Source organism: Pseudomonas sp. Mn2068 (assembly GCF_049319725.1).
Lineage (GTDB): Bacteria > Pseudomonadota > Gammaproteobacteria > Pseudomonadales > Pseudomonadaceae > Aquipseudomonas > Aquipseudomonas gingeri.
Genome location: NZ_JBMOUG010000004.1, coordinates 344701 through 457374 on the forward strand (window position 1 = coordinate 344701; position 112674 = coordinate 457374).

The following is a 112674-nucleotide window of genomic DNA, read 5'->3' on the forward strand; positions in this document are numbered from 1 at the left end:
TGGTCAGGGTATTCCAAGACTGAAAAGTTGGAGTGGCCGTGCCGCTGGGAGAGATGGTCGTGTCGCTCGTCCAGTTGGCCGTGGAACTGAGCGATCCGTCGGTATTGAACGCAAAGGCCCGGATGGTGCCGCGCCAATCTGTGGGGTCGTACTGCGAGGTATAGAACAAGGTATTGGCGCGCAGGCTCGATGAACTCGCTGCGCCACCACCGCCGGATCCCGCCTTGGAGGTGATGTCATTGAGTGCCGCCGACAGCGCCGCGTTCAACCCCGCACTGTCGGTCGCCTGATAGTAGTTACCGTGTCCATACCGCGCGGTATCGGCCAACATCTGGTTGTCAGCCGTAAACCCCACGGAGTAGGTAAACATATTCTGTTTCGGGAAGTCCGCAGCGTCCCAACTCTTGCCGGCAGCATCGTTACCCGCGGAGCGCATGTCGATGTCATAGGCGAACTTGGCGATATCGTCCAGATAGAGCGTGTCGCCTTCGCCGTCGCCACTCAGGTTGTCGCCGTCATTATTGATCCCGTCCCAGTTCGGCAGGTTGCTGCCGCCCAGAGGGTCGTTGCTCGGGAACGTGCGGTCATAGGTCGGCAGGCCATCCGTGATCACCACCCCGTAGTTCTTCTGACAGCGGTACTGGATCGGGCTGGTATAGGTACTCGGTGTCGAGTTGTAGTACGGCGCCATCCCACGGAAATAGCGAGTGATCTCGTAATACGTTTCAGCCAGTGGCGTGTTGGCAACCGCCGACAGACCACCGATAGAGGAAATCAGCGCGTTGTAGTTGGTGTCCGCCTGGGCTTGGGTGGTCGACCCGCTCACCGGCGACAGATCGCTGATCCCCCGGGCGATATTACCGCCCGGACCATTATCACCGCTGCGAGGCGAATTGAAGGTCGCCAACCCGATACGCAGGTTGCGGTTGCTGGTGACCAGTGACGAGGACACGTTACGTGCGACGTTGATCCGATAGTCATTGGGGATCGTACTGTCGGTGGAGTAGTCCTTTTTGACCAGCCCGGCGGTGATCATCCTGGCGATGAGATAAGCCACATACCGGTTGGAAATCCGGGTATTGCCACCACCGACGGGATCGGGGAACTTGATGCAGTAAAGAACATTGGTAGGCGCATTGTTACTGACACTGGTAGCGATTCTGAAACCATCGTAGCCACTGCTGCAGCCACCCTGGTTGAAATCACTGATGAACTGATTCTCATTGTTCATATCGAGTGCGACCAGGCCATTGATGTTGGTACTGCAACTGGTATTCGAAGCGCAGTTGTAGACCTGGGGCGTCGTCGTCGCCTGATTGAAGTCCGCCGTACGAATCAGGTTGTTCATACTCCCCGAGTTATCCACCAGCAGCATCACGTTCGGTGTCACCGAACCGGCGCTCAACAAGGGCGAGTCAGAGGGCGTGAAGGCATAGGCCGGAGCACTGAGGTAGAGCCCGAGAAGACCACCGCCTATCAGTTTGGCGAGTCGCGAAAGCACGCTGCCCGACCGCTTACTTCTTGACATAGATGCTCTCCAGCACGGTGCGCGACGCACCCTGATTACCCACGCCGGTAATCCTGTAGGTGGTCCAGGAAAGACTGTCTTCCATGCCCGCCTGGTTCACATTGACCGGGTCCTTGGTGGTGCCCAGCTTCTGGATGCCATAAAAACCATTGGTGACCGCCACCCAGGTGACTCCCGAAGTGGCATTGGCGCCCGCGGTCAGCGCCACGGCATTGTTGGTCGCCTCGGCGGGCGGTGCACAGCGCGTGGTGCTTGAGCAAACCGCCAAATCGTATGTCGACGCCTGCACAATGCTTTCCCCCACACGTAGCGCGCTCTCGGCAAACTGGAACGACTCGTTGCGCACCTTGACGCTGCCGGACATCTTTTCCTGCAGGTTGGCGTTCTGCATCGACGAAATACCGATCAGCGTCAGCAACAGCAAAAACACCAGGCTGACCAGCAATGCCATGCCGCGCTGGGATCGCGGATTGAATCGATGAGCCCCACGGGCAAAAGTCTTCACATGCATGCCCTCCTTATCTGAGCCGGTTACGCACGGACGCCACGACGTTGAATGTGCGATTGCTGACCTTGTTGGTCGGGTCCCTCAGCGTCAGGGTCAGGCGCACACTGCGAATCAGGGCTGCGTTGGAGGGGTTGGCGGAGTAACTGAACGCCGTGCTGTCGAGCACCGTCCGGGCCATCCCGAACGACACCGAAAAAGCCTGCACATTGCTGATCAGTGGCTGGCGATTGTTCAGCGGGCCGATATAGAGTTGGTTGTTGGCGAAGGAGTAGACCAGTTGCCTGACCGGCAAGGCGATCTGCCCACTGCCCGCCGCCCGGGCGCCGGTATAGGCCGTGGATTGCACCAGGCAATCGGAGAGAATCGTCCAGGCCGGCACCGTACCGTTATTGCCGACGTCCGCGGTGACCAGAGTCAGCGCCTGATTGGCGTTGTCCCAGGTAATCGGCGCATTGTAGGCCGCGGTGAAGGCGCTGTTGTCACTGGAGTCCGCCACGGTGCCGACACACCCGAACATCCCCACCATGCGGACTTCCTGCTGGATCTTGCTCAGCACGAAGCGAGCATCCTCCTGAATCCCGGCAGCGGCGGTCTGGCTCGTGTAGGTGTTCTTGGCCGCGACGAATATCTGTGTAACGCCCAGGACCACCACCAGGCCCAGCACCAGCGCAACCATGATCTCGACCAGGCCGAATCCCCCGGAAAGCTTTTTCATAGGCCGTTCCACACGGTTGAAACCTGGCTGACCAGGGAGAAGGTCGAAGTGGCGGCAGCGTTCGCGGCGCGTGCGTCATTCCAGTTGATCGTGATAGTGACGACACCGGACGCGACCGAGATGGTGCCGGTAACGTTCGCCGCACCGGCGATATTGTTCAGGTTGGTGACGAAGTCGGACAGATCCTGGTCCCGTATCGTCGAAATGCTGCTGGGAGCCGTAAGGCTTCCCAACTGATAGTCAGCCCCGGGATTGACGCAGGGATTGAGCGTGGAATTCGAACAAGGGTTGGCTCGAATGCGATCCAGTATGTCGTAGGTGATGAAACTGACCTGGGTGCCGATGGTCGAGCTGTCGGTACTCTTCAGGGCATTGAGTTGCAAGGCCGCCGCACCGAGCAGACCGATCGCCATGACCAGCATGGCCACCAGCACTTCCACCAGGGTTGTGCCCCGTTGATCGCTACGCATCATTGGCACACTCCATTGAGGACGATCCGCCCTGTCAGGCACACGGTGACCGCATTGGTGTAGGCCCCCTCGACAAAGGTCAGGGTGGTATTGGCCGCCGGGCTGGCCAGCCCACCGAGGTTGTTGAACTCGATGAACGCCACGTTATTGCTCGCCACCGTCGCCGCCGTCGACATGGCCGGAGTCACCCGCAGCACGTTCCCCGCTGGGCTCAGCCGAGTGGTCAGTTCCTGGGTCCAGGAGCCTCCGACCGCCGTGGGCGCAATGCGCACATTCACCCCCCGGTTGATCGCCTCGAGACGGGTATAATTCAACGCGCGCATCAGGTCGCTGGCCTCGGAATCGGCTCGGGTCTTCTGGATGCTGCTGGTGAACACCGGTGCCGCGACCGTGACCAGAATCGCCAGCACCGCCACCGCGACCATCAGCTCGACCAGCGTGAAACCTCTGGTACGTTGAAACATATGCGTACTCCCCACCCCGCCTGCTCTGGACTATAACTAGCCCTGTCCTCCAGACAACCGACGACAGGATATACGGTTGTTTTGGATGGACCAGTGCACGGAAGCACTGTCATCAAAATAAACAGGGAGTCGGCCGATATGTCACCGCGAGGCTTCACACTGATCGAACTGCTGGTCGGGCTGGCCCTGATCGCCCTACTGGCCCATCTGGCCTTTCCGTCGTTCAGGGACCTCATGGACTCCCAGCACCGAAGAGTCTCGGCCGATGAACTCGCCACCGGCCTGCGCACGGCCCGCACCGAAGCGATCCTGCGCCAGCGAAGCGTGATCATTCACCCGCTGGAAGGCGACTGGAGCCGTGGCTGGAGGATCGTGATCGACCAGAACGGAAATGGCCATGAGGACCCGGACAACCCGGTCCTGAGTGAGCGACGCGGAGATGGCAGAACCCCCATCAGGGGCAATACCACCATGCGCAGCTTTATCCGCTTCACCAGCCTGGGCGAACTGCGCTACGAGAACGGCTCATCGAGGGGAGGCACGCTGCATGTCTGCGCGAGGGAGCAAGCCATCAGCCACCTGCGGGTGGTACTGGCCTCCACCGGCAGAGCGCGGATCGATACACGAGAGCGCCCGGAGGCGCTCTGTCAGACTGCAGGCTCAGAGCAACGAGCGAACGCGTAGTTCCTTAGGCATGGAGAACGTGATGTTCTCCTCGCGACCGGCCAGCTCATCGGCACCGGTGGCGCCCCAGGCCTGAAGCTGCTGGATCACCCCGCGCACCAGTACTTCCGGTGCCGAGGCGCCGGCGGTGATGCCGATGCGCTCGACACCCTCGAACCAACTGCGTTGCATGTCTTCGGCGCCGTCGATCAGGTAGGCCGGGGTCGCCATGCGCTCGGCCAGCTCACGCAGGCGGTTGGAGTTGGAGCTGTTCGGGCTGCCGACCACCAGCACCACATCGCATTCGTCCGCCAGTTGCTTGACCGCGTCCTGGCGGTTTTGCGTGGCGTAGCAGATGTCATCCTTGCGTGGCCCGCCAATGGCCGGGAACCGAGACCGCAGGGCGTCGATGACACGGCTGGTGTCGTCCATCGACAAGGTGGTCTGGGTCACGAAGGCCAGCCTGTCGGGATTGCGCACCTGCAAGGCGGCGACGTCTTTCTCGTCCTCCACCAGGTAGATGGCGCCACCGTTGCTGCCGTCGTATTGCCCCATGGTGCCTTCCACTTCCGGGTGCCCGGCGTGGCCGATCAGGATGCATTCACGACCATCGCGACTGTAGCGCGCGACTTCGATATGCACCTTGGTGACCAGCGGACAGGTGGCATCGAACACCTTCAGCCCGCGACCGGCCGCCTCGCTGCGCACGGCCTGGGAAACGCCGTGGGCACTGAAGATGACGATGACGTCGTCCGGCACCTGGTCCAGCTCCTCGACAAAGATGGCGCCGCGGGCGCGCAGGTCTTCGACGACAAATTTGTTGTGCACCACTTCGTGACGCACGTAGATCGGCGGTCCGAAGACTTCCAGGGCCCGGTTGACGATTTCAATCGCCCGGTCCACGCCGGCGCAGAAGCCACGGGGGTTGGCGAGTTTGATTTGCATGCTGTGCCTCGTGTCTTGCGCGCGGGTTTCAGATCAGTTTGACCGCTTGCGCGGTCTATCGCCAGCCAGCCGGCTCCTACAGCGCCTTGACCTCGAAGATTTCCACATCGAAGGTCAGGGTCTTGCCGGCCAGAGGATGGTTGAAGTCGACGGTCACTTCGACGTCATCGAAGGCCTTGACCACACCAGGCAGCTCGGTATTGGCCGCGTCGTTGAAGATCACCAGCAAGCCTTCCGACAGCTCCATGCCCTGGAACTGCGAACGCGGGATGATCTGCACATTCTGCGGGTTGGGCTGGCCAAAGGCATTTTCCGCCGGGATGGTCAGGCTGCGCTTGTCACCGGCCTTGAAGCCGAACAAGGCCGCTTCGAAGCCCGGCAGCAAGCTGCCGTCGCCAACCTTGAAGGTCGCCGGGGTCTTGTCGAAGGTACTGTCGACCGTGTCGCCATTTTCCAGGTGCAAGGCGAAGTGCAAGGTGACCTGGGTGTTCTGACCGATCCGTTGCTCAGCCACTGCGTGTTCAGTCATGAACGGTTTCTCCGGACTTTTTGCTTTTGAACATGTCCAGCGCCAGCATCACCGCGCCCACCGTAATGGCGCTGTCGGCAAAGTTGAACGCCGGGAAGTACCAGCGGTTCTGCCAGTGCACCAGGATAAAGTCGATCACATGACCCAGGGCGATGCGGTCGTACAGGTTGCCCAGCGCCCCACCCAGCACCAGTGCCAGGGCGATGGCCAGCCAGGTTTCGTTGCGCCCCAGGCGCTTGAGCCAGACCACCAGCACCGCACTGACCACGACCGCGATCAGGGCGAACAGCCAGCGCTGCCAGCCGGAGCTGTCAGCCAGGAAGCTGAAGGCCGCGCCGGTGTTATAGGCCAGGGTCCAGCTGAAGTAGTCGGGAATGATCACGATCTGCTGGTACATGGTCAGTGAGCTTTCGAAGTGGAGCTTGCTGACCTGGTCGATGACCAGGACCAGCACGCTCAACCACAACCAGCCCAGGCGGCCGAAACGGCCGGCACCGGCATTAGGCATAGTGACGCACCTCGCCTTCGCCGCTGATGTTGTCGACGCAGCGACCGCAGATTTCCGGATGTTCCGGGTTCACCCCGACATCCTCGCGGCAGTGCCAGCAACGGGCACACTTGGCGTGGCCGGACTTGACCACCTTGAGCTTCAGGCCCGGCACCTCGGTGACCACGGCATCCGCCGGCGCCAGCGCCAAAGGCGCCACGGTCGCGGTGGAGGTGATCAGCACGAAGCGCAGTTCGTTGCTCAGTTTGTTCAGGTCGGTGACCAGTGCCTCTTCGGCGAACAGGGTGACTTCCGCCTGCAGGTTGCCGCCAATGGCCTTGGCTGCCCGCAGGTTCTCCATTTCCTTGTTGACCGCGACCTTGACCGCCATGATCCGCTCCCAGTAGGCGCGATCCAGCTCGAAGCCTTCCGGCAGTTCGCTGAGGCCTTCGTACCAGGTATTGAGCATCACCGATTCGTTGCGCTCGCCCGGCAGGTACTGCCACAGCTCGTCGGCGGTGAAGGCCAGGATCGGCGCGATCCAGCGCACCAGCGCCTCGGAGATGTGGAACAGTGCGGTCTGGCAGGAGCGCCGCGCCTTGCTGTTGGCCCCGGTGGTGTACTGGCGGTCCTTGATGATGTCGAGGTAGAAACCGCCCAGTTCCTGCACGCAGAAGTTGTGCACCTTGGAGTAGACGTTCCAGAAACGGTACTCGCCGTAGTGCAGTTCCAGTTCGCGTTGCAGCAACAGTGCACGGTCCACCGCCCAGCGATCCAGGGCGAGCATTTCGTCCGCCGGCAGGATATCGGTGGCCGGATTGAAGCCGCTCAGGTTGGAGAGCAGGAAACGCGCGGTGTTGCGGATACGCCGGTAGGCGTCGGCGCTACGCTGCAGGATCTGGTCGGACACCGCCATTTCGCCCGAATAGTCGGTCGAGGCGACCCACAGGCGCATGATGTCGGCGCCCAGGGTGTCGTTGACTTTCTGCGGCGCGATCACGTTGCCCAGGGACTTGGACATCTTGCGGCCGGCTTCGTCGACGGTAAAACCGTGGGTCAGCAGTTCGCGATACGGCGCATGGTTGTCGATGGCGCAACCGGTCAGCAGGGAAGAATGGAACCAGCCGCGATGCTGGTCCGAACCTTCCAGGTACAGGTCGGCGCGCGGGCCGCTCTCGTGGCCTACCGGGTGCGAGCCACGCAGCACGTGCCAGTGGGTGGTGCCGGAGTCGAACCAGACGTCGAGGGTGTCGCTGATCTTGTCGTACCGCGGCGCTTCGTCACCCAGCAGTTCGGCGGCATCCAGCTTGAACCAGGCCTCGATGCCTTCTTTCTCGACACGCTGGGCCACCTGCTCCATCAGCTCGACGGTACGCGGGTGCAGCTCACCGCTTTCCTTGTCGAGGAAGAACGGAATCGGCACGCCCCAGTTGCGCTGGCGGGAGATGCACCAGTCGGGACGGTTGGCGATCATCGAGTGCAGGCGGGCCTGGCCCCAGGCCGGCACGAACTGGGTGTCCTCGATGGCCTTGAGCGCCCGCTCGCGCAGGGTATCGCCAGCCACGGGCGCCTTGTCCATGCCGATGAACCACTGCGCGGTGGCGCGGTAGATCAGCGGGGTCTTGTGGCGCCAGCAGTGCATGTAGCTGTGGCTGATGGTCTCGGTGTGCAGCAGGGCACCGACTTCGCTGAGCTTGTCGACGATGTTCGGGTTGGCCTTCCAGATGAACTGGCCGCCGAAGAACTCCAGGGAGTCGACGTACACGCCATTGCTCTGTACCGGTGTGAGGATGTCGTCATTGACCATGCCGTAGTGCTTGCAGGTCTTGAAGTCGTCCTCGCCGTAGGCCGGGGCGGAGTGAACCACGCCGGTACCGGCGCCCAGCTCGACGTAGTCGGCCAGGTAGACCGGCGACAGGCGATCGTAGAACGGGTGGCGGAAGTTGATCAGGTCCAGAGCTTCGCCCTTGGCGGTGGCGATCACCGCACCTTCCAGGCCGTAGCGGGACAGGCAGGACTCCACCAGTTCCTCGGCCAGCAGCAGCAACTTGTCGCCGACATCGACCAGGGCGTAGGTGAACTCCGGATGGACGTTCAGCGCCTGGTTGGCCGGGATGGTCCACGGGGTGGTGGTCCAGATCACGATCGAGGCCGGCTTGGTCAGCGACGACAGGCCGAACGCGGCGGCCAGCTTGGACTCATCGGCAATCGGGAACGCGACGTCGATGGTCGAGGACTTCTTGTCCTGGTACTCGACTTCGGCTTCGGCCAGCGCCGAGCCGCAATCGAAGCACCAGTTCACCGGCTTGAGGCCCTTGAACACGAAACCGCCCCTGACGATTTCGGCCAGGGCACGGATTTCACCGGCCTCGTTCTTGAAGTCCATGGTCTTGTAGGGGTTGGCGAAGTCGCCTAGCACGCCCAGGCGGATGAACTCGGACTTCTGCCCTTCGATCTGCTCGGTGGCGTAGGCACGGCACAGTTCGCGGGTCTTGTCCGCGCCCAGGTTCTTGCCGTGGGTCACTTCGACCTTGTGTTCGATCGGCAGGCCATGGCAGTCCCAACCCGGCACATACGGCGCATCGAAGCCGGCCAGGGTCTTGGAACGGATGATAATGTCCTTGAGAATCTTGTTCAACGCATGACCGATGTGAATCGTGCCGTTGGCGTATGGAGGACCGTCGTGAAGAACGAACTTCGGACGATCCTTGCCAATCTCGCGCAACTTCCCGTACAGGCCAATGCTGTCCCAGCGCTGCAGGATCTGCGGTTCGCGCTGTGGCAGGCCGGCCTTCATCGGGAAGGCGGTGTCCGGGAGGTTAAGCGTGGCTTTGTAGTCGGTCATTTCAGGCTCTTTTTAAGCGGTGAACCCTGCCAGTGGGCACGGGCGGCGGCGACGTCCGCATTGATCGCCGTCTTGAGCGCCTCGAGGGAGGCGAATCGCTGCTCATCGCGCAGCTTGTGGTGGAAAACCACGGTCAAACGCCGGTCATACAGATCACCGGCAAAATCCAGCAGGTGCACTTCCAGGTGAGCGCTGCCATCACCTGAAACCGTGGGTCGCACGCCGATATTGGCGACGCCCGGCCACGGCTGGCCGTCGATCTCGACGCTGACCAGGTAGACCCCGGTCAACGGCACCCGACGGCGCTTGAGCTGCACGTTGGCCGTTGGCGTACCCAATTGGCGCGCCAGCTTCTGTCCGTGCAACACCCGTCCGGCAATCCGGAACGGACGGCCGAGCAGACGCTCGGCCAGGGCAAAGTCGGCTGCCGCCAGGGCGTTACGCACCTGGGTGCTGCTGACCCGCAAGCCATCGAGTTCGACGGTCTGCGCCGCCTCGACGGTAAAGCCGCGGACGTTACCCGCCTGCAGCAGAAAATCGAAATCGCCGGCCCGGTCGCAGCCGAAACGGAAGTCGTCACCGACCTCCAGATGCTGCACACCCAGCCCGTCCACCAGGATCGTATCGACGAACTCGGCGGCACTGAGTTTGCTCAGGCGCTGGTTGAACGCCAGGCACAGCACCCGGTCCACGCCCTCGGCGGCCAGCAGTTGCAGCTTGTCGCGCAAGCGCGCCAGGCGGGCCGGCGCGGTCTCCGGAGCGAAGAACTCCCGGGGCTGCGGCTCGAAAATCACCACGCAGCTGGGCACGCCCAACTCCAGCGCACGCTCGCGCAGTCGGGCCAGGATGGCCTGGTGACCACGATGAACACCGTCAAAGTTGCCAATAGTGGCGACACAGCCCCGATGCCGGGGACGCAGGTTGTGGAGGCCTCGAACCAGCTGCATAACGCGCTTCTTGCTCATAAAGTGGTCGATTATAACCATACCGGGCCCGGCTTAATACCTGTCACGCGTCGACACATGCCCCCGCAGGAGCCCGGCTTGCCGGCGAACAAGGCCCGGAGAGCGCTAAAAGCTTCGCGGGCAAGCCCGGCTCCCACAGAAACGCGGCGCTCCCTCACATCAACGACTTGCGATTGAAATGGTGCAGGCGCAAGCCCAGCAGCAACAGCATTCCAAAGTAGGCCAGCACCCCGGCAACCACCAGCGCCCCCAGGCGCAGGAAGCGTTCGAGCATGTGCCCCTGGTCCCAGGCCGGCATCCAGTGCATCAAGCCCAGCAATACCGCCGACATCATGCCGACAGCGACCAGCAGCTTCAGCAGATACAGACTCCAGCCCGGCTGCGGGATGAACAGCTTCTGCTTGCGCAACTGCCAGAACAACAGGCCGGCATTGATGCAGGCGCCGCCGCTGATGGCCAAGGCCAGCCCGGCATGGGCCAGCGGCCCGATAAAGACCAGGTTGAGCAACTGGGTGACCACCAGGGTGAAAATCGCGATTTTCACCGGCGTGCGAATGTTCTGCTGCGCGTAAAAGCCCGGCGCCAGCACCTTGATCATGATGATCCCGAGCAGGCCGACCGAGTAGGCGATCAGCGCCCGCTGGGTCATGGAGGCATCGAAGGCACTGAACTGGCCGTACTGGAACAGCGAAACGGTCAAGGGTTCGGAGAGAATCGCCAATGCCAGAGAGCACGGCAGCACCAGCAGGAAACACAGGCGCAGCCCCCAGTCGAGGATGCGCGAGTACTCGTGGCGATCCTTGCTGGCATAGGTCTTGGACAGGATCGGCAGCAGGATGGTGCCCAGGGCCACGCCCAGCACGCCGGAGGGCAGTTCCATGAGGCGGTCGGCGTAATACATCCAGGACACCGATCCGGCCACCAGGAACGAGGCGAAAATGGTGTTGATGATCAACGAAATCTGGCTCACCGAGACCCCGAGAATCGCCGGCAGCATCTGCTTCATGACCCGCCAGACACCGCTGTCGCGCAGGTTCAGGCGTGGCAGCACGAGCATGCCGATCTTCTTCAGGTGCGGCAGTTGGTAGAGCAGTTGCGCCAGGCCGCCCGCCAGGACCGCCCAACCCAGCGCCATCACCGGCGGGTCGAAATACGGCGTCAGGAACAGGGCAAAGATGATCATGCTGACATTCAGCAGGGTCGGCACGAAGGCCGGGACCGAGAAGCGGTTCCAGGTATTGAGGATCGCGCCGGCCAGGGACGACAGCGAGATCAGCAATATATAAGGAAAGGTCACCCGCAACAGGTCGGCGGTCAGCTTGAACTTCTCCGGCGTATCGGTGAAGCCGGGCGCGGTGGCCCAGATCACCCAGGGCGCGGCCACCATTCCGAGCACCGTGACGAGGGCCAGGACCAGGGTCAGCATGCCGCTCACATAGGCAATGAAGGTGCGGGTCGCCTCCTCGCCCTGCTGGCTCTTGTACTCTGCCAGGATCGGCACGAACGCCTGGGAAAAGGCCCCTTCGGCAAAGATCCGGCGCAGCAGGTTGGGCAACTTGAAGGCAATGAAGAAGGCATCGGTGGCCATTCCGGCGCCGAAGGCGCGCGCGATGATGGTATCGCGAACAAACCCCAGGACCCGGGAAATCATCGTGATAGAGCTGACGGCGGCCAACGACTTGAGCAGATTCATTGAAGGATTGTGTGCCTTTGGGTAAAGAACAGGCGAATAAAGCGCCCAGCTATGCGATACTCCGCGCCGCAACAGCACAGAGCCAAAGCTCGCGAGTTTACAGGTCGTACGCCGGAAAGAAATATCCCGGTGTCCCACATATACCACTCAGCGGAACGCATCGCCTGCCCTTGACAAGACTTCAACTCATCGGCATGATTCGCGGCCTATTTTGTTTGCTATTTCCTAAAAAGTCTTTCGAGGAGCTCGACGGTGGCCAACTCACCTTCCGCCAAAAAACGTGCAAAACAGGCTGAGAAGCGTCGCAGCCACAACGCCAGCCTGCGTTCCATGGTTCGTACCTACATCAAGAACGTAGTGAAAGCCATCGACGCAAAAGACGCTGCTAAAGCGCAAGCTGCCTATGTTCTGGCTGTTCCTGTTATCGACCGTATGGCCGATAAAGGCATCATCCACAAGAACAAGGCTGCTCGCCATAAAGGTCGTCTGAATGGCCACATCAAGGCTCTGAACCTTGCTGCTGCAGCCTAAGCGACACGCTTGTTAAAAAACCGACCCCAGGGTCGGTTTTTTATTGCCTGCGACTTGTGACGCGGAGCGTCACGGGCGGCATTCCCACGCGGAGCGTGGGAACGATCTATCAACTCCGCAAGAGCAAGGCCTGCCTCCTACAGGTTCGCGACAACCAATAGCAGCGGGCAACCCTTGATTCTCACTGATTCGGCCAAGGCAGAATCGGAATAGCCGTCACCGCATTCTGCGGGCTGCCCTCGATCAACCGATCGCTATAGACCAGGTACACCAGCGTATTGCGCTTCTTGTCGAGGAAACGCACCACCTGCATGGTCTTGAAGACCAGCGACGTGCGCTCCTTGAACACCTCGTCACCATCCTTCAGCTCACCACTGAAGCGAATCGGCCCGACCTGGCGACAGGCAATCGACGCCTCGGCACGATCCTCCGCCAGACCCAGACCACCTTTCAGGCCGCCGGTCTTGGCACGGGACAGATAGCAGGTCACGCCCTCGACCTTCGGATCATCGAACGCCTCGACCACGATCCGGTCATTCGGCCCGACGAACTTGAACACCGTGGACACCTGGCCGATTTCCTCGGCCGATGCCAACAACGGCATCGCCAGGAACAACCTCAACAATCCTCTTGCCAACCCCATGCCCTTCTCCCTCGAACCCATCACACCAGAATAAGGTTATCGCGATGAACCAGTTCCGGCTCCGCCATGTAACCCAGCAAGCCGACAATCGCATCCGACGACTGACCAATGATCTTCTGCGCCTCAAGAGCGCTGTAGTTGGCGAGCCCGCGGGCAATCTCACGACCATCCGCAGCCACGCACACGACCATTTCGCCACGACGGAAGCTACCCTGCACCAGCTTCACCCCCACCGGTAGCAGGCTCTTGTGATCACGCGCCAGGGCGTTGACCGCACCGTCATCCAGCACCAGCGTGCCACGGGTCTGCAGATGCCCGGCCAGCCACTGCTTGCGCGCCGCGAGCATGCCGCGCTCGGGCGACAGCAAGGTACCGATGCGCTCGCCCGCCTTAAGGCGATCCAGGACCCGCTCCAGACGACCGCCGACGATAATGGTATGCGCGCCGGAGCGTGCCGCCAGTCGCGCCGCGCGCAGCTTGGTCTGCATGCCACCACGCCCGAGGGCGCCGCCGGTACCGCCCGCCACCGCGTCCAGCGCCGGATCATCGGCACGCGCCTCATGGATCAGCTGGGCATCGGGATTGTTGCGCGGGTCGGCATCGAACATGCCGTCGCGATCCGTCAGGATCACCAGCAGGTCCGCTTCCACCAGGTTGGCGACCAGCGCCGCCAGGGTGTCGTTGTCGCCGAAACGGATTTCATCGGTGACCACGGTGTCGTTCTCGTTGATCACCGGGATTACCTTGAGCTCCACCAGGGCCCGCAAGGTGCTGCGCGCATTGAGGTAACGCTTGCGGTCGGACAAGTCATCATGGGTCAGCAGGATCTGCGCGGTATGACGACCATGCTCGGCAAAGCTCGACTCCCAGGCCTGCACCAGGCCCATCTGGCCAATGGCCGCCGCCGCCTGCAACTCGTGCATGGCACTCGGTCGCACCGTCCAGCCCAGCCGGCTCATGCCCGCCGCCACGGCACCCGAAGACACCAGCACCAGCTCCACGCCAGCCTCGTGCAAGGCCACCATCTGCTCAACCCAGACACCCATTGCCGCGCGATCCAGACCCTTGCCGTCCGCCGTCAGCAGTGCGCTGCCGATCTTCACGACCCAACGCTGCGCACCTGTCACCTTGCTCCGCATGATCTTCCAACCTTAGCCAGCGAATGGCACGACCGAGCACCATCCACGCGATTATGTGATTTACGTTTTACAGAGACTAAAACGCCGCTTCAGTGAGCGGCGTAGTAGTTTAACCAATGAATCAGTCGCGGACGTAAATGATTTCCGGACCATCTTCGTCATCGACATCTTCTTCATCCCAGTCATCGTCACCGATGTCATGGACGCTCTTGACGCCGCTGCGGCGCAGGGCCCGCTGGTCATCCAGTGCCTGCAACTGGGCACGCGCCTCATCCTCGATACGCTGGTCGAGATCACGCAGCTCATCGGCGTAGGCCGGATCGTTGGCCAGGCGATCGAGACGATCTTCCAGGTAGCGCATGATGTCGCGAGTCAGACGCTCGGTCCCTTCCTTGGCAATTGCCGAGATCACATAGACCGGACCGGTCCACTGCAGACGGTCGACAACTTCCTTGACCCGCTCCTCATGCTCTTCCTCGAGGATCTGGTCGCACTTGTTCAGCACCAGCCAGCGATCACGCTCCGCCAGGGACGGGCTGAAGCGGGCCAGTTCGTTGACGATCACTTCAGCGGCATCCGGCGCACTGCTGTCATCCAGCGGCGCCATGTCGACGAGGTGCAGCAACAGACGGGTACGCGCCAGATGCTTGAGGAAGCGAATCCCCAGGCCGGCACCTTCCGAGGCACCTTCGATCAGGCCCGGGATATCCGCGACAACGAAGCTTTTCCAGCGGTCGACACTGACCACGCCCAGGTTCGGCACCAGCGTGGTGAACGGGTAGTCCGCCACTTTCGGCTTGGCGGCCGAGACCGAGCGGATAAAGGTACTCTTGCCAGCATTCGGCAAGCCCAGCAGACCGACGTCAGCCAGCACCTTCATTTCCAGCTTGAGGTCGCGCTGCTCGCCCGGCTTGCCCGGCGTGGTCTGACGCGGCGCCCGGTTGGTACTGGATTTGAAGCGGGTGTTGCCCAGACCGTGCCAGCCGCCATGGGCGACCAGCAGGCGCTGGCCGGCCTTGACCAGGTCGCCGATGACTTCCTGGGTGGCGGAATCGATCACCGTGGTGCCGACCGGCACACGCAGCTCCAGATCCTCGCCCTTCTTGCCAGTGCAGTCGGTGCTGCCACCATTGGAACCACGCTCGGCATCGAAGTGCCGGGTGTAGCGGTAGTCCACCAGGGTGTTGAGGTTTTCGTCGGCGACCATGTAGATCGAACCGCCATCACCTCCATCACCCCCGTTGGGGCCACCGTTTTCGATGAATTTTTCCCGACGGAAGCTCATGCAACCGTTGCCGCCGTCACCAGCCTTTACGCGAATCGATACTTCATCAACGAACTTCATAACACACGCCTCTCGCCACCGGGACGAGCCGAATAACCACAAACATCAAGTATAAGACCCTTGCAAAGATGAGCGCGGCGACCTCAATCAACGACCGAAAAATCCAGCGCCGGCAGCCCATACAAACAGCTTTGCAAGAGACTCACCCCACAAACGAAAAAGCCCCGTCGCAAGACGGGGCTTCTCCAGCATTCTCGCAATTAAGCCGCGACGATGCTCACGTAACGGCGGTTGAAAGCGCCTTTTACTTCAAACTTGATCACGCCTTCGACTTTAGCGAAGAGAGTGTGATCCTTGCCCATGCCAACGCCGTAACCGGCGTGGAACTGGGTACCGCGCTGACGCACGATGATGTTGCCCGCTTTGATAGCCTGGCCGCCATACATCTTCACGCCAAGGCGTTTGGCTTCTGAGTCGCGACCGTTACGGGTACTACCACCAGCTTTTTTGTGTGCCATGAGTTCAATTCTCCAAAAAGGGGATTAGGCTGAAATTAAGCCTGAATACCGGTGATTTTGATCTCGGTGTACCACTGACGGTGGCCCATACGCTTCATGTGGTGCTTACGACGACGGAACTTGATGATGCGGACTTTATCGTGACGACCTTGGGAGATCACTTCAGCCACAACGGTAGCGCCAGCAACAACTGGAGCGCCGATGTTCACGTCATCGCCATTGGCGACCAACAGAACGCGATCAAAGGTAACGGATTCGCCAGTGGCGATTTCCAGTTTTTCGATCTTCAGGTATTCACCTGGAGCGACTTTGTACTGCTTGCCGCCGGTAACGATTACTGCGTAAGACATGGTATTTCTCCGATAATCCTGCTCACCCAGCGCTTTATAGGTAAAGGTATTGGCTGGCATGGCTGCATGGGGCTGGAACGGCCCAAGTGCAATTGCGTAAGGCAGGTGCTGCCCAGGAAGTTCAGGGTGCGCGATTGTACGCAAGCCGCCTGATCCTTGCAAGTGGCCCGGTATCCTGCCTTGACAGGCCGGAACCCCCGCCCTAGCATGCCGCGCAACCCTTCTGGAGCGACTCTCGCTGATGCAACCCCAAGCATTCTACCGCGCGGTGGCGGACGATTTTAGCGCCGTCGACGGCATCATCAAGAAGCAGCTGACTTCCCGGGTGCCGCTCGTCTCGAAAATCGGCGACTACATCACCTCGGCCGGGGGCAAGCGCCTGCGTCCTTTATTGGTGTTGCTGTGCGGCAAGGCCCTGGGGCGCGAAGGCGATGACCTGCGCCTGCTGGCGGCGACCATCGAGTTCCTGCACACCGCGACCCTGCTGCACGACGACGTGGTCGACATGTCCGGCATGCGCCGTGGCCGCTCCACCGCCAACGCCATGTGGGGCAACGCTCCCAGCGTGCTGGTCGGCGACTTCCTGTACTCGCGCTCCTTCGAGATGATGGTCGAACTGGGTTCGATGCCGGTCATGAAGATCCTCTCCCAGGCCACGCGCATCATCGCCGAGGGCGAAGTGCTGCAGTTGTCCAAGGTGCGCGACGCCAGCACCACCGAGGAAACCTACATGGAAGTCATCCGCGGCAAGACCGCGATGCTCTTCGAGGCCTCCACCCACAGCGCCGCCGCCCTGTGCCAGGCGACGCCGGAACAGGCCGAAGCCCTGCGTACCTTCGGCGACCACCTCGGCGTGGCCTTCCAACTGGTCGACGACCTGCTGGACTACAAGGGCGATGCCGAGACCCTGGGCAAGAACGTCGGTGACGACCTGGCCGAAGGCAAGCCAACCCTGCCGCTGATCTACACCATGCGTGAAGGAACGCCGGAGCAGGCGGCCCTGGTGCGCCAGGCGATCCAGAAGGGCGGGATCGAGGACCTGGAAAGCATCCGCGCCGCCGTCGAAGCCTCGGGCTCGCTGGAATACACCGCGCAACTGGCCCGTGACTACGTCGCCCGGGCGATCGCCTGCCTGGAGGCCCTGCCGGCCAGCGAGTATCGCGATGCACTGGTGGAACTGAGCGAGTTCGCGGTCGCCCGCACTCACTGAGGCCAATAACGGCCTACCGTAGGAGCCGGCTTGCCGGCGATGAGGTCCTTGAACGATGCGTTGCTCTTGCGCACGTCATCGCCGGCAAGCCGGGCTCCTGCAACGTCCTGCGTCAACCTGTCTTGCGTTGTCGCGCCCCCTCCTTCGTTAAAAACCCTATATAATGTGCGCTTTTAGCCTTCCCGAACCCGAGGAGCCTTAGTGAGCACGTTGCCACCCTGCCCGAAATGCAATTCCGAATTCACCTACGAAGACGGTACCCAGCTGGTCTGCCCGGAATGCGCCCATGAGTGGTCCGCCACCGGCGAAGCCGAGACCGCGTCCGACGACAGCGTGAAAAAGGATTCCGTGGGCAACGTCCTGCAGGACGGCGACACCATCACCGTGATCAAGGACCTGAAGGTCAAGGGCACCTCCCTGGTGGTCAAGGTCGGTACCAAGGTCAAGAACATCCGCCTGTGCGACGGCGACCACGATATCGACTGCAAGATCGATGGCATCGGCCCGATGAAACTCAAGTCCGAGTTCGTCAGAAAGGTCTGAGCAAACGCCAGCTCGATCGTTCCCATGCTCTGCGTGGGAACGCATCCAGTGGCGCTCCGCGGCGCCTGCAGAGCATCCAGCAAGGCATTCCCACGCTGGAGCATGGGAACGATCAATCCCCCCTTGCGCTTGACGCCCGACAATTCCCCCACAGAAAAACCAGGAATCCGCCAATAGGCACTTGCTATTCTTTGAATAAGAATTATTCTCATTGAAACCTATCAAGGAGATGAGACCATGACTTATTTGATCGATGCCTGGCTGGACCGCCCACACCCTTACCTGCGCATCCTGCATCGGGAAACGGGTGAAGTCTGTGCGGTACTGGAAGAAGAAGCCCTGAATGAACTGCAGGACCAGGGTGACCTGGATGTCAGCGGCCTGAGCTCCAGTGAACCGCTGGTGCTCAAGGAACTGGTGCGCAACCTGTTTCTGTTCTGCTATGCCCGGGCCTTGCGCCCGACGGGAGACCTGAACAGCAAGCTGCAGGTATGACAACGGTGTCTGTGGGAGCGGGCTTGCCCGCGAAGAGGCCGGTACATCCGCCACATTGCTTGTGGCAGTAAGACCGCCTTCGCGGCGGTCCGACATCCCGGCAAACCTGCTCCCACACAAGGACCGCCCCCATGGAGAGGCGGGTGCGGCGGGTTACAGAACGTCGAGCAGCTCGACGTCGAACACCAGAACGCTGTGCGGCGGGATGCTGCCAACGCCTTGAGCGCCGTAGGCCAGTTCGCTCGGCACGTACAGGCGCCATTTGCTGCCGGCATTCATCAGTTGCAAGGCTTCGGTCCAGCCGGCGATCACGCCGCCTACCGGGAATTCGGCTGGCTGGCCACGCTCGTAGGAGCTGTCGAACACGGTGCCGTCGATCAGGGTGCCGTGGTAGTGAGTACGCACGGTGTCCTCACGGGATGGCTTGGCGCCTTCACCTTGAGTCAGCACTTCGAACTGCAGGCCCGATGCCAGGGTGGTGATGCCGTCACGCTTGGCGTTTTCAGCCAGGAATGCCAGGCCGGCACCTGCCGCGGCTTCAGCCTTGGCGGCCGCTTCGGCCTGCATGATTTCGCGGATGACCTTGAAGCTGGCGGACAGTTCGTCCTGGCCCACACGGCTTGGCTTGCCGCCAAACGCGTCGGTCAGACCGGCCAGGATCGCGTCCAGGCTCACGCCCGGTGGCGGGTTGTCACGCAGTTGGTCGCCCAGCTGACGGCCGATGCCGTAGCTGACGCGGGTTTCGTCGGTGGACAGATTTACTTCGGACATAACACTGCTCCGCTATGGGTCTGCTCTGGAAAACACCCTGGAATACGGCATTTCCCCTCGCGCCCGGAACCAAAAAGGGCGAGCAGACTAGCACAGAAGCGTCCGCTGTCAGCAGCCTCACCAGCCAGAATGGAAGGCGATGGGCACCTTCAGGCTGTCCTCGGCACTGGCCGGCATCCCGCACATTTCGTCGTGCACCGAGGTATGGATCAGGTGGAACGGCAGCTTCGGCATTCGTTCCAGCACCTCCCTGGCATGCTCCACCGAACGCAGGTGCAGGGTCTGCCCATGATCGTCGTTGAGCGGGTAGGCCGCGCCGTGCATCCGCGCTTCCAGCAGATAGATGCCGCCTTCGAGGGAGATCAGGTTCAACTCGTCGATCCGCCCGGCGAGGGCGAAACTGTTCAGCTCTTGCAGGTTCATGGGCGCACCTCGACTTTTCGGACTGGGCTATAGACAGGCATATGCCTGACCCGACAAAAGCACAAGGCGAAAACCACGCCGCCCGTCCGTTTCACAACGGACGGGCGGCGCGAACACGGCCACGGAGCGTGACGATCAGTGCTTGGTCAGCTTGTCCAGGTAACCCATGGCGAAGGCCGAGATCACAAAGGTCATGTGGATGATCACATACCACTGCAAGTGCACCGGATCGACGTTCTTGGCGTCCATGAACACCCGCAGCAGGTGAATCGAAGAGATCGCCACGATGGAAGCCGCCACCTTCATCTTCAACGAGGTGGAGTCCATCTTGCCCAGCCAGCTGAGCTTTTCCTTCTCTTCATCGATATCCAGCTGGGAAACGAAGTTCTCGTAGCCGGAAATCATCACCATCACCAGCAGCCCACCCACCAGCGCCATGTCGATCAGCGACAGCAGCACCAGGATCAGGTCGGCCTCGGCCATGGCAAACACGTTGGGGATGACGTGAAACACTTCCTGGAAGAACTTCAGCGCCAATGCCAGCAACCCCAGGGACAGCCCGAAGTAGATCGGCGCCAGGAGCCAGCGCGAGGCATACATTGCATTTTCGATAAAACGTTCCATGAATCTCACATATCGCCTGAAATGGCGGCGAGTATACCAGCCGTGAAACCCGAGGGAAAAAGCTCCCGCCAGACGCCTCGTTCAACACAGGGACAGCTCTGCAAAAGCGATTTTCTGCTAGTGTCGGCATCAACGACATCGCGCATGCACTGTGGACAGGAAAACTGAACAATGGATTTGCGACGCCCCCTGGGTTGCCTCGGACTCTCGGTAGCTCTGCTGATGAGCGGCTGCTCCCCCAATGACAAGCAACAACAGACCAGCCTCGAGGAAAGAACCGCAGAATTCGAAAAGACCCTCGACACGATCCAGGATCCCAAGCTCAAGGATGCCGTCGCGGACCTCGGCGGCTCATTGCTGCTGCTCGAACGCGCCCGCCTGCGCCTGCGGGACAAGCCGATCGAGACCGAGTACAGCGACGATGCCCTGGCGCTGCTCAAGCACTACCCGACCCCGCAGGCCCTGGCCGACACCTACATCAACGGGCTGTTCGTGCTGCGCAAGGCCTCCAGCTCCGATTACCTGACCGACCTGCAGCCGATTTTCCCGTTCAGCTTCAACTATCCGACCGAGTTTCCCTTCCCCCATGCCCTGGAATGGCAGTCGGTGACCCTGAGCAACAAGCAGGTCGTACCCTTCCAGCCCGAATGGTCGGAGACCGATCCCGGCATCCAGTTGAGCCCGTCCAGCGCCAACATGACCAATCCCGACGACCTGACGGTGACCTACCCGTACGTCGACGGGGTGGAAGTCGAGAACCGCAACCAGCCCCAACCCCTGACCCTGCACGGCAAGGTCGAGGTGATCGCCCCGCGCAAGGTCTTTACCTTCGACCTGACCCGCAAGGATATCGGCAAGCGGCAGACCAGCGAAAACATCAGCCTGACCCTGGTCTCGCTCGACAAGAACAATGCCGAGATCGAACTGAGCAACAGCGCGCCCCAGGCGGCGCAGGTCGGCGATACGGCGCTGAACCCGCTGATCGCCCAGGCCAGGGACAGCACCGGCCAGTTCCTCTCGCGCTCGGGGTCGATCAACGAAAACGCCGCGCAGATCGCCTTCTACCAGCAGCAACTGGATGAGATGCTCAAGCAGAAGAGCTGGAGCGACGCGTTCGAGAAGAAACTCGACGATGAGCAGAAAGCCTTCGAGGCCAGGCAGAGCAGCCATTACACCCGTGTGTACTTCAACGGCATGATCGACAAGCTGGAAATCAGCGTGCTGGATTTCTCCGATGCCACCGTCAACCGCAAGGAACTGGACCTCCCGATACGCCAGTTCGATGACACCACCAGCAAGGACATCCAGCCGCTGCCGATGCCGGTGGTGGTCTACGACGACCAGGCGCCCCACTACCTCAAGGACGCCGACCTCGACGCCGAGCAGTTGAAAAAGAGTGTCAGCATCAGCCAGTCCGTGGACGACGCCAGCGCCGCGCGCATCGAGTTCGACCATCCGAAGACGTTCAACGACGAACTGCTCGGCTCATCCTTCAACCCCGGCGACAGCCCGGTGACGTTCTTTGCCGAAGACGAGCAGGGAAAACGCGGCGAACCGCTGGAACTGCCCAAGGAAGCGTTCGAGGTCAACCCGCTGGAAGGCACCATCACCTACGACCTCAACCTGTTCCCGGAAACGCCGGCCTATGCCATCGGCTCGATACCGCTGTTTCTCGCCGATATCCAGAAAAACACCCTGGACGCCCGGCAGTTGCCCAAGGGCCTGGAACTCAAGGGCAATGCCCTGGTGGTCGACCAGAAACTGTTCCCGGCCGAGTCCTGGCGCTTCTACGCCAAGGACGACAGCGGCAACTACCTGAAGGAAATCCTCGCCACCAGCCACAACGAGAAAGCCGACTCACCGCCGCTCTATGACGTGCACTATTTCTACGGGCAACCGACGCAACTGGAAAGCTACCAGCGCACCGACCTGCAGACCGTCGAGTACGGCTTCGAGGTCAAGCTCGACAAGGTCCAGAGCAACGAGCCCGCCGAGTAATCCTCAGTGCAGCTCGTAGCCACCCGGATGTCGACCGCGCTCGCCGTTGATCTGCCGTAGCTGGGCCTGCAGGTGCAGGCGCCAGATCTGCGGTTCCTCGGCCAGTTCGTAGCCGTGCAGGGTCAGGCTTTCGACAATCGAGTCGAGGATCGATTCGGCGACGAAGGGGCCGTGGAAAGGGCCCTGGGATTTGATTGCGGAGGGTTGCTCACCGGCCATTCCGGCGGCGAACAAGAGGGTCCACATCCCGTTATCCCCGGCGAGCGGGCGAATGACGCATTCGATACGGGTGACCAGGCCCAGGCATTGGCGGGTAAGACAAAGGCTGCGCGACATGGCGGCGACCCTCGGTAGGTCCTGTCTTCAGCCTCCGACGTGAAGGCTGCATCGTTCCAGTGACTACAGTGGATGTCCTTGCCCAGAGAATAGAATAAATCCACCGGGCGCAAGGACCTGGAGGACCAACGGGCGCCAGGGGAACGGGCGCCAAAGCCTTGACCCCCGCCCTTGCGGAACTTGTGGGAGCTGGCTTGCCAGCGAAGAGGCCCTTGAGAACGCCAGGAGCTTCGCGGGCAAGCCCGCTCCCACAACAAGCCCACTCCCACAGTCCATGCGCGCCGTCAGGACGGCTTGACCTCCGCCAGCGCCTGCTCGGCGGCCTCTCTCTCGGCCTCCTTGAGGTCATCCTCGCTGATCATTTCGGCGATCACTCGCAGGCGCTCCACCACCCGTGCATTGACGCTGCCTTCCGGAAACTGACCGTCGGCATCCGGCTCGCCGGCGGGTTCGCCTACCAGCAAGCTGAGGGCCTCGTCGGCCTGACGCACCGCATACACATGGAACTGCCCGGCCCGGACGGCCTGCAGGACCTTCTCGTCAAGCATCAGCGTGGCGACGTTGGCCTGCGGGATGATCGCACCCTGTTCGCCGGTCAGGCCACGGGCCTCGCAGAGCCGGAAGAAGCCCTCGATCTTCTCGTTGACCCCACCGACCGCCTGCACCTCGCCGAACTGGTTGATCGAACCGGTAATGGCGAAACATTGCTTGAGCGGGGTCTTCGACAAGGCCGAAATCAGCGTGCAGGCCTCGCCCAGGGAAGCGCTGTCGCCATCGACATAACCATAGGACTGCTCCAGGGCGATGCTCGCGGAGATCGCCAGGGGGAATTCCTGGGCATAACGGCTGCCCAGGTAGCCGGTGAGGATCATCACGCCCTTGGAGTGGATCGGCTGCCCGAGATTGACCTCGCGTTCGATATCGACGATACCGCTGCCGCCCGGATAGACCGTGGCGGAAATTCGCGCCGGCACGCCGAACGCCGAATCGCCGACCTCCAGCACCGTCAGGCCGTTGCACTTGCCCACCGCGGCGCCGGCGGTATCGATCAGGATGATCCCCGCCAGCATATCGTCGAGGATGCGCGCGGAGACCCGGCCGGTCCGCGTGGCCTTGGCCTTGAGCGCCCGTTCGATATGGCCGGCATCGGTGCGTTCGTCACCGGCCAGGTGACGGATGAAATCCGCCTCGCTGACCAGCTGGAACAGATCGCCGATCCGCGCCGACAGACGCCCCTGGTGCTCGGCCAGGCGCGCACTGTAGGTCGCCAGGCGCGCCACCGCATCGGCGGTCAGCGGCGCCATGCCCTCTTCCGAGGTGCGGGTCTTGAGCAACTGGGCGAACTGCTCCAGGCTTTCGTCGACCATCGGGATGTCTTCGTCGAAGTCCACCAGCACCCGGAACATCTCCTGGAAGTCCGGATCCAGGTCCTGCAGGGTGTAGTACAACTGGCGCGCACCGATGATGATGACCTTGACCTGCAGCGGGATCATCTGCGGCGTCAGGGTCACGGTCGCCAGGCGACCCAGTTCGCCCAGGGGCGACTCCATCTTCAGCTTGCGCGATTGCAGGGCGCGCTTGAGCGCGTCCCAGACGAAGGGCTCGCTGAGCATCTTCTCCGCTTCGAGGATCAGGAAACCACCGTTGGCGCGATGCAGCGCCCCCGGGCGCAATTGCCGGTAGGTGGTGTACAGCGCACCCTGGTCGGTGCTGTATTCGATCCGGCCGAACAGATTGTCGTAGGTAGGATGCGGCTCGAACACCACCGGCGCCCCGCCACTGGCCGGATGCCCGACCACCAGGCTCGGCGCGTACTGTTCTTCCAGCAACTTGCGGGCAACCGCGTCGGTCTTGCTGTCGTCCACCAGTTGCTCGACCACGGTCTTGAGCAGGTAGACCTGCATCGCTTGCAGATAACCACAGACTGCCGCGTTCTCGGCGTACTTCTCCGACAGCGGGGCGAGCAGAGGCTGCAAGGCCAGGGTAATGGTCTCTTCGTTCAACTGGCGCAACTGGTTGCTCGACTCGCGCTTCCACTGCGGCAGGCTGGCGAGCTCCTCGTTGAGACGCTCTTCGAGATCGGCGATATCGGTATGGAAACGCTCGCGCTCGGCCTCCGGCAACTGGGCGAACTCCGCCTCGTCGAGGGCCTTGCCGTCGCTCATCGGGGTAAAGGCGATATTGGTGCTGTCGCGATACAAGGCGACTTCCTTTTCCAGCGCCAGGCGCTCGATCACATCCAGGGCGCGGTCATAACGCTGGTTGAACGCACGGTCGATGGCACTTTTCTTCTGCTGATAGGACGGATGTTCGAACACCGCCGGAAACGTCGCCAGCAGATTGTCGATCAGACCGTTGATATCGCTGATGAACGCGCCGGCCTCGCCCGCGGGCAACTCCAGCGCCCGTGGCTCGCGCGGCTCATCGAAATTGTTGACGTAGACCCAGTCCGAGGGGGTCTGCAGGCGCTTGCCTTCCGCCTTCAGGTAGCGTTTGACGAAGGAAAAACGCCCGGTGCCGGGCTCTCCCATGACAAATACGTTGTAACCGGGGCGTGGCATCGCCACACCGAACTGCAATGCTTCGACCGCGCGTTCCTGGCCAAGCACACCGCGAAAGGGCTCCAGATCATTGGTGGTAGAGAAGCTGAACTGTTCAGCGGAGAAAGGGCGAGTCAGCGCTTCGGGCGCTAGACGCAGGCTGGCAGCAACAGAATCAGGCATCGGGCTTCCTTACATCAGGCGGGGCAGATGAAGGCATTCTGGCGCTGGCCGTACCCGGCTGGCAAGGCAAGTGGCAGGTGAATCCTCGCAGCGGGACAAAAGCCCCGGGAGCCGGACTACAAGAAGGTGTATATCTTATTCATAAAGGGAAAAAACCACGGAACCCTTGGATCGTGCCTAAACTCCAACATGCGCGGCTGGACTGATAACCGGCCCACCGGTGCTCTCACAGGCCGGACACCCTTGTCCATTGGTATGCACATAAAGAGAACAAAGCTATGAAACGGATTCTTCTCGGTACTCTCTTCACCGTTGTCTCCTTCCAGGCCTTGGCGCAGGCGCCAGGCGGCCCGGATTGCGGTTGGGGCAACATGCTGTTCAAAGGTCAACGTGGCACCCCCGCACACTTCCTGGCCTCCACCACCAACGGCACCTCCGGCAACGCCACCTTCGGGATGACGTCCGGCACCAACGGCTGCACCACCAAAGACGCACTGACCTACGGTGGCAAATCCTGGATTGCCATGAATGGCATGATGAACGAGCTGTCGGAAGACATGGCCAAGGGTCAGGGCGAAGCACTGACCACCTATGCCGTGGTCCTGGGGGTGGCACCGGAAGACCGTGCCCATTTCGCCGCTGTGACCCATGAGCACTTCCAGCAGATCTTCAGCAAGGCTGACGTGACCGCCGACGACGTGCATACCAACACCCTGGCCGTACTCAAGAGCGATCCACGCCTGGCCAAGTACGCAACCCAGGCTTGAGCCTGACCCGCCCGCTCCTCCTGGAGCGGGCATTCCCTGCCCGACCCTCTTTCGCCTGACAACAGTTGCCCATCATGCTCAAACGCCTTGCCTACCTGGCGCTCTGTGTCTGCGCCCCGCTCCAAGCCGCTTCGCACATCGATGATCAACGTTTGCAACAACTGGCCGACGATCCCTTCTGGATCTCCCTGGGCCATTACGAAAGCGCCAAGCTGGGCGGCTGGCGCAGCTATGTGAGCGACAAGAAATTCTTCCTCGCCGCCGACGGCGCCCATCACCCGGATGCGGAACTGAAAGCCACCGTCGCCGCGCTGTATGCCCCGGCCAGCGCCGGCAACCAGCATGCCCAGTGCGTCTACCCGGCCCGCAGCCGCTGGCTCAAGGCGCAACTGCAACTGACCGATCTGCCGGCCCCGGACTGCTCCGACTTCAACCAGTGGTTCAAGAACGTCTCGCCCCACAGCACGGTGATGATCTTTCCGGCGGCCTACCTGAACAGCCCCTCGTCGATGTTCGGCCACACCCTGCTGCGTATCGACCAGGAAGATGTCCAGCGCGACCAGACCGCGCTGCTCAGCTACGCGATCAACTTCGGGGCCTATATCGAAGGCTCGGACAACAGCATTCTGTATGCCTGGAAAGGCCTGATGGGCGGCTACCCCGGCTTGTTCGCCCTGGTGCCCTACCAGGAAAAACTCTCCGAATACCGCAGCCTGGAAAACCGCGACCTGTGGGAATACCGGCTGAACCTCACGCCTGAAGAAACCCAACGCATGGTCGAGCACGTCTGGGAACTCAAGCAGATCCAGTTCGACTACTTCTTCTTCGACGAAAACTGCTCCTATCGCCTGCTGGAACTGCTGCAGGTTGCCCGCCCGAGCCTGCGCCTGACCGGGCAGTTCCCGCTGACCGCCATCCCCACCGACACGGTGAAGGCGGTCAAGGAGGCCGGCCTGGTGGAAAGGATCGACTATCGCCCGTCCCGTGAACGCGAACTGCTGGAACGGGCCAAGCCCCTGACGGACGATGAGCAGGCCTGGGTCCTGAAAGTCAGCGCCGACCAGAAAGTCCTCCAGGACCCGCTGTTCAAGGCCCAGCCCAGGGCCCGCCAGGCGCTGATCGTCGATGCCGCCTATCGCCTCGAACGTTATCGGGCCAACGGCCTGGAGCGCGACCCGGTGCGCTCGCAACGCAGCTTCGAACTGCTCCGGGCGATCAACCAGAACCCCGCGCCGGAGTTGCAGATCACGCCGCCCGGACTGCCGGAAAACGGCCATGAGTCGCGCACCTGGCAGGCCGGGATCGGCACCCGCGGCGACAAGGCCTTCGGCGAGTACGGCCTGCGCATGGCCTATCACGACCTGAACGACAACGCCGAGGGCTTCCCTCTCGGCGCCCAGATCGAAATCCTGCAGATGAAACTGCGCCAGTACGAAGGCAACCACTGGCAATTGCAGCAACTGGACCTGGCCACCATTCGCTCGCTGACACCGCGCAACGCGCTGCTGCAACCCTGGTCCTGGCAAGTGACCGGCGGCCTGGAGCGGGTGCCGGGCAAGCACGATGACCAGACCCTGGTCAGCCACGTCAATGGCGGGGCCGGCGGTACCTGGCAATTGAACGATGAGCTGCTCGGATTCGCCCTCGGCACCGTGCGCGTGGAACACAATGCCGATTTCGCCGCGTTCGTCTCACCGGCCGCCGGGTTCGATACCGGGCTGCTGTGGAAAAACCCGCTGGGCAATCTCAGCGTGGAAGCCAAGGGCGACTACTTCACCAATGGCGAAGTACGCCGCAGCCTGAGCCTCAACCAGCAATGGGAGCTGTCGCGCAACCTGGGCCTGCGCCTGAGCGCCCAGCGCGAGTTCAGCAAACTGGCCTCGGCGGAAAACGAGGTCATGCTGGAACTGAAGTGGTATCACTATTGAGCGGCGCCTGCTCGGACGCCATCGCCAGCAAGCCGGCTCCTACAAGGAGCCCGGTATGTCGATAGACTTGTGCCGAAACATAGACTTGTAGGAGCCGGCTTGCTGGCGATGACGGCGGTGAATTTGACATCGCCATTCCTGGCCAACGCCTACAGGAGCCATGCCCAGACGGTATTTTGTATTCGACGCAGACCACAGACAGGGCTATTCACACTGAAAGTTCAACTGTGCGGACTGCACCGCCGTCCGGCCGAACTTGCGCTCCAGAAACTCGCCCCGTAAACGCCGGCAATGCTGGTAATCGCGCCGGGCCATATTGTCGATGGTGATATTGCCCACATCACCCGATGTAGTCCGTCCGCCAAAGCGGAGAACCACCGGCGGGGCTTCGGGCTGCAAATGAAACCGGCGGGGAGACTTCTCGTCAGGTGCTGGCGATGCCACTGCCTGAGTGGGAATAGGCAACAGGCCATACCGCTCCACAAGGAAGCTCTCCGGCAATGGTTCACCCACGGCAACACAGGCGGACAGGGTCAGGCCGACACCCACGCCATGGGGTTTGAAGCAACTCATACACGACTCTCTTTCTTTCGACTGCGATTCCCCCACGCCCTGGCGCGGGACTGAAACACCTGGCGCAGAGCGCCCGGTACTGCTTTAACCTGAACAGAAAGATAACGACCCGGGTCGGAAAAGTTTACTGCCCAGACGCACAAACCGCTCATTGCCCGACGTCACAGGAGCGCGAACAGGCCCAACAGGTTCATCACAACCTCTTGACGCTACGCTCACGCGCGACCTTCTACACTCAACTCCATAGGGGTCGATCTGTACGGGTATCACGATGTGGCGTTGGCTGTTGCTGGCAGCAATGATGGGATTGGCGGGCTGTGAATCGACCCACGATCACCTGCTCGCCCAGGGTTATCCACCGGCGTTCGCCGATGGCTTCGACGACGGCTGCGGCAGTGGCCGGCAAGCCGCCGGCGCGATCACCGGCGAATTCCGCAAGAACGTTTCCCGCTATCTCCAGGAACGTGAATACGCCACGGGCTGGGATGACGGCTTTCGGCAATGCCAGGCCATGCTCGAGAATCAGGACCGCGACACCTACAAGAACCGCCACTGGGACGAGCGCGAACGCGCCTGGCAACAGGAGAAAGACCGTGACGCCGCACGGGCCTACCGTTCGCAATAGGTCGCTTTCGGACAATTCCCCGGCACCGAATCCTGCGAGCATGGTCCATATGCCATGCACGGGAGAATGCCATGAGTCGTGCCTTCGTCAACGAAGACAGCGCCGCCGCCCAGGCCAGCCAGCCGGTGGAGCGCCAGGTCAGCACGCAGCCCAACTACGTCACCGCGACGGGCCTGGCCCAGTTGCAGGAACGCGTTGCCGGGTTGCAGGCCGAATACAGCCGGCAGAGTGCCCTCGGTGAACAGGCCGACAAACAGCGCCAGGCCGATATCGAACGAGACCTGCGCTATTTCAACCAGCGCCTGTCCAGCGCCATGCTGGCCGCTCCGGCGACCTCCAGCGAAGTGGTGCAGATCGGCAGCCGCGTCACCTTCGCCAACGAACAGGACGAGGAACAACAGGTCCAGCTCGTCGGCGAAGACCAGGCCGACTACGCCAGCGGCCTGATCAACTGGGGCTCGCCGCTGGGACGGGCGCTGCTCGGCGCGCACCCCGGCGATGAAGTGCTGTGGAAACGACCGGCCGGGGACCAACTGATCGAGATCCTGCGCATCGACCCGGCTTAAACCACACCCTGGGCGAGCATGGCCTCGGCGACCTTGACGAAGCCGGCGATGTTCGCGCCCTTGACGTAGTTGACCCGGCCGTTTTCCTCGCCGTAATGCACGCAGGCATGATGGATCGATTGCATGATGCCGTGCAGCTTGCTGTCGACCTCGCCGGCGGTCCACAACAGGCGCATGGCATTCTGTGACATCTCCAGGCCACTGACCGCCACGCCACCGGCATTCGAAGCCTTGCCCGGGGCGAACAGGATGCCCGCCTCGATAAAGATATCCACAGCCTCCAGGGTGGTCGGCATGTTCGCACCCTCGGCCACGCACAGGCAGCCATTGCGCAACAGGGTCCGGGCCGCCTCGGCGTCCAGTTCGTTCTGCGTCGCACAGGGCAGCGCGATATCGCAGCTCAGGGTCCACGGATGCTGGCCGGCGAGGAACTCCAGGCCAAAGCATTGCGCCAGCTCGCTGATCCGCCCGCGCTGGACGTTCTTCAACTCCAGCAGCGCCTGCCACTGTTCGTCGGTCAGGCCGGCCTCGCAATACAGCGTGCCTTCGGAGTCGGACAGCGAAATCACCTTGCCGCCCAGGTCCATGACCTTGCGCGCGGCGTACTGTGCAACGTTGCCGGAACCGGAGATCGCCACGCGCTTGCCCTCGACCCCATCGCCCTTGCGCTTGAGCATTTCCTCGGCGAAATACACACAGCCAAAGCCAGTGGCTTCCGGACGGATCAGGCTGCCGCCGTAGGTCATGCCCTTGCCGGTCAGTACCGAGGTGAACTGGTTGGCCAGGCGCTTGTACTGACCGAACAGGAAGCCGATCTCCCGGGCGCCGACTCCGATATCACCGGCCGGGACGTCCACGTCGGCACCGATATGCCGGTACAGCTCGCTCATGAACGCCTGGCAGAAACGCATGACCTCCGCGTCACTCTTGCCCTTGGGATCGAAGTCCGAGCCGCCCTTGCCGCCGCCCATCGGCAGCGAAGTCAGGGCGTTCTTGAAGGTCTGCTCGAAGGCGAGGAACTTCAACACACCGAGATTCACCGACGGGTGGAAACGCAGGCCGCCCTTGTAGGGGCCGATGGCGCTGTTCATCTGGATACGGAAACCACGATTGACCTGGACCTTGCCCTGGTCGTCGACCCACGACACGCGAAACACCACGGCCCGCTCCGGCTCGCACAGACGCTCAAGAATGCCCGAGGCCAGGTAGTGCGGATGACTCTCCAGAAACGGCCAGAGACTGCGCAGGACCTCCTCCACCGCCTGATGGAATTCCGGTTGGTCCGGGTCGCGTTTTTTCAGGCGGGCGAGGAAGTGGTCAACGGATTCGATCATGGAAAAGTCTCGTCAATGAGTTGTCGTTATCAGGAGATTGACCCGGACTGTAGCAATTGAAAGAGCACTACGACAGTGCAAAATGTCGCAGTTATGAATTTAAATGGTGCAATTTATATAAATATTCCGTATTCAGGGCACAAAACGCACCATAAAAAGGCCATCGCCCACCCGGGTCGCACCTGGGAACGACAGGCAAAAAAAACGGAGCCCGAAGGCTCCGTTTTCTCGACCACCGACCTGATCAGGCCAGTTTCTTGTGCCGTACGCGATGCGGCTGGGCCGCTGCGTCGCCGAGGCGTTTCTTGCGATCCGCTTCGTATTCGGTGTAGTTGCCTTCGAAGAACACCGCTTGCGAGTCGTCTTCGTAAGCCAGGATGTGCGTCGCCACACGGTCCAGGAACCACCGATCGTGGGAGATCACGATGGCCGCGCCCGGGAAGTCCAGCAGGGCTTCTTCCAGGGAACGCAGGGTTTCCACGTCGAGGTCGTTGGACGGTTCGTCGAGCAGCAGGACGTTGCCGCCCTCCTTCAGGGTCAGGGCCAGATGCAGGCGGCCACGCTCACCACCGGACAGGTCCTTGACGAACTTCTGCTGGTCGCCGCCCTTGAAGTTGAAACGACCGACGTAGGTACGCGACGGTATTTCGTAGTTGCCGATGCGGATCTGGTCGGAACCGTCGGAGATCTGCTGGAACACCGTCTTGCTGCCGTCGAGGTCGTCGCGGCTCTGGTCGACGCAGGCCAGTTGCACGGTCTCACCGATCTCGATGCTGCCCGAATCCGGGGTTTCCTTGCCCATCAGCATGCGGAACAGGGTCGACTTACCGGCACCGTTACCGCCGATCACGCCGACAATCGCGCCTTTGGGCATGCTGAACGACAGGTTGTCGATCAACACGCGGTCGCCATAGCCCTTGCTGACGTTCTTGAACTCGATGACCTTGTCGCCCAGGCGCGGACCGGCCGGGATGTAGATCTCGTTGGTCTCGCTGCGCTTCTGGAATTCCTGCGATTGCATTTCCTCGAAGCGCTGCAGGCGGGCCTTGGATTTCGACTGGCGGGCCTTGGCGCCTTTGCGCACCCACTCCAGTTCTTCCTTCATGGCCTTTTCATGGGCCGACTGCTGCTTGGATTCCTGGGCCAGACGATCGGACTTGGCTTCCAGCCAGCCCGAGTAGTTGCCTTCGTACGGAATACCCGCGCCGCGGTCGAGTTCGAGGATCCAGCCGGCAACGTTGTCGAGGAAGTAACGGTCGTGCGTGATCGCGACCACGGTGCCCGGGAAGTCGTGCAGGAAGTGCTCCAGCCAGGCGACGGAGTCGGCGTCCAGGTGGTTGGTCGGTTCGTCGAGCAGCAGCATGTCGGGAGCCGACAGCAGCAGGCGGCACAGGGCCACGCGGCGTTTTTCACCGCCGGACAGGTGTTCGACCTTCGCGTCCCAGGCCGGCAGGCGCAGCGCATCGGCGGCGACTTCCAGCTGGCGCTCCAGGTTGTGACCATCGCTGGCCTGCAGGATGGCTTCGAGCTTGGCCTGTTCGGCGGCCAGCTTGTCGAAGTCGGCGTCCGGGTCGGCGTAGGCAGCGTAGACCTCGTCCAGGCGCGCCTGGGCGTCCTTGATCACGCTGACCGCTTCCTCGACCACTTCACGCACGGTCTTGGTCGGATCCAGTTGCGGTTCCTGCGGCAGGTAGCCGACATTCAGCTCCGGCATCGGCCGCGCCTCACCGTCGAACTCGGTGTCGACGCCAGCCATGATTTTCAACAGGGTGGACTTGCCCGAACCGTTCAGGCCAAGAACGCCGATCTTGGCGCCCGGGAAAAACGACAGGGAGATGTTTTTCAGGATTTCCCGCTTCGGCGGAACAACTTTGCTCAGCCGATGCATGGTGAAGACGTATTGAGCCATGGAGAACCTAGCGTCAGTGACTGATGAATAAAGGCGCGAGCGTAGCTCGGACAAGGCGGGATAGTGCGGCATGCATCATGCTTGTCAAACGCAACGCCGATCCCGGCCTCAAAGAGGAGCGCAAAACTCCCGCGTAACCGGCAAAGCTACCTGAATGCGTGAAACAGGGCAAACCGCTCGGTCGAACGGGGCTGGCACTTTGCCACAAGTCAAGGCATGCTAGCCGCCCTTCGGGCGTCCGGCTTATAGTGCACGTCGCGCCAATCCAGCCCAACCGCAGGATCACAGTTTGACCAACGCCAACCCGCCATCGCCCGCGCGCGCATCCCGTCATGTGTCCGGCACACCCCTGCGCGGCACAATCAAAGGCGTACTGGCGATACTGGTGTTGTTCCTGCTCGCCCTGCTGTTCTGGCAACTGATCGATCAGTTCCAGCACACCCGCAAGATCCAGCGCCAATACAGCATCGACTACAGTGCCGAACTGGCCGATCACGTCAGTCTGAACATGAAGCTCAATGCGCAGATCGCGGCCAACCTGCTGCCGATCTTCGAGAAGCCCGAGAACCGCGAGCAGCAACAGCAACTGCTCGGCAAGCTGCGCCTGTCCCTGCCGGACATCCAGAGCATTGCCCTGCTCGACGCCAAGGGCAACATCATCAGCGACAGCGCCGTCGACAGCCACGATGCCGACTACCTCGCCGAACTGGTCCGGCGCAGCAGTCGCACCCAGACCTATTACTTCACCAATGACGACGACGGCTCGATGGTGCACCTGCTGCTGCGCCAGGCCAGCGGCGAGACCAACGGCTACTGGGCGTTGCGCCTGGCACCGACGCTGTTCCAGAGCCTCACCCGTCAGTCCGAGCAGAAATTCCAGCCGACCTGGGTCATCGAGAACCGCCTGAACCATCGCGTCATCAGCCGTGACAACGACATCACCCCACGGCCTTCGGTGCTGCAACCGGATGACGAAGCCAACAGCGTGCTGATCGTCCCGCTGTCCAACAGCGACTGGCAGCTGCGCGGCCTGTTCGACCAGCGCAAGGTACTCGAGGAACTGCTCCCGGCGCTGATCGGCAAGTGCCTGCTGGGACTGGGGCTGTCGATGCTGCCGGTGCTGGCCCTGATCAATATGCGCCGGCGCCAGCGCCAGGTCCATGAAGGGCGCCGCCGCTACCAGGACATCTTCGAAGGCACCGGCGTGGCACTGTGCGTCCTCGACCTGTCGGGGCTGCCGGCCTTTCTCGCCGACAACCACCTGACCGACAGCGAAAGCCTCAAGCGCTGGATCGCCCATGATCCCGAACACCGTCGCCTGCTGCTGGAAGAATTGCGCATCACCGAAGTCAACCTGGTCGCGCTGCGCCTGCTCAATGTCGACTCCTGCGAGACCGCCTGGAAGTGCCTGATAGACGGTTGCCCGACCCAGATCACCGGTATCGGCTACCCGCTGGTGGAGGCGCTGATCAACCACCAGAGCCAACTGGAACTGGAGATCAAGCTCACCGATGCCCACGGCCAGGACCAGCACCTGTGGCTGGTGCTGCGCCTGCCGGAAGATCCCGGCGACTACCCGGCGGTCATCCTCAGCATCACCGATATCACCAGCCGCAAGCTGATCGAATTGTCGCTGCTGGAGCGCGAAGGGTTCTGGTCGGATGTCGTGCGCACCGTGCCGGATCACCTCTACGTCCAGGACGTGATCAGCCAGCGGATGATCTTCAGCAACCACCACCTGGGCCAGACGCTCGGCTACAACAAGAGCGAACTGCACCAGATGGGCGAGTACTTCTGGGAAATCCTGCTGCACCCCGAAGACGCCGAACACTACCACCGCCTGCGCCACCAGCAGCGCCACGCCGGCTACAGCCAGCTGTTGCAGTGCCAGTTGCGCTTCCGCCACCGCGACAACCAGTGGCGGCGCTTCGAGATCCGCGAACAGGCGCTGGCCCGGGATAAATACGACCAGGTCACGCGGATCATCGGCGTCGCCAAGGACATCACCGACCAGATCGAAGCCAGCGAATCCCTGCGCGACAGCGAACAGCGCTACCGAATGCTCGCCGAAAGCATCAGCGATGTGATCTTCTCCACCGACAGCAAGCTGCACCTGAACTACGTCAGTCCGTCGGTGCATGCCGTGCTCGGTTATGAAGTCGACTGGGTATTCAAGAACGGCTGGCATTCGACCATCGCCAACCCGACGCAACTGACCGGCATCTACCAATTGATGGAGCGGGTCAGCAAAGCCCTGGACAAGCCCGAACAACTGGCCGAGCTGCGCAGCCAGGTACAGACCCAGCTGTTCCTGTTCGACTGCCTGCGGGCCGATGGCCGCAAGATCCCGATCGAACTGCGCCTGGTGCTGGTCTGGGACGAGCACGGCGCCTTCGAAGGGATTCTCGGTGTCGGTCGCGATATCAGCCAGCAGCGCCGCGCGGAAAAAGACCTGCGCATGGCCGCCACGGTATTCGAGCACTCGACCTCGGCGATCCTGATTACCGATCCGGCCGGCTATATCGTCCAGGCCAACGAGGCCTTCAGCCGCGTCAGCGGTTATGCCGTGTCCGATGTCCTCGACCAGTTGCCCAACATGCTGACGGTCGACGACCAGCAGGAAGCCCACCTGCGTTATGTGCTCAAGCAACTGCAACAGCACAACACCTGGGAAGGCGAAGTCTGGCTCAAGCGCCGCAGTGGCGAGCACTATCCGGCCTGGGTCGGCATCACCGCCGTACTCGACGACGAAGGCGACCTCGCCAGCTACGTGTGCTTCTTCAGCGATATCAGCGAGCGCAAGGCCAGCGAGCAGCGGATCCATCGCCTCGCCTACTACGACGCCCTGACCCACCTGCCCAACCGCACGCTGTTCCAGGACCGCCTGCACACCGCGCTGCAACAGGCCGAGCGGCAGAAGTCCTGGGTGGTGCTGATGTTCCTCGACCTCGACCGCTTCAAGCCGATCAACGACTCCCTCGGCCATGCCGCCGGCGACCGCATGCTCAAGGAAATGGCCACGCGCCTGCTGGCCTGCGTCGCCGAGGATGACACCGTGGCGCGCATGGGCGGCGACGAGTTCACCTTGCTCCTGCAGCCACGGGTCACTCGCGAAATGGCCTTGAACCGGGCGATCCACGTCGCCGAGCAGATCCTTTCGAGCCTGGTGACGCCTTTTGTCCTCGAAGGACGGGAGTTTTTCGTCACCGCCAGTATCGGTATCGCCCTGAGCCCGCAGGACGGCAGCGAACTCAGTCAGTTGATGAAAAACGCCGACACCGCGATGTACCACGCCAAGGAGCGCGGCAAGAACAACTTCCAGTTCTACCAGGCCGACATGAACGCCAGCGCTCTGGAGCGCCTGGAACTGGAAAGCGACCTGCGCCACGCCCTGGAACAGAACGAGTTCGTGCTCTACTACCAGCCGCAGTTCAGCGGCGACGGCAAGCGCCTGACCGGCGCCGAAGCCTTGCTGCGCTGGCGCCATCCACGACGCGGGCTGGTACCGCCGGGCGACTTCATCCCGGTCCTGGAAGAGCTCGGGCTGGTGGTGGATGTCGGTGACTGGGTGCTGTCCGAGGCCTGCCGCCAACTCAAGACCTGGCACCAGAACAAGGTCCGGGTGCCGAAGGTCTCGGTGAACATTTCCGCACGACAGTTCTCCGACGGACAACTGGGCACGCGGATCGCCACCATCCTGCGGGACACCGGCCTGCCGCCGGCGTGCCTGGAGCTGGAGCTGACCGAAAGTATCCTGATGCGCGAAGTCAGCGAGGCGATGCTGATCCTCGCCGGCCTGAAGAACCTCGGCCTGAGCATCGCCGTGGACGACTTCGGCACCGGTTACTCGTCGCTCAACTACCTCAAGCAGTTCCCCATCGACGTCCTGAAGATCGACCGCACCTTCGTCGACGGCCTGCCGTCGGGCGAACAGGATGCGCAGATCGCCCGGGCCATCATCGCCATGGCCCACAGCCTCAACCTCGCGGTGATCGCCGAAGGCGTGGAAACCCACGAGCAGCTGGACTTCCTGCGCGAGCACGGTTGCGACGAAGTGCAGGGCTACCTGTTCGGCAGGCCGATGGCCGCCAATCGCTTCGAGGCACAATTCAGTAACGATGCGCTGTTCATGTTCGACTGACAGGCCCGTGGCGCCGGGACCGACGCTTTCGCGGGCAAGCCCGGCTCCCACCAGTATGGGGGCGACCACGGGTTTTGCACATGATGCAAAGTCGCAGGAACCGGCCTTGCCCGGGAAGAGGCCCTGGCAGGTGCCGCCGGCAAACCTGAACACCGCTTATCTGCGACATGATGCCCTTTCATATGCCAGATAAAACCCATTGGGTTAGAATGCCTTCCTTTTCTGCCCCCGATCCTTGAGGACCGCCATGTTCAGCCGTGATTTGACTATTGCCAAGTACGACGCCGATCTCTTTGCCGCCATGGAGCAAGAAGCTCAGCGCCAGGAAGAGCACATCGAGCTGATCGCCTCGGAAAACTACACCAGCCCCGCGGTGATGGAAGCCCAGGGCTCGGTCCTGACCAACAAGTACGCCGAAGGCTATCCGGGCAAGCGTTACTACGGCGGCTGCGAATACGTCGACGTGGTTGAGCAACTGGCCATCGACCGCGCCAAGGAACTGTTCGGCGCCGATTACGCCAACGTCCAGCCACACGCCGGCTCCCAGGCCAACGCTGCCGTCTACCTGGCCCTGCTGCAAGGCGGCGACACCATCCTGGGCATGAGCCTGGCCCACGGCGGCCACCTGACCCACGGCGCCAGCGTTTCCTCCTCCGGCAAGCTGTACAACGCCGTGCAGTACGGCATCGACGCCAACGGCCTGATCGACTACGACGAAGTCGAGCGCCTGGCGGTCGAGCACAAGCCGAAAATGATCGTGGCCGGTTTCTCCGCCTACTCGCAGATCCTCGACTTCCCACGCTTCCGCGCAATCGCTGACAAAGTCGGCGCCTACCTGTTCGTCGACATGGCCCACGTGGCCGGCCTGGTCGCCGCTGGCGTCTACCCGAACCCGGTGCCGTTCGCCGACGTCGTCACCACCACCACCCACAAGACCCTGCGCGGTCCACGTGGCGGCCTGATCCTCGCTCGCGCCAACGCCGACATCGAGAAGAAGCTGAACTCCGCGGTATTCCCGGGCGCCCAGGGCGGCCCGCTGGAGCACGTCATCGCCGCCAAGGCGATCTGCTTCAAGGAAGCCCTGCAGCCTGAGTTCAAGGCCTACCAGGAGCAAGTGGTGAAGAACGCCCAGGCCATGGCCGAAGTGTTCATCGAGCGCGGTTTCGACGTGGTTTCCGGCGGGACCAAGAACCACCTGTTCCTGCTGTCGCTGATCAAGCAGGACATCTCCGGCAAAGACGCCGACGCCGCCCTGGGCAAGGCGTTCATCACCGTGAACAAGAACTCGGTACCGAACGACCCACGCTCCCCGTTCGTCACCTCCGGCCTGCGTTTCGGCACCCCGGCAGTCACCACCCGTGGCTTCAAGGAAACCGAATGCCGCGAGCTGGCCGGCTGGATCTGCGACATCCTGGCCGACCTGAACAACGAAGCGGTGATCGACGCCGTTCGCGAGAAGGTCAAGGCCATCTGCAAGAAGCTGCCGGTCTACGGCGCTTGATAAACCCCGCTTGACGCAACATTGAAAAAGCCCGGTCAGCGATGACCGGGCTTTTTTTCGCCTGGAGAAAACTCGCCGTCCGTCGCCCCTTCGTAGCAGAGCAGCGCCTTGGCGGCGAAGCACCATCCTGTGGGAGCCGGCTTGCTGGCGATGGCGGTCTTGAGGCTTGCATCGCTCTCGCGGGCCTCATCGCCGGCAAGCCAGCTCCTACAGGACCAGCATTACTGGTCAGACCAGTCCTACCAATTTCGCGAAAAAACCCTTGTGCCTGCGAAAAAACCGGGCGTAGACTGACCCCGCACTGGACATACCGGTAAGACCACAACAATTAAGTTCCGAAGCTGCGGCCCCAGGCCCGGATAACGGAACGCCGACCAGGATCCTCCTCATGCTCAGATGGTGCTCGCGTTCGATTTTCCTCCAGGTTGTCCTTGGGTTGATGCTCGGCATCATCTGCGGACTCGCCCTTCCCGAATTCTCCACCCAGCTCAAACCCCTCGGCGACGGCTTTATCAAGCTGATCAAGATGCTGATCGGACTGATCGTCTTCTGCGTGGTGGTCAGCGGCATCTCCGGCGCCGGCGACTTGAAGAAAGTCGGGCGGATCGGCCTCAAGTCGGTGATCTATTTCGAAGTCCTGACCACCATCGCCCTGCTGATCGGGCTGATCCTGGCCTACTCCACCGGCATCGGCAGCGGCGCCAACATTCACCTGGAGCAACTGTCCACCGCGGCCATGGGCGATCTCGCCGATCGCGGCCAGCATCTGCGCGGGACCACGCAGTTCCTGATGGAGCTGATTCCCAACTCGGTGCTCGGAGCCTTTGCCGACAACAACATTCTCCAGGTACTGCTGTTCTCCGTGCTGTTCGGCAGCGCCCTGAACCTAGTGGGCGAGTCCGCGTCGGGCATCTCCCGCCTGATCAACGAACTCAGCCATGTGATCTTCCGCATCATGGGCATGATCGTGCGCCTGGCGCCGATCGGCGTGTTCGGCGCCATCGCCTTCACCACCAGCACCTACGGCCTGGAATCGCTACGGCAACTGGGCAGCCTGGTGGCCCTGTTCTATGTCACCTGCCTGGCCTTCGTGCTGCTGATCCTCGGCCTGGTGATGCGCGTGTCCGGCCTGCGGATCCTGCCCTTCCTCAAATACCTGCGCGAAGAGTTGCTGATCGTGATGGGCACGGCCTCGTCGGATGCAGTGCTGCCGCAGGTGATGCGCAAGCTCGAACACCTGGGCATCGGCAGTTCGACGGTCGGCCTGGTCATCCCCACGGGGTACTCGTTCAACCTGGACGGTTTCTCGATCTACCTGACCCTGGCCATCGTGTTTATCGCCAATGCCACCGGTACGCCGCTGGCGCTGACCGACCTGCTGACCATCCTGCTGGTGTCGCTGATCACCTCCAAGGGCGCCCATGGGATTCCCGGCTCGGCCCTGGTGATCCTCGCGGCCACCCTGACGGCCATTCCGGCGATCCCGGTGGTCGGCCTGGTGCTGGTGCTGGCGGTCGACTGGTTCATGGGCATCGGCCGGGCCATGACCAACCTGATCGGCAATTGTGTGGCGACCGTGGCCATCGCCCGCTGGGAAAAGGACATCGATGTGCAGCGGGCCCACAAGGTCCTCGATGGCCAGCAAGGCTATGGGTTTCAACCAAGAAAGCCGGCGGCGCCGGCCCATCAGCAGGAGTTCTGAGGTGCCGCGTCCAGGGACGGGCGCTTACCCCGCACCCGGGGCTGGCGAAAACCGCGCCGGCCCGGGTCGCGGCCAGACCGTTTCAACAGGGGGTAAACCGTGATCAGCTCATCGACCGTCGTCAATTCAGTGGTAGCAAAACTGCGCGCCGCCCTCGCCCGCGGCCAGTGGCGCTCCGGCGAAATGCTCCCGGGCCAGCGCGAACTGGCCGAACAACTGGGCATCAGCCGGCCAAGCCTGCGCGAGGCGGTGACCGTCCTGGAAACCCTCGGCCTGGTGCGTTCGATGCCGGGCAAGGGCGTGGTGGTACTCGATGCCGCCCCCGACGAGACCACGGCCGTCCACAGCGGCGTCGCCGATGCCAGCCTCGAAGACATCCTGCAACTGCGCTACACCCTGGAGCCGTTTATCGTCGGCCTGGTGGCGCAGTCCATCAGCAGCAAGGAAATCGGCCAGTTGCGCCTGACCCTGATGGACATGCGCGAAGCCCTGGAGGCCAACGACAGCGAAGCCGGGATGAATGCCTATATCGCCTTCCATGAAGAGCTGTTCGCCCTGACCTCCAACCCGATTTTCCAGAACGTGGTGCAGCAGACCGCCAATGCCCTCAAGCAGAGCGCCGAGGTCCTGCGCAATTCGCCCGAGCACCTGGCCGAGCGCCTGCAGGAAAACGAAGCCGTGGTGCGCGCCATCCGCAACAAGAACAGCGCCCTGGCCAGTGCGCAAATGCGCCGGCACATCCTCCAGGAGGGACTGCGCATGGGCATCGAACTGACCATCCCGGACGACCATCTGGGCAGCACCGAGCAATAACCAGCCGTCGAGGGAGACCGGACATGAACAGCGTAGCGACACCCCTGCCCTTCACCGCCACGCGCGCTTTCGTCCAGCCACGAGGGCCGGCCTGCTGCGCCGAGACGCTTTATGCCCGGGTATTCGAAGACATTCTCGACCGCCGGTTCGCCACGGGCCTGAGCGAAGAAACCGTGATGCAGGCCTACGGCGCGGGTCGTAGCCAGGTGCGGCGGGTGCTCGGCCGCCTGGCGCGACAACAGGTCATCCTCACTCGCCCCAACCAGCGGGCGCGGGTCGCCGAACCAGGTGCGGAACAGCTGCAACAGACCCTGCAGGCCCGGCGACTGGCTGAAACCAGCGTGATCCAGCTGCTCTGCGGCAACGCTGGCGGACTGCGCTTCGAGGCATTGCATGCGCTGGTCGCCCGCGAACGCCGAAGCGTTGAAGACCACCGGCGAAGCGCGGCAATCAGGCTGGGTGGCGAGTTTCATCTGGAGCTGGCCAGGATGGCCGGCAACGCGCCCCTGGCACATTTTCTCGGCGGGCTGGTGCCTCTGACCGGACTGGCGCAGGCACAGCAGTCGACACACCGCGAGGATTGGCCGGCCCGTGAAGCCATGCTCCATGAGCTGGAGAACGGGAATCCGAGGGCGGCCATCGAGCGGCTGGTGGATCATCTGGATCAGCTGTCCGGATTGTCCTGATCCCGTGGGAGCCGGCTTGCCGGCGATGAGTCCGGCAAGTCTTGCATCGCTCTTGCAGGCACCAGCGCCGGCAAGCCATCTCCTGCAACTGATCCCCTCAGTCGCCAGTCATCCGGGCAAAACCTGCGCGGATCTTCTCTTCCGGCAGGTCATCGGCGATGAACACAATCACGCTTTCCCGGGCCTCGCCGTCCTCCCACTCGGTGTCCCAGTCGAAACCATAGAGCTTGAGCACGCCCTGGAACACCATGCGGCGCGGTTCTCCGGCGATATTCAGCACGCCCTTGTAGCGCAACAGCTGTTTGCCATGATCCTCCAGCAGCTCGTTCATGAACTCGCTGAGCCGGTCGAGATCCAGCGGCTGGTCGCTGCGCAATACCAGGCTGGAAATGCGATCGATGGAGGGCGCCTTACTCACCGGGCGCAGACTCAAGCCGCCGCCCAGGTCGGCATTCAGGTTGAAACCGCGCACATCCAGCAATTCGGCCAGATCAATCCGGCCATGCTCGACGATACGGATCGGTGCCCGTCGGTTGATCCGCGTCAGACGCTCGCTCAAGGCATTGAAGGTCACCTCGTCCACCAGGTCGCGCTTGCTTACCAGCAGGCGGTCGGCAAAGCCGATCTGCGCCTGGGCGATGGTCTGGGTCAGGTGGTGCTCGGCATGGGCGGCGTCCACCAGGGTGATGATGCCGTCGAGGATATAGCGCTCGCGCAATTCCTCGTCGATGAAAAAGGTCTGGGCCACGGGCGCCGGATCAGCCAGCCCGGTGCACTCGATCACCAGCCGGTCGAAGGCGATTTCGCCGCTGTCCAGGCGTTCGAGCAACAGGTACAGGGCCTTGGTCAAATCGGTGTGGATGGTGCAGCAGACGCAGCCGTTGGACAGCGTCATCACTTGCACCGGCTCGGCCCCCAGCAATTGGGTGTCGATACCGGCGTCGCTGAATTCGTTCTCGATCACGGCGATTTTCAGACCGTGCTCGGCCTTGAGCAGATGGCGCAGCAAGGTGGTCTTGCCGGCACCGAGAAAACCACTCAGGACGGTAACAGGAATAGGAACTGACAAACCAGAATCTCCCCTACGTAAAAAACTGCAGGAGCCCGGCTTGCCGGCGATGGCATCCGCAAGATCGCCATCGCCGGCAAGCCGGGCTCCCACAGTGACGGTGTTCAGCCTTGTAAGACAGGGCGTCCTCGGATCAACAGCACTTCGGCCCGCCCTTGCCGCCATAACGGGCTTCCTGGCGTTCCCGGAAGAACGCCTCGTACGTCATCACCGGCTTGTCCGGGTGCTTGTTCTGCATATGTTCCACGTAGGTGTCGTAGTCGGGCATGCCGACCATCAGGCGCGCGGCCTGACCGAGGTATTTGCCGAGGCGACTCAGGTCATTGAACATTGCAGTATTCCCCTGTCAGGCTTCAGGCACGGCCTGGAACGGTGTTTCCTTGTCCGTGCGCTCCTTGTTGCCCCAGGCCGCGACACCGACCTTGAGGGCGTAGAACAGGATGCTGAAGACCACGAACAGGAACAACGCCGTCAGCGTCGCGTTGGTGTAGGCGTTGAAGATCACGTGCTGCATCTGCGCGATGTCCTTGGCCGGGGCAAGTACTTGCCCGGCGTCCAGCGCGGCGCTGTATTTCTTCGCCAGGGCGAGGAAACCGATGGCCGGGTTGGCATCGAACAGCTTGATGAAGCCCGCGGTGGTGGTGCAGACCAGCAGCCATACCGCCGGCAGCAAGGTCACCCAGATGTAGCGCTGGCGCTTCATCTTGATCAGCACGACGGTACCGAGCATCAGGGCGATACCGGCCAGCATCTGGTTGGAGATACCGAACAGCGGCCACAGGGTGTTGATGCCGCCCAGCGGATCGATCACGCCCTGGTACAGCAGGTAGCCCCAGAGCGCCACACAACCGGCGGTGGCGATCAGGTTGGCGGTCCAGGATTCGGTGCGCTTAAGCGATGGCACGAAGGAACCCAGCAGGTCTTGCAGCATGAAGCGACCGGCACGGGTGCCCGCATCGACGGCCGTCAGGATAAACAGGGCTTCGAACAGGATCGCGAAGTGGTACCAGAACGCCATGGTGTTTTCACCCGGCAGGACATGGTGGAGGATCTGCGCGATACCGACTGCCAGGGTAGGCGCGCCGCCGGCACGGGCAAGGATGGTGGTTTCACCGATGTCCTTGGCCACCGCCTGGAGCGCATCCGGGGTAATGGCAAAGCCCCAGCTGCTGACGGTCTGCGCCACGGCCACCACATCACCGCCGACGATCGCCGCCGGGCTGTTCATGGCGAAGTACACACCCGGCTCAATCACCGAAGCGGCGACCATCGCCATGATCGCCACGAAGGACTCCATCAGCATGCCGCCGTAGCCGATGTAGCGGGCGTTGGTTTCGTTGTCCAGCAGCTTCGGCGTGGTCCCGGAAGAGATCAGCGCATGGAAGCCGGACACCGCGCCACAGGCGATGGTGATGAACAGGAACGGGAACAGGCCGCCTTTCCAGACCGGGCCGGTGCCGTCGGTGAACTGGGTCAGCGCGGGCATTTTCAGCTCGGGCATGGTGATCAGGATGCCGATCGCCAGGGCGATGATGGTACCGATCTTGAGGAACGTCGACAGGTAGTCCCGTGGCGCCAGGATCAGCCACACCGGCAGCACCGCGGCGACGAAGCCGTAGCCGATGAGCATCCAGGTGATCTGTACGCCGGTGAAGGTGAAGGCCTTGGCCCAGACCGGATCCGCCGCGATCTGGCCTCCCAGCCAGATCGAGCCGAGCAGCAGGAGCACGCCGACAAGCGAGATCTCACCGATGCGGCCCGGACGGATGTAGCGCATGTAGATGCCCATGAACATCGCGATCGGGATGGTCGCCATCACCGTAAAGATGCCCCATGGGCTCTCGGCCAGGGCCTTGACCACGATCAGCGCCAGCACCGCGAGGATGATGATCATGATCAGGAAGCAGCCGAACAGGGCGATGGTCCCGGGAATGCGGCCCATTTCCTCGCGCACCATGTCGCCCAGGGAGCGACCGTTGCGGCGGGTGGACAGGAACAGCACCATGAAGTCCTGGACCGCGCCGGCCAGCACCACCCCGGCAATCAGCCAGAGCGTACCGGGCAGGTAGCCCATCTGCGCCGCCAGCACAGGGCCGACCAGCGGGCCTGCACCGGCAATCGCCGCGAAATGGTGACCGAAAAGAATGTGTTTGTTGGTCGGCACATAGTCCAGACCATCGTTGTTCAACACCGCCGGCGTCGCCCGGTTGCCATCGAGCTGCATGACATTGTTGGCGATGAACAGACTGTAGTAACGATAGGCAACCAGATAGATCGCCACGGCGGCGACCACGATCCACAAGGCGTTGATCGCCTCGCCGCGGCGCAAGGCCACTACGCCCAGGGCGCACGCTCCCACGATTGCCAGCACCAGCCAGGGTAGATGGCGCAGCGGGCTATTATTATTTTTCATTTTTATATTCCAGCCAGATGGACAGAAAGACAGCCACCTTGAGTTTAGCGCCAAAGCGACCAATGGCTATACCGACATTGGTATAGAGCGGTCTTTTATTGTCGCCGCGGACATCAACCTGTCATCGCCGCCATGGCAGAACCACGCGACGGCCCGCCCGGGCGCTTGCCTGGCCCGGCATGCGGTCTATAGTCAGCGAATCTGCACAGAGACCTGAACATGAGACGCCACCCGATCAATCGCCGCCGTTTCAAGCGCATCGCCTTCGATGCCGTCACCACCCTCAGTCAGGGGGCCACGGTCTGGTCGGCACAACTGGTGGACCTTTCGCTCAAGGGGTTGCTGGTCCGGCGACCGGGCAACTGGCATAGGGGTGCGCACGGCACCTTCCTGATCGACATTCGCCTGGGCAAAGACGCCCACGTGGAAATGGACGCCCGACTGGTCCATGACGATCACGGCCAGCTGGGCTTCAAATGCCTGCATATCGGCCTGGAGTCGATCCAGCACCTGCGTCGCCTGATCGAATTGAACCTGGGCGACGAAGCGGAGCTGGAGCGGGAGCTGGACGCCCTCTTCGACGACTGAACGGCACCGCGCCGCCCAGCACGGTAGCGCCCACTCTCACCCGGTCAGGGAAAGGCCGAACGCTGGGGGAAATCGCTTTCCGAATCCCAGTAGCCGGCCTCGTCCCGGGCCGTCAGCTGCCAGACGCCGTCTTTCAGACGATAGGTCTGGTAGGTGGTGACGAACTCCTCGCCCTCCTCATCCGCCGCGCTCGAAGACACCTGCAGGATCTCCGGAGCCGAATCCCCGGCCTGCCAGGCCGCCTTGCCGGTCTGGGCGAGGAACAGCGGCTTGAGCTTGCCGTCCGCCGTCTGGTACTGCATCGGCTGCAGCTTGCGCTGGGCCGGCATCAGCACCTGGGTCGCCGGGCCGCTGGTGCTGCCCATGGGGGCGGTCTGGTCGACCGTCAGGAAAAACGTCGGCGCCGGCATGCCGTCCATCGGCGCTTTTTCCAGGGTTGCCAGCGGGTAGGCCAGGCCGACACTCTCCACTTCCTCGCCGGCCGCCGAGATCAGCCGGACCCGCGCCTCGACGATGGGCGTGCGCGCGACATCCTTCGCCAGCGCGTCGTCGTCAAAGGCATCCTCATCGAAGGTGCTGCCGTTGCCCCACAGGGATTGATGCAAGTCGGAGGTGATCCGCGCATCTTCCAGCAACTCCAGCGCACCGCCATCTCCCGTCGGCATCTCCTGGGCCAACCGATACCCTTCCGGCACTGCGGCCGTTGCCGCGCCGGCAGCACCGGCCCAGACCATCCATCCCGCCAAACACATCGCCGCACCGATAAAACGCATCCCGCCGACTCCTTCCATCCCGTTATTCGAACAACGCGTCCAACGCCTGCTCCAGGCGCGTGACGGCAATGATTTTCAACCCCGGCGGCGCCTCTTTCGGCGCGTTGCCCTTGGGCACGATGGCGCGCTTGAAACCGTGCTTGGCCGCTTCCTTCAGGCGCTCCTGGCCACTGGGCACCGGACGCACCTCGCCGGACAGACCGACCTCGCCGAACACCAGCAGGTCATGGGGCAGCGGCCGATTGCGCAGGCTGGACATGACCGCCGCCATCAGCGCCAGGTCGGAGGCGGTCTCCAGTACCTTGACGCCACCCACGACGTTGAGGAAGACATCCTGGTCATGGGTCGGAATACCGCCGTGACGGTGCAGGACCGCCAACAGCATCGCCAGGCGGTTCTGATCCAGCCCGAGGGTCACCCGCCGTGGATTGGCCATATGGCTGTCGTCGACCAGGGCCTGGACTTCCACCAGCATCGGCCGGGTCCCCTCCCAGGTGGCCATGACCACACTGCCCGGTACTTCTTCCTGGGCCCGGGTGAGAAAAATCGCCGACGGATTGGAGACTTCCTTCAGCCCCCGGTCGGTCATGCCGAATACCCCCAGCTCATTCACCGCGCCGAAACGGTTTTTCACCGCCCGCAACAGACGCAGGCGACCGTCGGACTCACCCTCGAAGTACAGCACCGTGTCGACCATATGTTCGAGGACCCGCGGACCGGCCAGCGCGCCCTCCTTGGTCACATGGCCGACCAGGAAGATCGCCGTGCCGCTCTGCTTGGCGTAACGCACCAGCAAGGCCGCACTTTCGCGCACTTGGGAAACGCCTCCCGGCGCCGATTGCAGTTGTTCGGTGAAAATCGTCTGGATCGAGTCGATCACCATGACCTTGGGCTTTTCCACCCGGGCGGTGGCGATGATGGTCTCGATGCAGGTTTCGGTCATCACCCGCAACTGGTCCTGGGGCAGCCCCAGCCGACGCGCGCGCATCGCCACCTGTTGTTGCGATTCTTCGCCGGTGACGTACAGCGCCGGCATGCGCGTGGCGAGGTTGCACAGGGTCTGCAGGAGAATGGTCGACTTGCCGATGCCGGGGTCGCCGCCGATCAACACCACCGAGCCATCCACCAGGCCGCCGCCGAGCACGCGGTCCAGCTCACCGGAGGCGGTGGAGAAACGGGGAATTTCCTCGACGCTGACTTCCGCCAGGGTCTTGATCTGCGCCTGCTGTCCGGCCCAACCGGTACGGCCGCTGGGCGCCGCCGCGCCGCCGCTTTCCACCAGGGTCTCGGTCAGGGTATTCCAGGCACCACATTCGCCGCACTGGCCAGCCCATTTGGGAAAGGTCGCGCCGCACTCGGTGCAGCCGTACATGCGCTTGGCCTTGGCCATCTCAACCCCCATGGCAAAACCGCGATGATAGCTCAGCCGGAAGCGATCAGCGCGTCGCCGGTGTACGGATTTCTCCATCCGCCAGACGGGCCGCGCTGTTACCCAGGGGATCCTCGGCATCCAGGTTGGCACCTTTGGCCGCCAGGGCATCCAGCAGGCCGGTGCGTTTGAACAGGCCGGCATACATGGCGGCGGTCTGTCCGGCGGCGTTACGCTGATCGGGGTTGCAGTCGGCATTCAGCAGGCGCTGGGCGATCTTCACTTCGCCCTTGAAGATCGCCCCCATCAGCGCGGTGTTACCGCGCTTGTCCTGGGCACAGGCATTGGCACCGGCGGCCAGCAGCCGCTCCACCGCCGGCCCCTGGCCGTGGTAGGCCGCCAGGATCAGCGCGGTGTAGCCCTGCTCGTCCCGGGTATCGAGGCTGTAGCCGGCTTCGATAAAGGTGTCGAGCATCTCGACGTCGCCACGGCGGGCGGCATCGAAGTAGTAATCCTTGAGCTGCGCCTGGAGCGCGGCCGGATCCGCCGGAACAGGCGGCTCCTGGGCCGAAACGGCGAAGGCACAGGTCAGCAGAAGCAGGAAAGCATAAATACGCATGGCGGGTACTCCTACAGAATTCACGTCACCGCAAGGGTGGCGACGACGCCCCTGGCAACACATCACGGTACGGTGGTTCAGGGATCTGCAGGAGCCCGGCTTGCCGGCGAAGAGGCCCTAGAGCCTTGCCGCGACGCTCTCGCCCCCATCGCTGGCAGGCCAGGCTCCTACAGGTTGCATGGTGTTTTCAGGTTCGGCTCAATCCGACAGCTTCGCCGCCAGCGCCTTGACCCGCGCCAGGTCGCCCTTGGCCACCTGGGTCACCCCCGCGCCGTACTCCGGATCGGCCTTGTAGAGGAACGACAGGATGATGTGCTTGCTCTCGTCATCGGTCGTCGCCAGCGAACCACCGAAGTTCTCGATCAGGTCCTGCTTTTCCTTCTTGCTGTAGGAGCGATACAGATCCCCCGCCTGCTTGAAGTTCTGCTCGCGCTGGATCTTCGCCTGCTGGGTCGTGCCCGACAGGGCCGACTGGCTGTAGCGGGCAGCGGGTGGCTCGTCACGGGGCAGCAGGCGACTCGGCTGGTAATTCACGCCGGTGCTGCTGTGCCCGCTGTTCATCGCGCCATCCTGGTTGCCGTTGTTGACGGCGACCCGCGGCGCGTTGATCGGCAATTGCAGCGCATTGGGACCCAGGCGGTACATCTGCGTGTCGGCGTAGGAGAACACGCGCCCCTGCAACAGGCGGTCTTCCGACGGTTCGATCCCCGGCACCAGGTTCGCCGGGGCCATGGCCACCTGCTCGGTTTCCTGGAAGACGTTGGCCGGATTACGGTCAAGGACCATCTGCCCGACCTTGCGCTCGGGAACGCCGGGCCAGATCTTGGTGGCATCCAGCGGGTCGAAATCGAACTTGCTCAAGTCCTGCGGGGCAAGTACCTGGACATACAGGTCCCACTTGGGAAAGTCGCCCTTGTTGATATGACGCACCAGATCATTGGTCATATGGCTGTAGTCGCGGCCCTGCACTTCGACGACGCCTTTTGGATCCAGGTTGCGAATCCCCTGCAGACTCTTCCAGTGGAACTTGACGTAGTGCACTTCACCCTTGGCGTTGATCAACTTGTAGGCATGTACACCGTTACCGTCCATCTCCCGATAACTGGCCGGGGTACCGGAGTCCGAGTACAACTCGGTCAGGGTCCGCGTGGACTCGGGAACATGGGAGAAGAAGTCGAAGCGGCGCGAATCGTCATCCAGGTTGGTGCGCGGGTCGGGCTTGAACGCGTGCACCATGTCCGGAAACTTGATGGCATCGCGAATGAAGAAGGTCGGGAAGTTGTTACCCACCAGATCCCAGTTGCCTTCGGCGGTATAGAACTTGGTGGCGAACCCCCGCGGATCGCGCAGTGTTTCCGGAGAGTGGTTGCCATGCACCACTGCCGAGAAACGCACGAATACCGGCGTGCTCTCACCGGCGGCGAAAACCTTGGCCTTGCTCAGGTCGCTCAGGTCGTTGGTGACTGTGAACGTGCCATGGGCACCGGTACCACGGGCGTGTACCACGCGTTCCGGAATACGTTCGCGGTCGAAACGCTGGAGCTTCTGGATCAACTGCACATCCTGGAGCAAGACCGGTCCGGTACTGCCGGCGGTCTGTGAGTTCTGGTTATCGCCCACGGCAGCACCGTTGTCGCGAGTCAGAGTGGCGGCGTGAACGGAAAGGGATAACAGGCTGGCGGTCAAGATGCCCAGCACGCGTCGCGCGGGGAAACTCCCCGGCACAGGGGTGATGTTCATGGTGGATTCCTCTAGGTTTTTTTAGTGCGCATCCCGATGCGCTCACCAGAGGCTAGTGATCGTTATCTCGTTCTCTAAATAGAAATGCCCAAAGACACCGATTGAGAAAATCCACAAGCCGGGACCGTCTGGGACGAGTATTTCGCGCGATTGGTGGCACTTTGCAAACTTATCGCCGAACAGCAGGTCGATTAAGGCGGGCGCGGGCAAACCGGGCATCGAGCAAGATGCTCGCGGCTGAATTACACTGCGGTCACTCAACTCATCTGTAACAAGGAATAACCTATGGGCGTGCTAAGTGAGTTCAAGGCCTTCGCGGTCAAAGGCAATGTGGTCGACATGGCCGTCGGTATCATTATCGGCGCGGCCTTCGGCAAGATCGTATCGTCGTTCGTCGGCGACGTGGTGATGCCACCGATCGGCTTGCTTATTGGTGGGGTGGATTTCAGTGCCCTGGCGGTCACCTTGAAGGCCGCCGACGGCAATGTGCCTGCGGTGGTCCTGGCCTATGGCAAGTTCATCCAGACCTGCATCGACTTCATCATCGTGGCCTTCGCCATCTTCATGGGCGTCAAGGCGATCAACCGCCTGAAACGCGAGGAAGCCGTGGCGCCGAGCCTGCCGCCAGTGCCAACCAGGGAAGAAGAGTTGCTGGGAGAGATCCGCGACCTGCTCAAGGCCCAGAACAACAGGCCCTGACAGCCCCAACGCGATCCCTTGTAGGAGCCCGGCTTGCCGGCGATTAGGCCCTTGAGCCTTACGGTGCCCGTTCGGACGCCATCGCCGGCAAGCCGGGCTCCTACAGGTTTCAGGTATTCACAAAGCGTATTGCCAATTTTCCGACCGCTTATGCAAGCCCGGACCACTACCAGTAGTTCTCCACCGCGACCTGGCCGGGACGCCGGCTCAGGCTCAGTTGCATATCGCGCTGCTTCAGCACCTGGCGGGTATCGTCAATCATCTGTGGGTTGCCGCAGATCATCACCCTCGAGTGCTCGGCGCTCAGCGCCACCCCGGCCGCGCGCTCCAGTTCGCCACTGTCGATCAGTTGGGGAATCCGCCCCTGCAATACCCCCGGCACCTGCTCGCGGGTGACAGTAGGAATGAAGTGCAACTTGTGGGCATGCTCGGCCAGGTAGTCACGCTCGGCCAGGCCGGCGATCAGTTCCCGGTACGCCAGTTCGCGCTCATGGCGAGCACTGTAGACCAGCAGGATCCGCTCGAATCGCTCCCATACCTCGAAGTCCTGCAGGATCGACAGGAACGGCGCCACACCGGTCCCCGTGGCCAGCAGCCAGAGATCGCGCCCGTCGACGAATCGATCCAGGGTCAGATAACCCACGGCCTGGCGCTCGACCAGCAACGAATCGCCCACTTCCAGACGACTCAGCTCACTGGTGAACTCGCCACCAGGCACGACGATGGAAAAGAACTCGAGAAACTCGTCATGAGGCGAGGACACCATCGAGTAGGCCCGCCACACCACGCTGCCATCCGCCTTGGTCACGCCCAGACGGGCAAATTGCCCGGCACGAAAACGAAACCCGACATCCCGCGTGGTACGCAGGGTAAACAGGCTGGAGGTCAGGGGACGGACATCGAGCAGGGTCTGTCGGGTAAATTTTTCTGCGCTGGCGGTCATGGTCCGCTCCATCGGGGCTGAAGCCCCAGTGTCGCGCAAAGCCGGCCCGAGAAACACCGATGGTTTGTGGTGGTATAAATTTCGCCATAAAACATGTACAACTTTATAAACAAAGTACAGCAACCTTAAAAAACAAAAACTTATAATCAGAACATCGCGATTCACATTTTTTTCACAAAAAAATTACACCACATCAAACAAAAAGCATATCAAAATGACATCTATCATTTAACGCGAAAAACAACACTTGACGCGATAACACATAGCATTTAAAGAAAATAAAAATATCATCAGCATATAAAAAACCCACACCGAAACCAGGAATTTTCCTACACTACTTCAGGCACCTTCGGTCCAAGAGAACCGCACCAAGCGTCAAGGAAGGGAACCTCAATGGAGAACTGGCAGGATACTCAACTGCACCAGCTCATGAGTGAAAAAGAAGAACAGGCAGTCTTCGACGCAGTTTTCAATCTGGCAGGGCAAATCCGTTTTACCTATGTATCGTTCAGAGTCAGCACCTTGTTAGGAGGCATCCAACCCAACAGCTCGTCTTTTGACAACTACCCAAACGAATGGAACTCGTGTTACCAGCGCAACAACTACATTACGATTGATCCACTGATCGCTCACTGTCACAGCTCGGTGTTTCCCATACTCTGGGTACCGGAAACATTCAGAAGTACGCCGACACTGTGGCGCGACATGCAGGCTCATGGCCTCAACCACGGTTGGTCGCAGTCGGTGCACGACATTCGCGGTATCGTCAGCACTCTGAGCCTGGCCAGGACCTACGAGCCCATCACGTCCAGCGAGTTCTACTCGAAGACGGGTCATATCCTGTGGCTGTGCAACTGGTTGCATTCGTATATGGCCGAAAGACTGGTCAACTCCTGCCAGCCGCAGGGCTACCACCCGCTCTCACCTCGGGAAACCGAAATCCTGAAGTGGACGGCGGAAGGCAAGACCGCGGCTGAAATCGCCAATATCCTCAACCTGACGGCACGCACCGTAGGCTTTCACATGAGCACGATCATGAGAAAACTGGGGGTCAGCAACAAGGCCTCGGCAGTGCTGCGCGCCGCCAAGTCCGGCCTGCTGTACTGATTCGGTACTGATTCGACATCCCCATCACCCGGCAGAAGGACCTGCCCTCAACACATGCCACAGGCAATATCCTCGAAACCCACGTAAAATCCCCGCTCTTGCCTACCGTTGCAGACCACGCTTGTTCCAAGCGCCGATTCAAGACAGCCGCAAACCGTCCTCCAGAGCCTGTACCCCATGCCCCTGCTAGAAAGCCCGTTCGCCCAACTCGATCTGATCCGCCAGCCTGAACAGCAGAACGAACCGCTGCAGGCGTTCGACGCAGCCGATCAATACCTGCTCGACCACCTGGCCGCACAGGCGGTCCCGCGCGACACCCGGGTACTGGTGCTCAACGACAGTTTCGGCGCCCTGGCCGCCAGCCTGGAAGGCCATGTACAACTGACCAGCAGCGGCGACTCGTTCCTGGCGGCCCTGGGCCTGGAAAAAAACCTGGTACGCAATGGCAAGGCCTTCGATGCCGTGCGCCATGTGCCGGCCAGCGAGGCCCTGGACGGCCCGTTCGACCGGGTACTGATCCGCGTACCCAAGACTCTGGCGCTGCTGGAAGAACAACTGATCCGCCTGCAGGGTCAACTGGCGCCGGGCGCGCAGGTGGTCGCCGCGGCCATGGTCAAGCATTTGCCCAGGGCCGCGGGAGATCTGCTGGAGCGTTACGTCGGCCCGGTACAGGCCTCATTGGCGGTGAAGAAAGCCCGCCTGCTGATCGCGACCCCCGAAGCCAGAGCCGCTATCGACTCACCCTACCCGACGCGCTACACCCTCGATCAACCGGCGGTCGAACTGCTCAACCATGCCAACGTCTTCTGCCGCGAAGGGTTGGACATCGGTACCCGCGCCTTCCTTCCCCACCTGCCCGTCGACCTGGGCAACTCCCGGGTCGCCGATCTTGGCTGCGGCAACGGCGTGCTGGCCATCGCCAGCGCACTACGAAACCCCGAGGCCCACTACACCCTGGTGGACGAGTCGTTCATGGCCGTGCAATCGGCGCATGAGAACTGGCGGGCGATACTCGGTGAACGGGAGGTGACGGTACGCGCCGATGACGGCCTCGCCGGCCAGGCGTCGCAGTCACTGGATGTAGTGCTGTGCAACCCGCCCTTCCACCAGCAGCAGGTGGTCGGTGACTTCCTCGCCTGGCGCATGTTCCAGCAGGCCCGTGAAGCGCTGGTGGTGGGCGGCGCCCTGTACATCGTCGGCAATCGCCACCTGGGCTATCACAGCAAGCTGGCGCGCCTGTTCAGGGGCGTCGAACAAGTGGCGGCCACCCCCAAGTTCGTCATCCTCAAGGCCCGCAAGTAAGCGCGATGGATATGTGAGGGAGAACTGCAGGAGCGGAGCGTCCAGACTAATGAGTGGTCAGCCCGGCCGCGTTCATGAACAGGCGCATCAGGCTGGCGACCACGAACAACGCCAGCACACTGCCCGTCCAGATCATCGCCAGCCAGCCCAGGCGCTGCCAGAGCGGTTTCTTCTCGGCCTGTTCGATCTCGTGCAACGAATGTTTGCCTGTCATGTCGGGGTCCTCGTCGTCGGAAGGATGACGCCCCGAAGAGCGCCATCGCGAGCTATCAGCCATCACCTAGTGGTAGCCGTCCTCATGGGTCACCTTGCCGCGGAACACGTAGTAGCTCCAGAAGGTGTAGCCGAGGATGAACGGAATGATGAACAGCGTGCCCACCAGCATGAAGCCTTGGCTCTGTGGCGGCGCGGCGGCGTCCCAGATCGAGATCGACGGCGGCACGATATTCGGCCACAGACTGATACCGAGGCCACTGTAGCCGAGGAAAATCAGCACCAGGGTCAGCAGGAACGGCGTGTAATGGGCATTGCGCGCCACCGCCCGGATCAGGCCGTACAGCGTGACAAGTACCAGGATCGGCACCGGCAGGAACCAGAACAGGTTCGGCAGGGTAAACCAGCGCGCGGCGATCTCGGCATGGGCCAGGGGCGTCCAGATGCTGACGATGCCGATCACCGCCAGCAGGACGAACGCCAACGGCCGCGCCAGGTCATGCATCTGCTCCTGTAACTTGCCCTCGGTCTTCATGATCAGCCAGGTACAGCCGAGCAAGGCATAGGCCACCACCAGCGCCACGCCGCAGAACAGGGTGAACGGCGTCAGCCAGTCCAGCGAACCGCCGGCGAACTGCCGGTTGACCACCGGGATGCCGTCGATGAAGGCGCCCAGGGCCACGCCCTGGAAGAAGGTCGCCGCCAGTGAACCGCCAATGAAAGCCTTGTCCCAGATATGGCGCTTGTGGTCCTTGGCCTTGAAGCGGAACTCGAAGGCCACGCCGCGGAAGATCAGCCCGATCAGCATGAAGATCAGCGGCAGGTACAACGCCGACAGCACCACCGAATAGGCCAGCGGGAAGGCGCCGAACAGCGCCGCGCCGCCGAGCACCAGCCAGGTTTCGTTACCGTCCCAGACCGGGGCCACGGTGTTCATCATCACGTCGCGGTCGCGGTCGCCCTTGATAAAGGGAAAGAGAATGCCGATCCCCAGGTCGAAGCCATCCATGACCACATACATCATGATGCCGAAGATGATGATCACGGCCCAGATCAGCGGAAGATCAATACCCATGATTCAGTTCCCCTTGTTCAGGCTGTCGCCGTGGCCGTTTTCACCGCCGTCATCGGCAGCGGAAAGCGGACGGGCCGGTGTACGTTGCTGACCGGGACCACCGTGGTTCGGCTCGGCGCCTTCGTTGATCTTCGGCCCTTTGCGCACCAGGCGCATCATGTAGCCCAGGCCCACGCCGAACAGCGAGAAATACACCACGACAAATAGTGTCAGCGTGATGCTCATCTGCACCAGGCTATGCCCGGAGGACGCATCCGCCGTGCGCATCAGGCCGTAGACCACCCAGGGTTGGCGGCCGATTTCCGTAGTGAACCAGCCCGCCAGGATCGCGATCAGGCCGGACGGGCCCATCCACAGGGCCAGGCGCAGGAACAGGCGGTTCTCGTAAAGGCGGTCGCGCTTGCGCAGCCACAGGCTCCACAGGCCGGTGAAGATCATCAGGAAGCCGAGGCCGACCATCACGCGGAACGACCAGAACACAATGGTCGAATTCGGCCGGTCCTCTGGCGGGAACTCCTTGAGCGCCGGCACCTGCTTGTCCAGCGAGTGGGTCAGGATCAGGCTGCCCAGGTAGGGAATTTCCACGGCGAATTTGGTCTTCTCCGCCTTCATGTCCGGCCAACCGAAGAGAATCAGCGGGGTCGGCTCGTTGCCGACGTTCTCCCAGTGACCTTCGATGGCGGCGATTTTCGCCGGTTGGTGCTTGAGGGTATTGAGGCCATGGAAATCACCGATCACCGCCTGGATCGGCGCCACGATCAGCGCCATCCACATGGCCATCGACAGCATGGTGCGGATCGCCGGGTTATCCCGGCCACGCAACAGGTGCCAGGCCGCCGAGGAACCGACGAAGAACGCCGTCGCGACAAACGCGGCCGTGGCCATGTGCATCAGGCGGTAAGGGAAGGACGGGTTGAACACCACCGCCAGCCAGTCCACCGGGATCACCCGGCCATCGATGATTTCGTAGCCCTGGGGCGTCTGCATCCAGCTGTTGGACGACAGGATCCAAAAGGTCGAAATCAAGGTGCCGATTGCCACCATCACCGTGGAGAAGAAGTGCAGTCCGCGGCCGACCTTGTTCCAGCCGAACAGCATGACGCCGAGGAAACCGGCTTCGAGGAAGAACGCCGTCAGTACCTCGTAGGTCAGCAACGGCCCGGTGACCGCGCCGGCGAAGTCCGAGAAACGACTCCAGTTGGTGCCGAACTGGTACGCCATGACCAGGCCGGAAACCACCCCCATGCCGAAGTTGACGGCAAAGATCTTCGACCAGAAATGATACAGATCGCGGTACGTATCGTTGCGCGTCTTCAGCCACAACCCTTCGAGCACCGCCAGGTAGCTCGCCAGGCCAATGGTGATGGCCGGGAACAGGATATGGAATGAAATGGTGAACGCGAACTGGATTCGGGCGAGATCAAGTGCCTCCAAACCGAACATAAGTCTTCCTCTGTCAGGTAATACCGGCTGCCGACCTGGAGGCCTGCACCCACTGCCCCCACGGATATGGAGTGTGGCGAATTCGAATTCGTTCTTTTAAACCATCGCGACGCAGGGAGTCGGATCCAGATCGGCGCCGCAAAGGGAAGTGACCTGGATCAATCAACGATAAAAGAGTAGTCCCATTCCGACGACCGGGTTATGTGGTCTTTTGCCGCGTGACAGGTTGCCTCAGGTGCAGATTTCATCTGATCCGCAAAAAACGGGCGAAGGGAAAAACACCGACAGCTCAGCAACTTTTTGTTACATGGGGATGATAATCTGCCCTACCCCCTGCCCAGGCGAGTCCCCGATGCCCACCGAGACGCCGTTGTTGCTGCGCCATCACCGCCCTTTCCTCGCTTTCTGGCTGGCCCGGATCTTTACCGCCAGCAGCTTCCAGATGCTCACCGTGGCCATTGGCTGGAACCTCTATCAATTGACCGGCAACGTGCTCGACCTGGGCCTGGTAGGGCTGGTGGAGTTCGCCCCACGCGTACTGTTCATGCTGCACACCGGGCATGTCGCCGATCGTTATGACCGGCGTAAGGTCGCGGCGCTGTGCCAGACCCTGCAGGCCCTGATCGCCCTGAGCCTGGCCATCGGCGGCGCGACGAATCACGTGACCCGGGAGATGATCTTTATCCTGGCCTTCCTGCTCGGTGCCGCCCGCTCCTTCGAGATGCCCACCACCCAGGCGCTGTTGCCTTCCATCGTGCCGCCGGCGCTGTTCCCCCGCGCGGTGGCGGCCGCACAGTCGGCGCAGCAACTGGCGACCATTGTCGCCCCGGCCCTCGGTGGCCTGCTGTACGCCTTTGGCAGTGTCTGGGTCTACGGTCCGACCGTCGCCCTGTATGTGATCGCCTGCCTGCTGATGCTCAATCTGCCGGCACGCCAGACGCCACTGAACAAGGGCAAGGCGACCCTCGACTCACTGCTGGCGGGGATTCGTTTCATTCGCAGCCGCCCGGACATTCTCGGGGCCATCTCCCTGGACCTGTTCGCGGTGCTGCTGGGTGGCGCGACCGCCCTGCTGCCGGTGTTCGCCAAGGACATCCTGCTGACCGGCGCCTGGGGCCTGGGCCTGCTGCGTTCGGCACCGGCGGTCGGAGCGCTGCTGATGTCACTGTGGCTGGCGCGGTTTCCGATGGAGCGCAAGGTCGGCCGGGTCATGTTCACCGCCGTCGGGGTATTCGGCGTGGCGACCATCGCCTTCGGCCTGTCGACCTCATTCTGGTTTTCCCTGGCGGTATTGGTGATACTCGGCGCGGCGGACATGATCAGCATGGTGATCCGCTCATCGTTCGTGCAACTGGAAACCCCCGATGAGATGCGCGGTCGGGTCAGCGCGGTGAACGGCCTGTTCATCGGCGCGTCCAACCAGTTGGGCGAGTTCGAATCCGGGCTGACCGCCCACTGGTTCGGCACCGTGCCGGCGGTGGTCCTCGGCGGGGTCGGCACCCTGGTGGTCACCGGGACCTGGATGAAACTGTTCCCGACCCTGGCCAACCGTGACCGCATGCACGTCGAAAAGCGCGAGACCGTCGCGGCGGGCGGTTGATGCCGCCCTGATCGATCCTGTCAGTTGATCTCGATGGTCGCCGTCATCGTCTGCACCGGCATCGTCAGGGAGCGGTCACTGAAGCTGAAGGTGCCCTGCTGCTGCTCCTGCAGATCGTATATATAGCTGTAGCCGACCACCGCACCACCGTTGCAGGGCACGAACGGCTTGTTGAATTCACACAGGGAATTGCGTTGGCTGTAACTGAGCGGGGTGCCGTTGAACGTCGCCCCCGGTGCACGTCCATAGCCCAGCTCGACGACCGTAACCGTGATATTCGGCCCGCGATGAGCGATTTGCGTGCGTTTGCGACCGTCGGAAACATCCTCGACCACCCCCGCGGACGCCACCGTATAGATTGCCACCCCTTTCAGCGGTGCCGCCGGTGCCGCATGGGCCTGGCCGCCGGCCGATAGCAGCAGTGCACCGGCATACAGGGCCAGGCGATTGAGTACTTGTTTCATCATTTGTTCCCTAAGGCAATCCCCTTGTCTGCCGCAGAGTATGCCTCAGGCACGGATTTCGCAGTAGTTCGTGCCAGGCGGTCACGCGATGACCGCACCACCGCGCCCCATTCCCGCCACCGGCTGGTATGATGCGCGGCTTTTTCCCGCAGACGAATTTCATCAGGCCGCCAGAGTCTGTGCTTTGCTGTTGGGACCGATTCATTCAAGGCGCCGAACGCGCCATTGGGGAGCAGAGATGCTGGAAAGGCTGTTTCAACTCAAGGCACACAATACCAATGTGCGCACCGAGATTCTCGCGGGCGTCACGACCTTCCTGGCCATGGCCTACATCCTGTTCGTCAACCCGAGCATTCTCGGCGAAACCGGCATGGACAAGGGCGCGGTGTTCGTCGCGACCTGCCTGGCAGCCGCCATCGGCTCGACCGTGATGGGCCTGATCGCCAACTATCCGATCGCCCTCGCACCGGGCATGGGCCTGAACGCCTTCTTCACCTACACCGTGGTCCTGCACATGGGTCACACCTGGCAAGTGGCCCTGGGCGCGGTGTTCATCTCGGCGGTGTGCTTCTTCCTGCTGTCGATCTTCCGTATCCGCGAATGGATCATCAACAGCATCCCGCTGCCGCTGCGCTCGGCGATTGCCGCCGGTATCGGCCTGTTCCTGGCGCTGATCGCCCTGCACAACGCCGGTATCGTGGTCAGCAACCCGGCGACCATGGTCGGCCTCGGCGACCTCAAGCAGCCGGCACCGATCCTCGCCACCCTGGGCTTTGCCGTCATCGTCGCCCTGGACGCCCTGAAAGTCCGCGGCGCGGTGCTGATCGGTATCCTCGGCGTGACCATCGTCTCGATCCTGATGGGCTTCAGCCCGTTCGGCGGCATTATCTCGGCCCCGCCGTCGCTGGCGCCGACCTTCCTGCAGCTGGACATCAAGGGCGCCCTGGACATCGGCCTGGTCAGCGTGATCTTCGCCTTCCTGTTCGTCGACCTGTTCGACAACTCCGGTACCCTGATCGGCGTCGCCAAGCGCGCCGGGTTGATGGGCAAGGACGGCCACATGCCGAAAATGGGCCGCGCCCTGATCGCCGACAGCACCGCCGCCATGGCCGGTTCGCTGCTGGGCACCTCGACCACCACCAGCTACATCGAGTCGGCCGCGGGCGTCAGCGCCGGTGGCCGCACCGGCCTGACCGCCATCGTGGTCGCCGTGCTGTTCCTCCTGGCACTGTTCTTCGCCCCGCTGGCCGGCAGTGTCCCGGCTTTCGCCACCGCCCCGGCGCTGCTGTTCGTGGCCGTGCTGATGGCTTCGGGGCTGGCCGAGATCAACTGGGATGACGTCACCGAGGCGGCGCCGGTGGTCATCACCGCCCTGGCCATGCCGTTCACCTATTCCATCGCCAACGGCATCGCGTTCGGCTTCATTGCCTGGACCGCGATCAAGCTGCTGTCTGGCCGCGCACGCGAGCTGAACCCGGCGCTGGTGATTCTGTCGATTCTGTTTGTGATCAAGTTGGGTTGGTTCAACGCATGACTTTTGATTCCTCGACCTACGCCGTCCAGCTCAACGACAAGGTCGCGCGCCTGCGCGACCTGCTGGCGCCGTTCGCTGCACCCGAACCGCAAGTGTTCGACTCGCCGCTGCAGCATTTCCGCCTGCGCGCCGAATTCCGCCTGTGGCGCGAAGCCGGCGAACGCCACTACGCGATGTTTTCCCAGGACGACAAGCGCACGCCGATCCTGATCGAAGAATTTCCCATCGCCAGCCTGCGCATCAATGAACTGATGCCTCGGCTCAAGGCGGCCTGGCAAGCCAGCGCGCCCCTGAGCCACAAGCTGTTCCAGGTGGAGTTCCTGACCACCCTGGCCGGCGATGCGATGATCACCCTGTGCTATCACCGCCCGCTGGACGAGCACTGGCAAACCGCTGCCGAACAACTCGCCGCCGACCTGGGCGTGAGCATCATCGGTCGCTCCAAGGGCAAGCGCGTGGTGATCGGTCATGACTACGTAGTGGAGAAGTTCGAGATTGCCGGTCGTACCTTCAGCTACCGGCAACCGGAAGGTGCCTTCACCCAGCCCAACGGCACGGTGAACCAGAAGATGCTCAACTGGGCCTATGAGGCACTGGGCGAGCGCACCGACGACCTGCTGGAGCTGTACTGCGGCAACGGCAACTTCACCCTGCCGCTGGCGACACGGGTACGCAAGGTGCTGGCGACCGAGATCAGCAAGACCTCGGTCAATGCCGCCCTGAGCAACCTCGACGAGAACGCCGTGGACACCGTCACCCTGGTGCGCCTGTCCGCCGAGGAACTGACCGAGGCCTTGAATGAAGTGCGGCCATTCCGCCGCTTGCATGGTATCGACCTGAAGAGCTACGAGTTCGGCAGCGTGTTCGTCGACCCGCCGCGCGCCGGCATGGACCCGGACACCTGCGAACTGACCCGGCGCTTCGACAATATCCTGTACATCTCCTGCAACCCCGAGACCCTGGCGGCGAATATCGCGCAACTGCACGACACCCACCGCATCGAACGCTGTGCGCTGTTCGATCAGTTCCCCTGGACCCACCATATGGAATCCGGGGTCCTGCTGACCCGCCGCTGAAACCGCGCAACAGACAAGCCTGTGTGGGAGCGGGCTTGCCCGCGAAGAACGCCGGCGCGCAAGACCTGATACACCGCGTGGCGTCCTTCGCGGGCGCCAACCGCCACTCAGTCCGTCACAAACCCGAACAGCTGCGCCGCCGTGTCGCACAGCAGATGCTGGCGCAGCGGCGCGGCGCAGGCCAGGCGGCGCAGGCGGTCGAATTCGGAGGCGAAATTCACGTCCTGCTCATGCTGGGTATGGGGCCAGTCGCTGCCCCACAGCAACCGGTCCGGCCCTACGCTCTGCAACATCTGCGACAAGGCCTTCTCGGCGAAATGCAGGTTTTCCATCGGTGTGCCACCCAGCCGATAGATCGCCGAGACCTTGATCCACAACCGCCCGCTTTCCCCCAGCGCCAGCAGGCGGGCAAAGGCCGGCTGCTCGACCCCGAGCCGCGAATCGGGACGGCCGAAATGATCGACCACCACCCGGCAACCGTGCGCCAGCAACGGCTGGATCAACGCCGGCAGGTCTTCCAGTTGACGATGCACTTCGACATGCCAGTCCAGGCGGCGCAAGTGCTGAAAAAACACCTGCCACGACGCCTCGGCAAAGTCCGGCAGCGGCTGCCCCATCAGGTTCAGGCGCACGCCCGCAACACCGAGTCCGGCCATGCGCCGCAGTTCCTCGAAGGCAATGTCGCGCTCGACCACCACTACCCCCCGCAACCGCTCGGGCGCCTGCTGCAGCGCCGCCAGCAGATAGCGGTTGTCGGTCCCGAGGAAACTCGGCTGCACCAGCACGCCGTGGCTCAGGCCGTTTTCCTGCAAGCGCGCCAGGTAGTCGGCCAGGGTGGCGTCGTAGTCCGGCGCATAACGGCGCGCGGCCGCCAACCCCAGGCCGCGCTCGAAAACATGGGCATGGGCATCGATGCCGCTAATCGGCAATGGGCAAATCTCGGACATGGAACTCATCTATGGAAAGGTGAATACAGGCCCTGTGGGAGCCGGCTTGCCGTCGGTGGTGGCCGATCAGGCGATGCAAGGCTCACGGCCCTCATCGCAGGCAATCGAGCGTCGACCGGCCGCTCCCACAAGGTTTCGTGACGCTCTCAGGATAACTGGCGGGCATCAGCGCGCCTGATCGGTGGCGCATCCGGCGCGGCCCCCTGCAAGTTGCGGCCTTTGGTTTCCGGCAAGGCCAGCGCCGCGAGCACCGCGACGCCATAGGCGATCCCGGCGTCGATGCCGATGGCCGAACCCAGGGACATCGACTCGCTCATATGCCCGACCATGAACGGGAACACCGCCGACAGCACCCGGCCGAAGTTGTAGCAGAAGCCCACGCCCGCGCCGCGCACATCGGCCGGGTACAGCTCATTGAAGAAGGAGCCGAGGCTGGCCGGAATCCCGGCGGCGAAGAAGCCCAGGGGGAAGCCGAGGAACAGCATCTGGGTATTGCTCAGCGGCAGGAACAGGTAGCACTGCACCGTGACCACGCAACAGAAGGCAAAGAGGATGATGTTCTTGCGCCGGCCGATACGATCCAGCAACAGGCCACTGACGATACAGCCGAACCAGAACGCGACGATGATCACCGCCAGGTAGCCGCCGGAGCTGAGTACCGAGAGGTTGCGTTCGGTCTTGAGAAAGGTCGGCAACCAGGTCATCACCGCGTGGTAACCGCCGTGGGCGCCCAGGCCGAGGATGCCGCCCAGCAGCGTGACCCGCAGCAGCTCGGGACGGAAGATCCCCGCCATCGACGCCAGCAGGCCGCGCCCTTCGGCCTTGGCCTGGCGTTGCGTGCCGTCCGGCTCGACCACGCTGCGGCGCACATAGATCACCAGCAGCGCCGGCAGCAACCCCACCAGGAACATCACGCGCCAGGCCATGGCCTCGGGTACGAAGGTGTAGATCAGGGTGAAGACCCCGACCGCCGCGCCCCAGCCGATCGCCCAGGCACTCTGCACCGCGCCCATGACCTTGCCGCGATAGCGGGCCTGGATGGTTTCCGCCATCAGCACCGCGCCCGCCGCCCACTCGCCACCGATACCGAAGCCCTGCAATGCCTTGACCACCAGCAACTGGTTGAACCCGGTGACAAAGGCCGAGAGAAAGGTGAACAGCGAGAACCAGAGGATCATCCATTGCAGGGTGCGTACCCGGCCGTAGCGGTCGGACAGCGTGCCGCCGAGCCAGCCGCCGATGGCCGAGGTGATCAGGGTCACGCCGCTGACCAGCCCGGCGTCGCCCTTGCTCAGGGCGAAGGCGGCAATCAGCGCCGGGATTGCCAGGCCGAACATCTGCACTTCCAGGGCATCCAGGGACCAGCCGCCGAAGCAGGCCCAGAACGTCTTGCGCTCCCGCGAAGTGATGTCGCGATACCAACTGAACATGATTTCTTATCCTTATAGGTGAACAGGAAGCCGGTCGGGGCTCAGCGGATCTCGACGCTGTAGCGGAAGTGGCTGGCATGGCCACGGGAACGCCGCCACTCCAGCGGTCGGCCGGCGTAGTCACGGGCCAGTCGCTCGATCACCACCACTGGGCTGTCGGGCTCGATCTGCAACAGTCGCGCATGCACCTCGCCCACGGCTTCGGCGGTGAGGGTCTCTTCGGCACAGGCGACCACCTGGCCGCACAGCGCTTCGTAGATCGGATAAAGCAGCGGCCCCTGGCGGTCCAGGTCGACCGTTAGCAGGGCCTGGAACGGCGCTTGCGGCAGCCAGATTTCCTCGGCCAGCAGCGGTGTGCCTTCCAGCAACCGCAGGCGGACCAGACGGATCACTTCGGCCTCGGGCGGCAGCCCCAGTGCCTGGCTGACGGCGGAAGGTGCGGGCAGGGAATCGACGGTGAGGATCCGGCTTTCCGGCATCTGCCGTTCACCGGCCAGGCTCTGGAAGCGGAAAAAGCGGAACAGCGAAGACTGGAACTGCGGGCGGCGGATAAAGGTGCCGCGACCCTGCTGGCGTTCGAGGATGCCTTCCTCCACCAGCTTGTCGATGGCCTTGCGCACGGTGCCGATGGACAGCTGGTACTCGCCGGCCAGTACGGCTTCGGTGGGAATCGCTTCGCCCGGACGCCAGCGGTTGTTGGCAATCTGCCGGGCCAGCTCGTCGCGCAGGCGTTGATAGAGCGGAAGACGTTCATCGCTGGAAAGTGTGTCCATTTTTGTAGTTATCCAGTCATCTATATGAATTTTCCCGAGTATTCTCCTTGAACGAGACAGCGTCAAGTCACAGACCGATCACTGGTCGTCATCGCCCCATGCCTTTGCCCTCCCCAACCCGACACTGTTCGTTGATCGAACACTAAAGCACGCGGTTTGCGCCGGGTTGCTTGCTGGCATTTGACTTGGATTAACCAGTTAGTACATTTTATCCAGACAGACCCGAATGCCTTGCGGTCGACGCCAAGAACAACAACGGAGACTCCCCTGATGCCGCCTATCGTGCTGGTGCTCAACGGCCCCAACCTGAACCTGCTCGGAACCCGCGAGCCGGCCACCTACGGCCATGAAACCCTGGCGGACATTTCCGCCTTGTGCGGTCGTACCGCCACCGAGTTGGGCCTGACCGTGGAATTTCGCCAGACCAACCATGAAGGCGAACTGCTGGACTGGATCCACGCGGCGCGCGGGCGTTGCGCCGGGATCATCATCAACCCGGCCGCCTGGACCCACACCTCGGTAGCGATCCGCGATGCACTGGTGGCCAGCGAGTTGCCGGTGATCGAAGTGCATCTGTCCAACGTCCATGCCCGCGAACCGTTCCGCCATCACTCGTTCGTCTCATCCATCGCCAAGGCGGTGATGTGTGGCTTCGGCAGCCACGGTTATCGCCTGGCGCTGGACTATTTCAGCCAGACATTGAAGGGGTGAGCGCAATGTCCCGGAGCAATAGCACCAGCGTACTGGCCGGACTGATCGGCGCCGGTATCCAGGGTTCGCGCACGCCCGCCCTGCATGAGCACGAAGGCGATGCCCAGGGCTTGCGTTACCTGTATCGGCTGATCGACCTGGATCAGCTGCAACTGGGCATCGATGCCCTGCCCGACCTGTTGCTGGCCGCCGAGCGCATGGCATTCACAGGCCTGAACATCACCTTTCCCTGCAAGCAGGCGATCATTCCGTTGCTCGACGAATTGTCCCCCGAGGCACGAGGGATTGGCGCGGTGAATACCGTGGTGCTCAAGGACGGCAAGCGGGTGGGCCACAACACCGACTGCCTGGGTTTCGCCGAAGGCTTTCGGCGCGGGCTCGAGGGCGTCGCGGTGGAACACGTGGTGCAGATGGGTGCCGGCGGCGCGGGGGCGGCGGTGGCTCATGCGTTGCTCGCCGAAGGTGTGCGGCAACTGACGATATTCGATGTCGACAGCGACCGTGCGCGAAGCCTGGCGGACAACCTCAACCGGCATTTCGATGGCGGCCGGGCCAGGGCCGGAAGCGACCTGGCCGCCGCCATGGCCCGTGCCGACGGCCTGGTGAATACCACCCCCATGGGCATGGTCAAGCTGCCCGGCATGCCGGTCCCGCTGGAACTGCTGCGGGCGGCACTGTGGGTCGCGGAGATCGTCTACTTCCCCCTGGAAACCGAACTGCTGCGCAACGCCCGCGCCCTGGGTTGCCGCACGCTCGATGGCGGCACCATGGCCGTGTTCCAGGCGGTGAAGGCGTTCGAACTGTTCAGTGGCCTGACGCCGGATGCGCAGCGGATGGTGGAGCACTTTCAGCGTCTATAAGGCTCACCGTGATGAGTCTTATCCTGCATAAGACTCACAAAATTGAGCCTTATAATAAAACGTCTTTCTCATAAGACGTGCTACAGTGAGTCTTATCAAAGGTAAGGCTCATCCTGGTAAGTGTTATGAAGGCATTCTTTCCGGTCGGCTGTAGCGATACCCTCAGTAAAATCGGGCTACTGGTGAAAGCCAGACGCCTGGATCTGGGCCTGCGCCAGTCAGACTTCAGATCCAGCCTCGGGATCTCCGAGCATACGCTGCGCAAGATCGAGAATGGCTCGGAGTTGGTGGACCTCAGGTCCTTCATGCTGGTGCTCTGGCGCCTGGGCATCAACGAGATGATTTTCGGTTCACTGGAGGGGATCGAAGGCACCTCGCAAATCACACGATACGTCACGGACGAGGACAATCATGCGAGCCTGGCCTCGAGACGTGTTCGCCTGTCCAAACCCAAGGCGGAGGATTTCTGATGTCCCGCGCCTATATCTATATGGAACACCCGCAGACAGGTGAAGTCGTCACCCTGGGTCGACTGACGCTCCAGGGCAAGGTCGGCGAATTTCTATATGCCCCCGACTACGTGGCCAGCAATGGCTGGGTCCCCGACCCCATCAACTATCCGCTGCGCGCCGAAGCCTATACCGGCATCACCAAGAATCGCGGCATCCCGGGTTTTATCAACGATGCCATGCCGGACGGCTGGGGCGAGCGTCTGCTTCACCGTGCCTATGGCCAGGAACTGACCACCCTCGACTTCCTGCTCAAGTCACCGAACAACGACCGTATTGGCAACCTGATGGTCGGGCGATCCGCCTCTCCAGCGCCAGGTCTCGGCTCTGAGCCCGCGCCGACATTAAGAGGCCTGGCAAAATTCGTCGAGGCATGCGAAGCGGTCTATGACAGCCAACTGGATCAGGAGTCGGTCTCGATACTGAACCTGCGCCAACAGCGTTCTTCACTGGGCGGCGCCCGCCCGAAGCGTACCCTGCAGGATCACGGTATGCTGATCCTGGCCAAACCCCGAGACCGCTTTGATCAGTACGACCTGCCGGCTGTCGAATACGCGTGCATGACCTTTGCCGCCTCCAAGGGCCTGAATGTCGCCCGCACGGCCCTGCACGCCGAAACCCCGTCCACGCTCTTGGTGGAACGCTTCGATCGGACACCGCTGGCCGAGGGCGGCAGTCGCCTCCCCATGCTCAGCGCGCTCACCTTGCTCGACGCCGAGTGGATGACCCAGCATGACTGGCGCTATGCGGGTGTCGCCGATGAGATGCGCCGCCGTGGCGTTCCCGACAAAGATCTGCAGGAGCTGTTCAAGCGCATGTGCTACAACGCACTGGTCGGCAACAGCGACGACCACCCGCGCAACCACGCCATTATCTGGACCGCAGGCCAATGGCGTCTCTCGCCGATGTACGACGTGCTGCCCATTCTCGATGAAGGCCCCGCCCAGACGCTGGCCATGGCTGTCGGTCGTGAAGGAGCCCAGATCAGCCGCCGCAACCTGCTCAGCCATCATGAGCACTTCGCGCTTGCCCGAGAACAGGCCGAGCAGGTGCTGGATGAAGTGATCGGCTGGGAGCAGGAACTTAAGGAATACTACGGCAGGTGGCTACAAGGGGCAGAGTTGCAGATGGCGCAGGAGGCGACGAGCGCCGCACGGATGCGATAGCCGTAGGAGCAGCGCCCGCCCGTCCGGACAATCGATCAAGCCTGTAGGTACCTCAACACCGATTCGCAGATCATCTCCCGATGCCGCGCCTTGATCTGCTCGTCCGGCAGGTCGATCTGGAAGATCTCACCGATGGTGTGGCGGTTCGAGACCCGGTAGAAACAGAACGAACTCACCAACAGGTGCACGTCCAGCGGGTCCAGGCCGCTGCGGAACAGTCCCTGCTGCGCGCCTCGTTGCAGGATCTCGCCCAGCGCGCCGAGGATGGTGACGTTCATCGAGCGGATCGCCCGGGACTGCTTGACGTACTCCCCCTTGTGGATGTTCTCGATGCTGACGATCCGTACGAAATCGACGTTGCGGTCATGGTGGTCGAAGGTGAACTCGACCATCCGCCGAATCGCTTCACGCGGTTCCAGTTCCGTCAGGTGCAGGCGGCTCTCGGTGCTGCGGATCTCGCCGTAGAGCTTCTCCAGAACCTCGACGTAGAGCTGTTCCTTGCTGCCGAAGTAGTAATAGATCATCCGCTTCGAGGTGTGGGTCCGCTCGGCGATCGCATCGACCCGCGCACCGGAAAGGCCCTGCTGGACGAACTCGACAATCGCTTCCTGGAGGATGTTCTCGCGGGTCTTCTCGGGATTGTTCTTGCGACTCTTGCGCGGCACGGCGGCGGGCAGGGACACGTCAGGCGCGGCGGGAAGTTCTGAAGTCATGGTCATTCTGGGCTCACGGCCTTCTCGGCAGATGCTGGCGATTATGGGCTGCGTCCCCCAGCGAAGGAAGCGGGGAGACAGGTCAATTCCCCACTCCCTCGCCCCAGAGCGCTAAAGCCGGGCCTGGCGCACGGCACCGCTACGGGATTTGGCCATCGCCGCCAGGCGCACCGCGACATTCGCCGCGCCATAGCCGGCGTAACCGCCCTTGCGTTGCAGGATTTCGAAGAAGAACCGCCCTTCGAACGGCTCGGTATAGACGTGGAACAGCTCGCCACCCTGGGCATCGCGGTCGTACAGCACGTTGTAGTAGGCCAGTTCGCTGAGGAATTCGTCGTCGAAATCGAAGCGCGCCGCCAGGTCGTCGTAATAGTTGAGGGGGATATCCAGCAACGCCACGCCCGCTTCTTTCGCCCGGCTGACCTCGGCGAAAATATCGTCGCAGTCAAAGGCGATATGGTGCACGCCGGAACCACGATAGCTCGACAGCGCATGGGAAATCGCCGTGTTGCGGTTCTCGGAAATATTCAGCGGCAGGCGGATCGAACTGCAGCGACTGCGCAGTGCCCGACTCTTCACCAGGCCATAGGGATCCGGCAGCACCACCTCGTCGTCGGCTTCGAAATCCAGCAGGCTCTTGTAGAACAGCACCCAGCTGTCGAGGCTGTCCGCGGGCAGCGCCATGGCCATGTGATCGATCCGCTTGAGACCGGCCCGCATCGGTGCGACGGGCAACAGGTTGAAATCGGTGGCATAGAGTTTCTGCCCGGCAGCCTCCTTGTCCACCAGATAGATCAGGCTGCCATCCGGCGCCCGCACCGCCGCCAGCTCCAGCTCGTTGGGACCGACTAGGCCGCGATAAGGCTGGCCCTTGTAGGCTATCGCCCGGGACAGCGCACTGGCGCTGTCGTTGACCCGGATCGCCGTGGCGCACAGGGACGGGCCATGGGCCTCGAAGAAGTTGTGGGCGAAGGAATAGGGTTCGCCATTGAGGATCAGGTTGATATCGCCCTGGCGCAACAAGCTGACGTTTTTCGAGCGATGCTGACCGGCGTGGACAAAGCCCAGGCGCTCCAGCCACTGGGTCAGCCGGGCACCGAGGGTTTCGTCCACGGCGAACTCGAGGAACTCGATACCCTCGTTTTCGCTGACCGGCGGCGGCGCGAACAGAGGGTCGAGAGTGGCGCTCGGTCCAGCCTCCCGGAGCAGGCGCTCGCGGGTTTTCTCTTCCAGGTACAACAGCGAACGCAGGCCATCGGCGGCATTCGCCCGGGGCGGCGCGGCACGGAAACCGTCGTTGAAGATCTCCAGGGACAGCGGCCCGGTGTAACCACTCTTGATGATCGGCGCGAGAAAGCCCGGCAGGTCGAATTCGCCTTGCCCCGGAAAGCAGCGAAAATGCCGGCTCCATTCCAGGACATCCATCGCCAGGATCGGCGCGTCGGCCATCTGCACGAAGAAGATCTTGTCGCCGGGAATCTGCGCGATGGCGTCCGGATCGCCCTTGAGCGCCAGGGTATGGAAGCTGTCGAGCAGCACGCCGAGGCTCGGGTGGTCGGCCTGGCGGACGATATCCCAGACCTGCTGGTAGGTGTTGACGTGCCGGCCCCAGGCCAGCGCCTCGTAGCCGATACGCAACCCACGGGCGCCGGCGCGTTCGGCCAGCAGGCGCAGGTCGTCGACCAGGATCTGCCGCTCGCCCAGGCTGTCGGCCGACGCATTGCTGCACACCAGCACCAGGTCGGTGCCCAGTTCCTGCATCAGGTCGAACTTGCGCTCGGCGCGCTCCAGGTTACGCGCCAGGCGGTCGCGGCGGCAGCCTTCGAAGTCGCGAAAGGGCTGGAACAGGGTGATGGCGATCCCCAGGTCCGCGCACATCTGGCGGATTTCCCGGGGGCTGCCGTCGTAGTACAGCAGATCGTTTTCAAAGATTTCCACGCCATCGAACCCGGCGGCGGCAATGGCCTCGAGTTTTTCCGGCAAGGTGCCGCTCAGGGAAACGGTGGCAATGGAACGCTGCATAAGTAGACTCCTGGCGGTGGTGTTTTTGTTGGATACCGCTCCAGCCCCGACAAAAGACGCCGGGGCAGTTGTGGGAGCGGGCTTGCCCGCAAAGGGCCCCTGGGATCGCTGGAAGCTGCGCGGGCAAGCCCGCCCCCACGGAGGAATCCCATCGCCCTCCGGCAACCGGATTGATTATTGAGGCAGGGCAAGCCGGACATCAATCAAAGTGTACGAACTGGTTAGTTTTGTGTGCGATTATCGACCACAATGGCCCACGGCGAATTGACGGTTTTTTGCTCACTGCGCACCATCAACCAGGCCAAGGCATTGCTTCAAACTGCAGAAACCCACCCAGACAATTCCAAGAAACGGGTAATCGCTCATGCTCTCGACTTCACAAAGCTCCCCTGCCACCCAGGGCGGCACTCGCGGCGGTATCGCCGACAAGATCCGCGGCGCCATGGCCGTCGGCACGACCCGCTGGGGCATGCTGGCCCTGGTGTTCTTCGCCACCACCCTGAACTACATCGACCGCGCCGCCCTCGGCGTCATGCAGCCCATCCTCGCCAAGGAAATGAGCTGGACTGCGATGGACTACGCCAACATCAACTTCTGGTTCCAGGTCGGTTACGCCGTCGGTTTCGTCCTGCAGGGGCGGTTGATCGACAAGATCGGCGTGAAGCGCGTGTTCTTCTTCGCCGTGCTGCTGTGGAGCCTGGCGACCGGCGCCCACGGCCTGGCGACCTCGGCGGTGGGCTTCATGATCTGCCGGTTCATCCTCGGTCTGACCGAAGCCGCCAACTACCCGGCCTGCGTGAAGACCACCCGGCTGTGGTTTCCCGCCGGCGAGCGGGCGGTGGCCACCGGCATCTTCAATGCCGGGACCAACGTCGGCGCGATGTTCACGCCGATGCTGTTGCCCCTGGTCCTGCAGGTCTGGGGCTGGCAGGCGGCGTTCCTGTGCATGGCGGCGCTGGGCGGCATCTGGCTGCTGTTCTGGGGCCTGAAGTATTTCAACCCGGAAGATCATCCATCGGTGAAACCGGCTGAACTGGCGTATATCCAGAAGGAAGTCGAACCGGAACAGCCCGCCGTACCCTTCTCGCGGATCCTGCGCATGCGCGGCACCTGGGCGTTTGCCCTGGCTTACTCGCTGACCGCGCCGGTGTTCTGGTTCTACCTGTACTGGCTGCCACCCTTCCTCAACCAGCAGTACAACCTGGGCATCAGCGTGACGCAGATGGGCATTCCGCTGATCATCATCTACCTGACCGCCGACTTCGGCAGCGTCGGCGGCGGCATCCTCTCGTCGTTCCTGATCGGTCGCGGAATCAACCCGATCCGTGCCCGCCTGCTGTCGATGCTGCTGTTCGCCTGCTGCATCGTCGGCGTGATACTGGCCGCCGGTTCCAGCCACCTGTGGGTCGCCGTGGGTGCGATCTCCCTGGCCATCGGCGCACACCAGGCCTGGACCGCGAACATCTGGAGCCTGGTGATGGACTACACCCCCAAGCACATGATGAGCACGGTGTTCGGTTTCGGCGGGATGTGCGCGGCCATCGGCGGCATGTTCATGACCCAGTTGGTCGGCTATATCCTGACCACCACGAACAACAACTACGCGGTACTGTTCACGCTGATCCCGGCGATGTATTTCCTGGCGTTGACCTGGATGTACTTCATGGCGCCGCGCAAGATTCCGAAGCTGGTCGATTGATCTCGCCGTGGCGAAGGTTGGGCAAGGCTTGCTGGCCTGTTCGCCGGCAAGCCCATCCCTGATCGTTCCCACGCTCCGCGTGGGAATGCAGCCCGTGACGCTCTGCGTCACAACAGCGGACGCGGAGCGTCCAGAGAAGCATTCCCACGCAGAGCGTGGGAACGATCATCGACGTTAGAAATCGAAAAACACCGTCTCGCCTTCACCCTGGATACGAATATCGAAACGGTAGGCCGTCTTGCCGTTCACTTCGCAGCGCTGGGCAATCAGGGTCTCCCGACGCTGCGGTTGCTCGATCAGGTTGATCACCGGGCATTTCGCGTTGGCCTCGGCCTCGTCGGAAAAGTACAGGCGGGTCTGCAGGTGGATATTGATCCCCCGGGCAAACAGCGAGACGTTGATATGCGGTGCCATCGGCACGCCGGCCGCATTCACCACGCCCGGCTTGATGGTCGCCAGCGTCCACTCCCCCGCATCGAAGGTGGTGGCCGTGCGGCCGAAGCTGTTGAAGGTTTTCTCGGAATCGAAGGCCGTGTCGTAGACCCCCTCGTGGTTGGCCTGCCAGAACTCCAGGAAGGAATCGCGCACCAGGTGGCCATTGCCGTCATAGACATTGCCGAGCAACAGGATATGTTCGCCGGGCGCTCCCGGCTTGGCCATTTCATTCCAGATTTCCTCCGGACGCGGCGGATTGCCGGCAGCCGCCAGCGCCAGGCCGATATGCACATAGGGACCGGCGGTCTGTGACGGGGTTTCGGCGAGCAATTGAACAGGCATGGTCGGTCTCCTCAGCAGTTTTCGAAGTGGGTCTTGCGCTGGCCGCGCAGCACGATGTCAAAGCGATACGCCAGGCAGTCCATCGGATTGGCATTGCCCATGTCGAGCCGGGCGATCAGGCTCTGCACCGCTTCGGCATTGGCAATCGACTTGACGATGGGGCACATCGGGATCAACGGATCGCCTTCGAAATACAACTGGGTGATCAATCGCGTGGCAATCGACGGGCCGCTGATGGACACATGGATATGTGCCGGACGCCAGTCGTTCGGGCCATTGCGCCATGGATAGGGCCCGGGCTTGACGGTGCGGAAGCTGTAGTAGCCGTCACGGTCGGTCAGCGCCCGGCCGACGCCGCCGAAATTCGGGTCCAGGGGCGCCAGGTAGCGGTCGTTCTTGTGCCGATAACGCCCGCCGGCATTGGCCTGCCAGATTTCCACCAGGGTGTGGGGAACCGGCTGGCCGTATTGATCGCAAACCCGACCGGCCAGGATGATGCGCTCGCCCACGGGCAAGCCGCCATTGTTGAAATTGAGCAGCAGGTCGTTATCGAAACGACCGAATTTCAGATGGGAAAAATCCGGACCGGTGCTTTCACTGGGCGATTGCGGAATGCTCACCAGCGCCTGGCGCGGGGAACGGGCAATGGACGTCTTGTAATCGGGGGTCAGGGCTTTGGGGTGCCAATTACGGTCACGGATGACAAAACGACTGCTGTCTGCTTCAGACATGTCGATCTCCTGTTGTTTTTATGGGGAAACGCAGCGGCAAGCTACAAGGAATGAATCACGCGCTTGCAGCGTGCCCCAACAGGGAACCGGCGGATATTGAAAAGCCGGGGCACAACCATAACCCAATGGTTATGGATAACGACCTTCGCGATACGCCTGCCCCACTTCCCGCAGCATCTCCACCGACCATTGCGCCGCCAGCGACAGCGGCAGGCTGGCATTGCTCGAAATGCCCACGGAACCACCCGGCTCGCGCTGGCCGAGATCGATCTCGCACAATTCGCCACGCGCCAGGTCCAGGCGCACGGCATCCAGCGGCGCGATCCACAGCGCCTCGCTGGACAGCACGTAACGCCGGCTCAAGGCCACCGACAGGGTTTCCAGGCGCTGCCGCGACTGGCGGATGCCGCACTGCACGAACAGGCTGTCGGCAAACTTGCGGATGGTGGTGCCCGCCAGCGGCAGGACCAACGGGAAGTTTTCCACGCTGGCGCGATCCGGCGCACCGCTCGACAGCGGATGATCGGGCCGCGCCACCAGGGTCATGGATTCACTGTACAGGTGCTCGAAGGTCAACCCCTGGATCTCCGGGCTGTCAGTCATGCGGCCAACCACCAGGTCGACATCGCCGACCCGCAATTGCGAGAGCAGGTAGGCGCTGGGCCCGGTCACCACACTGACCACCAGCGCCGGATGCCGTTCGTGCAGGCGCCGCACCACCTCCGGCATCAACAGGCTTTCCACCGTCGACAGCACGCCGAGCCGCACCACGCCAGCGGCGTACTCGCCCTCGCGCAGGGCCTGCACGCCTTCGCGCAGGGTCTGCACCGAAGGCCCGGCGTAACGCAGGAAGGCCACCCCGGCCTCGGTCAGGCTGATGCCGCTTTTGCTGCGCACGAACAGGCTGGTCTCCAGCAGCGTCTCGAGTTCCTTGAGGGTCTTCGACATCGCCGGCTGGCTCACCGCCAGGACATCCGCCGCCCGCGCCAGGCTGCCCTGGCGGGCCATTTCGAGAAAACACACGAGGTGGCGGAATTTGATACGGGTGTCGATATTCACGAGTGGGGCGGCTCCGCTGCGGTCGGGACATGCAGGTCAGGACAGACACAATTGTGTCCGATATTAGCCGTCAGCGGCGGCTTCTGAACCAAATCCCCTGGCTGACCTCTATCTGCATGGCCTGACGACCGGACTGGCGGCTATCCCACCCAGCAGCAACACTCATCTGCACAACAAACAGAGGATTCCCACATGCTTTGGAAAAAAGGAAGGCGCAGCGACAACGTGGTGGATGCTCGTGATGACAACAATGCTGGAGGTGGCGGACTGCGTTTCGGCGGCGGCAAGGGCTTGAGCCTGACAGCCGTGGTGCTGATTGTCGGCATCGGCTTGCTCACGGGCCAGGACCCGATGCAGATTCTCGGACAACTCAGCGGACAACTGACCCAGCAGCAATCGGCGCCCGTCAGCCCGCAAACCCGGCAGTCACCGCCGGCCAACGATGAGCAGGCGGATTTTGTCCGGGCCATTCTCGGCGATACCGAAGACACCTGGGGCCAGATCTTCCAGCAGGCCGGACGTCAATACAAGGAGCCGACCCTGGTGCTGTTCCGCGGCCAGGTCAGTTCCGCCTGTGGCCTGGCCTCCTCGGCCACCGGGCCGTTCTATTGCCCGGCGGACCAGCGGGTTTACCTCGACCTGGACTTCTTCCGCGAGATGTCCCAGCGCTTCAAGGCTGCCGGGGACTTTGCCCAGGCCTACGTGATCGCCCATGAAGTCGGCCATCACGTGCAGACCCTGCTCGGGGTCTCCGCCAAGATGCAGGCCGCCCGCCAGCAGGGGCGCAAGATGGAAGGCGACGGCGGCCTGCTGGTACGCCAGGAATTGCAGGCCGACTGCCTGGCCGGCGTCTGGGCCTGGCACGCGCAGAAACGCCTGAACTGGCTCGAGCCCGGCGATATCGAAGAAGCCTTGAATGCCGCCAACGCAATCGGTGATGATCGCCTCCAGCAGCAGGGTCAGGGACGCGTGGTGCCGGACTCCTTCACTCACGGCACCTCTGCTCAACGGGTGCGCTGGTTCAAGACCGGCTTCGCCCAGGGGCAACTCAACCAATGCGATACCTTCGCCGCCAAGAGTCTGTGAATGAACAAAACACTGCTGGGATCATTGTTGTGGGGTATGTGCGTCATCGGTGGCCAGGTCCAGGCCGCTGAACACGGGGTCAAGGAAGTCAGCCCCAATCATCTGAAGCTGTCGGCCGGCGAGTTGAGCGTCGGCCTCAATCGCGACTGGCAAGGGCCGATGCCCGATGTGCAGCGGGTGCTGATCATCGTCCACGGGCGGCTGCGCAATGCCATGACCTACCTCAACAGCGCCGAGACCGCCGCGAGCCAGGCCGGCCAGGACAGCAACACGCTGATCATCGCGCCGCAGTTCCTCAACGAAAGCGATGTACGACGCAATCACCTGCCGGACAACCTGCTGCGCTGGCAGGGCAATGACTGGATGGCCGGCGAGGCGTCCACCGGCCCTTCGCCAATGAGTTCCTATGCCGCGCTGGATGAAGTCCTGCAACGCCTGGGCAATCGGAAAAAGTTTCCGGCCCTGCGTGAAGTCGTGATTGCCGGGCACTCCGGCGGCGGCCAGGTGGTGCAGCGTTATGCGCTGGTGGGACACGGCGACGCGCAACTGGCCGGGAGCGGCATCAAGCTGCGGTATGTGATCGCCAACCCGTCGTCCTATGCCTGGTTCAGTGCCCAGCGACCGGTGGCGGGATTCAATCCATCGTCCTGCCCGGGCTTCAACGACTGGAAGTACGGCCTGCAGAACCTGCCGAGCTACGCCATGGGACAATCGCCGGCGCAGCTGGAACAGGCTTATGTGCAACGCTCTATCACCTACCTGTTGGGCCAGCAGGACACCGACCCGAACCATCCGGCGCTGGACAAGAGCTGCGGAGCGGAAGCCCAGGGCCCGTATCGGCTGATTCGCGGACACAACTATTTCGCCTACCTGCAGCAACGTCACCCGCAAGGGCTGGCGCAGACTCTGGTCGAGGTGCCCGGGGTCGGGCATAACGGCGACGGCATGTTCACTTCGCCACAGGGGCAGAAGGCGTTGTTCCAGCGTTAAAGGGCGGGGGATGTGCTGCCTGGACCGGCCCCTTCGCCGCGATGCGGCGCCCCGACAAGCCAGCTCCCACGGTGGATCGCGCAAGGCGCCACAATGCGATCCCATGTGGGAGCTGGCTTGCCAGCGATGCGGCCCTCAAGCCGACAGCATCTCCCGCAACGCCACACAATCCTCGGCATGCCAGTCCGTGAGCTCCGGCCACGGGTTATCCGGCAGGTTGACCAACACCGTCCGTGCCCCCGCCGCCCGTCCGCAGTCCAGGTCGAAGCGGTAATCGCCGACCATCACCATCTCGGCCGGCGCGACGTCCCAGGCCTCGGCCAGTTTCAGCAAACCACCCGGATGCGGCTTGGGCGGTGCGTCATCGCGGCCCAGCACATCGGCTTCGGCAAAGCAGTCGGCCAGACCGATGGCCTGCAGCGTCACATGGGCCAGTTCGCGAGCATTGCGCGTCAGGATCCCCAGGCGATAACCCCGTCCGGCCAGCTCGCGTACCAGCTCCACCGCACCGACCGCCGCTTGCGAGCCCAGGGCCAGATCCCGCTCATGCTCCAGCAACCAGGCATGCTTGGCCGCCGCCTCGTCGGCCGGCAGCGCTGCCAGGTGGGTCAGGATGTCGTCTTCCGGAGGAATCGACAGGGCCACGCGAATGGCGGCGAAATCATGCACGGCAACGGTCAGGGTGCCATCCATGTCGAACACCCAGTGACGAACCTCGGACAAACTCATGACCAATCCTTGCGATGCCGGATCAGACCTTCCTGGGTCACCGACGCCACCAGCACACCGGCGCGGTTGTACACGCTACCGCGGGAGAAACCACGGGAATTGCCGGCCCAAGGACTGTCCATCGCATACAGCAGCCAGTCGTCGGCGCGCAGGTCGGCGTGGAACCACAGGGCATGGTCGAGACTGGCGACCTGCATATCCTTCTGCCACACCGACTTGCCATGGGGCAGCAGCGAGGTGGTCAGCAGGCCGAAGTCCGACGCATAGGCGAGCAGGTACTTGTGCAGCGCCGGCGAGTCGGCCAGGGCACCGTCGGCGCGGAACCAGACGTACTTGACCGGGTCCGACGGCTGCGGGTTGTAGGGGTCCTTCTCGGTCACCGGGCGCACTTCGATCGGCTTCGGGCACAGCAGCTTGTCACGCATGTGCTCGGGGATCAGGTGGGCGCGTTGCTGGGTGATTTCCAGCTCCGACGGCAGGTTCTCCGGCCCCACCACCTGCGGCATGCTGCTCTGGTGCTCGAAACCCTCTTCGTCGTACTGGAACGAGGCACTGCAGGTAAAGATCGGGTGGCCCTTCTGGATCGCCGTCACCCGCCGGGTACTGAAGCTGCCGCCATCGCGTACGCGGTCAACCGAATACACCACCGGCAGGCCGGCATCCCCGGGACGCAGGAAATAGCCGTGCAGCGAATGCACATGGCGCGCTTCCTCGACGGTCTGACTCGCCGCCGACAGCGACTGGCCCAGCACCTGGCCGCCAAACAGCTGGCGAAACCCCAGGTCCTGGCTGCGCCCGCGAAAGAGGTTTTCCTCGATGGGCTCCAGGGTCAGCAAGTCGACCAGGTCTTCCAGCACTTGGCTCATTCAAACGCTCCTCACACAGGGCAATACGGTTCACTTAAAGACGATATCAAGCCATCCGTGCTTGTAATGGCCGAGCCTTGAACAACTCGCCACAGGCCTTGAATGATACCGCGTTTGCCATCAGCGGCGGTGCAGCGGATCGGCCAACCCCGGGGTTATCCGTGCAGGGTTTCCAGCCACTGGTCGCGGCTGATGCGGTACAGCACGTGCTTGCGCAACGGATGATCGTCGGCCAGCCTGGGGTGTTCGAAGTCGCCCAGGGGGTCATGGTGCATGCCGATGGCCTGCATGACCTTCTGCGAAGGGGTGTTGGTCTCGGTGGTGAAGGCCACCACTTCTTCCAGCGCCAGGCGATCGAAACCGCAGCGCAGGGAAGTCCATGCGGCCTCGCTGGCATAGCCCAGGCCCCAGTGCTCGCGCGCCAGGCGCCAGCCCATTTCCACCGCCGGGGTGAAGGCCGCGTCGAAGTTGACATGGGCCAGGCCGGTCAGGCCGATAAAGGCGCCATTGTCCTTGCGCTCCAGGGCCCACAGGCCAAAACCATGTTCGGCGAAATGCCCGCGGATCCGTCCGATCAGCGCGGCACTCTCCAGGCGACTCAGCGCGACCGGGAAATAGCGCATCACTTGAGGATCGGCGCACATCCGGGCAAATTCCGGCAGGTCGTCATCGCGCCACTGACGCAGCAACAGGCGCGCGCTCTCGAGTTCCAGTATCGGCTCCATCAATCCCCCTCAGGATTCCTTGTAAAGCTGTTTCCCTGCTCGCAAGTGTATCGCGCTGATAAGATCCTTCACTCATTCCTACATGAATTCGCCATGCCGTTGCCTTTGATCTACCACGATGACTACAGCCCGGACTTTCCACCGGAGCATCGTTTCCCCATGGACAAGTTCCGCCTGCTGCGCGATCACCTGGTGGACAGCGGCCTGACCCGCGACCCGGAGCTGCTGCGCCCGCAGATCTGTCCCGTGGATATCCTCGCCCTGGCCCATGACCGCGGCTATATCGAGCGCTACATGGCCGGCGAGCTGTCCCGCGAGGACCAGCGCCGCCTCGGCCTGCCCTGGAACGAAGCCCTGGCCCGGCGTACCGTGCGCGCGGTCGGCGGTTCGCTGCTGGCCGCCGAACAGGCCCTGGAACACGGCCTGGCCTGCCACCTGGCCGGCGGCACCCACCACGCCCACTACGATCACCCGGCGGGCTTCTGCATCTTCAACGACCTGGCAGTGATCAGCCACTACCTGCTGGCCAGCGGGCGTGTCGACCGGGTGCTGATCTTCGACTGCGACGTGCATCAGGGCGACGGCACTGCCCGTATCCTTGAAGACACTCCCGAAGCCATCACGGTTTCCCTGCATTGCGAGAAAAACTTCCCGGCGCGCAAGGCCCGCAGCGATTGGGACATTCCCCTGCCCATGGGCATGGGCGATGCCGACTACCTCAAGGTGGTGGATGACGCCCTGAATTACCTGCTGCCGCTCTACCAGCCGGACCTGGTGCTGTACGACGCCGGAGTGGATGTGCACAAGGACGATGCCCTGGGCTACCTGAAACTGACCGACGAAGGGGTGGCGGCCCGCGATGAACGGGTCCTGCGCCATTGCCTGGGCCGGGATATCCCGGTGGTCGGCGTGATCGGCGGCGGCTACAGCAAGGACCGCCAGGCCCTGGCGCGGCGCCACGGCATCCTGCACCACAGTGCGCAGCGGGTCTGGACGTCATCAGGTTGTCACTGAAGCCTGCTCGCTTACCCACAATGCCTGTGGAACCGCCTGTGGATAACCTGAGTGAAATGCGCTACAGCCCGCGTAAAGAAAGGGCTACAGATGGCTGTATGTTTTTCGTACAGCCCTCCTGATGAGCCCGGCAGTTCCCCTGTGGGAGTGGGCTTGCCCATGAAAGTCCCACCGCGGTTTTATCGACATACCGCGTTTTCGTTTTTCGTGGGCAAGCCCACTCCCACAAGAAAACGTAGAATGCCCGCCTATCACGCCACTTCGCAGCCCGCCATGACCCGTACAGCCTCCTCCCCCTCTCCCCGCGTCGCCATTATCGGTGGCGGCCCCGCCGGCCTGATGGCCGCTGAAGTCCTGAGCCAGGCGGGCGTCCGGGTCGACCTCTACGATGGCATGCCGTCGGTGGGACGCAAGTTCCTGCTGGCCGGCGTCGGCGGCATGAACATCACTCATTCCGAGCCCTACCCGGCGTTTCTTTCGCGGTATGCCGAGCGCGCCCCGCAGATCGCCCCGATGCTGCGGGCCTTTGGCGCCGACGAGCTGTGCGAGTGGATTCACGGCCTGGGGATAACTACGTTTGTCGGCAGTTCCGGCCGGGTCTTTCCCAGCGACATGAAGGCCGCCCCGCTGCTGCGCGCCTGGCTCAAGCGCCTGCGCGATGCCGGGGTAGTTATCCACACCCGCCATCGCTGGACGGGCTGGCAGGAGGGCAAGCTGGTTATCCACAGCCCGGACGGTGAAACCATGGTCCAGGCCGACGCCACCCTGCTGGCCCTGGGCGGCGGCAGTTGGGCGCGCCTGGGCTCCGATGGCGCCTGGTTGCCGTGGCTGGAACAACAAGGCGTGTCCGTCGCCCCGCTGCAGCCGAGCAATTGTGGATTTGAAGTCGAGGCCTGGAGCGAGCTGCTGCGCGACAAATTTGCCGGAGCCCCGCTGAAAAACGTCGCCATCGGCCTGCAACATAGCGTGCCACGCCTGGGCGAATGCGTGATCACCGCCAGCGGCATCGAGGGCAGTCTGATCTACGCCTTGTCCGCGCCGATTCGCGAGCAGATCAACCAGAGCGGCTCGGCGATCATCGAAATCGACCTGCTGCCGGGCAAGACCCAGGGACAGATCCAGGCCGCTCTGTCGAAACCGCGGGGTTCACGCTCCATGGCCAAGCACCTGCACAGCCAGGTCGGCATCGACGGGGTCAAGGCGGCGTTGCTGCGTGAGCTGACGGATGCCGCCTGCTTCGGTGACGCCGCTCGACTGGCCGGTGCGATCAAGGCCCTGCCGCTGAAACTGGTCGCCACCCGCCCGCTGGACGAAGCCATCAGCAGCGCCGGCGGCGTTCCTTTCGAAGCCATGGACGAACAGTTGATGCTCAAGGCGTTGCCGGGCGTGTTCTGTGCCGGCGAGATGCTGGATTGGGAAGCGCCGACCGGCGGCTACCTGCTGACCGCCTGCTTTGCCAGCGGACGGGTGGCGGGGAAAGGGATGCTGGAGTGGTTGCGGCGGCAGGCCTGAAGCAGCGGCCATTCACCGATCGTTCCCACGCTCCGCGTGGGAATGCAGCTCGTGACGCTCCGCGTCACAGATTCGCAGCGGACGCAGAGCGTCCGGGGAGGCATTCCCACGCGGAGCGTGGGAACGATCAACCTTCAGATCGCAATCGCCGGCAAGCCGGCTCCCACAAGGGCGCTCGCCTCAAGGCTTGCGTTTACGCGGCCCGGTGTTGAATACCGGCACCTTGCGCACCGGCTTGACCGGCGGCGCCACGTCTTCCGGTTTCTCGCCGCTGTCCACCCACTTGCCCAGGTTGCGCTTGCCGCCACCACCGGCAGCCTTGGGCTTTTTCGGTTTCTTCGGCTTCTTGACCACCTGCCCAGACGCATCGGTTTCCGGCACACGGTGCTCAGGCTCGAAATCCTGTTCTTCACGGCGGCTCAGCGCCTGGCGCGTCAGGGTCTCGATGGCCGACAGCAGGTTCACCTCATCGGCACACACCAGGGAAATCGCCTCACCGGTGGCACCGGCCCGACCGGTACGACCGATACGGTGAATGTAGTCCTCGGCGACGATCGGCAGATCAAAGTTGACCACCAGCGGCAGGTCTTCGATATCCAGGCCACGGGCCGCGACATCGGTGGCCACGAGGATCTGGATCTCGCTGGCCTTGAAGCGGTCCAGCGCCCGTTGACGGGTTGCCTGGGGCTTGTCGCCATGGATCCCGTCGGCGTTCACACTCAGGCCCTGGAGTTTTTCCACCAACTGATCGACACCGTTGCGGGTCTTGGCGAACACCAGCACCTGCTTCCACTTGTGCTTGCGCAACAGGTGCACGAAGAGTTCCGGCTTGCGCTTCTTGTCGACCGTCACCACCCACTGCTTGACGGTGTTGGCCGCCACGTTGCGGGGACTGACTTCGATACTCAGCGGATCATTGAGCATCTGCCCGGCCAGCAGGCGGATCGCATCGGAGAACGTCGCGGAGAACAACAGGGTCTGGCGCTTTTTCGGCAGGGCCTTGTAGATATTGCCCAGCTCTTCCTGGAAACCGAGGTCGAGCATGCGGTCGGCTTCGTCGAGCACCAGGGTCTGCAACTGGTTGAACTTGAGCGCGTTCTGGCGGAACAGGTCGAGCAGGCGCCCCGGCGTGGCCACCAGCAGGTCGACGCCCTTGCGCAGCTTCATCATCTGCGGGTTGATGCTGACCCCGCCATACACCGCATAAGTACTCAGCGGCAGGTGCTCGGCGTACTGGCGCACGCTTTCATGCACCTGCTCGGCCAGTTCGCGGGTCGGGACCAGGATCAGCGAGCGGACCGAGTTGGCGGCGACCTTCGGTCCTTCCATGGTCAGCAACTGCAACAGCGGCAGGGCGAAACCGGCGGTCTTGCCGGTGCCAGTCTGGGCCGCGGCCATCAGGTCGCGGCCGGCCAGCACGGCGGGAATGGCCTGGGCCTGGACCGGCGTCGGCGTCTTGTAGCCGAGGGTGTCCAGGGCCCGGGTCAGGGGTTCGATCAGGCCGAGAGTAGCGAATGTCATGCAGGTACCATAGGGAAAGTGTCAGCGCAGTGAAGCAATGCGCGGCAGTTTACCCTGTCAGGCCTCTTTCGGCTTGCGCCACTGCGGCAAACCGATCAGCACCACGGCGCTGATGATCACGCCCATGGCGATGCACTCGTGCCAGCCGATGTGTTCGTCGGCGAACAGGATGCCCAGCAACACCGCCACGGCCGGATTGACGTAGGCATAGCTGGTGGCCGCCGCCGGGCGCACATGCTTCAACAGGTACATGTAGGCGTTGAAGGCGATGATGGAGCCGAAGACGATCAGGTAGAGCAGCGCGAGCCAGCCTTCGGTCGAGGGCATCTGAGTCATGCGCTCCCCCCTGACAAAGCTGGCCAGCAGCAGGACCACGCCACCCACCAGCATTTCCGCCGCACTGGCCATGCCGCCGGGGGGCAGCGGCAGATGCTTGCTCCACACCGAACCGAAGGCCCAGGTCGCCGCGGCCAGCAACAACAGGACCGCGCCAAACGGACTGCTTTGCAGGTTGGAGCCCATGTTCAGCAGGGCGATGCCGATCAGGCCCAGCACGATCCCCGCCCATTCCAGGCCGGTATTGCGCGCGCCCCAGAAATAGCCGCAGAGCAGGGTGAACAGCGGCACCGTGGCCACCGTCAGCGCGGCGACACCGGAAGCCACGCCTGTGTGTTCGGCCAGGGTCACCGCGCCGTTGCCAAAACTGAGCAGCAGCACGCCGATGGCACCCGCGGCTTTCCATTGCCGCCAGGTCGGCGCCGGCACGCCGCGCCAGCGCTGATAGGCGTACAGCAGACTGCCGGCGATCACGAAGCGAATGCCGCCCATCATCAGCGGCGGCCAGGACTCCACGCCGATACGAATGCCCAGGTAGGTCGAACCCCAGATGAAATACAACGCGAAGAAGGCACCGATCAGCGGTAACGGAAAACGGCGTGGGGCAGGCATGGACGGCTCAGGGCAGGACAAGGGAGCGTTATTCTAGAAAGGCCATCGACAAATAATAAGTTACAAAACCGCGTTATCAGGCCGGTACACTTTCTAAAACATGGATATCACGGGTATAAACCGTGCTTTCGAAAGCTCGCGATCCAGAGGTCTTGTAGATGGACAAGTACGACCGTTTGATCCTCGGTGCCCTGCTGGAAAACGGCCGCGCCTCCTTCGCCGAACTGGCGCGCAAGGTCAACCTTTCCGCCCCGGCGGTGGCCGAGCGGGTGGCCAAGCTGGAGAGCAGCGGCGTGATCACCGGCTACCAGGCCAAGGTGGACATGGCCAAGATCGGCCTGCCGATCCAGTGCGTGATCGAGTTGCGGCTCAACCAGCACGGCAGGCAACAGGTCTATGACGACCTGGCGCAGATCCCGCAGATCACCGAATGCCATCGGGTGACCGGCGATCCCTGCGTGATCATGCAGGCGGCGGTGGGCTCGATGGGAGAGCTGGAAGGATTGATCAACCGGATTGCCCAGTTCGGTTTCAGCAAGACCTCGATCGTGCTGTCGAGCGCCGTCGAGCCGCGGGTGCCGTTGGGGCATCTGGACACGAATGGCAAGGTGAAGAGCCTGCATTGCGTCTGAACGTTCGTGTTTGCCGGTTTTGGGGGCGCTTCGCACCCCATCGCGAGCAAGCTTGCTCCTACAGGACCGCGTCGTGCACGGGCCATGTGTACGCCGCAAACCCTGCATGCCAGCAGGCTTTTAGCGGCCTGGAGGGCTGCGCCACAAGATCCCGGCGCCCCTCCCTGCACAGGCCGGAGCAAACACAAATCCCGTGGGAGCCTGGCTTGCCAGCGAAGCTTTTATCGGTATCGAGGACTTCTGCGCAGCGTTCCGACCCCCCCCGCCTCTCAGGATTGGCTTCGTACACAGGCTTCGAGTACATCACCGTCCTGTAGGAGCAAGCTTGCTCGCGATAGCTATCTACCAGACTCTGCCACAACCGCTGACGGGCACCACCTGCGGCATATCACGCAGGCGGATCCAGGGCTCCTTGCGCCAATGCAGCAGGCTCAGCGCACCACCGTTCCATTCCAGCAAGCCCAGGCTCGGGGCCTGGGTCAGGGCCAGTTGCGGCTGGTCGCGCAGCATGGGTAATACCTGGTGCGTCAGCCACTGGCGCAGATGCCGGTTCTCCGGCAGGTAGTGATAGACCAGCATGGCGTAGACACCCGACTCGCTGAGCATCAGGTGTTCTTCTGCTCCGCCATTCCCCTGCAAGCTCAGCAGTCGACGCTGATCCGAATCAAGCTTGATCGCTTTGCGCTCATGCCACTCGATGCCCATCAGGTACCCGATATCACGGGCGCAGAACCAGGCTTCGTCATGCAGGAGCAAGGCGCGGAGTTTGCGGTGGTGACGAGTAAATATTTGCGGTTCGAAAGCAACGTTAACGGCAAGACCAAGCTGCTCTGACACGTCATAAGCACTACCGTTATCAAGAAGGTTTTGTATGGTTTCAGCGAGACTTTCGAGAATGACTTTTCCCATTTTGGAATACTCCGAGAGATTCAAGGAGCTGCCATATAAAGCCTTCCTACGGACTTGGGTGGCAGCCGTACGCGGGGTAGGAACCGAGCTCTCTCGGACACTCGGCCACGAATCAACGTGCCCGCGCACGGCCACCATAAGGGGCACGCTGGCTAAAAAACCAGCGAGTATGGTGGATGCTCAGTATCGAAAGAGTCAATTGCAAGGGTTCCTACGCCCTGTCACCGATTTGGCGATGACCGGAAAAGGCTAGCGTTGCCAGCTCATCCCGGAAAGACAGCACGGATCGCCACAGGAAGTACGACATTTCCTAAAAAATGCGGGACAAAAGCGCTACTTGAGAGGTAGCTCCGGCCAGCCAGGGAGCCTGAAGCAGAGCACGGGCTTGTGGCGGGCGGGCTTGCCTCAGGCCACCCGATACCGCCTCAAATGCTCTCCCACCTTCGCCGCCGGTACTTTCTGCAATTTGCACAGCAGGTCGTGAGACAGCTCGCGCAGCCCGTGCTTTTCGCGCAGCTCGCCGGCCAGGTGCGCCAGCAGGTTCGCGGCCATCTCGGCGTCGGCCATGGCCCGGTGCGCCTGGCCGGTATGCGGCAGCCGCGCGTAGGCGGTCAGGGTGCCCAGCTTGTGGTTCGGCGCCGCCGGCATCAGGCGTCGCGCCAGCAACAGCGAGCAGGCGAAATTCTGCAGGCGCGTGCGCTTGATGCGACCCATCTCGAAGTCCCAGAACTTCTGGTCGAACGCGGCGTTGTGGGCCAGCAGCGGCGTGATGCCGACGAATTCGTTGACCTCGTTCATCACCCGCTCCGCCGAGGGCGCCGTACGCAACATTGCGTTGCTGATGCCGGTCAGTTGTTCGATAAAGGCCGGCACCCGCACCCCGGCGTTCATCAGGCTCTGGTAACGGTCGACGATGCGCCCCTCTTCCAGGATGACCACGGCGATTTCCGTCGCCCGGCAGGCACTGCTCGGCGAGATCCCGGTGGTTTCAAAGTCGATGACGGCAATACGTTCCAAAATCCAACCCTTTCAAATAGTCCGTTGATCGCTCCCCCGGCGCGACAGGGAATACGCGTTGCTTCAGAAATGGACGCGGAGCGTCCAGGACTGCGTTACCACGCGGAGCGTGGGAACGATCAGGCCCATCAGTTTTTCAACAACAGTGCGCCTTCGATGGGCACGTAGCGGCTCGCCGCGCGGATCAGCGAGTTGGCCGTCAACCCCGGCACGCCATAGGCCACCGCCTCGACCCCATGCTTGCCGATGATGCGCTCGAGCAGCAGGTCAAAATCGCCATCACCGGACGCCAGCACCACCTCGTCGACGTTCGGCGCGGCATCCATGATATCGATGGTGATACCCACGTCCCAGTCACCCTTGGCCGAACCGTCGCTGCGCTGGATGTACGGCTTGAGTTTCACCGTGAAGCCCAGGTTGCGCAGGATCTGCTGGAACTGCTGCTGCTTGCTGTCGCCACGGTCGATCGCATAGGCATAGGCTTCGACGATCTGCCCGCGCTGGCTGATATCAGCCCACAGGGCGGCATAGTTGAAGTGACAACCGTAAGCCTGGCGCACGGTGTAATAGAGGTTCTGAACGTCGGCGAACACTGCGATTTTCTTCACCGTGAATCCTCATGGCGCAGACGCGCACTGGCGGGGGTGACGGACACTCGAAAGCGAGTAGACGCGCAGTATGCCAGCCCGAGGCAAGATTCAGCGAACAATCAGCCATGCAAACGCAGTCCGGAGCGCCAGGGCGCCCCGGACTGGAGAGGATCAGACGTAGGAATCGTCGTCAGAGAAAGAAGAGGAACTGTCGTCGCTGTAGTCGCTGTCGAGGAAGCCGCCCTGGTCGTTGTTGCCCCAGGAGTCGTTGTTGGCCATGCGCTGGTCATCGCCCCAACCGCCGCCGTTGTTGCTCATCGGGCTCGGCTCGATGATTTCCTCGATGATCTGCGGCTGCTGCTGGTTGTGATGGAACAGGCTGCTGATACCTTCGGCCAGCATCACACCACCGGCAACGCCGGCCGCGGTTTTCAGCGCGCCACCGAGGAAACCGCTGCCGATAGGGGCAGCCGGGGCCGCCTGTTGCGGGGCGTAGGCGGGCTGCGGGTTGTAGTTCTGCTGTGGCGGGGCATTGAATGCCGGGCGCGCCGGCTCACGCCAGCCGCCACCGGAGTTGCCGGGAGCCGGAGCCGGTGCCGGATCACGACTGCCACCACCAAAGATGCTCGACAGGAAACCACCGCTGCTCGGCGCCGGCGCGGCGCTCTGGGCGCGAGCCTGTTGCAGGTCGGCCTGGGCCTGCTGCAATTGGGCCTGGAGTTGCTTGTTCTGCTCGTCGAGACTCTTGATCGCGTGCTCTTGCACCAGGATCGACTGAGTCATGTAGTACGCCGCAGCCGGTTGGCGCGCCAGATGCTCCTTGATCCGCGCCTCGGCCAGGGCGTCACGCGGGGCTGAATCCTTTTCGGCTTGTTGCAACCGTGAAAACAGTCCATCGATCAGGGTTTGCTCTTCGCTGTTCATGGCGACCTCATCAGATTGCCGGGTAGAAATCGGTCGCCCTGGCCGATACGGCCCGGGCGTACATCAGTTATGGGGCTGTTACAGGAAGTTTCAATGATCCTTACGTAACGTTTACATTTGAGTGTCGACCCGCCTCATCGGTTAAAGTGTCGCTTTGCTTTGACCTTCGATAGCGAGCCCATGAACCCGCTCACCATATTGCGCGACTCCCTGTATTTCTTCCGGCGCAACCTGGGCCAGATCGCCCGCCTCTGCCTGCCGCTGGTGATCTTCGAGGCCGTCCTCCAGCAACTGCTGGACAACGCCATCGGCCCCGATGCCTCGCCCGCCTACGACCTGTTGGCCGGACTGCTGGTGTACCCGCTGTACACCGCGGCGCTGATCCTGTTTCTCGATGCCCGGACCCGCGGCGAAACCCCGCTCAATCGCGACCTGCTGGCCATGTCCCTGCGCCTGTGGCCGCGCATGGCGCTGCTCTCGGCGGTGAATACCGTGGCCATCGTGCTCGGGCTGTCGTTGTACTTCATTCCCGGCATCTGGCTGACCGTGGTGCTGGCCTTTGCCGAATACCAGCTGGTATTGCGCGGCCGGGAACCGCTACGGGCGATGAAGGAGAGTTTCAACCTCAGCCGCGGGCATTTCTGGCGGATCTTCACCTGCATCCTCTGTGTCATGGGACCGCTGTGGCTGCTCAAGGGCCTGAGCGCCAGTGCCTATCCCGAGCCACAGAATCCGCTGCTGACACTGGTCATCGACAGCGCCCACAGCTTCCTGCAACTGTTCACCAGCGTCGTACTCTTCCGGCTGTACATGCTGATCAGCGAAAAGTCTGACAGGGGCTAACGGGACAATCCCTCACAATAGAGGGTTAGGCGGTGACAAGGCGGTCGGTTATGCTCCCCTCCATATTGCAACGTCATAAGCCGAGCCCATGACCCGTCTATTACGTTACACGCTCTTGAGCATGGCCCTGGTCGCCGGCCTGCTGGGCCTTTTCATCTACACCCTGAGCTGGCATCCCGACAGCAAGGAAACGCTGCCGGTCAGTTGTACCGCCCAGGCGCCGGTGCTGGTCGCCGGCCAGGCCCTCAAGGTGATGACCTGGAACATCCAGTACCTGGCGGGCAAGCGCTATGTGTTCTGGTACGACATGGCCGACGGCAGCGGCAAGGACGAGCGCCCGACCAGCGAAGACATGGCCTTCAGCCTTGACGAAGTGTCGCGGGTCATCCGCGACGAGCAGCCGGATATCGTGCTGCTGCAGGAGGTCGATGAGAACGCCAAGGCCAGCGCCTACCAGGACCAGCTCAAGCTGCTCCAGGAGCGTGTCGCCGACCTGTACCCGTGCAGCTCGCAAGCCTTCGACTGGAAGGCGGACTTCGTGCCCGACTGGCATATCTTCGGCAGCGTCGGGCGCAAGCTGGCGACCCTGAGCCGCTACCAGATCGAGCATGCCGAGCGCCTGCAACTGCCCCTGGTCCCGGCCAACCTGATCCAGCGCCAGTTCCAGCACCGCCAGGCACTGCTGCTCAATTACCTGCCGCTGAGCGATGGCGGGCAACTGGCGGTGATCAACACCCAGCTGGCGCCCTTTGCCCAGAACGACACCCAGTTGCGCCAGGTGCAGGCGACCACCCGCCTGCTGGATAAACTCGAAGGCCAGGGCACGCCATGGCTGATCGGTGGCGATTTCAACCTGCTGCCCCTGGGCCAGTACCTGCGCCTGCCACCAAGGCTGCGCGGCGGCTACTCGGCGGACAGCGAGCTGCATGTCCTGTGGGACAAGTACCCGATGATCCCGAGCAACAGCGAAGCCAGCGGCATCGACCGCGAGCAATGGCTGACCCATTACCCCAACGATCCCGGGGTCAGTGGCCCGGACCGCACCCTGGACTACTTCTTCTACAGCGCCAAGATGAGGCGGGTCGAGGCGCAGGTCCGCCAGGACGACACCCTGAAAATCTCCGACCACCTGCCGGTGATTGCGCGCTTCCTGCTGCCGCCAGCGCGATAAACACCCCCGGGGTCCTGCGAGGGCGGGCCTGTGTGAGCTGCCTTGTGGGAGCGGGCTTGCCCGCGAAGAACGATAACGCGCAGTTCCTGGAACACCGCACAGCCTCATTCGCGGGCAAGCCCGCTCCCACACGATCCCTACTTGCGCGGCTTGATCCGCGCCGTCGCCTCCGCCACCAGCGGGTCGTCCGGCCAGTAGTGCTTGGGGTAACGGCCCTTGAGGTCTTTCTTCACTTCGGCGTAGGTGCTGCGCCAGAAGTTCGCCAGGTCCTGGGTCACCTGCACCGGGCGCCGTGCCGGTGACAACAGATGCAGCTTCACCACCTGGCGGCCGCCGGCCACCCGCGGCGTCTCGGCCAGCCCGAACAACTCTTGCAGGCGCACCGCCAGGATCGGCGGCTGTTCGCTGTAGTCCAGGCGGATCGACGACCCCGACGGCACGCTCAGATGATGCGGCGCCAGCTCGTCGAGACGCTGGGGCAACGGCCAGGGCAACAGGTTGTGGACAATATTGGCCAGCTCCAGGTTGGCGAAATGACTGAGCCGCGAAACCCGGCCCAGGTACGGCAGCAGCCAGTGTTCCAGGGTCGCCAGCAACGCCTTGTCGCTGACATCCGGCCATTCGCTCTGGCCCTTGTCCGCCAGGTCCAGCTGGCGCAACAACGCCACCCGCGCCTGCCATTGGCGCAGTTCCGGCGTCCAGGGCAGCAGTTCCAGGCCCTTGCGCCGCACCAGGTTGACCAGCGCCTGGCTGCGCGCCGCCTCATCCAGGCCGGTCAGGGGTTCGCGACTGAGGACCAGTTCGCCGACCTTGCGCTGGCGTTCGGCCCGCAATACGCCCTCGCGCTCGTCCCAATCCAGTTGATCGACGTTGCTCACCTGTTCGGCCAGCACCGTGTCGAACAGGGCCGGATCGAATTCCGCGGCCAGGTAGATCCGCTCTTCGCGCTGGCCCTGGCGACTGCCCAGGTCGGCGATCACCAGCCAGGGCTGTTTCATCAGGCTGTCGGTTTCGCTGAACAGCGCCGCACGGCCGTTGGCCAGGCGATACTCGGCGCCACCCGCCCGGCGTTGCTGGGCGACCCGGTCCGGATAGGCCAGCGCCAGCAGCGCGCCCAACCAGCGTGGATGCTCGGGATCGGCCACCGGCTCGCTGGCCTTGCCACGCAGATAGCCACGGTATTGTCGCGCCAGCTGCCGGGCGCGCTGCACGCCGCCCTGGCCGCCACGCGCCACCCGCTCCTCGCCGGCCAGCAAGGCCAAGCGGGTGTGCAGGTCGGCGCCGCCACCGCGCTGGATATCCCGTTCGCCCAGCAGCGCGGCGACATCGCAGGCCATGTGCGCCAGGCCCAGCGCCTGCCCGCGCAGCAGCAGGTGGGCGATACGCGGGTGGGCCGGCAGTTCGGCCATGGCCTGCCCGTGGCGGGTAAGGGTCCAGTCTTCGCCCGGCTTGGCCGTCAACGCCCCGAGGCGCTGGAGCAGGTCCTGGGCCTGGGCGTACGCGGCAGCCGGCGGTATATCCAGCCAGACCAGTTGGATCGGGGTCACGCCCCAGCGCGCCAGTTGCAAGGCCAGCCCGGCGAGGTCGGCCTGGAGTATCTCGGCGCTGCCGTAGGCCGCCAGTTGCTCGTGCTGGGCCTCGGACCACAGCCGATAACACACACCGGGCTCCAGGCGCCCGGCCCGGCCGGCACGCTGGGTGGCACTGGCGCGGGAAATCCGCTGGGTGTCGAGGCGGGTCATGCCGCTGCCCGGATCGAAACGCGGCACCCGCGCCAGCCCCGCATCGATCACCACCCGCACGCCATCGATGGTCAGGCTGGTCTCGGCGATATTGGTCGCCAGCACCACCTTGCGTTTGCCCGCCGGAGCCGGCTCGATGGCGGCACGCTGGGCCGACAGGTCCAACTCGCCATGCAACGGGCACAAGAGGATATCCGCGCGCCCGCCCAGGGATTCTTCCAGTTGCTGGTGGACCCGACGAATCTCTGCCTGCCCGGGGAGGAACACCAGCAGGCTGCCACTCTCATCATCGATCGCTTCGAGTACCGTCTGCACCACCCGCGGCTCGATGAATTCGCCGGGCTGGAAGGCCCGCCCCCAGCGGGTCGTCACCGGGAACATGCGGCCCTCGCTGCGCACCACCGGCGCATCGTCCAGCAGGCTGGCCAGGCGTTCGCCTTCCAGGGTCGCGGACATCAGCAGGATCTTCAGCGGCTGCTCATCGCGAAACATTTCGCGACCATTGAGGCTCAGGGCCAGCGCCAGGTCGGCATCCAGGCTGCGCTCATGAAATTCATCGAAGATCAGCAGCCCGACGCCCTCCAGTGCTGGATCGTCCTGCAACCGGCGGGTGAGAATACCTTCGGTGACCACTTCGATCCGCGTGTTGGGACCGACCTTGCTGTCCAGGCGGATGCGATAGCCGACCGTTTCACCGACCTTTTCCCCCAGTTCGCTGGCCAGCCGCTCGGCCGCTGCGCGGGCCGCCAGGCGACGTGGCTCGAGCATCAGGATGGTCTGCCCGGCCAGCCATGGCTCGTGCAACAGGGCCAGCGGCACCCGGGTCGTCTTGCCCGCGCCGGGCGGGGCTTCGAGCACGGTTTCGTGGCGTTCGCCCAGGGCCTGGCGCAATGCAGGCAAAACTTCATCAATCGGCAAGGAAATCATGGTGGCTCCAAAACTGACTGCCGAGTATAACGGCGAACTGCACGGCATTAATCAGGGTCTCAAGCGTTGACCCTTGTATAGTTTCGGCTTTCCTCCAGGAGATCTTTGCATGCGTATTCCTTCACGCGTTATCGGTGGTGTGCTGGTCGCCACCTTGCTGACCCAGTTGACCGCCTGTGGTTCGATTTTCTTCCCGGATCGCCGCGGCCAGATCGAAGGCAAGATCGACCCGCTGGTGGCCGGGCTCGACGCCATCGGTATCCTGTTCTATGTACTGCCCGGCCTGATCGCCTTCGGCATCGACTTCGCCACCGGCGCCATCTACCTGCCTGGCGGCACCACCGCGCAGATCGCCCCGCAGAAACTCCGGGAAGCCATCGGCGCCGACGGCCAGGTCGACAACACCAAGCTGCAGGCCATCATCCAGGCCGAACTGGGCCAGACCCTGCCGCTCAACGACCCCCGCCTGATCCAGCACAAGGGCAGCCTGCAACAGCTCGCCATGTACGGTCTGCGGCCGTCCGCCTGAGCCCTGATCGCCCCTGATGCCTGACCGCCCCGATACCCGAGAAGAAGGATCGCCTCACCCATGAGCAGCAGCCCGGAACACGCACGCCTGTTACGCCTGGCCACCCGGGCCTCGGTGTCGGTCGCCTGTATCCTGATCGTGACCAAGGCCATCGCCTGGTGGTTGAGCGGCTCGGTGAGCATGCTCGCCGGATTGACCGACTCGCTGCTCGATGGCGTGACGTCATTCCTCAACCTGCTGGCGGTGCACTATGCCCTGCGCCCGGCGGACGACGACCACCGTTATGGCCACGGCAAGGCCGAGTCGCTGTCGGGCATGGCCCAGGCGCTGTTCATTGCCGGTAGCGCGGTGTTGATCGCGGTGCAGGCGGTGGAGCGGATCAAGCATCCGGAACCGGTGGGCGCGCCGTGGATCAGCATCGGTGTGATCGTACTGTCACTGGCGCTCACCGCCGCCCTGCTGGTGCTGCAGCACCGGGTCATTCGCGAAACCGGCTCCACCGCCGTGCGCGCCGACTCGCTGCACTACCGTTCGGACATGATGCTCAACGGCAGCATCCTGCTGGCCCTGGTCCTGGCCAGCTTCGGCTTCGCCCAGGTCGACGCCTGGTTCGGCCTGGGGATCTCGGTCTATATCCTGTGGAGCGCTATCCAGATCGGCCGTGAAAGCTTTGCCGTGCTGATGGATGAAGAGCTGTCACCGCAGATCAGCCAGCACATGCTCGAACTCGCCAAGGGCGTGCCGGGGGTGCTCGGTGCCCATGACTTGCGCACACGGGTTTCCGGCAACCACTGGTTCGTGCAGTTGCACCTGGAGTTGCCGGGAGAGTTGACCTTGTCGGTGGCCCACGGCCTCAGCGACCAGGCGGCCGACGCGATCCATGCCGCCTACCCGAAGGCCGAAGTGCTGGTGCACGCCGACCCCCGGGAGGTGGTGAAACGCCGCGACTGATCAGTAATTGACCTGGTAGCCGCGACTGCTCAGGCAGTTGCCCTGGGCCTGGCGGTAGGTCTGCACCACCGCCGGATCCGGTGCATAGGTGACATTGGCCGGATCGAAACCGCTTTGCTGCACGGCCCAGCGATAACAATCCTCGCCGTCCTGCTGCACCTGCTGCGGGCTCTGGCCGTTGGCCGGATACGCCACCACGTCATAACCATTGCCCGACGGCGCGGGAGCCACCTGCGGCGCGGCGGTGGGTGGATCGACGACCACGTAGTCCTGGGTGTCTTCCTGATAGAGGTAGTAGGCACCCGCCGCGAGGAAAAACAGCGAACTGCCGACCCAGACTTCCCGCGCGTAATCGGGCAGGTAGCTGACGCGGATCCCCCGCGGCGGCGCGACCACGACATAGCGCGGCCCCTGCGGACGGTACCAGTAGCCGCCGGAGAAGAAGTAGTCCTGGCCACGGTACGGCACACGCCAGTTGCGGTCGGGGAAGCGGTCGACCACATAACCCGGACGATATTGCGGCCCCGGGCCCCAGCCATTGCCATGACCGGACGGACGCCCGGCCCAGCGATGATCGTTGGGATGATCGAAGCTACCGCCGGGGCGGCCGTTGTTGTTGCCCGGCTGCCACCCCGGATTGGGGTTGTAGCCATTGCGCCGGGGAATGTCCGAGTAGTTGCCGCGCAGCGGTTCCTGGGTCTGGCGCACGGTGTCGGGCCGGCCCTGGATCGGCAGGTTGTTCTGCGGCAGTGGCGGTGCCGGACGCGCCTGCTGGTTCGGGTCGTTCTGTGGCGGGCGGGCCTGCCACTGGCCGCCAGGGTTTTGCTCATGGCGTTCGAAACGCTGGTTGTTTTCCGGACGAACCTGATTCACCTCCGGCCGCACCTGTGGCTGCGGGCGAACTTCCGGCGCTTGCGGCCGTGGTTGCGGAGCCTGTGAACGTGGCTGATTGTTTTCCGGCCGTGGCTGATTGTTCGCCGGACGTCCCTCGTTACCGCCAGGTCGTCCTTCGGGGCCCCGCTGGCCGCCGTTGGGATGTGGATGTTGCTGATTATCGTCACCCCGGTCTTCAGCCAGCGCTTGCGCACCGACACTCATACAGAGCAAGCCAACACCTGCCAAACGCCAGATGCGCGATTTCATGCGGTTCCTCACTGCGGTTCAGGGCATACCCATAAGACTGGGAAAGCGGATTCCGGTTCTGCAACACTTTATCAGTCGCGCAACTTATTTCGCGCAATAAAAAAGGGAGGCCCGTCGGCCTCCCTTTGGAGAATTTCGTCCGTGCTCGGCGCTTTTGACGCCGGCTCACCTCACACCGTCTTCTGGACCGTGTGCAGCCCGGGGGCCGGGGCAACCCTGTAGGATTGTCGGCCGCGGCGCGCCTGATTCGGCGGGCCGCTGTGGACTCTATGTCCGGGCAGTGATTCTGTTGCAGTGATTCTGGTGATAAGAATAGGCCTGACGCGACGACAGAGGATTGCGAACATTGCTCGGATAAACATAACTTGCGCAATAATTCGCTTCAGATAGATAATTCAGCGCAATAGTTATGAGAAAGGCCTGAATGATGAGCAAACTCGACCGATACGACCTGAGCATTCTGGCGGAATTGCAGCGCGATGCCCGCATCTCCAACCAGGAGCTGGCCGAACGCATCGGTCTGTCGCCGTCGCCATGCTCGCGACGGGTCAAGCAACTGGAAGACGACGGCTACATCTCGCGCCAGGTCGCCCTGCTCGACCGCAAGATGCTCGGCCTGAGCCTGACCGCCTATGTGCTGATCGGCATGGACCGGCATACGCCGGAACGCTTCGAGAACTTCGAAGCGGCGATCCGCACCCTGCCCCAGGTCCTGGAATGCAGCCTGGTGACGGGGATGGATGCCGACTACCAGTTGAAAGTCGTGGTGCCGGACATGGACCACTACCAGAAGCTGCTGCTGGGGCACCTGACCCGTATCGAAGGCGTAACCAGCGTGCGCTCCAGCTTTGTGCTGAACCAGGTGCTCAACAGCACCGAACTGCCATTGACCCACCTGCGCAACTGAAGCACGGGGCCTGAGTCAAACCGACGCAGGTCAATGTCCCCGGGTTCCCCCTGGCGTATAATCGGCCGGCTTTTTACCCCGCTCGCGCTGGAGAGATTCGATGGATCCTGCCGTTTTCGAAGAGTGGATGATGACCGGCCTGGTCAGCATCCTGATCATTTTCATGGGCTTCATCGTCTGGGACCTGGCGAAAAAATCCAAGGCCGGGCGCTTCGGCACCTTTATCCTGTTCTTCGTGCTGGGCCTGGGTATCGCCGCGTTCGTGATCAAGAGCGTGGTGATCGGCCTGATCGAGTCCGGTTCCCTATAAGCTCGCTGGGACTTCCTTCCACTGGCCCTGATCGAGTCCTTCGAGGGTCCAGTCCCCAATACGCACCCGCACCAGGCGCAAGGTCGGCAAACCGACCGCCGCCGTCATCCGCCGCACCTGACGGTTACGACCTTCACGAATGATCAGTTCCAGCCAACTGGTGGGAATGCTCTGGCGAAAGCGCACGGGCGGGTTGCGCGGCCACAGTTCCGGCGTTTCCAGTGCCCGGGCCTGGGCCGGCAGGGTCATGCCGTCGTTCAGCTCGACGCCCTTGCACAAGCGCTCGATCTGCTCCGCCGTCGGCACACCTTCGACCTGCACCCAGTAGGTTTTCGCCAGCTTGTGCTTCGGATCGGCGATGCGCGCCTGGAGCTGGCCATCATTGGTCAGCAGCAGCAGGCCTTCACTGTCGCGGTCCAGGCGCCCGGCCGGGTAGACACCCGCCACGTCGATGAAATCCTTGAGGGTCGCGCGCCCCTCACCGTCGCTGAACTGGGTCAGCACATCGAAGGGTTTGTTGAACAGGATCAGCTTGGGTTCGACAGGCGGCGCCTTGGCGACCCGACGCGGCGCAACGGGGCTTTTCGCAGCCGAACGGCGTACGACGGGACGGGGTGGTCGGGACATGGCGACGGAGGTATCTGCAGATCAGGAGCCGTCATGCTAGGGCGTACCGGCTTTTTTTTCCAGACGCGGTTCCGTGGGAGCCGGCTTGCCGGCGATGGCGTCCTGCGCAGCGCAGCAAAGCTTCAGGGCCTCATCGCCGGCAAGCCGGCTCCCACAGCAAGCGGATTTCACCCCACCGACGGGGTGAATCGCCCTTAACGGAACGGCGGCTCGTCAAAGCTGCGCAGCTTGCGCGAATGCAGCGAGTGCAGTTCGGTACGCAGCAGGTCCACCGCGGCGATGCCGATCTTCAGATGCTGGCTGACGGCACGCTCGTAGAACGCGTTCGCCGAGCCCGGCAGCTTGATTTCGCTGTGCAGCGGCTTGTCCGAGACACAAAGCAAGGTGCCATAGGGCACGCGCAAGCGATAACCCTGGGCGGCGATGGTACCGCTTTCCATATCCACGGCCACCGCCCGGGACAGGTTGATCAGCGGACGTTCCTGGGCCCAGCGCAGCTCCCAGTTGCGGTCGTCGTAGGTCAGCACGGTGCCGGTGCGCAGGCGCTTCTTGAGATCGTCGCCCTTCTCCCCGGTGACGTTGGCCGCGGCCTGTTGCAAGGCCATCTGCACTTCGGCCAGGGCGGGGATCGGGATATTCGGCGGTACCACCCGATCGAGAATCCCGTCACGCCGCATGTAGGCGTGGGCCAGCACATAGTCGCCGATGGTCTGGGATTGGCGCAGGCCCCCGCAGTGGCCGATCATCAGCCAGCAATGGGGGCGCAACACCGCCAGGTGGTCGGTGATGTTCTTCGCGTTGGACGGGCCGACGCCGATATTCACCAGGGTCACGCCATGACCATCGTTGGCCTGCAGGTGATAGGCCGGCATCTGGTAGCGATGCCAGACCACCGCGGCGGCAATGGCCTGGGCATCGGCGTAGTCCATGCCCTTGTCGATGATCACGTTGCCCGGCAAGACCATGCGCACGAAGCGCGGGTCGTCGCGCAGTTGCTCCAGGCCATGGAGGATGAACTGGTCGACATAACGATGGTAGTTGGTCAGCAGGATCCACGGCTGCACATGGCGCCAGTCGCTGCCGGTGTAGTGCACCAGGCGGCGCAGGGAGAAATCGACACGGGCGGCGTCGAACAGGGCCAGGGGCAACGGCGAGGTGTTTTCCCAATCATGCAGGCCGTCGGCGATGCCATCGGTGGCGGCGGACAGGTCGGTGCTCGGGAAGACCCGCGCCAGGGCCGCGGCGGTCACGCCGGAACCGGCCAGTTCATCGCCCTGCTCGACGACGTAGGGATAAGGGATGTTCTGTTCGCTGACGCCGACTTCCACCGTCACGGTGAAATCGCGCATCAGTGGCACCAGCTGTTCCAGCAGGTATTTGCGAAACGCGGCCGGATGGGTGACGGTGACGCTGTAGGTGCCTGGCAACTGGACCTTGGCGTAGGCGCGGGTGGTCGCCGGAACTTCGCCCTGGTAGGTGTAGGTCAGGCGCAGTTCGGGGTAGCGGAACAAGGCGCGCTGTTCGGCATCGGGCTCGACGCGGTCCTTGAGGTAACGCTTGAGCGCCTGGCTCAGGGCCGAGGTAGCACGCTCATGGAGTTCGGCCAGGCGGTCTACGGCCTGTTCGGGGGATTGCACGACAATAAAAGCTTCGGTCACGGAGAGCATCCTGTCTTCTGATGTTGCAGACCTTCATCTTGCCTGCAACATCGTCGGACGGAAACAGTGGCTTATCAGACCACAGCCTATGCCTGCGCACTGGGTCAAAGCACGACGCCCTACTGTCGGGTCTGGTAGCAGCATTTTCAGGGTGAAACGCCGTACCTCCAGGAGCCCCCTCCCCTTTCGACGCCGCGCTGTCGGGCACAGAACTAGACGAGAAACTACATCGGCCTTTAAAAATGCTTCAAGACCGATAATTTAGCGCGCTCTATAAGAACCGGCTTGCTAGCGAGCCGGCGCTTACTGTGCAGTATTGGGCCTGAACATCCTTGAAGTTCTCTTTCCATATTTTTAAATCAAAAAAATGCACAACACGTAGGAAAATCCCTTCAGAAACCAACGACAAATTCACTCCAACTTCAAAACTTACGCCTAATACATTAAGGAACCTTCTGAAATTTTGTAAAAATTTTGACAATACAATTATTCTGGAGCTAGCGTTAAACCACAACACGATGATCAACCAAACTTTCTAGTAGGTATTCGCACAATGAAGCCTCAAACAACGAAAGCACTCATCAACACCTCAAAATCAAGCCTATCCGAAGGCAGCGTTTCCATTTTAGATGGAAAGATATCTATCCCAAAAAAATATTTGCGAGACAAGGTTATCCTGGAAAGCACAAGCATCCTGGTAATTTCAGGCAGTCTCATTGAAGGCATTGGAACAATTCACTCCGACATCGATTGCATTGTTATATGCGAGAAAAGACCTAAAGCAAGTGACGTAGAACCCAACGAGCACGCGCTGGTCACCGACATCAATTATCGATACATAACCGGCAACGAGGGCGTTCACAACACAACGAATTTCTATGGTGATACCAGCATCCACATTGATTCGGATTACATAACATTCGCCGAACTTGACACTCTCATACTAAAAATCGAAAAAACCTACGAACAAGTCGCTCACGATCAACGTTTTCTATATGAGCCCGTACTATCAAATACCGAGAACAATGTGATTCACCGGTCGTTAACAGGACATGCATTAGAGAACGAGGAAATATTTCGCGAGTTAAAATCCAGAATCCCCATCGAGAAACATATTTATGTGGCACATCGAGAAAAACTCCCCGTATTTTACGCATTCCAGGACGTGCAAGGCTGCTGGCAGTCGGGGAATCTCTGGATGGGATGCGAAATTGCAAGAGACATGATGCTAAAGACGACAATGAGCTTCACCTATTTAACAGGAATAACAAACAAACACTACAAGTGGGTTTATTCAAATATTTTTAGAATCGATGGTTTCAACGACATCAAGGAAAAATTCTATTCACTAGCCCGAAGAGGTGCTGTCACGGAGGAGGAATGCCGTAGGTACATCCAGGACACGCTGGACTACATGGACCTGGTTTTTTTAGCCATCGAAAAATTGCTAGAAAAATCAGAATTATACCCCTCATCTCAAAATTCTCTTGCCGCATTGAATAAAGAGTTCAATAGCCGAAAACAGACACAACACAAAATATCGAAATGCGAGTACCACTTCAGAAAAAAATACTTCGCGGCAAAAGACACGCCATCACTGACGACCCTTCTCAAAGAGTGGGACTAAAAACCGTTCCGGTAGTCAATTCATTTCCAACTGAACGAGCATGCAAACGCCGCCTCTATTGTACACCTATCTCTTAATTATTAATTTTGATGATTTTTATATTGCAAATCCTATCAAGGAGCAAAAGATGGGTCATGCTAGCTTTTCACCTTGCCTGCCTGATCAGCGCACGAATCTGATAACCATAATTAGCGAGCATCATGGCTGGAGAACATTGAGTGGAATCCAAACGAGTGACTATTATGCTTACCGCAATGCCATACGAGACGGATGCCACCTCCAACGAGCTTCTTTCGAACTTCGCCACCCCGAAGAGATGATTTGCGATCTAAGCAACCTCGACCCAATTTATAACGGCATGCATTGCGATGATATTGTAAAAATCTGGGAGCACTTGAATTTAAGCACTCGAAAAATAGAAGGGCGAGGAGGAATAGGCAGAGTCGAAGGGAATGGTTTGTCACCTGAAATAGCCATTTCCGGCCCTTCCAAGTCGGCTCTTACAATTATAAAAAACTCACTAATCAGTGAAGCCTTTAGCCACGTTCAAAGCAGCTTCCTCCCTATCACTACAAAAAAGCCCAGTAGAGGCGTAGCCAAAAACAGGTTGCTCACAAATGCCGATTCAAACACCTTAGACTTTCACAACAGGCTCTGTATTTTTTACAGCCAATACGTATCTCATGAACAACTGGAAAGCAACAGCATATTCAACACAAGGTATATATACGAAGACCACGAAATCTGGCATCAAATTGAAAACCTATCAAAAAACAAACTTTTCCTGTTATCAGCAGGCCTGCCTCTGGCGCTAGGATACATGGCTGCAACGGGGGACCAGAACGTATTTTTCTTAGAAATACATCGACAAAACGACTCAAGCCTGCTCAATAAAAATATCGAGTTTCAAGATATATTCCCCACACCGACTTCATCCCGCGACCCATGGCTAATTATAGACAAGGCCTATACCGGCGGTAGCCTTAGGCAAGCAGCCAACACCATTAGAAAAAAATACGAATATTCAGTAGAAATCAAAACAGTAGCGCTATTTCCAAAATCATTTAGTGCGTTTATGGGTGCCGATTATGCAGTTTACGCCGGTAAGCTATTCGATGTCCGAGCATACACCTCACAGCTAGATAGAGATCTTTGGCACATGCAGCTTATAGTGGATCAAACCATATGAGACCTTTATTCAAATGTGAAAAAATCGCCGAATTAGAAAAAGGTCTGTATGAGGCCAGAAAAGAACTTCGTCGTTATTGGGCGGGAGTCTTATCCTGCTTGCCAGATACGAAAGAAAATCAGGACCTAGGTCATTCAATGACCCCTTATGATTTGGAGTGCCAACGTATCATCTTTGACTGCATCGCCGGTACAGGCTTGAACATCACAGCCTTTTCTGAAGACAACGAGTCAGCACTAAATTTCGGCAAAACTGGAGATTTTCACCTACTCATTGATCCTCTAGACGGCACACATAATGCAATCTTGGGTTTTCCAGCATTTACATCCAGCGTTGCACTCTACCATAACGATGCCTATGCATTTGGCTGGGTGTATGACATTTCAAGAGATTTAGTATATTCCGCCGCCTCAGGCGAAGGCGCTTACATTCAGTCGCCTATTATTTTAAAAAGACTGCACACTCGAAAAGTTAGTCGCATAGAGGATATGCGCATCGCCTTTCATCGTCCTCGAACAGGTAAAAAAAAGAGAAAAATAGAAAATCTTATGTGGGCATCCAACAAGATTAGAGTTTGTTCATGCTCATCACTGGAAATCTGCCTTATTGCGGCAGGAGCTCTTGATGCTTTTATTGATATAGACACGCCAGGGCATGAGCGCAGTTGTGATATTGCAGCAGCAGAATTGATTTTGAGAGAGGCTGGCGGTTCGTTATTTTATGCGTCTGGAGCCCCGAGATTCGCCCTTCCTCCGTCAAGTGCTGCTATTTCAGACTATGGAACACTGATCGCTTTGTCATCTCATAAGCTTATACACATTATCACATAGGATTACTTGACGAGGAAAATTTCCATGTTAACCGACACTGTAAAACTGAAGCTTGAGGTTCTCTGTAACGGAGTAAACTTCACCGACGACTTTTTAAAGCACTACAAAGAGCAGACTGAATCCATTGAAAAAAGATGGGCCTACGGAACAGGTGATAGCGTCATCCTGAATTCAAGGGCTCGAACCCCTCAAGAAATAATTTTAGATGGGCAGATTATTGCAGCTGCAAACTACAATCCGACCTCAACAATCTTCATAGACTTAGAGAACGGAACACCGGTACTCAAGAACCAAAATAATTTCGTAAAAATAACGTTTCCCAGGCGACCTATAGCCTACGGAAAATATTTGAGTAGCGGGGAGCTTTTTGAGCAATATGTGACCGTCTACGGAAATTCAACACTCGGAATTTTTTCTCCAGGGCACTGCTATTATTTCAACAATGGTCGCGAGTGCAAATTTTGCTCTCTAGGATCCGCCAGAATGAATCTATCTGATCATAAAATGCGAATAAAACCTGATCAGGCAGGTGAGGCGGTAAGCCTAGCGATCAGAGAAGAGAGCGGACGATACAAAAGGGTATTGTTTAATGGCGGTACCACGCCAAATTATGACCGTGGATACTCAAGACACATGGATTTAATGGCACGGGTAAAAAATATAAACCAAAATACCGATCTTGAATACCACTTAATCTCTATGCCCCCTAAAGATTTCCGCCTTTTTGATCGTTTCAAAAGTCTCGGCGACAACATGTCCATGAGCTTAGAGGTGTTCAACTCCAAGCTGTTCTCCGAGGTATGCCCAGGAAAATCCAAAGATTATACACGCGAACGTTTTTTCGCCGCCTTCGAGGCAGCAGTCGAGACCCTAGGGCGCGGCAATGTGTATGTTGGCTTTGTTGCTGGAATGGAACCCTTAGAATCGATTATCGAGGGTATCGAGTATTTTGGGAACATGGGAGTAGTTCCGGCTGTCGCGGTATTTCACCCTGATGCAGGATCGCAGTACTCAAAAAAACCAAGACCTTCTTTAGACTTTCTAAGATCGCTTGGAAAGAAAATGTCGGAAATATATCAAAGAGAGGGCTTCCGGCCACTAATCGAGGGAAGCGGAAGAAATTCTTTAGATACGGAAGCCTATTTAGGAGGTTTTTCATGAGCTTCTCAACTGAACGTTCAGTGTTAATCGCATTTGAAGGCACTGATGGGGCCGGAAAGTCTACGATAGCAAGGGCGACCTATGACAGAATTTGTGAAAGCAACCCCAGTCTAAGGTTTATTGATAAAAACAGCCCTCCGGTAGCCTCTGGATACACCGAATTCCATATGGCCCGAATGCGTGAAATACTTTGGGATTACCCAGACAACGCTCCCTTGGAGCAATTAGGCGACAGGCACTGGCTGAATCTGATAACTGCCTGGTTTCAAGCCACGGATCATGCCGCTATCAGGCCACTACTGAAAGCAGGAAAAAGTTGCATTATCGACGGGTGGTACTATAAATATCTTGCTCGCTTCCTACTTAAGGATACAAATATAGCTGACGAAGCTGCAGCGGTATTCGCAACGATTAGAAAGCCTGATGCCGTGATATTCCTGGATGTTGATCCCGTTATTGCTGCGAAACGGAAGATTTCTTTTCGTCCTGGCGAAAGTGGAGCTTACGATGGGGGAGACGAAAACCGGCTTAACAGTTTCATTGCCTATCAGAATCGCGTTCGGTCTAGCTATGAACGATGCCACTTGATCAACTGTGTAAAAATTGACACTACCGACCTTAGCGAGGAAGCCGTGCTCGACAAGGCTGCTGACGCGGTGCGCGATATACTCAATGCAATCAAAAGCTGACTACCGCACTCTATTGAGTCTACTGTCACAACCGAACTCGAATCTGCTTTTTCAACTCAACAAATTGAATATGCAATAGCTTACTCGCTATAGCTGTGAATGCTCGGTCGCCCCACAGCTATTGCAAGCAAGACCTTACCCAAACCGACCACATCAGAACCCCTGCGGCGTCGAACGAGCGACGATGGCCTCGACATTCACCCCACGTGGCAAAGTGCCGTAGACCCGCCCGCCGGTACCCAGACGACTGGCGATAAAGCCGTCGCTGACCGCCGAGTTGCCCGCTTCCAGCAGCAGCTTGGCCTGCAGGGCCAGGGCAATGTCCTCGGTCAACTGCCGGGCGCGGTACTGAATGTCATGGGTGTCGGTAAACGCCAGCTTCAGGTGCTCGATATGCCGGGCCAGGTGCTTGTCGCCGTGGCCGTCGCCCAACTCGCTGAACAGCACTTCCAGCACGCCCGGTTCTTTCGACAGCGACCGCAGCACATCCAGGCACTGCACATTGCCCGAACCTTCCCAGGTCGAGTTGACCGGTGCTTCGCGGTACAGCCGCGGCAGGATGCTGTCTTCCACATAACCGGCACCGCCCATGCATTCGGCCGCCTCGTTGATCATCGCCGGCGCACGCTTGCAGATCCAGTATTTGCCCACGGCCGTGACCAGCCGGGCGAACTTGGCTTCATGCTCGTCCCCCAGCCGATCCAGCGCCCGGCCCATGCGCAGGCTCAAGGCCAGGGCGGCCTCGCTCTCCAGCGCCAGATCCGCCAGCACGTTCTGCATCAACGGTTGTTCGCCGAGCACCCGTCCGCCCACCAGGCGGTGGGCGCAATGATGGCTGGCCTGGGTCAGCGCCTGGCGCATCAAGGCGCTGGAACCGACCATGCAATCGAAGCGGGTCATCGCCACCATCTCGATGATGGTCGGCACGCCGCGTCCCTCTTCGCCGATCATCCAGGCCAGGGCGCCGCGAAACTCCACTTCGCTCGAAGCATTGGAGCAGTTGCCCAGTTTGTTTTTCAGGCGCTGGATATAGAACTGGTTGCGACTGTCATCGGGACGGTGCCGGGGCAGCAGGAAGCAGGTCAGGCCCTTGTCGGTCTGGGCCAGGGTCAGGAAGGCATCACACATCGGCGCCGAGCAGAACCATTTGTGGCCCACCAGTTCATAGGCCTGGCCGGGACCGCCAGCCCCCACCGGATAGGCCCTGGTGGTGTTGGCGCGGACGTCGGTGCCGCCCTGTTTCTCGGTCATCGCCATGCCAATGGTGGCACCGCGCTTGTGGGCGATGCCTATATTGCGCGGATCGTATTCGGTGCTGAGGATGCTCGGCAGCCACTGTCCGGCGAGATCCGCCTGCAGTTTCAGCGCCGGCACGCAGGCAAAGGTCATGGTCAGCGGACAACCGGTACCGGCTTCGGCCTGGCTGTGCAGGTAGGTCATGGCGGCACGGGCGACATGGGCGCCGTCCCGGGGATCGGTCCAGGGCAATGATGGCAAGCCATGCTCGATCGCGGTACGCATCAGCTCATGGTAGGCCGGGTGAAACTCCACCAGGTCCTGGCGATGGCCATAGCGGTCATGGCTGACGAACACCGGTTTGTTCTGGTTGGCCAGGAACCCCGCCTCCATCAGCGGCCCGCCGGCCAGCGCACCGTAGCGGTCGATGCGCGCCTGCGCCCAGCCGGCGCCGAACCGTTGCGACCACTCCTGCAGCGGCAGGTCGATGCGGTAGAGATTGGTGCCATCCAGCGACGGCGGCTGGTTGGTGACTTCGTGGGTTTCGGCGTACTGATGGAGGTTCATGCTATCGGGCTCCTATGGGAAGTTGCCAGGAACCCCAGTGAATCACGCACACCTCCGGGAAAAAAGTGACATATGCGCCTAAATGTCGGCGCTTTCACCCTCTGTCTGATTCAGCAGACGACGCGCCAGCAGGCTTTGCAACTCTTCGAAACGTACCGGTTTGTGCAGGTAGTCGGTAATCCCGGCGGCCAGGCAGCGCTCGCGCTCCACGCCATTGAGCAGACTGGTCAGAGCCAGGATCGGCAACTCCGCGCAGCCGGGCAGGCTGCGCAACTGACCGCACAGAATCGTCTCGCCCGCCTGGTCGGCGGAACAATCGAGCAGCAAGGCATCCACCGTCTCGGCCCGCAGCCTGTCGATCGCAGCCCGCGGATTGCTGGCCGTCAGCACGCGATAGCCGAGCTTGAGCAGCATCCCGCGCACGACCAGCTGGCTGATATCGTTGCCGTCCACCAGCAACACGGTGCAGTCATGCGGACTGCGTGGCGTCGAGGTGGCGGACCGGTTGACGCGTGGGCTCAGCACCTCGACATCGACCTCGATCTGGAAACGGCTGCCCATTCCCGGTTCCGATTGATGGGTCAGGCGCCCGCCGAGCAATTCGATCAACTGCCGGCAGATCGCCAGACCGATGCCCAGACCGCCATATTCACGGGTCATCGAGCCGTCGAGCTGGAAGAAACGCTGGTACAGCGTGGCCTCGTCCAGGTCGGTAAAGCCGATGCCACTGTCGATCACGGCAAAGGACAGGGTCAATTGCCCGGGCTGCGGCGAATGACCGATCACCCGCAGCACCAGCCCGCCTTCACGGGTGAACTTGATGGCGTTGTCCACCAGGCATTCCAGGCATTGGGCGATCTTCGTCGCGTCGCCGTGGAGGCTGTCGGGCAACTCGTCGGCCACCTCGACGGCAAAGTGCAGCCCCTTGTTCAGTACATTGCCGGCGAACTGCTCCTGCAACCCCTCCAGCAGCCCGCGCAGGCTGAAAGTCTGCGGGTAGACCTTGAGACGCCCGGCCTGCAACTCGGTCAGGGTAAGGATGCCGTTGACCATGCGCATCATGTCCCGTGCCGAACCGGCGGCGGTCTGCTGGTACTGCTCCAGCTCGGGGTCCAGCGCCACGGTCTGCATCAGTTCCAGCGAGCCGATCACACCGTTCATCGGCGTGCGCAGCTCGTGGGTGACGGTGGCCAGGAATTCGTCCTTCAGGCGGTTGCTGTTGGCCAGTTCCTGGTTCAGCACTTCCAGCTTCTGCCCGGACTCCAGCAAGGTCTGGGCCTGCTGCTCGCGCATGGCATTGATCCGGTCGGCCAGGGCCAGGGACAGCAGGCCGACCTCCAGGGCCGAACCGATCTGGCTGGCGTACATGGTCAGGAACATGTTCGGCAGGTAGCCGAGCACCATCAGGGTGTTGACCAGCCCGCCCAGGAGGAACGCCGACCAGGCGATGATGAAGTAGCGCGCCACCCGCTGGCCGCAATACCAGGCACTGATCCCGGCGTAGAAGATGGTCACGGTGAAGGCCAGGGCCAGGGCGGTCGCCAGGCGCAAGGCCAGGGCATAGCTGGTCATCAGCGACAGGGCCATGACCACCGCACCGAAGGCCATCAGTAGCAACAGCAGGCGGTCCAGCCAGCGGCTGTGGGCCGCCGTGTGCAGGAAGCTGCGGGCGAACTGGCAGCCGAAGAACCCCGCGGAACCGATCAGGAAGGGTGTCGCGGCGTTGGCCCACCAGGGATTGTTCGGCCAGAAATACTGTACCGCCGCACCGTTGACCGACAACTGGTAGAAGCCGAACGAGGCGATATAGAAGATGTAGTACAGGTAGCTGGTGTCGCGCACGCTGAGGTAGATGAACAGGTTGTAGACCAGCATCCCCAGCAGCACGCCATAGATCAGCCCGAGCACATACAGGCGCACCGGCTGTTCTTCCAGGTAGGCCTGGCTCGACCACAGGCTCAGCGGCGCCTGGACCGAGCCCTCGGTTTGCAGCCGCAGGTAGACGGTCTTGCTTTCGCCGGGGGCAAAGTCGAGTTCGAACAGGTAGTTGTTCTGCCTGATCGGTCGGCTGGCGAAAGGCAACTCATCGCCCGTACGCTGGGCCAGGCGGTACTCGCCGCCGGCGTCCGGCAGATAAAGGTCGATGTGGTCCATCGGCGGATAAGCCATTTCCAGCAGCCAGGTGCGCCGTGCGTCGGGATGTTTCGGCTTGTAGCTCAGGTCGACCTTGAGCCAGAACGCCGATCGCGAGTAGCCCGCGTTGAGCGCATCCTTGTCATGGCGACGGAACTGGCCAGCCTTGGCAGGCGCGCTGATATCCGCGATATCGGCCTGGCCGCTCACGTCCTCGAACACCTGCATGATCCGGCCCAGGGGCAGGCTCTGAGTGGATTCATCAAACTCGACTGCGCTCGCCATCAGCGGCAGACAGCTCAACAACATCATCAGCAAATAGCGCATACAGCCCCAGCATGGCCAGTCTGGTCGCGTCAGGAGCCCCCCTTCCCTTTGAGACGACGTGAAACCGCATGACCTGTTATTCGTTTGGATCCACTCTAGCATAGCCAATAATGGCTAAAGCACACCATTGAAACATTTTATCCAAAGGCTCTAGAACGGGCTTTTCAGCGATCGAATCGCATTCGTGAGTAGCATCTATCGGCCGCAACGGACAAAGCTTCAGGAATCGAACAGCCCGTTGCGCGGAAGATTCCGAAGAAGGCGTTTGGTGGTAAGCTCGCGCACCATGAATATCTACAGCTCTCGTCCCGTTGTCCTCTGTCTCTCCGGCCATGATCCCAGTGGTGGCGCCGGCCTCCAGGCAGATATCGAAGCCCTGCTCGCCCAGGGCTGTCATGCAGCTCCCGCTGTCACCGCGCTGACCGTGCAGAATACGGTCAATGTCCGCGATTTCCGCGTGCTCGATCGCGAGTGGGTACTGGCCCAGGCCAACGCCGTGTTCGAGGATTCGACGGTCGCGGCGGTCAAGCTGGGCATGCTCGGGTCCCTGGAAATGGTCGACACCGTGGTCGGACTGCTCAAGGCGCACCCGCACCTGCCGCTGGTCTGCGACCCGGTCCTGCGCGCTGGCGGCGGTGGTCGCCTGGGCAAGGACGAGGTTGGCTACGCCATGCGCGAACAGCTGCTGCCACTGGCGACGATCGCCACCCCCAACCTTCCCGAAGCGCGCATCCTGGCCGAATTGCCCGAAGGCACCGCCGACGAATGCGCGGAAAAACTCCTGCCGTTCTGCCAACACCTGCTGATCACCGGCGGCCACGGCGATGAAGAAGAAATCCACAACCGCCTGTACAGTCGCGACGGCACCCGCCAGACCTTCAAGTGCCAGCGCCTGCCCGGCAATTACCACGGCTCCGGCTGCACCCTGGCGAGCGCCCTCGCCGGCCGTCTGGCCCTCGGTGAAAACCTGGTCAGCGCGGTGCAATCGGCGTTGAATTACACATGGCGCACCCTGCGCGACGCCGAACAGCTCGGCCAGGGACAATTTGTGCCGCGCCGTCTGCCGCTGGATTTCTGCTCGTAACCGCGGGCAACTTCCAGTACCGGGAAACCCGTGCTGGAAACCCTGTGTTCGTAACGCTTCGAGGCCGAACCGATGAAACTACGTGGCCTGTACGCCATCACCGATAGCCAGTTGCTGGCCGGCAAGTTCCTGTCCTACGTGGAAGCCGCGCTGGAAGGCGGCGTGACCCTGCTGCAGTACCGCGACAAGAGCGCCGACGACGCCCGCCGCCTGCGCGAGGCCGAGGCGTTGCTGAAACTCTGCGAGCGCTACAAGACCCGGCTGATCATCAACGATGACGCCGAGCTCGCCGCACGCCTCGGGGTGGGCGTCCACCTGGGCCAGACCGACGGCCCGCTGACGCCCGCCCGCGCCTTGCTCGGCAGCAAGGCCATCATCGGCTCCACCTGCCACGCGCAGCTGGAACTGGCCGAGCAGGCCGCCAGGGAAGGCGCCAGCTACGTCGCCTTCGGACGCTTCTTCAATTCGAACACCAAGCCCGGCGCCCCGGCAGCGGATATCGCCCTGCTCGAACGGGCCCGCCCGGCGCTGCACCTGCCGATCTGCGTGATCGGTGGTATCACGCTGGACAACGCCGCGCCGCTGGTCGCCCACGGCGCCGACCTGCTGGCGGTGATCCACGGCCTGTTCGGCGCCGACAACGCCCAGGAAGTGACGCGCCGCGCCCGCGCCTTCAATGCCCTCTTCACTTCATGATTTTTGAGAGCCCGACCATGTCTCGTTCCGAAACGCTGTTTGCCAATGCCCAGAAACATATCCCCGGTGGCGTGAACTCGCCCGTTCGCGCGTTCAAGAGCGTCGGCGGCACCCCGCTGTTCTTCAAGCATGCCGAAGGGGCCTATGTCACCGACGAAGACGACAAGCGTTATGTCGACTACGTCGGCTCGTGGGGCCCGATGATTCTCGGCCACAGCCATCCGGACGTGCTGGACGCGGTGCGCCTCCAGCTTGAGCACGGCTTGTCCTACGGCGCGCCGACCGCCATGGAAACCGAGATGGCCGACCTGGTCTGCTCGATCGTACCGTCGATGGAAATGGTCCGCATGGTCAGCTCCGGCACCGAGGCGACCATGAGCGCCATCCGCCTGGCCCGTGGTTTTACCGGCCGCGACAGCATCATCAAGTTCGAAGGCTGCTACCACGGTCACTCCGACAGCCTGCTGGTCAAGGCCGGCTCCGGCGCCCTGACCCAGGGCGTACCGAGCTCGGCCGGCGTGCCGGCGGCTTTCGCCAAACACACCCTGACACTGCCGTTCAACGACATCGACGCCGTGGCCAAGATGCTCGGCGAAGTCGGCCAGGAAGTGGCCTGCATCATCGTCGAGCCGGTGGCCGGCAACATGAACTGCGTGCCGCCGGCCCCGGGCTTCCTCGAAGGCCTGCGCAGCCTGTGCGACCAGCACGGCGTGGTGCTGATCTTCGACGAGGTGATGACCGGCTTCCGCGTCGCCCTCGGCGGTGCCCAGGCCCATTACGGCGTGACCCCGGACCTGAGCACTTTCGGCAAGATCATTGGTGGCGGCATGCCCGTCGGCTGCTTCGGCGGCAAGCGCGAGATCATGTCCTGCATCGCGCCGCTGGGCCCGGTCTACCAGGCCGGCACCCTGTCCGGCAACCCGCTGGCCATGGCCGCCGGCCTGACCACCCTGCGCCTGATCAGCCGTCCGGGCTTCCATGCCGAACTGACCGACTACACCACGCGCCTGCTCGATGGCCTGCAACAGCGCGCCGACGCGGCCGGTATCCCGTTCGTCACCACCCAGGCCGGTGGCATGTTCGGCCTGTATTTCAGCGGTGCCGACGACATCGTCACCTTCGACGACGTGATGGCCAGCGATGCGGAGCGCTTCAAGCGCTTCTTCCACCTGATGCTCGACGGCGGCGTCTACCTGGCGCCCAGTGCCTTCGAAGCCGGTTTCACCTCGATCGCCCACGGCGAAACCGAACTGAAACTGACCCTGGATGCCGCTGAACGCGCCTTCGCCGCACTGAAATAAACCCTGAAACAAGTGACAGATCCGACGCCGGTTTCAGCCGGCGTCGCTTTTCCCACCTAAACTTCCTTCGTTTCTTCCCGTCATCTAACCCATTACTTGCAAAACAAGGCGATATAACGCCCGCGCAGCAGAAAAACGAGTAAAGACTTTGTAAGGTGGCCCCCGCTTATTTCATAATGCGCGCCATATACAT

106 protein-coding genes (1 of these 106 only partly in view) are annotated in these 112674 nt (G+C 61.9%); 47 read left to right on the plus strand and 59 right to left on the minus strand.

The features are described 5' to 3' along the window. The 5 genes from ACL9RJ_RS12260 to ACL9RJ_RS12280 form a co-directional block, all read right to left on the minus strand. On the minus strand, positions 1-1528 hold the 5' portion of the coding sequence (locus ACL9RJ_RS12260; RefSeq protein ID WP_042934226.1) for a pilus assembly protein. 1610 nt of this gene lie to the left of the window's left edge; the window shows 1528 of its 3138 coding nt (coding positions 1-1528); its start codon is at positions 1526-1528; its stop codon lies off the left edge, out of view. Further along, on the minus strand, positions 1515-1979 hold the full coding sequence (locus ACL9RJ_RS12265; protein WP_370590950.1) for a pilus assembly PilX family protein: 465 nt from the start codon (positions 1977-1979) through the stop codon (positions 1515-1517). The genes ACL9RJ_RS12260 and ACL9RJ_RS12265 overlap by 14 nt, the downstream gene beginning before the upstream one ends. 67 nt (positions 1980-2046) lie before the next feature. Further along, positions 2047-2751: a PilW family protein gene (locus ACL9RJ_RS12270; protein WP_017123469.1), complete on the minus strand. Its 705-nt coding sequence runs from the start codon at positions 2749-2751 to the stop codon at positions 2047-2049. Continuing rightward, complete coding sequence (gene pilV, locus ACL9RJ_RS12275) at positions 2748-3224, minus strand: type IV pilus modification protein PilV (RefSeq protein ID WP_017123468.1); 477 nt, start codon at positions 3222-3224, stop codon at positions 2748-2750. Before pilV ends, ACL9RJ_RS12270 begins: the two co-directional genes overlap by 4 nt. Beyond that, entirely contained in the window at positions 3221-3685 is a 465-nt protein-coding gene (locus ACL9RJ_RS12280) for a GspH/FimT family pseudopilin (protein WP_017123467.1), read from the minus strand. Before ACL9RJ_RS12280 ends, pilV begins: the two co-directional genes overlap by 4 nt. 138 nt (positions 3686-3823) lie before the next feature. Between ACL9RJ_RS12280 and ACL9RJ_RS12285 the strand changes: the two genes are divergently transcribed. After that, on the plus strand, positions 3824-4369 hold the full coding sequence (locus ACL9RJ_RS12285; protein WP_017123466.1) for a GspH/FimT family pseudopilin: 546 nt from the start codon (positions 3824-3826) through the stop codon (positions 4367-4369). Here ACL9RJ_RS12285 and ispH read toward each other — a convergent pair. The 6 genes from ispH to murJ all read right to left on the minus strand — a co-directional run bounded on the left by ispH (position 4346) and on the right by murJ (position 11812). Beyond that, entirely contained in the window at positions 4346-5293 is a 948-nt protein-coding gene (gene ispH, locus ACL9RJ_RS12290) for a 4-hydroxy-3-methylbut-2-enyl diphosphate reductase (RefSeq protein WP_017123465.1), read from the minus strand. The two genes, ACL9RJ_RS12285 and ispH, sit on opposite strands and share 24 nt — an antisense overlap. 76 nt (positions 5294-5369) lie before the next feature. After that, on the minus strand, positions 5370-5807 hold the full coding sequence (gene fkpB / locus ACL9RJ_RS12295) for an FKBP-type peptidyl-prolyl cis-trans isomerase (protein WP_177084561.1): 438 nt from the start codon (positions 5805-5807) through the stop codon (positions 5370-5372). A 7-nt stretch (positions 5808-5814) separates the two neighbouring features. Further along, positions 5815-6330 (minus strand): signal peptidase II, encoded by a 516-nt coding sequence (lspA, locus tag ACL9RJ_RS12300; protein WP_017123463.1) that lies wholly within the window; start codon positions 6328-6330, stop codon positions 5815-5817. Beyond that, positions 6323-9154 (minus strand): isoleucine--tRNA ligase, encoded by a 2832-nt coding sequence (gene ileS / locus ACL9RJ_RS12305; protein WP_422765288.1) that lies wholly within the window; start codon positions 9152-9154, stop codon positions 6323-6325. Before ileS ends, lspA begins: the two co-directional genes overlap by 8 nt. Further along, positions 9151-10101 carry a bifunctional riboflavin kinase/FAD synthetase gene (gene ribF, locus ACL9RJ_RS12310; protein WP_017123461.1) on the minus strand — a complete coding sequence of 317 codons (951 nt, stop codon included), beginning with the start codon at positions 10099-10101 and terminating at the stop codon, positions 9151-9153. The genes ileS and ribF overlap by 4 nt, the downstream gene beginning before the upstream one ends. 172 nt (positions 10102-10273) lie before the next feature. Continuing rightward, on the minus strand, positions 10274-11812 hold the full coding sequence (gene murJ, locus ACL9RJ_RS12315) for a murein biosynthesis integral membrane protein MurJ (protein WP_177084044.1): 1539 nt from the start codon (positions 11810-11812) through the stop codon (positions 10274-10276). A 252-nt stretch (positions 11813-12064) separates the two neighbouring features. Here murJ and rpsT point away from each other — a divergent pair, with 252 nt between their 5' ends. Continuing rightward, entirely contained in the window at positions 12065-12343 is a 279-nt protein-coding gene (gene rpsT / locus ACL9RJ_RS12320) for a 30S ribosomal protein S20 (protein ID WP_017123459.1), read from the plus strand. A 181-nt stretch (positions 12344-12524) separates the two neighbouring features. On the opposite strand, the gene ACL9RJ_RS12325 is transcribed toward rpsT, so the two are convergent. The 5 genes from ACL9RJ_RS12325 to rplU form a co-directional block, all read right to left on the minus strand. Beyond that, on the minus strand, positions 12525-12986 hold the full coding sequence (locus tag ACL9RJ_RS12325; protein ID WP_422765289.1) for a CreA family protein: 462 nt from the start codon (positions 12984-12986) through the stop codon (positions 12525-12527). Positions 12987-13006: 20 nt separating this feature from the next. Next, positions 13007-14125 (minus strand): glutamate 5-kinase, encoded by a 1119-nt coding sequence (proB, locus tag ACL9RJ_RS12330; protein ID WP_177084040.1) that lies wholly within the window; start codon positions 14123-14125, stop codon positions 13007-13009. A gap of 121 nt (positions 14126-14246) precedes the next feature. Next, complete coding sequence (gene cgtA / locus ACL9RJ_RS12335) at positions 14247-15470, minus strand: Obg family GTPase CgtA (protein WP_017123456.1); 1224 nt, start codon at positions 15468-15470, stop codon at positions 14247-14249. Between the two features lie 200 nt (positions 15471-15670). Next, on the minus strand, positions 15671-15928 hold the full coding sequence (rpmA, locus tag ACL9RJ_RS12340) for a 50S ribosomal protein L27 (protein ID WP_042934223.1): 258 nt from the start codon (positions 15926-15928) through the stop codon (positions 15671-15673). A gap of 35 nt (positions 15929-15963) precedes the next feature. Further along, positions 15964-16278, minus strand: a complete 315-nt coding sequence (rplU, locus tag ACL9RJ_RS12345) for a 50S ribosomal protein L21 (protein WP_003176051.1) — start codon at positions 16276-16278, stop codon at positions 15964-15966. 241 nt (positions 16279-16519) lie between these two features. Between rplU and ACL9RJ_RS12350 the strand changes: the two genes are divergently transcribed. The 3 genes from ACL9RJ_RS12350 (at position 16520) to ACL9RJ_RS12360 (ending at position 18526) form a co-directional block, all read left to right on the plus strand. Further along, positions 16520-17488 carry a polyprenyl synthetase family protein gene (locus ACL9RJ_RS12350; protein ID WP_017123453.1) on the plus strand — a complete coding sequence of 323 codons (969 nt, stop codon included), beginning with the start codon at positions 16520-16522 and terminating at the stop codon, positions 17486-17488. Positions 17489-17689: 201 nt separating this feature from the next. Then, positions 17690-18031 (plus strand): zinc ribbon domain-containing protein YjdM, encoded by a 342-nt coding sequence (locus ACL9RJ_RS12355; RefSeq protein ID WP_017123452.1) that lies wholly within the window; start codon positions 17690-17692, stop codon positions 18029-18031. A gap of 237 nt (positions 18032-18268) precedes the next feature. Continuing rightward, positions 18269-18526 carry a hypothetical protein gene (locus tag ACL9RJ_RS12360; RefSeq protein ID WP_017123451.1) on the plus strand — a complete coding sequence of 86 codons (258 nt, stop codon included), beginning with the start codon at positions 18269-18271 and terminating at the stop codon, positions 18524-18526. Between the two features lie 153 nt (positions 18527-18679). On the opposite strand, the gene ACL9RJ_RS12365 is transcribed toward ACL9RJ_RS12360, so the two are convergent. The 3 genes from ACL9RJ_RS12365 to ACL9RJ_RS12375 all read right to left on the minus strand — a co-directional run bounded on the left by ACL9RJ_RS12365 (position 18680) and on the right by ACL9RJ_RS12375 (position 20344). Next, positions 18680-19297: an FKBP-type peptidyl-prolyl cis-trans isomerase gene (locus tag ACL9RJ_RS12365; RefSeq protein WP_017123450.1), complete on the minus strand. Its 618-nt coding sequence runs from the start codon at positions 19295-19297 to the stop codon at positions 18680-18682. A gap of 117 nt (positions 19298-19414) precedes the next feature. After that, complete coding sequence (locus ACL9RJ_RS12370; RefSeq protein ID WP_017123449.1) at positions 19415-19720, minus strand: DUF6482 family protein; 306 nt, start codon at positions 19718-19720, stop codon at positions 19415-19417. Between the two features lie 135 nt (positions 19721-19855). Continuing rightward, positions 19856-20344, minus strand: coding sequence for a TIGR00645 family protein (locus ACL9RJ_RS12375; RefSeq protein ID WP_017123448.1), 489 nt, complete (start codon positions 20342-20344; stop codon positions 19856-19858). 171 nt (positions 20345-20515) lie between these two features. Here ACL9RJ_RS12375 and ACL9RJ_RS12380 point away from each other — a divergent pair, with 171 nt between their 5' ends. Further along, positions 20516-22342, plus strand: a complete 1827-nt coding sequence (locus tag ACL9RJ_RS12380) for a hypothetical protein (protein WP_177106452.1) — start codon at positions 20516-20518, stop codon at positions 22340-22342. Positions 22343-22345: 3 nt separating this feature from the next. Here the strand turns inward: ACL9RJ_RS12380 and ACL9RJ_RS12385 are convergent, their stop codons facing one another. Together ACL9RJ_RS12385 and ACL9RJ_RS12390 are read right to left on the minus strand one after the other, a co-directional pair. Continuing rightward, positions 22346-22678 carry a hypothetical protein gene (locus tag ACL9RJ_RS12385; RefSeq protein ID WP_017123446.1) on the minus strand — a complete coding sequence of 111 codons (333 nt, stop codon included), beginning with the start codon at positions 22676-22678 and terminating at the stop codon, positions 22346-22348. A 284-nt stretch (positions 22679-22962) separates the two neighbouring features. Continuing rightward, positions 22963-25401 (minus strand): Lon protease family protein, encoded by a 2439-nt coding sequence (locus ACL9RJ_RS12390; protein WP_017123445.1) that lies wholly within the window; start codon positions 25399-25401, stop codon positions 22963-22965. A 278-nt stretch (positions 25402-25679) separates the two neighbouring features. On the opposite strand from ACL9RJ_RS12390, the gene ACL9RJ_RS12395 reads away from it, so the two are divergent. Beyond that, complete coding sequence (locus ACL9RJ_RS12395) at positions 25680-26168, plus strand: DUF3015 domain-containing protein (RefSeq protein ID WP_017123444.1); 489 nt, start codon at positions 25680-25682, stop codon at positions 26166-26168. Between the two features lie 74 nt (positions 26169-26242). Continuing rightward, complete coding sequence (locus tag ACL9RJ_RS12400; protein WP_422765290.1) at positions 26243-28096, plus strand: DUF4105 domain-containing protein; 1854 nt, start codon at positions 26243-26245, stop codon at positions 28094-28096. A 204-nt stretch (positions 28097-28300) separates the two neighbouring features. On the opposite strand, the gene ACL9RJ_RS12405 is transcribed toward ACL9RJ_RS12400, so the two are convergent. Next, the gene (locus ACL9RJ_RS12405; RefSeq protein ID WP_422765291.1) at positions 28301-28669 is read right to left on the minus strand and encodes a hypothetical protein; all 369 of its coding nucleotides are present in this window, start codon (positions 28667-28669) and stop codon (positions 28301-28303) included. A 271-nt stretch (positions 28670-28940) separates the two neighbouring features. Here ACL9RJ_RS12405 and ACL9RJ_RS12410 point away from each other — a divergent pair, with 271 nt between their 5' ends. Both ACL9RJ_RS12410 and ACL9RJ_RS12415 read left to right on the plus strand, forming a co-directional pair. Further along, positions 28941-29294: a hypothetical protein gene (locus ACL9RJ_RS12410; RefSeq protein ID WP_103032776.1), complete on the plus strand. Its 354-nt coding sequence runs from the start codon at positions 28941-28943 to the stop codon at positions 29292-29294. Positions 29295-29365: 71 nt separating this feature from the next. Next, positions 29366-29860 carry a GreA/GreB family elongation factor gene (locus ACL9RJ_RS12415; protein WP_017123440.1) on the plus strand — a complete coding sequence of 165 codons (495 nt, stop codon included), beginning with the start codon at positions 29366-29368 and terminating at the stop codon, positions 29858-29860. Here the strand turns inward: ACL9RJ_RS12415 and gdhA are convergent. After that, a complete protein-coding gene (gdhA, locus tag ACL9RJ_RS12420; protein ID WP_212810145.1) occupies positions 29857-31194 on the minus strand; it encodes an NADP-specific glutamate dehydrogenase in 1338 nt (445 codons plus the stop codon). The two genes, ACL9RJ_RS12415 and gdhA, sit on opposite strands and share 4 nt — an antisense overlap. A 244-nt stretch (positions 31195-31438) precedes the next feature. Continuing rightward, entirely contained in the window at positions 31439-33103 is a 1665-nt protein-coding gene (ettA, locus tag ACL9RJ_RS12425) for an energy-dependent translational throttle protein EttA (RefSeq protein ID WP_017123438.1), read from the minus strand. Positions 33104-33392: 289 nt separating this feature from the next. On the opposite strand from ettA, the gene ACL9RJ_RS12430 reads away from it, so the two are divergent. The 5 genes from ACL9RJ_RS12430 (at position 33393) to ACL9RJ_RS12450 (ending at position 41946) form a co-directional block, all read left to right on the plus strand. Beyond that, positions 33393-37244 carry a sensor domain-containing protein gene (locus ACL9RJ_RS12430; protein ID WP_017123437.1) on the plus strand — a complete coding sequence of 1284 codons (3852 nt, stop codon included), beginning with the start codon at positions 33393-33395 and terminating at the stop codon, positions 37242-37244. 247 nt (positions 37245-37491) lie between these two features. Next, entirely contained in the window at positions 37492-38745 is a 1254-nt protein-coding gene (glyA, locus tag ACL9RJ_RS12435; RefSeq protein WP_017123436.1) for a serine hydroxymethyltransferase, read from the plus strand. 388 nt (positions 38746-39133) lie between these two features. After that, positions 39134-40447: a C4-dicarboxylate transporter DctA gene (locus tag ACL9RJ_RS12440; RefSeq protein ID WP_042934220.1), complete on the plus strand. Its 1314-nt coding sequence runs from the start codon at positions 39134-39136 to the stop codon at positions 40445-40447. Between the two features lie 99 nt (positions 40448-40546). Further along, positions 40547-41260 carry a FadR/GntR family transcriptional regulator gene (locus tag ACL9RJ_RS12445; RefSeq protein ID WP_017123434.1) on the plus strand — a complete coding sequence of 238 codons (714 nt, stop codon included), beginning with the start codon at positions 40547-40549 and terminating at the stop codon, positions 41258-41260. A 23-nt stretch (positions 41261-41283) separates the two neighbouring features. Next, positions 41284-41946, plus strand: a complete 663-nt coding sequence (locus ACL9RJ_RS12450; protein ID WP_422765292.1) for a GntR family transcriptional regulator — start codon at positions 41284-41286, stop codon at positions 41944-41946. Between the two features lie 97 nt (positions 41947-42043). On the opposite strand, the gene yjiA is transcribed toward ACL9RJ_RS12450, so the two are convergent. The 3 genes from yjiA to ACL9RJ_RS12465 form a co-directional block, all read right to left on the minus strand. Beyond that, complete coding sequence (gene yjiA, locus ACL9RJ_RS12455; RefSeq protein ID WP_422765293.1) at positions 42044-43015, minus strand: GTPase; 972 nt, start codon at positions 43013-43015, stop codon at positions 42044-42046. A gap of 133 nt (positions 43016-43148) precedes the next feature. Then, on the minus strand, positions 43149-43346 hold the full coding sequence (locus ACL9RJ_RS12460; protein WP_017123431.1) for a YbdD/YjiX family protein: 198 nt from the start codon (positions 43344-43346) through the stop codon (positions 43149-43151). Between the two features lie 15 nt (positions 43347-43361). After that, complete coding sequence (locus ACL9RJ_RS12465) at positions 43362-45428, minus strand: carbon starvation CstA family protein (protein ID WP_103032777.1); 2067 nt, start codon at positions 45426-45428, stop codon at positions 43362-43364. A 219-nt stretch (positions 45429-45647) separates the two neighbouring features. On the opposite strand from ACL9RJ_RS12465, the gene ACL9RJ_RS12470 reads away from it, so the two are divergent. After that, positions 45648-46016, plus strand: a complete 369-nt coding sequence (locus tag ACL9RJ_RS12470; protein ID WP_422765294.1) for a PilZ domain-containing protein — start codon at positions 45648-45650, stop codon at positions 46014-46016. Positions 46017-46060: 44 nt separating this feature from the next. Here the strand turns inward: ACL9RJ_RS12470 and ACL9RJ_RS12475 are convergent, their stop codons facing one another. From ACL9RJ_RS12475 to katB, 4 genes are all read right to left on the minus strand, one after another. Further along, positions 46061-46789 carry a hypothetical protein gene (locus ACL9RJ_RS12475; RefSeq protein ID WP_017123425.1) on the minus strand — a complete coding sequence of 243 codons (729 nt, stop codon included), beginning with the start codon at positions 46787-46789 and terminating at the stop codon, positions 46061-46063. 22 nt (positions 46790-46811) lie between these two features. Beyond that, positions 46812-48179, minus strand: coding sequence for a DNA repair protein RadA (gene radA / locus ACL9RJ_RS12480; protein ID WP_017123424.1), 1368 nt, complete (start codon positions 48177-48179; stop codon positions 46812-46814). A 46-nt stretch (positions 48180-48225) separates the two neighbouring features. After that, complete coding sequence (locus ACL9RJ_RS12485; protein ID WP_422765295.1) at positions 48226-48777, minus strand: ankyrin repeat domain-containing protein; 552 nt, start codon at positions 48775-48777, stop codon at positions 48226-48228. A 198-nt stretch (positions 48778-48975) separates the two neighbouring features. Next, the gene (gene katB, locus ACL9RJ_RS12490) at positions 48976-50517 is read right to left on the minus strand and encodes a catalase KatB (protein ID WP_422765296.1); all 1542 of its coding nucleotides are present in this window, start codon (positions 50515-50517) and stop codon (positions 48976-48978) included. A gap of 285 nt (positions 50518-50802) precedes the next feature. On the opposite strand from katB, the gene mscL reads away from it, so the two are divergent. Then, a complete protein-coding gene (gene mscL / locus ACL9RJ_RS12495) occupies positions 50803-51216 on the plus strand; it encodes a large-conductance mechanosensitive channel protein MscL (RefSeq protein ID WP_177062941.1) in 414 nt (137 codons plus the stop codon). 166 nt (positions 51217-51382) lie between these two features. On the opposite strand, the gene ACL9RJ_RS12500 is transcribed toward mscL, so the two are convergent. Further along, entirely contained in the window at positions 51383-52159 is a 777-nt protein-coding gene (locus tag ACL9RJ_RS12500; protein WP_177062940.1) for a ferredoxin--NADP reductase, read from the minus strand. Positions 52160-52552: 393 nt separating this feature from the next. On the opposite strand from ACL9RJ_RS12500, the gene ACL9RJ_RS12505 reads away from it, so the two are divergent. Both ACL9RJ_RS12505 and ACL9RJ_RS12510 read left to right on the plus strand, forming a co-directional pair. Next, complete coding sequence (locus ACL9RJ_RS12505) at positions 52553-53266, plus strand: autoinducer binding domain-containing protein (protein ID WP_422765297.1); 714 nt, start codon at positions 52553-52555, stop codon at positions 53264-53266. 177 nt (positions 53267-53443) lie between these two features. Continuing rightward, positions 53444-54568: a methyltransferase gene (locus ACL9RJ_RS12510; RefSeq protein ID WP_422765298.1), complete on the plus strand. Its 1125-nt coding sequence runs from the start codon at positions 53444-53446 to the stop codon at positions 54566-54568. Between the two features lie 46 nt (positions 54569-54614). On the opposite strand, the gene ACL9RJ_RS12515 is transcribed toward ACL9RJ_RS12510, so the two are convergent. The 3 genes from ACL9RJ_RS12515 to ACL9RJ_RS12525 all read right to left on the minus strand — a co-directional run bounded on the left by ACL9RJ_RS12515 (position 54615) and on the right by ACL9RJ_RS12525 (position 57299). Further along, on the minus strand, positions 54615-54782 hold the full coding sequence (locus tag ACL9RJ_RS12515; RefSeq protein WP_017123418.1) for a DUF2474 domain-containing protein: 168 nt from the start codon (positions 54780-54782) through the stop codon (positions 54615-54617). A 66-nt stretch (positions 54783-54848) separates the two neighbouring features. Beyond that, complete coding sequence (gene cydB, locus ACL9RJ_RS12520; RefSeq protein ID WP_177062937.1) at positions 54849-55856, minus strand: cytochrome d ubiquinol oxidase subunit II; 1008 nt, start codon at positions 55854-55856, stop codon at positions 54849-54851. Positions 55857-55859: 3 nt separating this feature from the next. Further along, the gene (locus tag ACL9RJ_RS12525) at positions 55860-57299 is read right to left on the minus strand and encodes a cytochrome ubiquinol oxidase subunit I (RefSeq protein WP_177062936.1); all 1440 of its coding nucleotides are present in this window, start codon (positions 57297-57299) and stop codon (positions 55860-55862) included. Positions 57300-57651: 352 nt separating this feature from the next. On the opposite strand from ACL9RJ_RS12525, the gene ACL9RJ_RS12530 reads away from it, so the two are divergent. Beyond that, entirely contained in the window at positions 57652-58899 is a 1248-nt protein-coding gene (locus ACL9RJ_RS12530; RefSeq protein ID WP_178963024.1) for an MFS transporter, read from the plus strand. A gap of 20 nt (positions 58900-58919) precedes the next feature. On the opposite strand, the gene ACL9RJ_RS12535 is transcribed toward ACL9RJ_RS12530, so the two are convergent. Then, complete coding sequence (locus ACL9RJ_RS12535; RefSeq protein WP_178963022.1) at positions 58920-59363, minus strand: DUF4879 domain-containing protein; 444 nt, start codon at positions 59361-59363, stop codon at positions 58920-58922. 238 nt (positions 59364-59601) lie between these two features. On the opposite strand from ACL9RJ_RS12535, the gene ACL9RJ_RS12540 reads away from it, so the two are divergent. Continuing rightward, positions 59602-60897 (plus strand): NCS2 family permease, encoded by a 1296-nt coding sequence (locus tag ACL9RJ_RS12540; protein WP_178963020.1) that lies wholly within the window; start codon positions 59602-59604, stop codon positions 60895-60897. Continuing rightward, the gene (trmA, locus tag ACL9RJ_RS12545; protein ID WP_422765299.1) at positions 60894-61973 is read left to right on the plus strand and encodes a tRNA (uridine(54)-C5)-methyltransferase TrmA; all 1080 of its coding nucleotides are present in this window, start codon (positions 60894-60896) and stop codon (positions 61971-61973) included. Before ACL9RJ_RS12540 ends, trmA begins: the two co-directional genes overlap by 4 nt. Positions 61974-62080: 107 nt before the next feature. Here the strand turns inward: trmA and ACL9RJ_RS12550 are convergent, their stop codons facing one another. The 3 genes from ACL9RJ_RS12550 to ACL9RJ_RS12560 form a co-directional block, all read right to left on the minus strand. Then, positions 62081-62920: an amidohydrolase family protein gene (locus tag ACL9RJ_RS12550; protein ID WP_017123411.1), complete on the minus strand. Its 840-nt coding sequence runs from the start codon at positions 62918-62920 to the stop codon at positions 62081-62083. Between the two features lie 146 nt (positions 62921-63066). Further along, on the minus strand, positions 63067-64350 hold the full coding sequence (locus ACL9RJ_RS12555) for an MFS transporter (protein ID WP_017123410.1): 1284 nt from the start codon (positions 64348-64350) through the stop codon (positions 63067-63069). 41 nt (positions 64351-64391) lie between these two features. Beyond that, complete coding sequence (locus ACL9RJ_RS12560) at positions 64392-65123, minus strand: GntR family transcriptional regulator (protein ID WP_177118148.1); 732 nt, start codon at positions 65121-65123, stop codon at positions 64392-64394. A 270-nt stretch (positions 65124-65393) separates the two neighbouring features. Between ACL9RJ_RS12560 and aroQ the strand changes: the two genes are divergently transcribed. The 4 genes from aroQ to ACL9RJ_RS12580 all read left to right on the plus strand — a co-directional run bounded on the left by aroQ (position 65394) and on the right by ACL9RJ_RS12580 (position 68369). Further along, entirely contained in the window at positions 65394-65834 is a 441-nt protein-coding gene (gene aroQ, locus ACL9RJ_RS12565; protein WP_017123408.1) for a type II 3-dehydroquinate dehydratase, read from the plus strand. Positions 65835-65839: 5 nt separating this feature from the next. Beyond that, positions 65840-66694: a shikimate dehydrogenase gene (locus tag ACL9RJ_RS12570; RefSeq protein ID WP_177118147.1), complete on the plus strand. Its 855-nt coding sequence runs from the start codon at positions 65840-65842 to the stop codon at positions 66692-66694. Positions 66695-66819: 125 nt separating this feature from the next. Next, positions 66820-67164 (plus strand): hypothetical protein, encoded by a 345-nt coding sequence (locus ACL9RJ_RS12575; RefSeq protein ID WP_017123406.1) that lies wholly within the window; start codon positions 66820-66822, stop codon positions 67162-67164. Continuing rightward, complete coding sequence (locus tag ACL9RJ_RS12580) at positions 67164-68369, plus strand: type II toxin-antitoxin system HipA family toxin (protein WP_177118146.1); 1206 nt, start codon at positions 67164-67166, stop codon at positions 68367-68369. The genes ACL9RJ_RS12575 and ACL9RJ_RS12580 overlap by 1 nt, the downstream gene beginning before the upstream one ends. A 35-nt stretch (positions 68370-68404) precedes the next feature. Here ACL9RJ_RS12580 and ACL9RJ_RS12585 read toward each other — a convergent pair whose 3' ends face one another. Together ACL9RJ_RS12585 and quiC are read right to left on the minus strand one after the other, a co-directional pair. Then, entirely contained in the window at positions 68405-69088 is a 684-nt protein-coding gene (locus ACL9RJ_RS12585) for a TetR/AcrR family transcriptional regulator (RefSeq protein ID WP_017123404.1), read from the minus strand. 105 nt (positions 69089-69193) lie between these two features. Beyond that, positions 69194-71104: a 3-dehydroshikimate dehydratase QuiC gene (gene quiC, locus ACL9RJ_RS12590; RefSeq protein WP_422765300.1), complete on the minus strand. Its 1911-nt coding sequence runs from the start codon at positions 71102-71104 to the stop codon at positions 69194-69196. A gap of 442 nt (positions 71105-71546) precedes the next feature. On the opposite strand from quiC, the gene ACL9RJ_RS12595 reads away from it, so the two are divergent. After that, a complete protein-coding gene (locus tag ACL9RJ_RS12595; protein ID WP_244861917.1) occupies positions 71547-72803 on the plus strand; it encodes an MFS transporter in 1257 nt (418 codons plus the stop codon). A 174-nt stretch (positions 72804-72977) separates the two neighbouring features. Here the strand turns inward: ACL9RJ_RS12595 and pcaG are convergent, their stop codons facing one another. The 3 genes from pcaG to pcaQ form a co-directional block, all read right to left on the minus strand. Beyond that, on the minus strand, positions 72978-73580 hold the full coding sequence (gene pcaG / locus ACL9RJ_RS12600; RefSeq protein ID WP_422765301.1) for a protocatechuate 3,4-dioxygenase subunit alpha: 603 nt from the start codon (positions 73578-73580) through the stop codon (positions 72978-72980). Between the two features lie 11 nt (positions 73581-73591). Then, positions 73592-74311: a protocatechuate 3,4-dioxygenase subunit beta gene (pcaH, locus tag ACL9RJ_RS12605; protein WP_017123400.1), complete on the minus strand. Its 720-nt coding sequence runs from the start codon at positions 74309-74311 to the stop codon at positions 73592-73594. Between the two features lie 129 nt (positions 74312-74440). Further along, entirely contained in the window at positions 74441-75370 is a 930-nt protein-coding gene (pcaQ, locus tag ACL9RJ_RS12610; protein WP_017123399.1) for a pca operon transcription factor PcaQ, read from the minus strand. Positions 75371-75562: 192 nt separating this feature from the next. On the opposite strand from pcaQ, the gene ypfJ reads away from it, so the two are divergent. After that, a complete protein-coding gene (gene ypfJ / locus ACL9RJ_RS12615) occupies positions 75563-76456 on the plus strand; it encodes a KPN_02809 family neutral zinc metallopeptidase (protein ID WP_042934211.1) in 894 nt (297 codons plus the stop codon). Then, positions 76457-77446: an alpha/beta hydrolase gene (locus ACL9RJ_RS12620; RefSeq protein WP_017123397.1), complete on the plus strand. Its 990-nt coding sequence runs from the start codon at positions 76457-76459 to the stop codon at positions 77444-77446. A gap of 135 nt (positions 77447-77581) precedes the next feature. Here ACL9RJ_RS12620 and ACL9RJ_RS12625 read toward each other — a convergent pair whose 3' ends face one another. From ACL9RJ_RS12625 to ACL9RJ_RS12635, 3 genes are all read right to left on the minus strand, one after another. Then, positions 77582-78175, minus strand: coding sequence for an HAD family hydrolase (locus tag ACL9RJ_RS12625; RefSeq protein WP_017123396.1), 594 nt, complete (start codon positions 78173-78175; stop codon positions 77582-77584). Further along, positions 78172-79041: an acyl-CoA thioesterase II gene (tesB, locus tag ACL9RJ_RS12630; protein WP_177083998.1), complete on the minus strand. Its 870-nt coding sequence runs from the start codon at positions 79039-79041 to the stop codon at positions 78172-78174. The genes ACL9RJ_RS12625 and tesB overlap by 4 nt, the downstream gene beginning before the upstream one ends. Before the next feature lie 155 nt (positions 79042-79196). Continuing rightward, positions 79197-79766: a GNAT family N-acetyltransferase gene (locus ACL9RJ_RS12635; protein ID WP_177118141.1), complete on the minus strand. Its 570-nt coding sequence runs from the start codon at positions 79764-79766 to the stop codon at positions 79197-79199. A gap of 93 nt (positions 79767-79859) precedes the next feature. Here ACL9RJ_RS12635 and ACL9RJ_RS12640 point away from each other — a divergent pair, with 93 nt between their 5' ends. Then, on the plus strand, positions 79860-80780 hold the full coding sequence (locus ACL9RJ_RS12640; protein ID WP_017123393.1) for a histone deacetylase family protein: 921 nt from the start codon (positions 79860-79862) through the stop codon (positions 80778-80780). A 273-nt stretch (positions 80781-81053) separates the two neighbouring features. After that, complete coding sequence (locus tag ACL9RJ_RS12645; RefSeq protein WP_042934388.1) at positions 81054-82292, plus strand: TIGR03862 family flavoprotein; 1239 nt, start codon at positions 81054-81056, stop codon at positions 82290-82292. 180 nt (positions 82293-82472) lie between these two features. Here ACL9RJ_RS12645 and ACL9RJ_RS12650 read toward each other — a convergent pair whose 3' ends face one another. Together ACL9RJ_RS12650 and yedA are read right to left on the minus strand one after the other, a co-directional pair. Continuing rightward, the gene (locus ACL9RJ_RS12650) at positions 82473-83813 is read right to left on the minus strand and encodes a DEAD/DEAH box helicase (RefSeq protein ID WP_017123391.1); all 1341 of its coding nucleotides are present in this window, start codon (positions 83811-83813) and stop codon (positions 82473-82475) included. A 57-nt stretch (positions 83814-83870) separates the two neighbouring features. Next, positions 83871-84761, minus strand: coding sequence for a drug/metabolite exporter YedA (gene yedA / locus ACL9RJ_RS12655; protein WP_017123390.1), 891 nt, complete (start codon positions 84759-84761; stop codon positions 83871-83873). Positions 84762-84919: 158 nt separating this feature from the next. On the opposite strand from yedA, the gene ACL9RJ_RS12660 reads away from it, so the two are divergent. Continuing rightward, on the plus strand, positions 84920-85393 hold the full coding sequence (locus ACL9RJ_RS12660; protein ID WP_017123389.1) for an Lrp/AsnC family transcriptional regulator: 474 nt from the start codon (positions 84920-84922) through the stop codon (positions 85391-85393). A 342-nt stretch (positions 85394-85735) separates the two neighbouring features. Here ACL9RJ_RS12660 and ACL9RJ_RS12665 read toward each other — a convergent pair whose 3' ends face one another. Beyond that, positions 85736-86098, minus strand: coding sequence for a BRO-N domain-containing protein (locus ACL9RJ_RS12665; protein ID WP_256260521.1), 363 nt, complete (start codon positions 86096-86098; stop codon positions 85736-85738). Here ACL9RJ_RS12665 and ACL9RJ_RS12670 point away from each other — a divergent pair. Further along, a complete protein-coding gene (locus ACL9RJ_RS12670; protein WP_017123387.1) occupies positions 86003-86227 on the plus strand; it encodes a hypothetical protein in 225 nt (74 codons plus the stop codon). The genes ACL9RJ_RS12665 and ACL9RJ_RS12670 overlap by 96 nt on opposite strands. Before the next feature lie 480 nt (positions 86228-86707). Here ACL9RJ_RS12670 and ACL9RJ_RS12675 read toward each other — a convergent pair whose 3' ends face one another. From ACL9RJ_RS12675 to ACL9RJ_RS12685, 3 genes are all read right to left on the minus strand, one after another. Beyond that, a complete protein-coding gene (locus ACL9RJ_RS12675) occupies positions 86708-87319 on the minus strand; it encodes a 3'-5' exonuclease (protein WP_017123386.1) in 612 nt (203 codons plus the stop codon). A gap of 128 nt (positions 87320-87447) precedes the next feature. Beyond that, complete coding sequence (locus ACL9RJ_RS12680) at positions 87448-87927, minus strand: NYN domain-containing protein (protein ID WP_017123385.1); 480 nt, start codon at positions 87925-87927, stop codon at positions 87448-87450. Positions 87928-88080: 153 nt separating this feature from the next. After that, positions 88081-88833 carry a DUF2076 domain-containing protein gene (locus ACL9RJ_RS12685; protein ID WP_017123384.1) on the minus strand — a complete coding sequence of 251 codons (753 nt, stop codon included), beginning with the start codon at positions 88831-88833 and terminating at the stop codon, positions 88081-88083. Between the two features lie 180 nt (positions 88834-89013). Here ACL9RJ_RS12685 and ACL9RJ_RS12690 point away from each other — a divergent pair, with 180 nt between their 5' ends. Together ACL9RJ_RS12690 and ACL9RJ_RS12695 are read left to right on the plus strand one after the other, a co-directional pair. Then, complete coding sequence (locus ACL9RJ_RS12690; RefSeq protein WP_017123383.1) at positions 89014-89676, plus strand: YciC family protein; 663 nt, start codon at positions 89014-89016, stop codon at positions 89674-89676. Between the two features lie 88 nt (positions 89677-89764). After that, complete coding sequence (locus tag ACL9RJ_RS12695) at positions 89765-90847, plus strand: endonuclease/exonuclease/phosphatase family protein (protein WP_422765302.1); 1083 nt, start codon at positions 89765-89767, stop codon at positions 90845-90847. Positions 90848-90984: 137 nt separating this feature from the next. Here the strand turns inward: ACL9RJ_RS12695 and hrpB are convergent, their stop codons facing one another. Continuing rightward, positions 90985-93516 (minus strand): ATP-dependent helicase HrpB, encoded by a 2532-nt coding sequence (hrpB, locus tag ACL9RJ_RS12700; protein ID WP_177146749.1) that lies wholly within the window; start codon positions 93514-93516, stop codon positions 90985-90987. A gap of 109 nt (positions 93517-93625) precedes the next feature. Between hrpB and ACL9RJ_RS12705 the strand changes: the two genes are divergently transcribed. Beyond that, complete coding sequence (locus ACL9RJ_RS12705; RefSeq protein WP_177107057.1) at positions 93626-94045, plus strand: polyribonucleotide nucleotidyltransferase; 420 nt, start codon at positions 93626-93628, stop codon at positions 94043-94045. A 60-nt stretch (positions 94046-94105) separates the two neighbouring features. Then, positions 94106-94996: a cation diffusion facilitator family transporter gene (locus ACL9RJ_RS12710; protein WP_017123379.1), complete on the plus strand. Its 891-nt coding sequence runs from the start codon at positions 94106-94108 to the stop codon at positions 94994-94996. Here ACL9RJ_RS12710 and ACL9RJ_RS12715 read toward each other — a convergent pair whose 3' ends face one another. Continuing rightward, positions 94997-96139, minus strand: a complete 1143-nt coding sequence (locus ACL9RJ_RS12715) for a DUF6515 family protein (RefSeq protein WP_103033146.1) — start codon at positions 96137-96139, stop codon at positions 94997-94999. Between the two features lie 427 nt (positions 96140-96566). Here ACL9RJ_RS12715 and ACL9RJ_RS12720 point away from each other — a divergent pair, with 427 nt between their 5' ends. Together ACL9RJ_RS12720 and ACL9RJ_RS12725 are read left to right on the plus strand one after the other, a co-directional pair. Beyond that, complete coding sequence (locus tag ACL9RJ_RS12720) at positions 96567-97046, plus strand: Lrp/AsnC family transcriptional regulator (protein ID WP_042934386.1); 480 nt, start codon at positions 96567-96569, stop codon at positions 97044-97046. Between the two features lie 100 nt (positions 97047-97146). Beyond that, positions 97147-97356: a DUF2788 domain-containing protein gene (locus ACL9RJ_RS12725; protein WP_017123375.1), complete on the plus strand. Its 210-nt coding sequence runs from the start codon at positions 97147-97149 to the stop codon at positions 97354-97356. Here ACL9RJ_RS12725 and ACL9RJ_RS12730 read toward each other — a convergent pair. Both ACL9RJ_RS12730 and amn read right to left on the minus strand, forming a co-directional pair. After that, a complete protein-coding gene (locus ACL9RJ_RS12730; RefSeq protein ID WP_244861786.1) occupies positions 97351-97983 on the minus strand; it encodes a pseudouridine synthase in 633 nt (210 codons plus the stop codon). The two genes, ACL9RJ_RS12725 and ACL9RJ_RS12730, sit on opposite strands and share 6 nt — an antisense overlap. A 194-nt stretch (positions 97984-98177) precedes the next feature. After that, entirely contained in the window at positions 98178-99650 is a 1473-nt protein-coding gene (amn, locus tag ACL9RJ_RS12735) for an AMP nucleosidase (RefSeq protein ID WP_167331609.1), read from the minus strand. 544 nt (positions 99651-100194) lie between these two features. Between amn and ACL9RJ_RS12740 the strand changes: the two genes are divergently transcribed. From ACL9RJ_RS12740 to ACL9RJ_RS12760, 5 genes are read left to right on the plus strand one after another with little or no spacing between them, the layout of a single operon-like run. Continuing rightward, positions 100195-101268 (plus strand): hypothetical protein, encoded by a 1074-nt coding sequence (locus ACL9RJ_RS12740; RefSeq protein WP_177107059.1) that lies wholly within the window; start codon positions 100195-100197, stop codon positions 101266-101268. Between the two features lie 40 nt (positions 101269-101308). Next, positions 101309-102457 carry a hypothetical protein gene (locus ACL9RJ_RS12745; protein ID WP_256347559.1) on the plus strand — a complete coding sequence of 383 codons (1149 nt, stop codon included), beginning with the start codon at positions 101309-101311 and terminating at the stop codon, positions 102455-102457. After that, entirely contained in the window at positions 102454-103287 is an 834-nt protein-coding gene (locus tag ACL9RJ_RS12750; protein ID WP_177083970.1) for an inositol monophosphatase family protein, read from the plus strand. The genes ACL9RJ_RS12745 and ACL9RJ_RS12750 overlap by 4 nt, the downstream gene beginning before the upstream one ends. Positions 103288-103311: 24 nt before the next feature. Then, positions 103312-104448, plus strand: coding sequence for a radical SAM protein (locus tag ACL9RJ_RS12755; RefSeq protein ID WP_422765303.1), 1137 nt, complete (start codon positions 103312-103314; stop codon positions 104446-104448). Next, positions 104445-105137 carry a dTMP kinase gene (locus tag ACL9RJ_RS12760; RefSeq protein WP_177107061.1) on the plus strand — a complete coding sequence of 231 codons (693 nt, stop codon included), beginning with the start codon at positions 104445-104447 and terminating at the stop codon, positions 105135-105137. The genes ACL9RJ_RS12755 and ACL9RJ_RS12760 overlap by 4 nt, the downstream gene beginning before the upstream one ends. A gap of 153 nt (positions 105138-105290) precedes the next feature. Here the strand turns inward: ACL9RJ_RS12760 and ACL9RJ_RS12765 are convergent, their stop codons facing one another. Both ACL9RJ_RS12765 and ACL9RJ_RS12770 read right to left on the minus strand, forming a co-directional pair. Then, positions 105291-106940 carry an acyl-CoA dehydrogenase family protein gene (locus ACL9RJ_RS12765; protein ID WP_177083964.1) on the minus strand — a complete coding sequence of 550 codons (1650 nt, stop codon included), beginning with the start codon at positions 106938-106940 and terminating at the stop codon, positions 105291-105293. 78 nt (positions 106941-107018) lie between these two features. Next, positions 107019-109400 carry a hybrid sensor histidine kinase/response regulator gene (locus tag ACL9RJ_RS12770; protein WP_422765304.1) on the minus strand — a complete coding sequence of 794 codons (2382 nt, stop codon included), beginning with the start codon at positions 109398-109400 and terminating at the stop codon, positions 107019-107021. Between the two features lie 286 nt (positions 109401-109686). Here ACL9RJ_RS12770 and ACL9RJ_RS12775 point away from each other — a divergent pair, with 286 nt between their 5' ends. The 3 genes from ACL9RJ_RS12775 (at position 109687) to hemL (ending at position 112481) form a co-directional block, all read left to right on the plus strand. Then, positions 109687-110484 (plus strand): hydroxymethylpyrimidine/phosphomethylpyrimidine kinase, encoded by a 798-nt coding sequence (locus ACL9RJ_RS12775; RefSeq protein ID WP_422765318.1) that lies wholly within the window; start codon positions 109687-109689, stop codon positions 110482-110484. Between the two features lie 72 nt (positions 110485-110556). Beyond that, a complete protein-coding gene (gene thiE, locus ACL9RJ_RS12780) occupies positions 110557-111180 on the plus strand; it encodes a thiamine phosphate synthase (protein ID WP_017123370.1) in 624 nt (207 codons plus the stop codon). 17 nt (positions 111181-111197) lie between these two features. Further along, positions 111198-112481 carry a glutamate-1-semialdehyde 2,1-aminomutase gene (gene hemL / locus ACL9RJ_RS12785; RefSeq protein ID WP_422765305.1) on the plus strand — a complete coding sequence of 428 codons (1284 nt, stop codon included), beginning with the start codon at positions 111198-111200 and terminating at the stop codon, positions 112479-112481. Positions 112482-112674 lie beyond the last annotated feature (193 nt).

Bases quoted from the DNA above. Each gene is read 5' to 3' on its own strand.
- hrpB (WP_177146749.1), bottom strand. From the start codon at position 93,516: ATGATTTCCTTGCCGATTGATGAAGTTTTGCCTGCATTGCGCCAGGCC.
- ACL9RJ_RS12645 (WP_042934388.1), top strand. From the start codon at position 81,054: ATGACCCGTACAGCCTCCTCCCCCTCTCCCCGCGTCGCCATTATCGGT.
- proB (WP_177084040.1), bottom strand. From the start codon at position 14,125: ATGCGGAGCAAGGTGACAGGTGCGCAGCGTTGGGTCGTGAAGATCGGC.
- ACL9RJ_RS12660 (WP_017123389.1), top strand. From the start codon at position 84,920: ATGGACAAGTACGACCGTTTGATCCTCGGTGCCCTGCTGGAAAACGGC.
- tesB (WP_177083998.1), bottom strand. From the start codon at position 79,041: ATGAGCCAAGTGCTGGAAGACCTGGTCGACTTGCTGACCCTGGAGCCC.
- pilV (WP_017123468.1), bottom strand. From the start codon at position 3,224: ATGATGCGTAGCGATCAACGGGGCACAACCCTGGTGGAAGTGCTGGTG.
- ACL9RJ_RS12440 (WP_042934220.1), top strand. From the start codon at position 39,134: ATGCTCAGATGGTGCTCGCGTTCGATTTTCCTCCAGGTTGTCCTTGGG.
- ACL9RJ_RS12570 (WP_177118147.1), top strand. From the start codon at position 65,840: ATGTCCCGGAGCAATAGCACCAGCGTACTGGCCGGACTGATCGGCGCC.
- murJ (WP_177084044.1), bottom strand. From the start codon at position 11,812: ATGAATCTGCTCAAGTCGTTGGCCGCCGTCAGCTCTATCACGATGATT.
- lspA (WP_017123463.1), bottom strand. From the start codon at position 6,330: ATGCCTAATGCCGGTGCCGGCCGTTTCGGCCGCCTGGGCTGGTTGTGG.
- ACL9RJ_RS12350 (WP_017123453.1), top strand. From the start codon at position 16,520: ATGCAACCCCAAGCATTCTACCGCGCGGTGGCGGACGATTTTAGCGCC.
- yedA (WP_017123390.1), bottom strand. From the start codon at position 84,761: ATGCCTGCCCCACGCCGTTTTCCGTTACCGCTGATCGGTGCCTTCTTC.
- ACL9RJ_RS12510 (WP_422765298.1), top strand. From the start codon at position 53,444: ATGCCCCTGCTAGAAAGCCCGTTCGCCCAACTCGATCTGATCCGCCAG.
- ACL9RJ_RS12415 (WP_017123440.1), top strand. From the start codon at position 29,366: ATGAGTCGTGCCTTCGTCAACGAAGACAGCGCCGCCGCCCAGGCCAGC.
- ACL9RJ_RS12665 (WP_256260521.1), bottom strand. From the start codon at position 86,098: ATGGGCATCGAGTGGCATGAGCGCAAAGCGATCAAGCTTGATTCGGAT.
- ACL9RJ_RS12500 (WP_177062940.1), bottom strand. From the start codon at position 52,159: ATGACCGCCAGCGCAGAAAAATTTACCCGACAGACCCTGCTCGATGTC.
- mscL (WP_177062941.1), top strand. From the start codon at position 50,803: ATGGGCGTGCTAAGTGAGTTCAAGGCCTTCGCGGTCAAAGGCAATGTG.
- cgtA (WP_017123456.1), bottom strand. From the start codon at position 15,470: ATGAAGTTCGTTGATGAAGTATCGATTCGCGTAAAGGCTGGTGACGGC.
- ACL9RJ_RS12395 (WP_017123444.1), top strand. From the start codon at position 25,680: ATGAAACGGATTCTTCTCGGTACTCTCTTCACCGTTGTCTCCTTCCAG.
- ACL9RJ_RS12695 (WP_422765302.1), top strand. From the start codon at position 89,765: ATGACCCGTCTATTACGTTACACGCTCTTGAGCATGGCCCTGGTCGCC.
- ACL9RJ_RS12525 (WP_177062936.1), bottom strand. From the start codon at position 57,299: ATGTTCGGTTTGGAGGCACTTGATCTCGCCCGAATCCAGTTCGCGTTC.
- ACL9RJ_RS12555 (WP_017123410.1), bottom strand. From the start codon at position 64,350: ATGTTCAGTTGGTATCGCGACATCACTTCGCGGGAGCGCAAGACGTTC.
- ACL9RJ_RS12625 (WP_017123396.1), bottom strand. From the start codon at position 78,175: ATGAGTTTGTCCGAGGTTCGTCACTGGGTGTTCGACATGGATGGCACC.
- ACL9RJ_RS12385 (WP_017123446.1), bottom strand. From the start codon at position 22,678: ATGTCGCGCAGCCTTTGTCTTACCCGCCAATGCCTGGGCCTGGTCACC.
- ACL9RJ_RS12505 (WP_422765297.1), top strand. From the start codon at position 52,553: ATGGAGAACTGGCAGGATACTCAACTGCACCAGCTCATGAGTGAAAAA.
- ACL9RJ_RS12460 (WP_017123431.1), bottom strand. From the start codon at position 43,346: ATGTTCAATGACCTGAGTCGCCTCGGCAAATACCTCGGTCAGGCCGCG.
- ACL9RJ_RS12690 (WP_017123383.1), top strand. From the start codon at position 89,014: ATGAACCCGCTCACCATATTGCGCGACTCCCTGTATTTCTTCCGGCGC.
- radA (WP_017123424.1), bottom strand. From the start codon at position 48,179: ATGGCCAAGGCCAAGCGCATGTACGGCTGCACCGAGTGCGGCGCGACC.
- ACL9RJ_RS12535 (WP_178963022.1), bottom strand. From the start codon at position 59,363: ATGAAACAAGTACTCAATCGCCTGGCCCTGTATGCCGGTGCACTGCTG.
- ACL9RJ_RS12685 (WP_017123384.1), bottom strand. From the start codon at position 88,833: ATGAACAGCGAAGAGCAAACCCTGATCGATGGACTGTTTTCACGGTTG.
- rplU (WP_003176051.1), bottom strand. From the start codon at position 16,278: ATGTCTTACGCAGTAATCGTTACCGGCGGCAAGCAGTACAAAGTCGCT.
- ACL9RJ_RS12745 (WP_256347559.1), top strand. From the start codon at position 101,309: ATGCAAACGCCGCCTCTATTGTACACCTATCTCTTAATTATTAATTTT.
- ACL9RJ_RS12470 (WP_422765294.1), top strand. From the start codon at position 45,648: ATGAGACGCCACCCGATCAATCGCCGCCGTTTCAAGCGCATCGCCTTC.
- ACL9RJ_RS12285 (WP_017123466.1), top strand. From the start codon at position 3,824: ATGTCACCGCGAGGCTTCACACTGATCGAACTGCTGGTCGGGCTGGCC.
- ACL9RJ_RS12530 (WP_178963024.1), top strand. From the start codon at position 57,652: ATGCCCACCGAGACGCCGTTGTTGCTGCGCCATCACCGCCCTTTCCTC.
- ACL9RJ_RS12575 (WP_017123406.1), top strand. From the start codon at position 66,820: ATGAAGGCATTCTTTCCGGTCGGCTGTAGCGATACCCTCAGTAAAATC.
- gdhA (WP_212810145.1), bottom strand. From the start codon at position 31,194: ATGATCGAATCCGTTGACCACTTCCTCGCCCGCCTGAAAAAACGCGAC.
- ACL9RJ_RS12650 (WP_017123391.1), bottom strand. From the start codon at position 83,813: ATGACATTCGCTACTCTCGGCCTGATCGAACCCCTGACCCGGGCCCTG.
- ACL9RJ_RS12450 (WP_422765292.1), top strand. From the start codon at position 41,284: ATGAACAGCGTAGCGACACCCCTGCCCTTCACCGCCACGCGCGCTTTC.
- ACL9RJ_RS12515 (WP_017123418.1), bottom strand. From the start codon at position 54,782: ATGACAGGCAAACATTCGTTGCACGAGATCGAACAGGCCGAGAAGAAA.
- ACL9RJ_RS12405 (WP_422765291.1), bottom strand. From the start codon at position 28,669: ATGAGTTGCTTCAAACCCCATGGCGTGGGTGTCGGCCTGACCCTGTCC.
- ACL9RJ_RS12325 (WP_422765289.1), bottom strand. From the start codon at position 12,986: ATGGGGTTGGCAAGAGGATTGTTGAGGTTGTTCCTGGCGATGCCGTTG.
- ypfJ (WP_042934211.1), top strand. From the start codon at position 75,563: ATGCTTTGGAAAAAAGGAAGGCGCAGCGACAACGTGGTGGATGCTCGT.
- quiC (WP_422765300.1), bottom strand. From the start codon at position 71,104: ATGCAGCGTTCCATTGCCACCGTTTCCCTGAGCGGCACCTTGCCGGAA.
- katB (WP_422765296.1), bottom strand. From the start codon at position 50,517: ATGAACATCACCCCTGTGCCGGGGAGTTTCCCCGCGCGACGCGTGCTG.
- ACL9RJ_RS12765 (WP_177083964.1), bottom strand. From the start codon at position 106,940: ATGAACCTCCATCAGTACGCCGAAACCCACGAAGTCACCAACCAGCCG.
- ACL9RJ_RS12750 (WP_177083970.1), top strand. From the start codon at position 102,454: ATGAGACCTTTATTCAAATGTGAAAAAATCGCCGAATTAGAAAAAGGT.
- ACL9RJ_RS12390 (WP_017123445.1), bottom strand. From the start codon at position 25,401: ATGCCTGATTCTGTTGCTGCCAGCCTGCGTCTAGCGCCCGAAGCGCTG.
- trmA (WP_422765299.1), top strand. From the start codon at position 60,894: ATGACTTTTGATTCCTCGACCTACGCCGTCCAGCTCAACGACAAGGTC.
- ACL9RJ_RS12710 (WP_017123379.1), top strand. From the start codon at position 94,106: ATGAGCAGCAGCCCGGAACACGCACGCCTGTTACGCCTGGCCACCCGG.
- ACL9RJ_RS12770 (WP_422765304.1), bottom strand. From the start codon at position 109,400: ATGCGCTATTTGCTGATGATGTTGTTGAGCTGTCTGCCGCTGATGGCG.
- ACL9RJ_RS12280 (WP_017123467.1), bottom strand. From the start codon at position 3,685: ATGTTTCAACGTACCAGAGGTTTCACGCTGGTCGAGCTGATGGTCGCG.
- ileS (WP_422765288.1), bottom strand. From the start codon at position 9,154: ATGACCGACTACAAAGCCACGCTTAACCTCCCGGACACCGCCTTCCCG.
- ACL9RJ_RS12635 (WP_177118141.1), bottom strand. From the start codon at position 79,766: ATGGAGCCGATACTGGAACTCGAGAGCGCGCGCCTGTTGCTGCGTCAG.
- ACL9RJ_RS12775 (WP_422765318.1), top strand. From the start codon at position 109,687: ATGAATATCTACAGCTCTCGTCCCGTTGTCCTCTGTCTCTCCGGCCAT.
- ACL9RJ_RS12705 (WP_177107057.1), top strand. From the start codon at position 93,626: ATGCGTATTCCTTCACGCGTTATCGGTGGTGTGCTGGTCGCCACCTTG.
- ribF (WP_017123461.1), bottom strand. From the start codon at position 10,101: ATGCAGCTGGTTCGAGGCCTCCACAACCTGCGTCCCCGGCATCGGGGC.
- amn (WP_167331609.1), bottom strand. From the start codon at position 99,650: ATGCTCTCCGTGACCGAAGCTTTTATTGTCGTGCAATCCCCCGAACAG.
- ACL9RJ_RS12550 (WP_017123411.1), bottom strand. From the start codon at position 62,920: ATGTCCGAGATTTGCCCATTGCCGATTAGCGGCATCGATGCCCATGCC.
- ACL9RJ_RS12730 (WP_244861786.1), bottom strand. From the start codon at position 97,983: ATGTCCCGACCACCCCGTCCCGTCGTACGCCGTTCGGCTGCGAAAAGC.
- ettA (WP_017123438.1), bottom strand. From the start codon at position 33,103: ATGGCTCAATACGTCTTCACCATGCATCGGCTGAGCAAAGTTGTTCCG.
- ACL9RJ_RS12725 (WP_017123375.1), top strand. From the start codon at position 97,147: ATGGATCCTGCCGTTTTCGAAGAGTGGATGATGACCGGCCTGGTCAGC.
- ACL9RJ_RS12640 (WP_017123393.1), top strand. From the start codon at position 79,860: ATGCCGTTGCCTTTGATCTACCACGATGACTACAGCCCGGACTTTCCA.
- ACL9RJ_RS12270 (WP_017123469.1), bottom strand. From the start codon at position 2,751: ATGAAAAAGCTTTCCGGGGGATTCGGCCTGGTCGAGATCATGGTTGCG.
- ACL9RJ_RS12585 (WP_017123404.1), bottom strand. From the start codon at position 69,088: ATGACCATGACTTCAGAACTTCCCGCCGCGCCTGACGTGTCCCTGCCC.
- ACL9RJ_RS12760 (WP_177107061.1), top strand. From the start codon at position 104,445: ATGAGCTTCTCAACTGAACGTTCAGTGTTAATCGCATTTGAAGGCACT.
- ACL9RJ_RS12365 (WP_017123450.1), bottom strand. From the start codon at position 19,297: ATGTCCGAAGTAAATCTGTCCACCGACGAAACCCGCGTCAGCTACGGC.
- ACL9RJ_RS12465 (WP_103032777.1), bottom strand. From the start codon at position 45,428: ATGAAAAATAATAATAGCCCGCTGCGCCATCTACCCTGGCTGGTGCTG.
- cydB (WP_177062937.1), bottom strand. From the start codon at position 55,856: ATGGGTATTGATCTTCCGCTGATCTGGGCCGTGATCATCATCTTCGGC.
- aroQ (WP_017123408.1), top strand. From the start codon at position 65,394: ATGCCGCCTATCGTGCTGGTGCTCAACGGCCCCAACCTGAACCTGCTC.
- ACL9RJ_RS12740 (WP_177107059.1), top strand. From the start codon at position 100,195: ATGAAGCCTCAAACAACGAAAGCACTCATCAACACCTCAAAATCAAGC.
- ACL9RJ_RS12360 (WP_017123451.1), top strand. From the start codon at position 18,269: ATGACTTATTTGATCGATGCCTGGCTGGACCGCCCACACCCTTACCTG.
- ispH (WP_017123465.1), bottom strand. From the start codon at position 5,293: ATGCAAATCAAACTCGCCAACCCCCGTGGCTTCTGCGCCGGCGTGGAC.
- ACL9RJ_RS12580 (WP_177118146.1), top strand. From the start codon at position 67,164: ATGTCCCGCGCCTATATCTATATGGAACACCCGCAGACAGGTGAAGTC.
- pcaH (WP_017123400.1), bottom strand. From the start codon at position 74,311: ATGTCTGAAGCAGACAGCAGTCGTTTTGTCATCCGTGACCGTAATTGG.
- ACL9RJ_RS12380 (WP_177106452.1), top strand. From the start codon at position 20,516: ATGGATTTGCGACGCCCCCTGGGTTGCCTCGGACTCTCGGTAGCTCTG.
- ACL9RJ_RS12595 (WP_244861917.1), top strand. From the start codon at position 71,547: ATGGCCGTCGGCACGACCCGCTGGGGCATGCTGGCCCTGGTGTTCTTC.
- ACL9RJ_RS12375 (WP_017123448.1), bottom strand. From the start codon at position 20,344: ATGGAACGTTTTATCGAAAATGCAATGTATGCCTCGCGCTGGCTCCTG.
- ACL9RJ_RS12540 (WP_178963020.1), top strand. From the start codon at position 59,602: ATGCTGGAAAGGCTGTTTCAACTCAAGGCACACAATACCAATGTGCGC.
- ACL9RJ_RS12265 (WP_370590950.1), bottom strand. From the start codon at position 1,979: ATGGCATTGCTGGTCAGCCTGGTGTTTTTGCTGTTGCTGACGCTGATC.
- ACL9RJ_RS12755 (WP_422765303.1), top strand. From the start codon at position 103,312: ATGTTAACCGACACTGTAAAACTGAAGCTTGAGGTTCTCTGTAACGGA.
- pcaG (WP_422765301.1), bottom strand. From the start codon at position 73,580: ATGCCTGTTCAATTGCTCGCCGAAACCCCGTCACAGACCGCCGGTCCC.
- hemL (WP_422765305.1), top strand. From the start codon at position 111,198: ATGTCTCGTTCCGAAACGCTGTTTGCCAATGCCCAGAAACATATCCCC.
- ACL9RJ_RS12560 (WP_177118148.1), bottom strand. From the start codon at position 65,123: ATGGACACACTTTCCAGCGATGAACGTCTTCCGCTCTATCAACGCCTG.
- thiE (WP_017123370.1), top strand. From the start codon at position 110,557: ATGAAACTACGTGGCCTGTACGCCATCACCGATAGCCAGTTGCTGGCC.
- ACL9RJ_RS12620 (WP_017123397.1), top strand. From the start codon at position 76,457: ATGAACAAAACACTGCTGGGATCATTGTTGTGGGGTATGTGCGTCATC.
- ACL9RJ_RS12370 (WP_017123449.1), bottom strand. From the start codon at position 19,720: ATGAACCTGCAAGAGCTGAACAGTTTCGCCCTCGCCGGGCGGATCGAC.
- ACL9RJ_RS12410 (WP_103032776.1), top strand. From the start codon at position 28,941: ATGTGGCGTTGGCTGTTGCTGGCAGCAATGATGGGATTGGCGGGCTGT.
- ACL9RJ_RS12485 (WP_422765295.1), bottom strand. From the start codon at position 48,777: ATGCGTATTTATGCTTTCCTGCTTCTGCTGACCTGTGCCTTCGCCGTT.
- rpmA (WP_042934223.1), bottom strand. From the start codon at position 15,928: ATGGCACACAAAAAAGCTGGTGGTAGTACCCGTAACGGTCGCGACTCA.
- glyA (WP_017123436.1), top strand. From the start codon at position 37,492: ATGTTCAGCCGTGATTTGACTATTGCCAAGTACGACGCCGATCTCTTT.
- ACL9RJ_RS12715 (WP_103033146.1), bottom strand. From the start codon at position 96,139: ATGAAATCGCGCATCTGGCGTTTGGCAGGTGTTGGCTTGCTCTGTATG.
- ACL9RJ_RS12400 (WP_422765290.1), top strand. From the start codon at position 26,243: ATGCTCAAACGCCTTGCCTACCTGGCGCTCTGTGTCTGCGCCCCGCTC.
- ACL9RJ_RS12720 (WP_042934386.1), top strand. From the start codon at position 96,567: ATGAGCAAACTCGACCGATACGACCTGAGCATTCTGGCGGAATTGCAG.
- ACL9RJ_RS12475 (WP_017123425.1), bottom strand. From the start codon at position 46,789: ATGCGTTTTATCGGTGCGGCGATGTGTTTGGCGGGATGGATGGTCTGG.